This window comes from Nocardia aurantiaca (assembly GCF_009708175.1).
In the GTDB taxonomy this organism is placed as follows: Bacteria; Actinomycetota; Actinomycetes; order Mycobacteriales; family Mycobacteriaceae; genus Nocardia; species Nocardia aurantiaca.
Genome location: NZ_WMBB01000008.1, coordinates 230,687 through 346,029, shown reverse-complemented (window position 1 = coordinate 346,029; position 115,343 = coordinate 230,687). Strand labels below are relative to the sequence as shown.

General features: G+C 68.4%; 103 protein-coding genes, 2 pseudogenes and 1 riboswitch (2 of these 106 running past the window's edge). Of the genes and pseudogenes, 44 read left to right on the top strand and 61 right to left on the bottom strand.

All coding sequences use genetic code 11. From position 1 onward, the window contains the following. A protein-coding gene (locus GLP40_RS19300; RefSeq protein ID WP_154789298.1) for a TetR/AcrR family transcriptional regulator crosses the window boundary here: on the bottom strand, nucleotides 1-528 show its 5' portion. Its footprint begins 123 nt before the window's first position; the window shows 528 of its 651 coding nt (coding positions 1-528); it begins with the start codon at nucleotides 526-528; its stop codon lies off the left edge, out of view. Between the two features lie 87 nt (nucleotides 529-615). Here GLP40_RS19300 and GLP40_RS19295 point away from each other — a divergent pair, with 87 nt between their 5' ends. After that, the gene (locus tag GLP40_RS19295; protein ID WP_154789297.1) at nucleotides 616-1,758 is read left to right on the top strand and encodes an epoxide hydrolase family protein; all 1,143 of its coding nucleotides are present in this window, start codon (nucleotides 616-618) and stop codon (nucleotides 1,756-1,758) included. 157 nt (nucleotides 1,759-1,915) lie between these two features. Then, nucleotides 1,916-2,542, top strand: a complete 627-nt coding sequence (locus GLP40_RS19290) for an NAD(P)-dependent oxidoreductase (RefSeq protein ID WP_154789296.1) — start codon at nucleotides 1,916-1,918, stop codon at nucleotides 2,540-2,542. Nucleotides 2,543-2,648: 106 nt separating this feature from the next. On the opposite strand, the pseudogene GLP40_RS34875 reads toward GLP40_RS19290, so the two are convergent. Beyond that, nucleotides 2,649-2,778: pseudogene (locus GLP40_RS34875) on the bottom strand (GTP-binding protein); the annotation flags it as partial. A gap of 253 nt (nucleotides 2,779-3,031) precedes the next feature. On the opposite strand from GLP40_RS34875, the gene thiD reads away from it, so the two are divergent. The 6 genes from thiD to GLP40_RS33295 all read left to right on the top strand — a co-directional run bounded on the left by thiD (nucleotide 3,032) and on the right by GLP40_RS33295 (nucleotide 9,473). Then, nucleotides 3,032-3,889 (top strand): bifunctional hydroxymethylpyrimidine kinase/phosphomethylpyrimidine kinase, encoded by an 858-nt coding sequence (thiD, locus tag GLP40_RS19280; RefSeq protein WP_328290377.1) that lies wholly within the window; start codon nucleotides 3,032-3,034, stop codon nucleotides 3,887-3,889. Nucleotides 3,890-4,022: 133 nt separating this feature from the next. Next, nucleotides 4,023-5,078, top strand: a complete 1,056-nt coding sequence (locus GLP40_RS19275; RefSeq protein WP_230329699.1) for a hypothetical protein — start codon at nucleotides 4,023-4,025, stop codon at nucleotides 5,076-5,078. Nucleotides 5,079-5,651: 573 nt separating this feature from the next. Beyond that, on the top strand, nucleotides 5,652-6,896 hold the full coding sequence (locus GLP40_RS19270) for a bifunctional glycosyltransferase family 2/GtrA family protein (protein ID WP_154789294.1): 1,245 nt from the start codon (nucleotides 5,652-5,654) through the stop codon (nucleotides 6,894-6,896). Beyond that, nucleotides 6,893-7,057, top strand: coding sequence for a hypothetical protein (locus tag GLP40_RS19265; protein ID WP_154789293.1), 165 nt, complete (start codon nucleotides 6,893-6,895; stop codon nucleotides 7,055-7,057). The genes GLP40_RS19270 and GLP40_RS19265 overlap by 4 nt, the downstream gene beginning before the upstream one ends. Then, nucleotides 7,054-9,138: a glycosyltransferase family 39 protein gene (locus GLP40_RS19260; RefSeq protein WP_154789292.1), complete on the top strand. Its 2,085-nt coding sequence runs from the start codon at nucleotides 7,054-7,056 to the stop codon at nucleotides 9,136-9,138. The genes GLP40_RS19265 and GLP40_RS19260 overlap by 4 nt, the downstream gene beginning before the upstream one ends. 182 nt (nucleotides 9,139-9,320) lie before the next feature. Next, on the top strand, nucleotides 9,321-9,473 hold the full coding sequence (locus GLP40_RS33295) for a hypothetical protein (RefSeq protein ID WP_196054725.1): 153 nt from the start codon (nucleotides 9,321-9,323) through the stop codon (nucleotides 9,471-9,473). Nucleotides 9,474-9,697: 224 nt separating this feature from the next. Here the strand turns inward: GLP40_RS33295 and GLP40_RS19255 are convergent, their stop codons facing one another. From GLP40_RS19255 to GLP40_RS19245, 3 genes are all read right to left on the bottom strand, one after another. Further along, nucleotides 9,698-10,204: a nitroreductase/quinone reductase family protein gene (locus GLP40_RS19255; protein ID WP_230329698.1), complete on the bottom strand. Its 507-nt coding sequence runs from the start codon at nucleotides 10,202-10,204 to the stop codon at nucleotides 9,698-9,700. 694 nt (nucleotides 10,205-10,898) lie between these two features. After that, nucleotides 10,899-11,828 (bottom strand): SMP-30/gluconolactonase/LRE family protein, encoded by a 930-nt coding sequence (locus tag GLP40_RS19250; RefSeq protein WP_328290376.1) that lies wholly within the window; start codon nucleotides 11,826-11,828, stop codon nucleotides 10,899-10,901. Between the two features lie 398 nt (nucleotides 11,829-12,226). Further along, the gene (locus tag GLP40_RS19245; protein ID WP_154789290.1) at nucleotides 12,227-12,571 is read right to left on the bottom strand and encodes a hypothetical protein; all 345 of its coding nucleotides are present in this window, start codon (nucleotides 12,569-12,571) and stop codon (nucleotides 12,227-12,229) included. A 74-nt stretch (nucleotides 12,572-12,645) separates the two neighbouring features. On the opposite strand from GLP40_RS19245, the gene GLP40_RS19240 reads away from it, so the two are divergent. Further along, on the top strand, nucleotides 12,646-12,957 hold the full coding sequence (locus tag GLP40_RS19240; RefSeq protein ID WP_328290375.1) for an ArsR/SmtB family transcription factor: 312 nt from the start codon (nucleotides 12,646-12,648) through the stop codon (nucleotides 12,955-12,957). Further along, a complete protein-coding gene (locus GLP40_RS19235; protein ID WP_154789289.1) occupies nucleotides 12,954-13,493 on the top strand; it encodes an SRPBCC domain-containing protein in 540 nt (179 codons plus the stop codon). The genes GLP40_RS19240 and GLP40_RS19235 overlap by 4 nt, the downstream gene beginning before the upstream one ends. Before the next feature lie 760 nt (nucleotides 13,494-14,253). On the opposite strand, the gene GLP40_RS19230 is transcribed toward GLP40_RS19235, so the two are convergent. The 7 genes from GLP40_RS19230 to GLP40_RS19200 form a co-directional block, all read right to left on the bottom strand. Beyond that, nucleotides 14,254-14,868 (bottom strand): TetR/AcrR family transcriptional regulator, encoded by a 615-nt coding sequence (locus GLP40_RS19230; protein ID WP_154789288.1) that lies wholly within the window; start codon nucleotides 14,866-14,868, stop codon nucleotides 14,254-14,256. Nucleotides 14,869-14,874: 6 nt separating this feature from the next. Continuing rightward, on the bottom strand, nucleotides 14,875-15,669 hold the full coding sequence (locus GLP40_RS19225) for an enoyl-CoA hydratase family protein (protein ID WP_154789287.1): 795 nt from the start codon (nucleotides 15,667-15,669) through the stop codon (nucleotides 14,875-14,877). 82 nt (nucleotides 15,670-15,751) lie between these two features. Continuing rightward, a complete protein-coding gene (locus tag GLP40_RS19220) occupies nucleotides 15,752-16,915 on the bottom strand; it encodes an acyl-CoA dehydrogenase family protein (RefSeq protein WP_154789286.1) in 1,164 nt (387 codons plus the stop codon). A gap of 3 nt (nucleotides 16,916-16,918) precedes the next feature. Beyond that, nucleotides 16,919-19,030 carry an ATP-binding protein gene (locus GLP40_RS19215; protein WP_154789285.1) on the bottom strand — a complete coding sequence of 704 codons (2,112 nt, stop codon included), beginning with the start codon at nucleotides 19,028-19,030 and terminating at the stop codon, nucleotides 16,919-16,921. Between the two features lie 8 nt (nucleotides 19,031-19,038). Next, nucleotides 19,039-20,643, bottom strand: coding sequence for an acyl-CoA carboxylase subunit beta (locus GLP40_RS19210; protein WP_154789284.1), 1,605 nt, complete (start codon nucleotides 20,641-20,643; stop codon nucleotides 19,039-19,041). Further along, nucleotides 20,640-21,788, bottom strand: coding sequence for an acyl-CoA dehydrogenase family protein (locus GLP40_RS19205; RefSeq protein ID WP_328290392.1), 1,149 nt, complete (start codon nucleotides 21,786-21,788; stop codon nucleotides 20,640-20,642). Before GLP40_RS19205 ends, GLP40_RS19210 begins: the two co-directional genes overlap by 4 nt. A gap of 226 nt (nucleotides 21,789-22,014) precedes the next feature. Continuing rightward, complete coding sequence (locus tag GLP40_RS19200) at nucleotides 22,015-23,730, bottom strand: acyclic terpene utilization AtuA family protein (RefSeq protein ID WP_154789282.1); 1,716 nt, start codon at nucleotides 23,728-23,730, stop codon at nucleotides 22,015-22,017. Between the two features lie 179 nt (nucleotides 23,731-23,909). Here GLP40_RS19200 and GLP40_RS19195 point away from each other — a divergent pair, with 179 nt between their 5' ends. Continuing rightward, a complete protein-coding gene (locus tag GLP40_RS19195; RefSeq protein ID WP_154789281.1) occupies nucleotides 23,910-24,065 on the top strand; it encodes a hypothetical protein in 156 nt (51 codons plus the stop codon). Nucleotides 24,066-24,148: 83 nt separating this feature from the next. Here the strand turns inward: GLP40_RS19195 and GLP40_RS19190 are convergent, their stop codons facing one another. The 6 genes from GLP40_RS19190 to thiO all read right to left on the bottom strand — a co-directional run bounded on the left by GLP40_RS19190 (nucleotide 24,149) and on the right by thiO (nucleotide 29,456). Continuing rightward, entirely contained in the window at nucleotides 24,149-24,916 is a 768-nt protein-coding gene (locus tag GLP40_RS19190) for an adenylate/guanylate cyclase domain-containing protein (protein ID WP_456094002.1), read from the bottom strand. Nucleotides 24,917-25,447: 531 nt separating this feature from the next. Then, nucleotides 25,448-26,266, bottom strand: coding sequence for an ABC transporter permease (locus GLP40_RS19185; protein ID WP_154789279.1), 819 nt, complete (start codon nucleotides 26,264-26,266; stop codon nucleotides 25,448-25,450). Further along, on the bottom strand, nucleotides 26,266-27,210 hold the full coding sequence (locus GLP40_RS19180) for an ABC transporter ATP-binding protein (protein ID WP_154789278.1): 945 nt from the start codon (nucleotides 27,208-27,210) through the stop codon (nucleotides 26,266-26,268). The genes GLP40_RS19185 and GLP40_RS19180 overlap by 1 nt, the downstream gene beginning before the upstream one ends. A 104-nt stretch (nucleotides 27,211-27,314) precedes the next feature. Beyond that, nucleotides 27,315-28,103: a thiazole synthase gene (gene thiG / locus GLP40_RS19175; RefSeq protein WP_328290374.1), complete on the bottom strand. Its 789-nt coding sequence runs from the start codon at nucleotides 28,101-28,103 to the stop codon at nucleotides 27,315-27,317. 58 nt (nucleotides 28,104-28,161) lie between these two features. After that, nucleotides 28,162-28,374, bottom strand: coding sequence for a sulfur carrier protein ThiS (gene thiS, locus GLP40_RS19170; protein ID WP_154789277.1), 213 nt, complete (start codon nucleotides 28,372-28,374; stop codon nucleotides 28,162-28,164). Next, nucleotides 28,371-29,456 (bottom strand): glycine oxidase ThiO, encoded by a 1,086-nt coding sequence (gene thiO / locus GLP40_RS19165; protein ID WP_154789276.1) that lies wholly within the window; start codon nucleotides 29,454-29,456, stop codon nucleotides 28,371-28,373. Before thiO ends, thiS begins: the two co-directional genes overlap by 4 nt. A gap of 141 nt (nucleotides 29,457-29,597) precedes the next feature. On the opposite strand from thiO, the gene thiE reads away from it, so the two are divergent. After that, a complete protein-coding gene (gene thiE, locus GLP40_RS19160; protein WP_328290373.1) occupies nucleotides 29,598-30,299 on the top strand; it encodes a thiamine phosphate synthase in 702 nt (233 codons plus the stop codon). On the opposite strand, the gene GLP40_RS19155 is transcribed toward thiE, so the two are convergent. Both GLP40_RS19155 and GLP40_RS19150 read right to left on the bottom strand, forming a co-directional pair. Then, nucleotides 30,300-32,483, bottom strand: a complete 2,184-nt coding sequence (locus GLP40_RS19155) for a molybdopterin-containing oxidoreductase family protein (protein ID WP_328290372.1) — start codon at nucleotides 32,481-32,483, stop codon at nucleotides 30,300-30,302. Between the two features lie 3 nt (nucleotides 32,484-32,486). Next, nucleotides 32,487-33,161, bottom strand: a complete 675-nt coding sequence (locus GLP40_RS19150) for an NUDIX domain-containing protein (protein WP_154789275.1) — start codon at nucleotides 33,159-33,161, stop codon at nucleotides 32,487-32,489. A gap of 156 nt (nucleotides 33,162-33,317) precedes the next feature. On the opposite strand from GLP40_RS19150, the gene GLP40_RS19145 reads away from it, so the two are divergent. From GLP40_RS19145 to GLP40_RS19135, 3 genes are read left to right on the top strand one after another with little or no spacing between them, the layout of a single operon-like run. Beyond that, nucleotides 33,318-34,649 carry a hypothetical protein gene (locus GLP40_RS19145; RefSeq protein ID WP_154789274.1) on the top strand — a complete coding sequence of 444 codons (1,332 nt, stop codon included), beginning with the start codon at nucleotides 33,318-33,320 and terminating at the stop codon, nucleotides 34,647-34,649. Next, nucleotides 34,646-35,632 carry a glutamate ABC transporter substrate-binding protein gene (locus GLP40_RS19140; RefSeq protein WP_154789273.1) on the top strand — a complete coding sequence of 329 codons (987 nt, stop codon included), beginning with the start codon at nucleotides 34,646-34,648 and terminating at the stop codon, nucleotides 35,630-35,632. The genes GLP40_RS19145 and GLP40_RS19140 overlap by 4 nt, the downstream gene beginning before the upstream one ends. Nucleotides 35,633-35,634: 2 nt before the next feature. Further along, nucleotides 35,635-38,097: a serine/threonine-protein kinase gene (locus tag GLP40_RS19135; RefSeq protein WP_230329697.1), complete on the top strand. Its 2,463-nt coding sequence runs from the start codon at nucleotides 35,635-35,637 to the stop codon at nucleotides 38,095-38,097. Between the two features lie 261 nt (nucleotides 38,098-38,358). Here the strand turns inward: GLP40_RS19135 and GLP40_RS19130 are convergent, their stop codons facing one another. The 3 genes from GLP40_RS19130 to fgd form a co-directional block, all read right to left on the bottom strand. Next, nucleotides 38,359-39,555, bottom strand: coding sequence for an acetate kinase (locus GLP40_RS19130; protein WP_328290371.1), 1,197 nt, complete (start codon nucleotides 39,553-39,555; stop codon nucleotides 38,359-38,361). Next, the gene (pta, locus tag GLP40_RS19125) at nucleotides 39,552-41,633 is read right to left on the bottom strand and encodes a phosphate acetyltransferase (RefSeq protein WP_154789272.1); all 2,082 of its coding nucleotides are present in this window, start codon (nucleotides 41,631-41,633) and stop codon (nucleotides 39,552-39,554) included. Before pta ends, GLP40_RS19130 begins: the two co-directional genes overlap by 4 nt. A 136-nt stretch (nucleotides 41,634-41,769) precedes the next feature. Beyond that, on the bottom strand, nucleotides 41,770-42,777 hold the full coding sequence (gene fgd, locus GLP40_RS19120) for a glucose-6-phosphate dehydrogenase (coenzyme-F420) (protein ID WP_328290370.1): 1,008 nt from the start codon (nucleotides 42,775-42,777) through the stop codon (nucleotides 41,770-41,772). Between the two features lie 386 nt (nucleotides 42,778-43,163). Between fgd and GLP40_RS19115 the strand changes: the two genes are divergently transcribed. Continuing rightward, nucleotides 43,164-43,922: an HAD-IIA family hydrolase gene (locus tag GLP40_RS19115; RefSeq protein ID WP_154789405.1), complete on the top strand. Its 759-nt coding sequence runs from the start codon at nucleotides 43,164-43,166 to the stop codon at nucleotides 43,920-43,922. Here GLP40_RS19115 and GLP40_RS19110 read toward each other — a convergent pair whose 3' ends face one another. The 5 genes from GLP40_RS19110 to GLP40_RS19090 all read right to left on the bottom strand — a co-directional run bounded on the left by GLP40_RS19110 (nucleotide 43,923) and on the right by GLP40_RS19090 (nucleotide 47,568). Then, complete coding sequence (locus GLP40_RS19110; RefSeq protein WP_154789270.1) at nucleotides 43,923-44,384, bottom strand: MarR family winged helix-turn-helix transcriptional regulator; 462 nt, start codon at nucleotides 44,382-44,384, stop codon at nucleotides 43,923-43,925. It lies immediately after the preceding gene. After that, the gene (locus tag GLP40_RS19105; RefSeq protein WP_154789269.1) at nucleotides 44,381-45,022 is read right to left on the bottom strand and encodes a type 1 glutamine amidotransferase family protein; all 642 of its coding nucleotides are present in this window, start codon (nucleotides 45,020-45,022) and stop codon (nucleotides 44,381-44,383) included. Before GLP40_RS19105 ends, GLP40_RS19110 begins: the two co-directional genes overlap by 4 nt. 142 nt (nucleotides 45,023-45,164) lie before the next feature. Next, a complete protein-coding gene (locus GLP40_RS19100) occupies nucleotides 45,165-46,379 on the bottom strand; it encodes an O-succinylhomoserine sulfhydrylase (RefSeq protein WP_154789268.1) in 1,215 nt (404 codons plus the stop codon). Nucleotides 46,380-46,413: 34 nt separating this feature from the next. Beyond that, a complete protein-coding gene (locus GLP40_RS19095; RefSeq protein ID WP_328290369.1) occupies nucleotides 46,414-46,836 on the bottom strand; it encodes a rhodanese-like domain-containing protein in 423 nt (140 codons plus the stop codon). 14 nt (nucleotides 46,837-46,850) lie between these two features. After that, nucleotides 46,851-46,966, bottom strand: a riboswitch (SAM riboswitch). Nucleotides 46,967-47,133: 167 nt separating this feature from the next. Beyond that, nucleotides 47,134-47,568 (bottom strand): Rv0361 family membrane protein, encoded by a 435-nt coding sequence (locus GLP40_RS19090; RefSeq protein ID WP_154789267.1) that lies wholly within the window; start codon nucleotides 47,566-47,568, stop codon nucleotides 47,134-47,136. 287 nt (nucleotides 47,569-47,855) lie between these two features. On the opposite strand from GLP40_RS19090, the gene GLP40_RS19085 reads away from it, so the two are divergent. The 3 genes from GLP40_RS19085 (at nucleotide 47,856) to GLP40_RS19075 (ending at nucleotide 51,409) form a co-directional block, all read left to right on the top strand. Continuing rightward, entirely contained in the window at nucleotides 47,856-49,262 is a 1,407-nt protein-coding gene (locus tag GLP40_RS19085; RefSeq protein ID WP_154789266.1) for an FAD-dependent oxidoreductase, read from the top strand. Nucleotides 49,263-49,329: 67 nt separating this feature from the next. Then, entirely contained in the window at nucleotides 49,330-50,202 is an 873-nt protein-coding gene (locus GLP40_RS19080; RefSeq protein WP_328290368.1) for an amidohydrolase family protein, read from the top strand. 109 nt (nucleotides 50,203-50,311) lie between these two features. Further along, nucleotides 50,312-51,409: a CaiB/BaiF CoA transferase family protein gene (locus GLP40_RS19075; RefSeq protein WP_328290367.1), complete on the top strand. Its 1,098-nt coding sequence runs from the start codon at nucleotides 50,312-50,314 to the stop codon at nucleotides 51,407-51,409. Nucleotides 51,410-51,489: 80 nt separating this feature from the next. On the opposite strand, the gene GLP40_RS19070 is transcribed toward GLP40_RS19075, so the two are convergent. Next, complete coding sequence (locus tag GLP40_RS19070; protein WP_154789264.1) at nucleotides 51,490-52,026, bottom strand: YceI family protein; 537 nt, start codon at nucleotides 52,024-52,026, stop codon at nucleotides 51,490-51,492. A 102-nt stretch (nucleotides 52,027-52,128) separates the two neighbouring features. On the opposite strand from GLP40_RS19070, the gene GLP40_RS19065 reads away from it, so the two are divergent. The 4 genes from GLP40_RS19065 to GLP40_RS19050 all read left to right on the top strand — a co-directional run bounded on the left by GLP40_RS19065 (nucleotide 52,129) and on the right by GLP40_RS19050 (nucleotide 57,416). Beyond that, on the top strand, nucleotides 52,129-52,950 hold the full coding sequence (locus GLP40_RS19065; protein WP_328290366.1) for an MmyB family transcriptional regulator: 822 nt from the start codon (nucleotides 52,129-52,131) through the stop codon (nucleotides 52,948-52,950). A gap of 64 nt (nucleotides 52,951-53,014) precedes the next feature. Further along, nucleotides 53,015-55,630, top strand: coding sequence for a helix-turn-helix transcriptional regulator (locus GLP40_RS19060; RefSeq protein ID WP_154789263.1), 2,616 nt, complete (start codon nucleotides 53,015-53,017; stop codon nucleotides 55,628-55,630). 341 nt (nucleotides 55,631-55,971) lie between these two features. Then, the gene (locus tag GLP40_RS19055; RefSeq protein WP_154789262.1) at nucleotides 55,972-57,006 is read left to right on the top strand and encodes a hypothetical protein; all 1,035 of its coding nucleotides are present in this window, start codon (nucleotides 55,972-55,974) and stop codon (nucleotides 57,004-57,006) included. 83 nt (nucleotides 57,007-57,089) lie between these two features. Beyond that, nucleotides 57,090-57,416, top strand: coding sequence for a hypothetical protein (locus tag GLP40_RS19050; RefSeq protein WP_154789261.1), 327 nt, complete (start codon nucleotides 57,090-57,092; stop codon nucleotides 57,414-57,416). A 73-nt stretch (nucleotides 57,417-57,489) separates the two neighbouring features. Here GLP40_RS19050 and GLP40_RS19045 read toward each other — a convergent pair whose 3' ends face one another. Next, nucleotides 57,490-58,050, bottom strand: a complete 561-nt coding sequence (locus tag GLP40_RS19045; protein ID WP_154789260.1) for a methylated-DNA--[protein]-cysteine S-methyltransferase — start codon at nucleotides 58,048-58,050, stop codon at nucleotides 57,490-57,492. A gap of 52 nt (nucleotides 58,051-58,102) precedes the next feature. Beyond that, nucleotides 58,103-58,369, bottom strand: a complete 267-nt coding sequence (locus GLP40_RS19040) for a hypothetical protein (RefSeq protein ID WP_154789259.1) — start codon at nucleotides 58,367-58,369, stop codon at nucleotides 58,103-58,105. A gap of 62 nt (nucleotides 58,370-58,431) precedes the next feature. On the opposite strand from GLP40_RS19040, the gene yczR reads away from it, so the two are divergent. Further along, nucleotides 58,432-59,922 (top strand): MocR-like transcription factor YczR, encoded by a 1,491-nt coding sequence (gene yczR / locus GLP40_RS19035; protein WP_154789258.1) that lies wholly within the window; start codon nucleotides 58,432-58,434, stop codon nucleotides 59,920-59,922. A gap of 100 nt (nucleotides 59,923-60,022) precedes the next feature. Continuing rightward, a complete protein-coding gene (locus tag GLP40_RS19030; protein ID WP_154789257.1) occupies nucleotides 60,023-60,268 on the top strand; it encodes a hypothetical protein in 246 nt (81 codons plus the stop codon). Nucleotides 60,269-60,346: 78 nt separating this feature from the next. Here the strand turns inward: GLP40_RS19030 and GLP40_RS19025 are convergent, their stop codons facing one another. Then, nucleotides 60,347-61,636 (bottom strand): adenylosuccinate synthase, encoded by a 1,290-nt coding sequence (locus GLP40_RS19025; protein ID WP_154789256.1) that lies wholly within the window; start codon nucleotides 61,634-61,636, stop codon nucleotides 60,347-60,349. Between the two features lie 422 nt (nucleotides 61,637-62,058). Between GLP40_RS19025 and GLP40_RS19020 the strand changes: the two genes are divergently transcribed. Together GLP40_RS19020 and GLP40_RS19015 are read left to right on the top strand one after the other, a co-directional pair. Further along, the gene (locus tag GLP40_RS19020) at nucleotides 62,059-62,718 is read left to right on the top strand and encodes a hypothetical protein (protein WP_154789255.1); all 660 of its coding nucleotides are present in this window, start codon (nucleotides 62,059-62,061) and stop codon (nucleotides 62,716-62,718) included. Between the two features lie 57 nt (nucleotides 62,719-62,775). Beyond that, entirely contained in the window at nucleotides 62,776-63,558 is a 783-nt protein-coding gene (locus tag GLP40_RS19015) for a site-2 protease family protein (protein WP_328290365.1), read from the top strand. Nucleotides 63,559-63,824: 266 nt separating this feature from the next. Here GLP40_RS19015 and GLP40_RS19010 read toward each other — a convergent pair whose 3' ends face one another. Next, entirely contained in the window at nucleotides 63,825-64,976 is a 1,152-nt protein-coding gene (locus GLP40_RS19010; protein WP_230329696.1) for an FUSC family protein, read from the bottom strand. 1 nt (nucleotide 64,977) lies between these two features. Continuing rightward, nucleotides 64,978-65,421, bottom strand: a complete 444-nt coding sequence (locus tag GLP40_RS19005) for a DUF3151 domain-containing protein (RefSeq protein ID WP_154789254.1) — start codon at nucleotides 65,419-65,421, stop codon at nucleotides 64,978-64,980. 84 nt (nucleotides 65,422-65,505) lie between these two features. On the opposite strand from GLP40_RS19005, the gene GLP40_RS19000 reads away from it, so the two are divergent. Continuing rightward, on the top strand, nucleotides 65,506-68,070 hold the full coding sequence (locus tag GLP40_RS19000) for an Rv0361 family membrane protein (RefSeq protein WP_154789253.1): 2,565 nt from the start codon (nucleotides 65,506-65,508) through the stop codon (nucleotides 68,068-68,070). Between the two features lie 240 nt (nucleotides 68,071-68,310). Further along, nucleotides 68,311-69,360 carry a fused (3R)-hydroxyacyl-ACP dehydratase subunits HadA/HadB gene (locus GLP40_RS18995; protein WP_154789252.1) on the top strand — a complete coding sequence of 350 codons (1,050 nt, stop codon included), beginning with the start codon at nucleotides 68,311-68,313 and terminating at the stop codon, nucleotides 69,358-69,360. Between the two features lie 176 nt (nucleotides 69,361-69,536). Here GLP40_RS18995 and GLP40_RS18990 read toward each other — a convergent pair whose 3' ends face one another. The 3 genes from GLP40_RS18990 to fbaA form a co-directional block, all read right to left on the bottom strand. Next, on the bottom strand, nucleotides 69,537-71,030 hold the full coding sequence (locus GLP40_RS18990; RefSeq protein WP_154789251.1) for a DUF4185 domain-containing protein: 1,494 nt from the start codon (nucleotides 71,028-71,030) through the stop codon (nucleotides 69,537-69,539). A 176-nt stretch (nucleotides 71,031-71,206) separates the two neighbouring features. Then, the gene (locus tag GLP40_RS18985) at nucleotides 71,207-72,325 is read right to left on the bottom strand and encodes a BTAD domain-containing putative transcriptional regulator (protein WP_154789250.1); all 1,119 of its coding nucleotides are present in this window, start codon (nucleotides 72,323-72,325) and stop codon (nucleotides 71,207-71,209) included. Between the two features lie 90 nt (nucleotides 72,326-72,415). Beyond that, a complete protein-coding gene (gene fbaA, locus GLP40_RS18980; RefSeq protein ID WP_328290364.1) occupies nucleotides 72,416-73,453 on the bottom strand; it encodes a class II fructose-bisphosphate aldolase in 1,038 nt (345 codons plus the stop codon). 350 nt (nucleotides 73,454-73,803) lie between these two features. Between fbaA and GLP40_RS18975 the strand changes: the two genes are divergently transcribed. Both GLP40_RS18975 and GLP40_RS18970 read left to right on the top strand, forming a co-directional pair. Further along, on the top strand, nucleotides 73,804-74,457 hold the full coding sequence (locus tag GLP40_RS18975) for a DedA family protein (RefSeq protein WP_154789398.1): 654 nt from the start codon (nucleotides 73,804-73,806) through the stop codon (nucleotides 74,455-74,457). 8 nt (nucleotides 74,458-74,465) lie between these two features. Then, nucleotides 74,466-75,173 carry a DedA family protein gene (locus GLP40_RS18970; protein ID WP_328290363.1) on the top strand — a complete coding sequence of 236 codons (708 nt, stop codon included), beginning with the start codon at nucleotides 74,466-74,468 and terminating at the stop codon, nucleotides 75,171-75,173. 4 nt (nucleotides 75,174-75,177) lie between these two features. On the opposite strand, the gene GLP40_RS18965 is transcribed toward GLP40_RS18970, so the two are convergent. The 3 genes from GLP40_RS18965 to GLP40_RS18955 all read right to left on the bottom strand — a co-directional run bounded on the left by GLP40_RS18965 (nucleotide 75,178) and on the right by GLP40_RS18955 (nucleotide 77,542). Then, nucleotides 75,178-76,320 carry a glycoside hydrolase family 76 protein gene (locus GLP40_RS18965; protein ID WP_154789249.1) on the bottom strand — a complete coding sequence of 381 codons (1,143 nt, stop codon included), beginning with the start codon at nucleotides 76,318-76,320 and terminating at the stop codon, nucleotides 75,178-75,180. A gap of 112 nt (nucleotides 76,321-76,432) precedes the next feature. Further along, complete coding sequence (locus tag GLP40_RS18960; RefSeq protein ID WP_328290362.1) at nucleotides 76,433-77,116, bottom strand: TrmH family RNA methyltransferase; 684 nt, start codon at nucleotides 77,114-77,116, stop codon at nucleotides 76,433-76,435. An 18-nt stretch (nucleotides 77,117-77,134) separates the two neighbouring features. Further along, nucleotides 77,135-77,542: a DUF4190 domain-containing protein gene (locus GLP40_RS18955; protein WP_154789248.1), complete on the bottom strand. Its 408-nt coding sequence runs from the start codon at nucleotides 77,540-77,542 to the stop codon at nucleotides 77,135-77,137. Between the two features lie 92 nt (nucleotides 77,543-77,634). Between GLP40_RS18955 and GLP40_RS18950 the strand changes: the two genes are divergently transcribed. The 7 genes from GLP40_RS18950 (at nucleotide 77,635) to GLP40_RS18920 (ending at nucleotide 84,160) form a co-directional block, all read left to right on the top strand. After that, on the top strand, nucleotides 77,635-79,026 hold the full coding sequence (locus tag GLP40_RS18950; protein ID WP_154789247.1) for a sensor histidine kinase: 1,392 nt from the start codon (nucleotides 77,635-77,637) through the stop codon (nucleotides 79,024-79,026). Between the two features lie 8 nt (nucleotides 79,027-79,034). Further along, nucleotides 79,035-79,697 carry a response regulator transcription factor gene (locus GLP40_RS18945; protein WP_154789246.1) on the top strand — a complete coding sequence of 221 codons (663 nt, stop codon included), beginning with the start codon at nucleotides 79,035-79,037 and terminating at the stop codon, nucleotides 79,695-79,697. Between the two features lie 40 nt (nucleotides 79,698-79,737). Continuing rightward, nucleotides 79,738-80,349 carry a Uma2 family endonuclease gene (locus GLP40_RS18940; protein ID WP_154789245.1) on the top strand — a complete coding sequence of 204 codons (612 nt, stop codon included), beginning with the start codon at nucleotides 79,738-79,740 and terminating at the stop codon, nucleotides 80,347-80,349. Nucleotides 80,350-80,438: 89 nt separating this feature from the next. After that, nucleotides 80,439-80,885 carry a hypothetical protein gene (locus GLP40_RS18935; protein WP_154789244.1) on the top strand — a complete coding sequence of 149 codons (447 nt, stop codon included), beginning with the start codon at nucleotides 80,439-80,441 and terminating at the stop codon, nucleotides 80,883-80,885. 87 nt (nucleotides 80,886-80,972) lie between these two features. Continuing rightward, nucleotides 80,973-82,295, top strand: coding sequence for a purine-cytosine permease family protein (locus tag GLP40_RS18930; RefSeq protein WP_154789243.1), 1,323 nt, complete (start codon nucleotides 80,973-80,975; stop codon nucleotides 82,293-82,295). Further along, nucleotides 82,292-83,389, top strand: a complete 1,098-nt coding sequence (locus GLP40_RS18925; protein WP_230329695.1) for a phosphotransferase enzyme family protein — start codon at nucleotides 82,292-82,294, stop codon at nucleotides 83,387-83,389. The genes GLP40_RS18930 and GLP40_RS18925 overlap by 4 nt, the downstream gene beginning before the upstream one ends. A gap of 171 nt (nucleotides 83,390-83,560) precedes the next feature. Continuing rightward, complete coding sequence (locus GLP40_RS18920; RefSeq protein ID WP_154789242.1) at nucleotides 83,561-84,160, top strand: hypothetical protein; 600 nt, start codon at nucleotides 83,561-83,563, stop codon at nucleotides 84,158-84,160. Nucleotides 84,161-84,224: 64 nt separating this feature from the next. Here GLP40_RS18920 and GLP40_RS18915 read toward each other — a convergent pair whose 3' ends face one another. The 7 genes from GLP40_RS18915 to clpB form a co-directional block, all read right to left on the bottom strand. After that, nucleotides 84,225-84,911 (bottom strand): lysoplasmalogenase, encoded by a 687-nt coding sequence (locus GLP40_RS18915; protein ID WP_154789241.1) that lies wholly within the window; start codon nucleotides 84,909-84,911, stop codon nucleotides 84,225-84,227. Further along, nucleotides 84,911-85,969, bottom strand: coding sequence for a beta-ketoacyl-ACP synthase 3 (locus tag GLP40_RS18910; protein WP_328290361.1), 1,059 nt, complete (start codon nucleotides 85,967-85,969; stop codon nucleotides 84,911-84,913). Before GLP40_RS18910 ends, GLP40_RS18915 begins: the two co-directional genes overlap by 1 nt. A 121-nt stretch (nucleotides 85,970-86,090) precedes the next feature. Next, entirely contained in the window at nucleotides 86,091-86,636 is a 546-nt protein-coding gene (gene pyrE / locus GLP40_RS18905) for an orotate phosphoribosyltransferase (RefSeq protein ID WP_040862323.1), read from the bottom strand. Nucleotides 86,637-86,644: 8 nt separating this feature from the next. Continuing rightward, nucleotides 86,645-87,469: an SDR family NAD(P)-dependent oxidoreductase gene (locus GLP40_RS18900; protein ID WP_154789239.1), complete on the bottom strand. Its 825-nt coding sequence runs from the start codon at nucleotides 87,467-87,469 to the stop codon at nucleotides 86,645-86,647. A gap of 148 nt (nucleotides 87,470-87,617) precedes the next feature. After that, the gene (locus GLP40_RS18895; RefSeq protein WP_154789238.1) at nucleotides 87,618-88,703 is read right to left on the bottom strand and encodes a hypothetical protein; all 1,086 of its coding nucleotides are present in this window, start codon (nucleotides 88,701-88,703) and stop codon (nucleotides 87,618-87,620) included. A 550-nt stretch (nucleotides 88,704-89,253) separates the two neighbouring features. Next, nucleotides 89,254-90,147: a DUF5666 domain-containing protein gene (locus tag GLP40_RS18890; RefSeq protein ID WP_154789237.1), complete on the bottom strand. Its 894-nt coding sequence runs from the start codon at nucleotides 90,145-90,147 to the stop codon at nucleotides 89,254-89,256. Nucleotides 90,148-90,423: 276 nt separating this feature from the next. Then, the gene (gene clpB / locus GLP40_RS18885; RefSeq protein WP_328290360.1) at nucleotides 90,424-92,979 is read right to left on the bottom strand and encodes an ATP-dependent chaperone ClpB; all 2,556 of its coding nucleotides are present in this window, start codon (nucleotides 92,977-92,979) and stop codon (nucleotides 90,424-90,426) included. A gap of 540 nt (nucleotides 92,980-93,519) precedes the next feature. Between clpB and GLP40_RS18880 the strand changes: the two genes are divergently transcribed. Together GLP40_RS18880 and GLP40_RS18875 are read left to right on the top strand one after the other, a co-directional pair. Next, nucleotides 93,520-94,680 (top strand): FAD-binding oxidoreductase, encoded by a 1,161-nt coding sequence (locus GLP40_RS18880; protein WP_328290359.1) that lies wholly within the window; start codon nucleotides 93,520-93,522, stop codon nucleotides 94,678-94,680. Between the two features lie 31 nt (nucleotides 94,681-94,711). Next, nucleotides 94,712-95,497 carry an FAD-binding oxidoreductase gene (locus GLP40_RS18875; RefSeq protein WP_328290358.1) on the top strand — a complete coding sequence of 262 codons (786 nt, stop codon included), beginning with the start codon at nucleotides 94,712-94,714 and terminating at the stop codon, nucleotides 95,495-95,497. A gap of 153 nt (nucleotides 95,498-95,650) precedes the next feature. On the opposite strand, the gene GLP40_RS18870 is transcribed toward GLP40_RS18875, so the two are convergent. From GLP40_RS18870 to GLP40_RS18840, 7 genes are all read right to left on the bottom strand, one after another. Further along, entirely contained in the window at nucleotides 95,651-96,820 is a 1,170-nt protein-coding gene (locus tag GLP40_RS18870; protein WP_154789236.1) for a globin domain-containing protein, read from the bottom strand. Nucleotides 96,821-97,445: 625 nt separating this feature from the next. After that, a complete protein-coding gene (locus tag GLP40_RS18865) occupies nucleotides 97,446-97,841 on the bottom strand; it encodes a heat shock protein transcriptional repressor HspR (RefSeq protein WP_154789235.1) in 396 nt (131 codons plus the stop codon). Continuing rightward, nucleotides 97,841-99,016, bottom strand: coding sequence for a molecular chaperone DnaJ (gene dnaJ, locus GLP40_RS18860; RefSeq protein ID WP_328290357.1), 1,176 nt, complete (start codon nucleotides 99,014-99,016; stop codon nucleotides 97,841-97,843). The genes GLP40_RS18865 and dnaJ overlap by 1 nt, the downstream gene beginning before the upstream one ends. Nucleotides 99,017-99,100: 84 nt before the next feature. Beyond that, nucleotides 99,101-99,748 (bottom strand): nucleotide exchange factor GrpE, encoded by a 648-nt coding sequence (grpE, locus tag GLP40_RS18855; protein WP_328290356.1) that lies wholly within the window; start codon nucleotides 99,746-99,748, stop codon nucleotides 99,101-99,103. Continuing rightward, a complete protein-coding gene (gene dnaK, locus GLP40_RS18850; protein WP_154789234.1) occupies nucleotides 99,745-101,583 on the bottom strand; it encodes a molecular chaperone DnaK in 1,839 nt (612 codons plus the stop codon). Before dnaK ends, grpE begins: the two co-directional genes overlap by 4 nt. 293 nt (nucleotides 101,584-101,876) lie before the next feature. Beyond that, nucleotides 101,877-102,647, bottom strand: a complete 771-nt coding sequence (locus GLP40_RS18845) for a DUF1707 SHOCT-like domain-containing protein (RefSeq protein WP_154789233.1) — start codon at nucleotides 102,645-102,647, stop codon at nucleotides 101,877-101,879. A gap of 9 nt (nucleotides 102,648-102,656) precedes the next feature. After that, a complete protein-coding gene (locus GLP40_RS18840; protein ID WP_196054723.1) occupies nucleotides 102,657-103,727 on the bottom strand; it encodes a DUF1707 SHOCT-like domain-containing protein in 1,071 nt (356 codons plus the stop codon). Between the two features lie 151 nt (nucleotides 103,728-103,878). On the opposite strand from GLP40_RS18840, the gene GLP40_RS18835 reads away from it, so the two are divergent. Further along, the gene (locus GLP40_RS18835) at nucleotides 103,879-104,772 is read left to right on the top strand and encodes an LLM class flavin-dependent oxidoreductase (protein WP_154789231.1); all 894 of its coding nucleotides are present in this window, start codon (nucleotides 103,879-103,881) and stop codon (nucleotides 104,770-104,772) included. A 1-nt stretch (nucleotide 104,773) separates the two neighbouring features. Here the strand turns inward: GLP40_RS18835 and GLP40_RS18830 are convergent, their stop codons facing one another. After that, the gene (locus GLP40_RS18830; protein ID WP_154789230.1) at nucleotides 104,774-105,256 is read right to left on the bottom strand and encodes an SRPBCC family protein; all 483 of its coding nucleotides are present in this window, start codon (nucleotides 105,254-105,256) and stop codon (nucleotides 104,774-104,776) included. 123 nt (nucleotides 105,257-105,379) lie between these two features. Between GLP40_RS18830 and GLP40_RS18825 the strand changes: the two genes are divergently transcribed. Further along, nucleotides 105,380-105,862 carry a winged helix-turn-helix transcriptional regulator gene (locus tag GLP40_RS18825; protein WP_154789229.1) on the top strand — a complete coding sequence of 161 codons (483 nt, stop codon included), beginning with the start codon at nucleotides 105,380-105,382 and terminating at the stop codon, nucleotides 105,860-105,862. Here GLP40_RS18825 and GLP40_RS18820 read toward each other — a convergent pair. The 3 genes and pseudogenes from GLP40_RS18820 to GLP40_RS18810 form a co-directional block, all read right to left on the bottom strand. Next, on the bottom strand, nucleotides 105,851-106,696 hold the full coding sequence (locus tag GLP40_RS18820; protein WP_154789228.1) for an RNA polymerase sigma factor: 846 nt from the start codon (nucleotides 106,694-106,696) through the stop codon (nucleotides 105,851-105,853). The two genes, GLP40_RS18825 and GLP40_RS18820, sit on opposite strands and share 12 nt — an antisense overlap. A gap of 108 nt (nucleotides 106,697-106,804) precedes the next feature. Beyond that, a pseudogene (locus GLP40_RS18815) lies at nucleotides 106,805-107,686 on the bottom strand (haloalkane dehalogenase); the annotation flags it as partial. Nucleotides 107,687-107,751: 65 nt separating this feature from the next. Next, complete coding sequence (locus GLP40_RS18810; RefSeq protein WP_328290355.1) at nucleotides 107,752-108,267, bottom strand: MarR family winged helix-turn-helix transcriptional regulator; 516 nt, start codon at nucleotides 108,265-108,267, stop codon at nucleotides 107,752-107,754. A gap of 114 nt (nucleotides 108,268-108,381) precedes the next feature. Here GLP40_RS18810 and GLP40_RS18805 point away from each other — a divergent pair, with 114 nt between their 5' ends. Both GLP40_RS18805 and GLP40_RS18800 read left to right on the top strand, forming a co-directional pair. Next, nucleotides 108,382-110,070 (top strand): MFS transporter, encoded by a 1,689-nt coding sequence (locus GLP40_RS18805; protein ID WP_328290354.1) that lies wholly within the window; start codon nucleotides 108,382-108,384, stop codon nucleotides 110,068-110,070. Nucleotides 110,071-110,183: 113 nt separating this feature from the next. After that, nucleotides 110,184-111,344, top strand: coding sequence for a zinc-binding dehydrogenase (locus GLP40_RS18800; protein ID WP_154789226.1), 1,161 nt, complete (start codon nucleotides 110,184-110,186; stop codon nucleotides 111,342-111,344). A gap of 31 nt (nucleotides 111,345-111,375) precedes the next feature. Here GLP40_RS18800 and GLP40_RS18795 read toward each other — a convergent pair whose 3' ends face one another. The 3 genes from GLP40_RS18795 to GLP40_RS18785 all read right to left on the bottom strand — a co-directional run. Continuing rightward, nucleotides 111,376-112,968 carry a dynamin family protein gene (locus GLP40_RS18795; protein WP_407671623.1) on the bottom strand — a complete coding sequence of 531 codons (1,593 nt, stop codon included), beginning with the start codon at nucleotides 112,966-112,968 and terminating at the stop codon, nucleotides 111,376-111,378. A gap of 425 nt (nucleotides 112,969-113,393) precedes the next feature. Then, a complete protein-coding gene (locus tag GLP40_RS18790) occupies nucleotides 113,394-115,241 on the bottom strand; it encodes a dynamin family protein (RefSeq protein ID WP_154789388.1) in 1,848 nt (615 codons plus the stop codon). Nucleotides 115,242-115,337: 96 nt separating this feature from the next. After that, nucleotides 115,338-115,343, bottom strand: the 3' portion of a protein-coding gene (locus GLP40_RS18785) for an IniB N-terminal domain-containing protein (RefSeq protein ID WP_154789225.1). 2,181 nt of this gene lie beyond the right edge of the window; 6 of the gene's 2,187 nt are visible here — the last part of the coding sequence; the start codon falls outside the window, past its right edge; its stop codon occupies nucleotides 115,338-115,340.

Sequence of the window (115,343 nt, the reverse complement as noted above, 5' to 3'; positions counted from 1 at the left end):
GGTACGGTCGGGATCGGGTAGTGAAATCGCCGCGCAGGCTTCGAGGATCAGGCCGAAGTCGGCCGCGGTGACCTCGGGCCGCAGCCGCCCCGATTCCCGCGCCCGGCGCAGGAATTCATCATTGAGTTCGGCGGAGCGCTGGATGTCGGGAAGGATCGACTCATCGGGGGTGAAGGTGCCGGCGAGATGCACTGTCAATGAGTGCACATCCGCGTCCACCACGCGTCGAAGGAAGTCGACGAGCGCCGCCCAGCCGTCGGAATTCTCCAGAGCCGCTTCCGCTTCCGCGTTGTAGCGGCGCAGGCCGTCGTAGCAGAGGGTGCGCAGCAGGTCCTCCTTGCCGGGATAGCGGCGGTAGAGCGCGCTGATGCCGACGCCCGCGCGCTCGGCGACGGCCGAGATCGGGGCCTTGGGTTCGGCCAGGAACACCTCACGGGCGGCGGCGAGGATGAGTTCGTCATTGCGCGCAGCCTGCGCCTTGCGACCGGGCAGGGCGCGCTGAGCTGCGGTTTCGACTGTCTTCGGCATGGATCCGAGAATACCACTTGAACGGAATGATCCGTTCCGTTATGGTCTGAACAGAACGAAACATTCCGTTCCAGTAAGGAGAGCATGATGACCAGCACCGCCATCCGCCCGTTCCGCGTCGACGTCCCCCAGGCCCAGCTCGACGATCTGAACGAGCGGCTGCGCAAGGCGCTGTGGCCCAACGAGCTGCCGGTCGTTGGCGACGCCTACGGCGTCACCAACGACCGCATCCGCGAGCTGGCCCAGTACTGGCTGACGGAATTCGATTGGCGGGCCCTGGAATCCAAGCTGAACTCGTACCCACAGTTCACCACCGAGATCGAGGGCGAGGACATCCACTTCCTGCACGTGAAGTCCTCGCGGCCGGACGCGATCCCGGTGATCCTGACCCACGGCTGGCCGGGCTCGGTCCTGGAATACCTCGACGTGATCGAGCCGCTCACCGAGCCGGAGTCCGCCGACGCCCCAGCCTTCCACGTCGTGATCCCGTCGCTGCCCGGCTTCGGCTTCTCCGGCCCGACCCGCTCCACCGGCTGGAACCGCTACCGCACCGCCCGCGCCTGGGTGGAGTTGATGAACCGGCTCGGGTATGAGCGGTTCGGCGCCATCGGCAATGACGGTGGTTCGTTCGTCTCCCCCGAGATGGGCCGCATCGCACCCGATCAGGTCATCGGAGTCCATGTGACACAGCTGTTTTCGTTCCCGTCGGGCGATCCCGCCGAGATGGAAGGGTTGTCCGAGGAGGACCTGGCGGGCCTGGCGCACCTGCAGTGGTTCCACGAGAACAAGATGGCCTTCAATACCCTGCACAGCCAGCAGCCGCAGACCCTGGCCTTCGCGATCTCGGATTCCCCGGTCGGTCTGCTCGGCTGGAACGCGCAACTGTTCAGCGAGGGCCTCGACGCCGATTTCGTGATCGGCAATGTGGCCATCTATTGGCTGACCGGCACCGCCGGGTCCTCGATCCGCTTCTACTACGAGGACGCCCACGCCGAGCACCCACAGGGCCCGACTACCACCCCGACCGCGCTGGCCATGTTCAAGGGTGACTTCCAGTCCATCCGCCGATTCGCCGAGCGGGATCACAAGAACATCGTGAGCTGGCATGCCTACGAGGTGACTGCGACCCGCTCCACCGGCCCCAATGACGCGGCAGGGCATTACGCCGCACATGAGGCGACCGAGGTGCTCCTCGCCGACATTCGCGAGTTCTTCGCCCGGTTGCGCTGATCCGCGATCACGTGACCCGCATCCCGGACCCGGATGCGGGTCACGCGCATGTGTGGACCCTCCCGCATGTTCGGGAGACGCGAGGCGATGTTCCCGGGCGGTCCGCGTTGATGTACTGAATTCACCTTCGCAACAACGAATTACAGAGGTGAGAGGCATGAATATCGCCATTTTCGGAGCCACCGGAACCGTCGGTCGCCACATCGTCGCCCGCGCCCTCGCGGCCGGGCATCAGGTCACCGCGCTGACCCGTGATCCCGCGAACCTGACCACCACACCCCACGAACGGCTGCGCATCGAGGTCGGCGACGTGCTGGACCCCGTAGCGGTGGAACGCACCGTGATCGGGCAGGACGCGGTGATCGTCGCCCTGGGCGCGGGCCGCAAGGGTGTGGTGCGCGCCGAGGGCACCCGCCGCATCATCGAGGCCATGGATCGGACCGGGGTGAAGCGGCTGATCTGCCAGTCCTCCCTGGGCGTCGGCGACAGCCGCGGCAATCTGAACTTCGTGTGGAAGTACGTGATGTTCGGCATGCTGCTGCGCCAGGCCTACGCCGATCACGTGCGACAGGAGGAGTACGTGCTGGCCAGCGATCTGGACTGGACCATCGTGCGGCCCAGCGCCTTCACCGACGGACCGGCCACCGGGAAGTACCGCCGGGATCTTCCGCCCACGGAAACCGGTCTGTCACTGAAGATCTCGCGCGCCGATATCGCCGACTTCCTGGTGGAGCAGCTCACCGGTTCCACGTATGTGCGTCGTACGCCCGGCATTTCGAACTGAGCGGTCATGCGTGCTCGTGCGCTTCACCTCACGACGGGAAGAGATCCGGGTACCGCAGCAACGCCTGCGACCCGGCTTCCAGCTAAAGCCATTCACTCCTCCACTCCACGGCGGCGTCGATGTTCACCTCGCCCATGTCATTGACGACGCCCGCCACCGGCGGCCTTCCCGGTTGGCCAGGATGGGTTGAGCAGGGTCGTCTTCCCCGCGCCGAGGAAACCCGACAGCACGGCCACGGCAGCCGGTCAACACTTAATGATAATGATTTTCGACGAATGGGTCTGATTGCTCCTAGGTTCGCGGCGCATGCGCGGGGAGGCGAAGCGCTCGTTCTGGCCTGAGCGGAGCGGGGAAGCGAACGGCTCCATAGACCTGCGCCTTGGAGGAGCGGAGGGAGGGAAGAACGAGACCACCAGCGCCGCGAACCCGCCCCGGAGCGAAGCGGAGGGGCGATTGGACACAGCGGGGCAATTGGATACCGTCTGTGACGTGGAACTTCTACCGCTTGCCCCGAACGGCACCACTCCGGTTCGCGCCCTCACCATCGCGGGCACCGACTCCGGCGGCGGCGCGGGCATCCAGGCCGATTCCCGCACCATGGCGCTGTGCGGCGTGCACGCGTGCGTGGCGGTGGCCGCGGTGACCGTGCAGAACACCCTCGGCGTCAGCGGTTTCCATGAGATCCCGCCACGGATCGTGGCCGACCAGGTGCGAACCGTGGTGGGCGACATCGGAATCGACGCGGCCAAGACCGGCATGCTGGCCTCCACCGCCATCATCGAGGCCGTGGCCGAGGTCTGCCGCGAGGTCGGCATCGGACGTCGGGGCAGCATTCCGCTGGTGGTCGATCCGGTCGCCGCCTCCATGCACGGCGACGCCCTGCTGCACGCCGAGGCCCTGGACGCGGTGCGCCACACCCTGATTCCGCTGGCCACCGTGGTCACCCCCAACCTCGACGAGGTCCGGCTCATCACCGGCATCGACGTGGTCGACGACGCCTCCGCCCGCAAGGCCGCCGAGGCCCTCATCGCGCTCGGCCCGCAGTGGGCCATCGTCAAGGGCGGGCACCTACGCACCTCCGAGCAGTCCACCGACCTGCTCTTCGACGGCGACACCTTCCACGAACTCCCGGCCGAAAGACTCGCCACCGGCAATGACCACGGCGGCGGCGACACCCTGGCCGCGGCCATCTGCTGCGCGCTGGCCCACGGCTACTCGATCCCCGACGCCGTCGCCTTCGCCAAGGAGTGGACCTTCCGCTGCCTGGAGGCCTCCTACGACCTCGGCGCGGGACACGGACCGGTCTCCCCGCTGTGGCGGCTTAACCTGGGCATACACGAGGGCTGACCGGCCAAACGGCCAATCGGCCGCCCCCAGAACCCATGGCAGAAGATGTTCAGGAAATAATCGCTTTCCGTTCGCAACGGAGAAGCAGTATTATCCGAACATGGTTGAGCGTGGGCCTTCCGAACCTCGCACTGTGAACGAAGTGCTGTCCGCATGCAGTGCGATCATCCGCGATCACCTGCCTTCCACATGGTCACTGACCTCGACCCCCGCCCAAACGCCGGAACGCGGCTCCGCTGACGCGACTCTGTCTCTACTCACCCCTGATGGGCAGGAAATCACCCTGGTCGTCGAGGCCAAACGCCTCATCGAGGCACGCGATGTGGCTGCCATTCGAGCACAGCTCGCTCACCGCACCGGGCAACACCCGGATAGCGTCGGAATGTTCATGGCAAGATATCTCTCACGATCGACCCGAGAGGCCCTCGCGCAGGCCGGAATCGCATTCGTGGATGCGACAGGCAACATGCTCGTCAGAGCCGAATCGCCCGCACTGTTCATCTCCGATCGTGGTGCCGACAGCGATCCTTGGCGCGGACCTGGACGCCCACGGGCAACCCTTCAGGGCGAGCCTGCCGCCAAAGTCGTACGTGCACTTGCGGATATCGCCGGTCCTTGGCGTATTCGCGACCTCGTGGAGACTTCGAGCACATCAACCGGATCGGTATACCGCGTAATCGAATTCCTGGAGGCGGAGGCACTCGCCGTCCGAGAAGGCAAGGGGCTCATACATATACCGGATTGGGCTGCTCTCCTACGGCGCTGGAGCCACGACTATCAGTTCCTACGTACGAACAAGATCACTCGATGGATAGCGCCCCGCGGATTGCCCTCATTGCTCGACGCAATGCGAACCTCCCCTATCGACCAGTATGCGCTCACCGGATCGATGGCTGCCGGCGCCTGGGAGCCACACGCACCCGCCCGCTCAGCGATGGTGTACGCGACCGAGCCCGAGCACACCGCAGCAGCATGGGGATTGCGGCCCACCGACGCAGGCGCGAACGTCCTGATTGCCGAGCCTGCCTACCCAGTCGTGCTGGTGCGAAGGGTGAAGGCATTCGACGGTGTGTCACTCGCCGCACCAGCACAGGTCGCGGTGGACCTGATGACAGGCCCCGGGCGGGCCCCAGCCGAAGCCGAGGAACTCCTCAACTGGATGGAGCACCATGAAAAAACCTGGCGGTGACCCAGCCGACCTGCTTGTCCGCGCACGCAGAGTGCTTCTGGATGCGCTGGAGGCGTTGTCCGAACAGCGTAATGCGATCATAGTCATCGGCGCCCAAGCCGTTTACCTGCGCACAGGCGCAATCCACGTGGCACTGGCAGAGTCGACCAAGGACAGCGACGTGGCACTGGACCCCCGCCTAGCTCAGGGCAATTCAGACCGCCACGCTGCAATACGGGTTCGCCCGCCTTCTCGATAACGAGCTGAGTGCGGAATCCGCCCAGAAAGCGTTGGAATACCTGGAGCGTCTGTTCGCCAGTGGCCCCGGACGCACTCGGGTCCATGATGGCTGGCCGAGCAGAGGAAGGCGTCGGTGAGCCAGAGCAGGTTGCCGTCGCTGTTTCCTTCCTGGCATCGGATCTCCTTCAGGCCGTCCACGGCCATTGACCAGCACCGGGCGGACGGGCCCGCCGCAGGCGGACCCGTCGTGTCGTCTTGCCGATGTGATCGCAGCGCGGTCGCAGCGAGCGGCTCCCAGGAATCTCCCAGGCAGGCCGCAGCCTGATGTGAGTCTGGTGATCGAGGTTGGTCACCATGAGCGACACCGTGACCGCCGTGCGGGCGGCGGAACCCGCAGAAGCAGTGACCGCGCCCGTCGTGGACGTGGTCGTTCCGGTCTACAACGAAGAGGTCGATCTCGGGCCCTGCGTGCGCAGACTGCACGCCTTTCTGACCCTGAATTTCCCCTTCACCGCACGCATCACGATCGCCGACAACGCCTCCACCGACTCCACCCTCGAGATTGCCGAGCAGTTGGCCGACCAGCTCGATGGCGTGCGGGTGGTGCACCTGGACCGCAAGGGCCGCGGGCGCGCGCTGCGGGAGGTCTGGCAGGCCTCCGACGCCCAGGTCGTCGCCTACATGGACGTGGACCTGTCCACCGACCTCAACGCGCTGCTACCGCTGGTCGCGCCGCTGGTGTCCGGGCACTCCGACGTCGCCATCGGCACCCGGCTGGCGTCCTCCTCGCGGGTGGTGCGCGGACCCAAGCGCGAGATCATCTCCCGCTGCTACAACCTCATCCTGCGCACCTCGCTGCAGGCCAAGTTCTCCGACGCGCAGTGCGGCTTCAAGGCCATGCGCTCCCAGGTGGCCAAGCTGGTGCTGCCGCTGGTCGAGGACGGCGAGTGGTTCTTCGACACCGAACTGCTGGTGCTGGCCGAGCGCATCGGGCTGCGCATCCACGAGGTGCCGGTGGACTGGATCGACGACCCGGACTCCCGGGTGGACATCATCGACACCGCCCGCAAGGACCTGCAGGGCATCTGGCGGGTCGGCCGTGCGCTGACCACCGGGCGACTGCCCATCAACGAGCTGCGGGCCGCCATCGGCCGCGAGCCGTTGGTCGAGGGCGTGCCGCTGGGCATGGTCGGGCAGCTGGTGCGCTTCGGCATCGTCGGCGTCACCTCCACCCTGGCCTATCTGCTGCTCTACATTGTGCTGCAAGGGATCACGGGCGCGCAGGTCGCCAACTTCCTGGCGCTGCTGATCACCGCGATCGGCAATACCGCCGCCAACCGCGCCTTCACCTTCGGGGTGCGCGGCTCCAATCAGGCGGTCTCGCACCACTTCCAGGGTCTGGTCATCTTCGGCGTCGGCCTGGCGTTGACCTCCGGCTCGCTTTTCGCGCTGCATCATTGGGCGCCCGATGCGGCAGTCCATCTGGAACTCGTGGTGCTGGTGATCGCCAACCTGGTCGCCACGCTGCTGCGCTTCGTCGGTCTGCGCTGGGTATTCCGCAATGCCGGACGGCATCCCCTGCCCGAGGGGGTCCGGTGACCCCGATCTTCCCCGCGCCGCAGGGGCTTCCGAACGACGGCTTCCGGCTGGTCCGGGTCGACTTCCCCGGCCGCTGCCACCCCGAACACGGCGACCTGCCGTTCTGGACCATTCCCACCGATACCCCGGCCGATCGAGCCGACCGAGGAGGCGACCGATGACCGCGACACTGACCGAGCCCCGGCTCGCCCCACCCCCGATCGAGCCGTCCAGCACCCGACGCCGGGAGTATCCGGCGCTGGCGGCCCTGCTGATCGGCACCGCCGTCGCGTACCTGTGGAACCTGTCCGCGAACGGCTGGGCCAATGCCTTCTACGCGGCCGCGGTGCAGGCGGGTTCGGTGTCGTGGAAGGCGATGTTCTTCGGCTCCTCCGACGCGGCCAACTCCATCACGGTGGACAAGACGCCACTGTCGTTGTGGCCCATGGAGATCTCGGTGCGAATCTTCGGTCTGCACAGCTGGAGCATGCTGCTGCCGCAGGCGCTGCTGGGCGTGGCCTCGGTGGCGCTGCTGTGGGCCATCGTGCGGCGCAATTTCGGCGCGAGCGCCGGACTGCTGGCGGGCCTGGTGCTGGCGCTGACTCCCATCGCGGCCGTGATGTTCCGGTTCAACAACCCGGACGCCATGCTGGTGTTCCTCATGCTGGCCGCGGCCTGGGCCATGACCCGTGCGGTGGCCGACGGCCGTTGGCGCTGGGTGCTGCTCACCGGCGTTTTCATCGGACTCGGCTTCCTGGCCAAGCAGTTGCAGGTGCTGCTGGTCGTGCCCGCGCTGGCCCTGACCTATCTGATCGCGGGCCCGCCCACACTGGGCAAGCGCATCATCCAGCTGTTCGGCGCGGCCGCGGCCATGGTGGCGGGCGCGGGCTGGTGGGTGCTGCTGGCCGAACTGTGGCCGGCCTCGGATCGGCCGTACTTCGGTGGCTCGCAGCATAATTCGATCATCGAACTGACCCTCGGCTACAACGGCCTGGGCCGCCTGGACGGCAATGAGCGCGGCAGCGTCGGCGGGTTCGGCGGCGGCGAACAGCTGCCGAGCGGTGGTGGCGGCATGTGGGGCACCCCCGGCATCGGGCGGCTGTTCGAACCGGCGCAGGCCGGTCAGATCGTCTGGCTCATCCCGGCGGCCCTGGTGCTGCTGCTGGCGGGAATCGCGCTGCGCGGCAAGCTGGCCCGCACCGATCCCCAGCGCGCCACGCTCATCCTGTTCGGCGGCTGGCTGGTGGGGACCGGTCTGGTGTTCAGCCTCATGAAGGGCATCTTCCACCCGTACTACACAGTGGCGCTGGCCCCGGCCGTGGCGGCGCTGATCGGCGCGGGCTCGGCGCTCGCCTGGCAGCACCGCGATCGGCTGTGGGTGCGGCTGGCCGCTGTCCTCGCCATGGGTCTGACCACGGCGACGGCGTGGATCATCCTGTCCCGCAGCACGTCCTTCGTGCCGTGGCTGCGCTGGGCGATCCTGGTGGGCGGCATCGTCGCCACCGCGCTCATGCTGATTCGCCTGCCCCGCAAGGGCGGTCTGGCCGTCGCGGCGGCCGCGGCGCTGGTCGGCCTGGCCGGTCCCACCGCCTACGCCGTGGACGGCATCGCCACCGCACACCAGGGGCCGATGCCCTCGGCCGGACCCGCGGTGCGCGGCGCCTGGGGTCCGGGCGGGCCGCACGGCGGCGACCACGGCATGCCGAACGGCCGAACCGGCAACGGCGGACCGGGCAACGGCAATGCCGGACCCGGCAATGGGATACCCGGCGGCCAGCACGGCATGGGCATGAACCACGGTGACACCGCGAACGCCGGACCCGGCGGAAACGGTGGAAATGAGGGCGGCCCAGGCGGATTCGGCGGTCCGGCGGGCGGCATGATGAGCGCGAGCAATCCGAGCGCCCAGGTCACCGCGCTGCTGAAGGCCGACGGCTCCGACTACACCTGGGTGGCGGCCACGGTCAGCTCCAATGCGGCGGCCGGGTTCCAGCTGGCGACCCAGTTGCCGGTCATGCCGGTCGGCGGCTTCAACGGCAGCGACCCGTCGCCGACGCTGGCCCAGTTCCAGGAGTACGTGCAGGTCGGCCGGATCCACTACTTCATCAGTGGCAATCAGATGGGCGGCGATCGCGGCGGTAATGGCAACGGCGAGAGCAGAAGTCAGAGCGCCCAGATCACCGCATGGGTGAAGGAGCACTTCAGCTCGCAGGAGGTGGACGGCATCACCCTCTACGACCTGACCTCGCCGAAGACCACATAACCAAGTCGAAGATCACGGCGGCCTCCGCTGAAGGTGGAGGTGGGCGACGGGTGGACCTTGCCACCGCCACAAGAGGAGCCGAGCGCTCGGACCCGATCGGGTCCGAGCGCTCGGTTCTTCTCGATGCACCCGGCCCCTCGATAGAATCGATGTGACGGTCGTCACGATCCAGGGAATCCGCCATGAGCACGCCGCATCCCCTCAGCGATGAGCATCGAGAAGCCTTCTGGCGCAAAGCCGGATGGGATCCGTTCCTCCCGGATGTCGAGCGCGAGGCCATAGAACGCCGCTGGGACGACGAATCCATCGCAATGGCAGAGATTTTCGGCTTCTGAGTCGCGCCACTGGAAGCGTCCTCTCGAGCAGTCCGACTTCTGCCATGGTCACGCTCGAGGACCGTCCCGCCGAACAATCCATCCAGGCTTGTGGTCGACACCCGTCCGGTCGTGAGATCTCCCTGCGGCTGACCCGAAGCCGACGCCCGGAATATGAGATCCATCGACTCGGGATTCGCGCGGCCCGTTCCGCCGCGCGTGGTTCCCGGCGCGAGGTCTTGCGATCAGAACGCACTGTCTATCCGGAAGACCGGATATTCGTCGGCGATCTTCTCGAATTCGTCCAGTGGCGCGTTGCGATCGATCGGGAAGTGGGGTCGCGCCCCGGGGGCTATCGCGAGGTATCGGCGCAGGATAGGGGCACGGGCATCGGGGGCTACCTCTTCCAGTTGCACGGCTTCGCTACCGCGACGGTGTAGCACGGCTCGGCCCCCGGCAGCCCGGAGATTGCGGACCCAGTTGGCCTCCGAGCCGAGCATCGATACCAAATACCGGTTGCCCTCATACTCGGTCACCACGATCGGCAGCGTCACGGGACGACCGGTACGTCGACCGGCGACCTCCAAGGTCACGGCATAACGTGGCGACAGAAGACCCGCCGAGTACTGCAGGCGCGAGACCCAGTTCAGCACCCGCGCCACCGCGCCCGGTCGCCCGTCCGGATACATCCCACGCTTGATCGCGTACAGTCGCCGGCCAACCGCGCGTCCCAAGACCTTTGCTGCCCCCATCGTTACTCCCATCCAGATCAGGGTGCTCTCCCTTATGACCAGGGTGAGTCCTGCCCACTCTGCCCGCTCCGCCGGCCCCTTCAGGGCTTCCGGACTGGCAGGGATCGGTATTCAGGTAGTCGGTATTCGGAGTGGAATGGTGAGCAACGGTCACCGGGTGTGATTGCCTGGTGCGTAGCGGTTCCAGGTGCCTCCGGCTCGGGAGACGTGCCGGTGGGCGGCGGTGTAGTGGATGCCGAAGGCGTCGGCGACCACTGGGGCGGGTGCTTGCAGGACCAGTTGGCGGCCTGCTGGCCGAGGGTTTCGGGTCGCAGCGGCTGTCCGGCGCGGCGACCGGGAAACAGCCAGTGCGCGTTCGGGTTCGCCGCGGTCCGCATGTTCGTGCGGCGGTCGATCAGTTCGATGAGCAGGCTGGCGAACGGTGCGGGAACGGGTGTCGGTGGTTCGCCGAAGCCGAGAATGCCAGGTTCCGGGCGGCCGGAACTGTTGCGCTCGTCCCTCCTCACCGACTCGGTCATCACCCCCCTTCCTGGTGGGGAGACGATATAGCGCGGGGTCACCGGGCGCTGAATGACTGGCTTATGAGTGCCCGGAGTTGCGCAGGACCCATCGTTTTCCGAGCTTCAATCGCCGATGCGCGTGCGGTCGGGGCCTACTGTGACCGTGTATCCGCTACACGGCCGCGCGATCCAGGCTAGGCCTGGGGTACGACGTCGGTGTCGGCGAGTACGGGTGTGAGGTCGACGCCGGGCGGGGGACGCAGGCGGCGTAGGTTGCCGTCGATGCTGGTGACATACAGCGCCCAGCCCTGTCCGTCGCGGGCGATCCGGACCGAGGTCGGGCCGTTGGGCAGCATCGGGCTCGAGGTCTGCCAGCCAGTAGCGATGGTGCAGGTGGAGCCCGTCGCCGGATCCATGCTGTAGACGCTGCCGGAGGTGTCGCCAGCGAGATAGATCTGCCCGGCCTGGGTGGCCTCCATGTCATCGAGGCCCGGGAAGAGGCCGTCGTGAACGCCGGCGACCACAGTGGCGGCCGTGGGCGCATCCAGCGGAATTCTCAGCACCTGCGAGGTGAAGTCGTTCTCGGTGTAGACGGCTGTCTGGTCCGCTGTCAGCGCAATACCGTTGGGGTAGGGCGTATTCGACCAGTGCGGGATGAATTCACCGGTGGACGGCCGATACCGGCTCATGCCCACCGGTATGGGAATCGACAGGTGGGAGATGAGCAGGTCCCCGTCGGGAAGCAACAGCAACCCGTTGGGTTGAACCAGCCCGGTCAATAGTGTGGTCACCGCGCCGGTGGTCACGTTGTAGCGCCGAAGGGTGCCGGTGCCGGTGAACGCGGTGCCGTCGCCTGTCAGGAAGTACAGATCGTCACCGACCAGCCGCAACCCAGCCGGGTTGTCCAGACCCGACAGCAGCGTGGTGACCTCGCCGCTGGAATCGACGTGGTACAGGACGCCTTTGACAATGCCGGACATGTAGAAGCCGCCGCCCCCGTCGGTCTCGAGATTCTCCAGACCACCCAGACCCGACGCGAGAATATCGGCTTGCCAGCCCTCCGTGCACGAGGCGCCATCGGTCTCCGCGTGCGCGACCGGAGCGGTCGCCATCAGTCCGGCCACAGCGGCCGTCGCACATGCGCTCGACAGCAACCTATGAATCCGATGAACTGCTCCCACCCCGATCGACATGCGGAAGATCCTATCGACGGGGACTTACATCTGCAGGGCCAACCGACCACTTGACGCTGCCGCGTACACGGAATGCGTTATGGGTTCGACCTGCGAAAGGCACTGTCGCTGAGGGTGTCTCGCGAACATTCGTATCCGGACACTGCTAACCCAACGACAGCCCAGCACATTCAGGGGATTGCTGGCCGGTTCGGTCAGCGCGGTATGCGGCAATGTAGGGCGTTCCTTCGCCCTCGGTCTCGGAGTCCGCGGTCGATCATGTCCAGCAGTCGGGGTGGTGAGATCGTCGAGTTGGGTCCGTCGACCAGATCAGTCGGTCTGAACCCCCGTTACCACTGCAGTTCAGGAATGGGCTGTTCCTCCAGGACGACAATCTCGCATTGTTCGGCCCAATGCAGGTGATGGTGGTCTTCGACCATTGCCAGCGCCTCGTCCATGCAAGTCGCTCGGAGGATGGACATTCCGATCACTTCGCTGTCGGTTTCGCGGATACCGGTCGGCGTGACCCGGCGCGCGTTGCCGAGCGGTTTGCCCGGATCAAGCAGACCGTCGCCGATCCGGGCGCTCCACTCCTGCCACAGCTGCATGCCTTTCGCGGCTTCGGCGGGCGTGGCCTGAGCGAATCGTTCGGCGACCGACAGGGGGGCGAGGTACAGCACGACGTAGCGGTTCACTCCACGAAAATAGGTGACCATATAGTCACATGTCAACGGTTGGGTGACCTCTTGGTCTCGTATACGGTGTGGATGTGGATGAGGACGCGGTGTTCAAGGCGCTGGCCGATCCCACGCGCAGGCACCTGCTGGACGCGTTGTTCGCCAAAGACGGCCAAACGCTGACCGAGTTGGAATCCGGGCTGGAGATGAGCCGCTTCGGCACAGCCAAGCATCTACGTGTCCTCGAGGACGCGGGCCTGGTGACAGCAGTCCGCAGCGGGCGAAACAAACGGCACTACCTCAATCCCGTGCCGATTCGGCTGATTCACGACCGGTGGATCGACAAATTCACCGAACAACAGCTCTCCGCACTGGCCGATCTCAAGAAGGACCTGGAATCGTGAGGCTCGCCGATGCCCTCTCACGTGCACGCCCGGAGACGACACAGATCCACCGCGTGATCATCGCCGCACCGGCCGAGCGGATCTGGGCCGCGGTCACTGATCCCGACTGGACCGTGCGCTACGGATTCGGTGGCCGCTGCGTAATCGAACCCCGCATCGGCGGCGCCTTCACCGTGTTCGCGCCGTCCGGACCTCGCCCGATCGACAGCGAACCGCAGATCATCATCTGCGGCATCGTCACCGACTACACCCCGCCGACACTGTGGGGCGCCCGAATTCGCTACCTGGGCGACGACAACCTGGCTGCCGAGCCGGAAACCTATCTACGCTACGAAATTCGCGACCGCGGCGACGGCACCTGCGCCCTCACCGTCATCCACGACGTCACCGACGCCCCGCTCATCTCGATCATCGCCTCCGGCGATCTGGAACCGGAAGGCTTCGGCGGCGGCTACCCCTTCATGCTCAGCGACCTCAAATCCCTGCTCGAAACCGGACGACCGCTACCCATCAGCGGACCCACTCGCAAAAGCTGATCACCTCAACCACACCAGCCGTGCTCCGTTCATCGCCATTCGAGCTGTCTCGCCGGGATGCGACCAGCGACAACATCCGCTCTCGAGGTTACGGCTATGCCCGAGATCCTTTGACACTCGGGGCAAGACCGTAGCCGCGGGCGCGCCAGCCGTTTGGCCGATTCCGTGGTTCTTCCGGCACGCCCCGTCAGTCCTCGCGGCACATCACGACGGCCGCGCTCGCACACAGCCCCTGAGTCGTAGCCCTGTCGCGGCAGAAATGCCCGGCCCCATGCTGGCCGAGCTACTCGGGCTCAGCGCCACCACCGCCGGCCGCTGGAGCAAGCTGCGGCGTGTCAGGCCACGTAGATCGCGACTGCACACCGGCCGGAACCGAGAGGCCGGTGGAGCCGGATTCCGGGCAGTTGCACCACTACCCCTGCATCGGGCAGATTCAAATCGGGTTTTCCTGATTCCATCTGTGAGGAAATCCAAATTCACGAAAAGACATCAAGTGTCACGAAATCGGCTGCCGGGCAGGCGATCTCAACTGTAAGACATGCATGTTTCCACAGGTAGAGCACCGGTGTCGACGGAAGCCTGTTGTCGCAGTGGCCTTCTCGATCAGCGCACTCTTATGCCTATCGGCTCCAGCCTCATGGCTGGGGCTTTTTTCGTTTCCCGGGGCCAGACGGACGTTTCCTCACCATCCCGGGCTTCAAGCCCAGCACCTCGCCGAGGAGGTCCCGATGCGGGATTCGTACGGCTTCGCGGGGGTGAGTCAGCGGGGTATGGAGAGGGCCGAATGGAGGGTGGCCGACCATTGGGCGACGATTTCCTTGCGGCGCAAGGAGTCGTCGGTGAGGACGTCGGCCAGGCCGAGACCGCGCGCCAGGTCCAGGGTGGCCTGCACCAGGTGATGGGCGACCGGGTCGGAGTCGTCTACGCCCAGCGCCTCGACCGCCATGCGGTGCGAGATGCGACCGAAGCGGGCCTCCATGGGCACGATTCGCTCCCGCAGTACCGGATCGGCGGCGGCATGCGTCCACACCTGGAGAGCGGCCTTGAAGATCGGTGCGGTGTAGGACTCGACCAGGCCGGACACCACCGCCTCGGTGCGGGCGACGCCCTCGGCCACCTCGGCGATCGCGAGGGCGTCGGCCTTGGCCTGGTCCATCCGGGCCTCGAACATGTACTCCAGCGCGGCGGTGATCAGGTCCTCACGGGTGGGGAAATGATGCTGGGCGGCACCACGCGACACCCCGGCCCGTTCGGCCACCGCGGCGACCGTGGCGGCCGCCCAGCCCATCTGGGCCAGGCAGTCGATGGTCGCCTCCAGCAGCCGCTGCCGGGTGGCCCGGCTGCGGTCCTGCTTGGGTTCGTGGGGTGTCGCCATGGTTGCCTATTCTGCCCAGCTGGGCGGGCGGCGCTGCATGAAGGCCGTGATGCCCTCGATCACCTCGGGGGTGCCGAAGAAGCTCGCGGAGCGTTTGGCCAGGTCCTCGGCCCCCCGGTCGAAGGCCGTGAGCAGGTCCGCGTTGACGAGCTGCTTGGCTTCGGCCAGGCCCTGCGGTGAGCCCTTGCGGAGCTCACCGAGCAGGCGCTCGGTCTCGGTCTCGGGGTCGTCGGCGGCGACGGTGATGAGGCCGATGCGTTCGGCCTCGGCCGCGTCGAAGGTCTCGCCGGTCTGGAAGTAGCGTGCCGCCGACCGGCCGGTCATGCGCGGCAGCAGAGTCAGCGAGATCATGAAGGGGGCCAACCCGATCCGGACCTCGGTTAGCGCGAAGCTGCTGCTCCGCCCGGCGACCACGAGGTCGCAGCCGGCAATGATGCCCATGCCGCCCGCCCGCACATTGCCGTCCACCCGTGCCACCACAGGCTTGGGCATGGCGAGGATGGTGCGCAGCACCGAGATCATCCAGCGGGTGCGGATGTCGGCGGCGGCCGCCGGGTCGGCGTCCACCGCCTCCTTGAGATCCGCGCCCGCGCAGAAGGTGTTGCCGGTGTGGGTGAGCACCACCCCACGCACCGCATCGTCCCTGGTCGCCCGCTCGAGGCCCGCCAGTAGTTCGGTGACCAGCCGTGAGGACAGGGCGTTGCGATTGTGCGGGGAGTCCAGGGTCAGTACCGCGAATCCGTCGCGCACCTCGTAGCGCACGAACGGCGCGTCCGCGGCGGCACCGGCTATGTCGGTCATCGAATACTCCTGCTGCTGTGTGGCTTTCGGGTGCGGGAGGGACGAGTGGCGGTGGCTGCGCCGCCGCCACTCGTCGCCCCGGTCAGTAAGACCGGGGCAGACCCAGCGAGTGCTGCGCGACGAAGTTGAGGATCATCTCGCGGCTGACCGGGGCGACCCGGGCGATGCGCGCCGCGGCCAGCATGCCGGCCAGGCCCACATCGGAGGTCAGGCCGGAGCCGCCGTGGGTCTGGATGGCCTGGTCCAGGGCCTTGATGCTGGCTTCGGCCGCAGCGTATTTCGCCATATTGGCGGCCTCGGCCGCGCCGAAGTCGTCACCGGAGTCGTAGAGGAACGCGGCCTTCTGCATCATGACCTTGGCCAGTTCCAGCTCGATCTTCACCTGTGCCAGCGGGTGCGAGATGCCCTGGTGCGAGCCGATCGGCGCGCCCTTCCACACCGCGCGCTCCTTGGCGTAGGCCACGGCCCGGTCGATGGCGAAGCGGCCCATGCCGACCGCCATGGCCGCGCCCATGATGCGCTCCGGGTTCAGGCCCGCGAACAGCTGCGCGATGGCGGCGTCCTCCTGGCCGACCAGGGCGGTGGCGGGCAGTCGCACATCGTCGAGGAACAGCGTGAACTGGTTGTCCGGCTCGAGGATGTCCATCTCCTGCTTCGTCTTCACGAAGCCGGGAGCGTCGGTGGGGACGATGAACAGGGCGGGTTGCAGGTTGCCCGTCTTGGCGTTCTCGGTGCGGGCCACGATGAGCACCGCCTCGGCCTGGTCCACGCCGGAGATGAAGATCTTGCGGCCGCTCAGGATCCAGTCCTCGCCGTCGCGGCGGGCGGTGGTGGTGATCTTGTGCGAGTTGGAGCCGGCGTCCGGCTCGGTGATGCCGAAGACCATCTTCGACGAGCCGTCGGCCAGCTTGGTCAGCCAGTGCTGCTTCTGCGCCTCGGTGCCGTACTTGGTGATGATGGTGCCGCAGATGGCCGGCGAGACCACCATGAGCAGCAGGCCGCAGCCCTGCGCCGCCAATTCCTCTTGGACAAGGGCGAGTTCGTAGATGCCCGCGCCACCGCCGCCGTACTCCTCGGGCAGGTTCACGCCCAGGAAGCCGAGCTTGCCCGCCTCGTCCCACAGCTCGTCGAAGGGCTCGTTGCGGCGCGCCTTGGGTCCGGCGTAGTCGCGGAAGTTGTACTTGGCGGCCAGCTTGGCCACCGCGGCCCGCAGCGCCTTCTGTTCGTCGGTCTCGATGAAACTCATTGTCTACTCCTGATCTTCGCTGTGGACCACGGCGAGAACCGCGCCGACCTCGACCTGCTGGCCGGCGGAAACGTTCAATTCGGTGAGCACGCCCGCGGCGGGCGCGGCGATGGTGTGCTCCATCTTCATCGCCTCCAGCCACAGAATCGGCTGGCCCTTCTCGAGCCGATCGCCGACGGCCGCGCCCAGGCGGATGACCGCGCCCGGCATGGGGGCCAGCAGCGAGCCCTCGGCCACCTGGTCGGCGGGGTCCTCGAAACGCGGCAGACGACGCACGGCCACCGGGCCGAGCGAAGAGTCCACCGCCACCAGGTCGCCGTAGCGGGCGATCTCGAAGCGGCGGCGCACCGGGCCGCGCTCGCCGGGGACCCGCAGCACGACGAGATCCGGTGTGGACTCCAGCAATTCGAGCCCCGCATGGCCCTCGACCTCGAGACCCGCGCGGGTGAGGCGGTAGCGCACCTCGTGCTTGCCGGTCAGGCGCGACTCGTAGGACTTGGACTGCGGCTGCGACGGCAGATTGCGCCAGCCGCTGGGCAGGCCGCGGCCGACCCGGGCCGCGCGCCGGTTGGCGGCGGCGTCGGCGAGCGCGGCGGCCACGATGGACAGTCGCTCGTCGTCCTCGGAAACCAGCGGGGCCGACAGCTCGTCGAGATCGTGGGTGGCGAAGAACGCGGTGTCGGTATCACCCGCCAGGAACGCCGGATGCCGCAGCACCCGCACCAGCAGATCGCGGTTGGTGACCAGGCCGTGAATCTTGGCCCGCTGCAACGCGCTCGCCAGCAGATGCGCCGCCTCGTCGCGGGTTTCGGCGAAGGAGATGACCTTCGACAGCATGGGGTCGTAGTGCACACCCACCACGGAGCCATCCACCACGCCGGTGTCCAGGCGCACGCCCGGCTCGGTCAACACGGTGAATTCGCCCAGGGTGCCGGGGATCTCGAGCTTGTGAACCGGGCCGGACTGCGGCTGCCAGTCGTGCGCCGGATCCTCGGCGTACAGACGCACCTCGATGGAGTGGCCGCGCATCTGCGGCTGCCGCGCGGGCAGCCGGCGACCTGCGGCCACCTGTAGCTGCAGGCGCACCAGGTCCAGGCCCGTCACCTGCTCGGTGACCGGATGTTCCACCTGCAGACGGGTATTCATCTCCAGGAAGTAGAACTCGCCCTTCTCGTCGGCCAGGAACTCGACGGTGCCCGCGCCCTCGTAGCCGATGGCCTCCGAGGCCAGCCGGGCCGCCTCGAACAGCCGCGCCCGCATGCTCTGTCCCTCGGCCATGCGCGCGGGCTCTCCGTGGTTACGCTGCGCTACCTCCTCCGAGCCTGACGCGCGCATGGCGTCGATCTTCTCGACCAGCGGGGACGGCGCTTCTTCGACGACCTTCTGGTGCCGACGCTGAATCGAGCACTCGCGCTCGCCGACCGCCCACACGGTGCCGTGGGCATCGGCCATGACCTGCACCTCGATGTGGCGGCCGGTCTCCAGATAGCGCTCGCAGAAGACGGTCGGATCGCCGAAGGCGGACTGGGCTTCCCGCTGCGCCGCCTCGATCTGAACGTTCAGGTCGGCGAGCTCGCGCACCACGCGCATACCGCGGCCGCCGCCACCGGCGGACGCCTTGATCAGCACCGGCAGCATGTCGGCGGTGACCTCGGCCGGGTCCAGCTGCTTCAGCACCGGGACACCGGCGGCGTCCATCATCTTCTTGGATTCGACCTTGGAGCCCATCTGCTCGATGGCCGCGACCGGCGGACCGATCCAGACCAGCCCGGCGGCCTGCACGGCCTCGGCGAATTGGGCGTTCTCGGAAAGGAACCCGTAGCCGGGGTGAATCGCATCGGCACCGGCGGCCAGCGCGGCCTCGATGATCAGCTCGCCGCGCAGGTAGGTCTCGCCAGGAGTGTTGCCCGGCAATCGAATCGCCGCATCGGCCTCGGACACGTGCGGAGCGTTCGCATCGGCGTCGGAGTACACCGCGGTGGTCGCGATGCCCATCCGGCGGCAGGTCGCGAACACCCGTCGCGCGATCTCACCTCGGTTGGCGACCAGAACGTTCGTCAGCCCAACCGTCGCCCCGCCGCCACCGATGAGGGAATCGCTTCGCGATACAGTCATTTTCGGCCTCACATCCGGAAGACGCCGAAGCCCTCGGCGCCCTTGATCGGGGAATTGTGAATGGCGGACAGGGCCATTCCCAATACCGTGCGGGTGTCGCGGGGATCGATGACGCCGTCGTCATAGAGGCGGCCCGACATGAACATGGGCAGCGATTCGGCCTCGATCTGCGCCTCGATCATGGCGCGCATGCCGGCGTCGGCCTCCTCGTCGAAGGGCATGCCCTTGGCCTCGGCCGCGGCCCGCCCCACGATGGAGATGACGCCCGCCAGCTGCGCGCCGCCCATGACGGCGGATTTGGCACTGGGCCAGGCGAATACGAAGCGCGGGTCGTAGGCGCGACCGCACATGCCGTAGTGGCCGGCTCCGTAGGATGCGCCCATGAGCAGGGAGATGTGCGGCACCTTCGAATTGGAGACCGCGTTGATCATCATCGCGCCGTGCTTGATGATGCCGCGCTGCTCGTATTCCTTGCCGACCATATAGCCGGTGGTGTTGTGCAGGAACAGCAGCGGCGTATTCGACTGGTTGGCCAGCTGGATGAACTGGGTGGCCTTCTGCGCCTCCTCGGAGAACAGCACGCCGCGGGCATTGGCGAGAATGCCGACCGGATAGCCGTGCAGCTCCGCCCATCCCGTCACCAGGCTGGAGCCGTACAGCGGCTTGAACTCGTCGAAGTCGGAGCCGTCCACCACGCGGGCGATGACCTCGCGCGGATCGAACGGGATCTTGAGGTCGCTCGGCACGATGCCGAGCAGCTCCTGCGAGTCGTACAGCGGCTCGATCACCTCGGTGAGAGGGCGCGGGGCCGGACCCTGCTTCCGCCAGTTCAGGCGCTTGACGATGGAACGACCCAGGCGGATCGCGTCCTGCTCGTCCACGGCCAGGTAGTCGGCCAGACCCGAAGTGCGGGCGTGCATTTCGGCGCCGCCCAGCGATTCGTCGTCGGATTCCTCACCGGTGGCCATCTTCACCAGCGGTGGACCGCCCAGGAATACCTTGGAGCGCTCCTTGATCATGACCGTGTAGTCGGACATGCCGGGCACGTAGGCGCCGCCCGCGGTGGAGTTGCCGAAAACCAGTGCGATGGTGGGGATTCCCGCTGCGGAGAGCCGGGTCAGGTCCCGGAACATGCGGCCGCCCGGAACGAAGACCTCCTTCTGCGTCGGCAGATCCGCGCCACCGGATTCGACCAGGCCGATCACCGGCAGCCGGTTCTCCAGCGCGATGTCGTTCATGCGCAGGTTCTTGCGCAGCGTCCACGGATTCGAGGTGCCGCCGCGCACGGTCGGATCCGGCGCGACGATCATGCACTCGACGCCCTCGACGATGCCGATGCCCGCGATCACGCTGGCGCCCACATGGAAATCGCTGCCCCAGGCGGCCAGCGGGGCCAGTTCCAGGAACGGTGAGTCCTCGTCGATGAGCAGTTCGATGCGCTCACGCGCGGTCAGCTTGCCGCGCTTGCGGTGCCGCGCCATCTTGTCCGGACCGCCGCCCGCGATGTTCTTGGCGTACTCGGCTTCCACCTCGGCCAGTTTGGCGGTCATGGCCTCGGCGGCGGCCTGATAGTCCGCCGAGTTCGGGTCTATGGAAGAGCGCAGGATGGTCAAGACTGGAACCCCAATCGCTTGGCCGCGAGGCTGGTCAGGATCTCGTTGGTGCCGCCGCCGATACCCAGGATGCGGACATCGCGGTAGTGGCGCTCGACTTCGGACTCACGCATGTAGCCGAGACCGCCGAAGAGCTGAACCGCTTGGTGGGCAACCCATTCCGCGGTCTCCACCGCGGTGTTCTTGGCGAAGCACACCTCGGCGATCAGATCGGTTTCGCCGCGCGCGGCGCGCTCGGCCAGAACGTGCGTGTACACGCGCGCGACATCGATGCGGCGCGCCATCTCCGACAGCGTGTTCTGCACGGCCTGGCGGCTGATCAGCGGCCGGCCGAAGGTCTCGCGGTCCCGGCACCACCGCAGGGTCAGGTCGAGGCAGCGCTGGGCGTGCCCGTACGCCTGCACGGCCAGCCCGACCCGCTCGCTCACGAAAGCCTGCGCGATCTGGGCGAATCCACTGTTCTCCGGCCCGACCAGGTTCGACACCGGCACTCGCGCGTCGACATACGACAGCTCGGCGGTATCGGAGGCCAGCCAGCCCATCTTCTCCAGCTTGCGGCTGACCGTGAAACCGGGCGTGTCCTTCTCCACCACGAGCAGCGAGACACCGGCCGCGCCAGGACCGCCCGTGCGCACCGCGGTCACCACGAAATCGGCGCGCACGCCGGAGGTGATGAAGGTCTTCGACCCGTTCACGATGAACTCGTCGCCGTCGCGCACCGCCGCGGTCCGCAGATGCCCGACATCCGAGCCGCCGCCCGGCTCGGTGATGGCCAGCGAACCGATCTTCTCGCCCGCCAGCGTCGGCTTCACCCAGCGCTCGATGTGCTCGGCATTGCCGGAGGCGATGAGATGCGGCACCGCGATACCGCAGGTGAAAAGGGAGGCGAACAGGCCACCGGAGCAGCCCGCGTAGTGCATCTCCTCGGCCACGATGGCCGCGTCGATGCCGTCGCCGCCGGAACCACCCACGGATTCGGGGAACTGGATGCCCAGCAGCCCCAGCGCACCCGCCTTCTTGTGCAGCTCGCGCGGGATCAAACCCTCGCGCTCCCAGTCGTCGAGGTAGGGCAGCACCTCCCGCTCCGCGAAACCGCGCACGGTGGCGCGCAATTCGCGACGCTCGGGCGTCTGCCACGGGTCCACATATCCGGCGCTCATACCGCCCAGTTCCCTTCCGCGAGGCCGAATCCTCGCCTGTCGACACACCGGTTCATCCACGGCCGCAGCGCATTTCCGCCATACCGCCACGGGTGGCACCAACTCCCGGACCATGCCGCACGGCTGGTCTCGCCCGGAAGCGACGCCTGCCGCGACACCGCCACCGGGACGACGGCGCGGGCGTGCACCGCCGCGAGCCCGCCATCTCCGCTCATGGCAGCAACTCCACGGGAATGTCGAGGTACCGGGCGCGCAGCCATTCGCCGAGCCCCTTGGCCTGCGGATCGAAGCGGGCCTGATAGGCCACGCCCTGGCCGAGCAGGCCCTCGACGATGAAGTTGAGCGCCCGCAGGTTCGGCAGCACGTGCCGGCTGACAGGCAGCTCGGCGGTCTCGGGCAGCAGGCGGCGCAGTTCCTCGACGGTGAGGGTGTGCACCAGCCACCGCCACTGCTCCTCGGTGCGGACCCAGACGCCGATATTGGCGTTGCCCCCCTTGTCACCGCTGCGGGCCAGCGCGATCGTCCCGAGCGGGGCGCGCGTGGTGGCGCCGGGCGGAAGCGACTGCGGCAGTTCCGGTTCCGCGACCGCCTCCAGTTCCAGGGTTTCCCCGGCCGGCGCGATCGCCACCTCGGCGCCGTCCGCCAGTACCGCCGTGTGCGGAATCTCCTTGGAATCCACGTATCCCGGGGTGAACACCCCGTAGGGCCCGCCGTTTCCGGGCGGAGCGGTCAGCGAGAAGCCGGGGAAACTGGCCAGCGCCAATTCCACCGCGACGCTCGAGAACGCGCGTCCCACCTTGTTCGGATCCGGATCGCGCACCACGCAGCGCAACAGCGCGCTGGCCTGCTCCTCGGTGTCGGCGTCGGGCCGGTCCAATCGCGCCAGGGTCCATTCCAGCTCGGCGGGCCGCACCGACAGCCACGATTCCAGCTGTCGTTGCACCAGTGCGGCTTTGGCCTCGATGTCCAGGCCGGTGAGGATGAACTCCATCTCGTTGCGGAACCCGCCGATGGTGTTGGTCGACACCTTGGTCTGCGGCGGCGGGGCCTCGCCGGTCACGCCGCTGATCAGCACCCGGTCCGGTCCCTCCTGGCTCACCTGGATGCTGTCGAGGCGCGTGGTGACGTCCGGTCCGGCGTAGCGCGCGCTCTGGATCTCGTACATGAGCTGCGCCTTGACGGTGTCGACGGTGACCGCGCCACCGGTGCCCTCATGCTTGGTGATGATGCTGCTGCCGTCACGCCACACCTCCGCGATCGGGAAGCCGGGGCGGCCCAGATCGGCGATCTCGGTGAAGAAGGCGAAATTGCCGCCGGTGGCCTGGGTGCTGCACTCGATCACGTGCCCGGCCACCACGGCGCCCGCCAGCGCGTCGTAATCGGTTCGGCCCCAGCCGAAGTGCGCGGCCGCGGGTCCCACCACCAGCGAGGCGTCGGTCACCCGGCCGGTCACCACGATGTCCGCGCCCGCGTTCAGGCATTCGGCGATCCCCCACGCACCCAGGTAGGCATTGGCGGTGAGCGGAGTGCCCAGCCCCAGTTCGGCGGCGCGCGGCAGCAGATCGTCACCGGTCACATACGCGACTTCCGGTGCCAGTCCCAGCTTTTCGGCCACCTCGCCGATGCGCCGCGCCAGCCCGGCGGGGTTGAGGCCGCCGGCGTTGGCGACGATCTTCACCCCGGACTCGAGGGCCAGCCCGAGGCTGTTCTCCAGTTGCTTCACAAAGGTTTTGGCGTAGCCGAGGTTCGCGTCCTTCATGCGATCGCGACCCAGGATCAGCATGGTGAGCTCGGCGAGATAGTCCCCGGTGAGCACGTCGAGCTGCCCGCCCTCGAGCATCTCCCGCATGGCGCTCAACCGATCGCCGTAGAACCCGGAACAGTTGCCGATCCGAATCAGATCCGGGGTATCGGCGAGCTGACTCATGGAGGGCCTCCCTGTGCACCCGCGCGTGTCACGGGCGGTCGGCGCAGCCTCGGTGCTGCGGTCGGTTACAGGGTCACATCAGGTCCGGAAAAAATCAAGCCCGCGTGCTTGTTATTTGCGGAATTCCCAGTTCAGGGCCCATCCGCAGTGTGCTGGCAACCTTCAGGCACACTGAACGGGTGTCCTCAGACGTCACCATGATCGTCCTGCTCGCCCTCGCCGGATTCCTGCTCGGCGGGGCGTACTCGCTGTTCAAGACCTCGCGCCCACTGGCCATCGGGCTCGCCGTCTGCGGTGTGCTCGCGGCCGTGGGCGCGGTGCTCTGGATGACCTGAATATCCGGTTCTCAGGGACTTCCCCTGAAGCCCTTTTCACACCCGGTCACAGGGGCTTCGCCTGAAGCGCCTTCCGCACCCCTTCACTCGGCTTCGAGGCGGAAGATGCGGAGGTCCTCGGGGACGCCGCTGAGCGGTGCGGCGAAAAAGCTGCGGCGGTAGGGCTTTACGCCCAGGCCGAGTTCCTCGAGCGTTCCCGGCCGCAGTGCGTCCAGGGTCGCGTTCGAGACCATGGTGTTGCCATTGCCGCCCGCCTCCATGACGCGGGCGGCGATATTCACGTCGATGCCGAGCCAGTCGCCGCCGATCTCGCGTGGGCTGCCGGTGTGCAGGCCCAGCCGCATCTGCGGACGGTAGCCGTCGACCGAGACCGCCGACAGATTCTCCTTGGCCGCCACCGCCGCCCGCACCGCCCGGTCGGCGGACGGAAACACGGCCATGACGCCGTCGCCCATGCGCTTGACCACCTGGCCGCCGCGATCCACGATGGGCGGCTCGATGGCCTTGGCGACCCGGCGCAGCAGATCCAGGGTCACCTCGTCCCCCGCCGCCAGGGACCAGCTCGAGAAGGCCACCAGGTCGGTGAACATGATGGTGATCTCCTGGGCGCCGCGGCCCTTGCCGACCCGCTCCAGCACGGCCTGCCAGACCTGGAGCGCGCCCAGCCCCAATTCGCGTGCGGCACTGGGGGAATCGCCCACCAGCTTGTCCGCCGCCCGGGCCACCGCGCGCACGCCGCCCGGACCGGACACCGAGAGCGGATCGCCGAAGGCCGGATCGCCCGGCAGGTTCTCGCGCGCCCGGCGGATGACGCTGATGATGTCGTCGCGCTGATTGGCCGCATTGACGATGGCGGAGAGCTGACCGGGGAAACGGCCGCGCCGCCGGCCGGACCGCGGCTCGGCGGTGTCGTCGGGATCCTCGGAGAGTTCCGCGGGAATCAAGGGGATGACCACATCCGGGTCGATACGGGATTGCCGCCCCCGGCCGCCGGCCGCGTCACGTAACCGCTTGCGATCGCTTCCCAGTCCGTCCGTGCGGTTCGCGTCGGAGGCGCGTTCACCGCCGTCGGAGGGTCGTTCGCTCACGCCCAGAGCGTATCCCAGCGTTCCGTCATGGGATGGATGAATGATTGCCACCTGACACCTCCCGATCGGTGCTAGCGGCCACATCGTTGGACCCGCCGATTGCTCGAGTGTTTTGGTTGCTGAGGCGATGCTACCGACCGTCCAGTCCAACTGGCTAGAAGATTCCAGTCGGAAGCGAAAGTTTTCACACACTGTTAGCCCCCCTCTTACGAGATCGGCCCGATACGGATTTTCCGTATCGGGCCGATGCTCGCCGCCGTGCCGGGCAGTGGCCGACGGCTCCCGGGCAGGGTCTCAGGCGTCGCGCTTGTTCACCACGAACAGCGCGGCGGCGAACACGATGGCCACGACGGCCGCGAAGTAAACGAGGCCACCCCACGGACCCCAGTGCCAATAGTCCGACTTGGCATCCACGGTACCGAGGAACAGGCCCGCGTTCTGGAACGGCAGCAGGACCTGGATCTCCCGGCCGATCTTGCCGAAGGCGCCGACCATGGGTTCGAGGATCACCGGCCACACGATCAGCAGCGACAGCGCGCCCGCGGACTGCCGGATCAGCGCGCCCACGCCCACCGCCAGGAAGACGACCAGCAGGATGAACACCGGCACGGCGTAGAAGACCCGCAGATCACCACCGCCGAGGCTGAGGTGGCTGCCCGCGTCGTGATTCACCATGGCCTTGAAGATGAAGAAGCCGAGGAAGGTCAACACCGCGCTCAGCAACGCCATAGCAACCCCGATGACACCGGCCTTGGTGAGCAGGACCGTCGTCCGGTGCGGGATCGCGAGAAAGGTGGTCTTGATGGTGCCGAAGCGGTATTCACTGGTGACCGCCAGCGCGGCCAGGATCATGACCATCAGGTAGCCGAAGCCCGGAATGCCCTGGGCCAGACCGGTGATGCCCAGACCGGCCACCGAGTTCTCCGCGTAGGGCGCGTCGGCCGGGGTCATCTTCCCCTCGGCCAGCTGATCCTGGAACACCCGCCAGGACGCGTTCAGGGCCAGGCTGAACAGGGCCGCGATACCCAGCGCGAACACCACCAGCAGGGCCGTGCACCAGACCGGGGACTTGGTCGAGGTGAGCTTGATTCGTTCCGCCGCGAGCACTCCCATCAGAGCGCACCTCCCATAACCTGATCGAAGCCTTCGCCGTGGTACTGCACCGCGCCACCGGTCATGCGCATGAACGCCTCCTCCAGCGAGGCGCGCTGCGGCGCGAGCTCGTAGAGCGTGATGTCATTGGCGCCGGCCAGTTTTCCGACCGCGTCGCTGGTGACGCCCGCGACCACCAGGGCCCGGCCGTCGGCCTCGGCGCCGTCCTCGCGCACCGTCATGCCGTTCGAGGTGAGCAGGCTGCGCAGCTGGTCCAGCTGCGGACTGCGCACGCGCACAGACTGTTCCGAGGCCTTCTCGATGAAATCCTTTGTGGTGGTGTCGGCGATGAGGCGGCCCCGGCCGATCACGATGAGATGCTCGGCGGTCTGCGCCATTTCGGAGAGCAGGTGGCTCGACACCAGCACGGTGCGCCCCTCGGCGGCCAGCCGCTGCATGAAGCGGCGGATCCACAGAATGCCCTCGGGGTCCAGGCCGTTCACCGGTTCGTCGAACAGCAGCACCCGCGGATCACCGAGCAGGGCGCCGGCCAGGCCGAGCCGCTGCGACATGCCCAGGGAGAAGCCGCCCGCGCTCTTGTCGGCCACCTCCGAGAGGCCGACCAGGCGCAGCACCTCCTCCACCCGGGACTGCGGAATGTCATTGGCGGCGGCCATCCACCGCAGATGAGAGCGCGCGGAACGGTTGGGGTGCACCCACTTCGCGTCCAGCAGCGCGCCGACGGTGTCGAGCGGGCGCTTCAGGTCGTGGTACGGCTTGCCGTCGATGAGGGCGGTGCCGGAGGTCGGGGTATCGAGCCCCAGGATCATCCGCATGGTGGTCGACTTGCCCGCCCCGTTCGGGCCGAGGAAGCCGGTCACCTGCCCCGGACGGACCGTGAACGACAGGTCCGACACCGCGACGGTCTGGCCGTAGTGCTTGGTCAGGCCTCTCAGTTCGATCATGGCGACCAGTCTCCCCCATGTGCGGACCGCGCACTATCGCCAATTGGTCGCGCGTCGCTCATCCTCAGGGATGAGACGGGCCGCGAACCACCCGGGGCTGGGCCTCAGAAGTCGGGGGAGGAAGCCTGGGCCCAGAAGCGCTTGGGGATTCGTCCGGCCTGCCGGGCCAGCCAGCCGCCCTCCACAGCGCGCGCCATGGCGGCGGCCATCAGGGCCGGCCGGCGGGCGCGGGTGACCGCGGTGGCCAGCAGGACCGCCGAGCAGCCGAGTTCCATTGCCAGGGCGGCATCGCTGGCGGTGCCGATGCCCGCGTCGAGGATGACCGGCACACCCGCGGCGGCCACGATCATCTCGATATTGTGCGGATTGCCGATGCCCAGGCCGGTGCCGATGGGCGAGCCCAGCGGCATGACGGCGGCGCACCCGGCGTCCTCGAGGCGCTTGGCCAGCACCGGGTCGTCGGTGGTGTAGGGCAGCACGGTGAAACCGTCGTCCACCAATTGCTCTGCGGCGGCGACCAATTCGATGGCGTCCGGGAGCAGGGTGCGCTCGTCGGCGATGACTTCCAGCTTCACCCAATCGGTTTCGAGGGCCTCGCGCGCCAGCTGGGCGGTGAGCACCGCCTCGGCGGCGGTGCGGCAGCCCGCGGTATTGGGCAGCGGGGCGATCTCGAGGCGCGAGAGCAGATCGAGCACGCCGGTGCCGCCGACGGCGTCCACCCGGCGCATGGCGACCGTGGTCAGCTCGGTACGCGAGGCCACCAGGGCCTCCTCCAGCACGGCCAGGTTCTCGGCGCCGCCGGTGCCCATGATGAGCCGGGAGCCGAACTCGCGGCCCGCGATGACCAGCGGCGCCGTGATCGACGCGGCGTGCGCGGGATCCTGCGCGGTCACGCGAGCAAACGGGGAGAGGCGCAGCGACGCCTCCGGCCCCTGAGCCGCCGTCGACGAGTCAGCCACCCTGCACCGCCGTGAGCACCTCGATCTCCCAACCGCGGCCGACCGGCTCGTCCCAGCGGGACTTGGGGAACACCGCGCCGTCGATGGCCAGCGCCACGCCCTGGCACGGCAGGCTCAGACGTTCGAGGAGTTGGCGGACGGTGAGTTCGTCGGGGAACACGTGGTCCTCACCGTTGACAGTGACACCGACGGGAATTGCGGTCATCGAACTCCTCCTGGGTAAAGCGGTGCGGCGGTGGAAAACCGGCGCGGATCCGCCGCACGGGCCTCGGGCAGCTCGCTATCGGCGAGCAGCGCCAGGACGGCGTCGGCGGTGACCGGGGTGTCGAGAATGCCGTTGCGGCCGTGACCCGCGGCCACGATCACCCGCTCGCTCAGGTAGCCGATCAGCGGCAGATTGTCCGGCGAGCCGGGGCGCGAACCCGCGATGGCCTCGGCGAATTCGTACTCACCGAGCCCCGGCAGCACGGCTTCGGCGTCGGTGACCAGGTCGCGGACACCGGCCACGGTGACGGCATTGTCGAACCCGACTTCGTATTGTGTTGCACCGAGCACGATTCCGTCACGCCTCGGCACGAGATATATGGGACGGCCGTGCACCCGCGCCCGGATCACGCGCGCGGGCGCGAGCGGCGCGCTGGGGCGGCGGCGCAGACGCAGGATCTCGCCCTTCACCGGGCGCACCGGCAGGCCGGGCCACAGCTCGGCGGTGGCGGCGCCGGCCGCGAGCACGATGCGGTCGTAGGACAGCTCGGACGGGGACTCGACCCGCTCCGCGCGGAACTCGACTCCGGCCGCGGCACAGGCGTTTCGGAGCGCGGTCACCAGCGCGCGATTATCCACCGCCGGTTCGGCGAGGGCGAGCAGTCCGGCGCGCACGCCGCGACCCAGGCTCGGCTCGGCCGCGCGCACCCCGGCGCGGTCCAGTACGCGCAGCTCATGGCCGCGGGAGTTCACCCACTCGGCGATGGTGCGCAGGTCGGCGGCGTCGGCGGCGTCCAGGGCGACGGTGAGCGTCTGGTCGGCGACGAAGACATCGGTGCCGGTCACCGCCAGCAGGCGGGCGGCGAAACCGGGCCAGCGGATCAGGGAGGCCGCGCCGAAGGCGAGGGCGGCGTCCTCACCGGGCCAGCCCTCCGAGAGCGGGGCGAGCATGCCGCCCGCCACCCAGGAGGATCCGGAACCCACGGCCGGGTCGAAGAGGGTGACGGTCCAGCCCGCTCCGGCCGCACGCCAGGCCACCGACAGCCCGATCACACCGCCCCCGACGACGGCCAGAGTCCGCATGTGAATCCACCTAACTCGTCCCAGTATCCCCGGGACCTGCATATACATCGCTCGAAACAGCGTCTTCGGCGGGAGCCACGCGGGGTGCGAACCCTCGGGTCGCTTCGACTCGACCACCGTAGCGCGACTACCGTCGAGCCTGTGCAACCCTCCCACCCGAACCGGCCCGCCACCCCACGGGAACGCCTCGCCACCGCGCGGCTGTACCTGTGCACAGACGCCCGCCGGGACCGGGGCGATCTGGCGGAGTTCGCCGAAGCGGCCCTGGCCGGCGGCGTCGACATCATTCAGCTGCGGGACAAGGGCTCGCCCGGGGAGAAGCAGTTCGGGCCGCTCGAGGCCAAGGCCGAACTCGGCGCGCTGGCCGAGTTGAAAGCCGCCGCCCGCCGCCACGGCGCGCTGGTCGCGTGCAACGACCGCGCCGATATCGCGCTCGCCGCCGGGGTGGACGTGCTGCACCTGGGCCAGGGCGATCTGCCGCCCTGGTACGCACGGCAGATCCTGGGCGGCGAGGTGGTGCTGGGACGCTCCACCCACAATCGCGCGCAGGCCGGGCTGGCCGCGGTGGACGAGCACATCGACTATTTCTGCACCGGGCCGGTGTACGCCACCCCGACCAAGCCGGGCCGCGCCCCCGCGGGCATCGATCTGGTCCGGTCCACCGCCGATTCGCATACGCAGCGGCCGTGGTTCGCCATCGGCGGCATCGACGCCCGGAGCCTGCCCGAGGTGCTGGCCGCGGGCGCGACGCGAATCGTGGTGGTGCGGGCCATAACCGAGGCCGACGATCCGCAGGCCGCCGCCCGCGCGATCAAGCAGCGGATCCTGGAGAACGACCGGTAATCAGGCGACCGGGTCCAGCCGGATCGGGACACCGTTCAGGTTGGACATGCCCGCCAGGCGTTCCACATCGGCGAGATCGGTGGACATCAGGTCGTTCACGTTCGCGCCCCCGGCGGCATTGGCGCGCTGCCAGCCGCCGTCGTGACCCCACCCGTGCGGAATGGCCACGGTCCCCACGGTCATGTCCTCGGTGAGCCGGGCGATCACCTCGATGGAGCCGTGCGCCGAGGTGACCCGGCAGCGGTCGCCATCGGAAATGCCCGCCACCGCCGCGTCTTTGGGGTTGATGCGGGCGGCATGCTCGCGGTCGCCGCGCATGAGCGGCTCCACATTGTGCATCCACGAGTTGTGGGATTTGAGTTCACGCAGACCGATGACGCGCAGCGGGTAGGTGGGATCGCTCGGCCGCGCGGCGAGGGTGCGCAGCTCGACGATGATCTCGTCCGGGTCCAGGCGCACGCGGCCGCCCTTGTGCCGCACCACATCCCGCAGCACACCTGTGGTGATGCCGTCGGCCAGGACCACGCCGTGCGGGTGACGGCGCAGCTTGCGCAGGCTGAGGCCGCCCCGGCGCAGGCCGAACCGGTCGCCGTAGGGGCCGGTGCGCAGCGCCAGATCGGCCAGCAGGGCCGGAGTGGGACGGGCGGCGGCGAGGCCGGGGACGCGGCGGCGCAGGGCGCTCAGCAGGCGGCCCACCGGACGGGCTGGACCGACAGCGAAGGGCTGCACCCCGATCCGGGTCGCGATGGCGTCGATGATCCGCCATTCCTCCCGGGCCTCCCCGTACGCCTCGACCACCCGCTCGGTGTACTGGGTGTACGGGGTCGGCGAGAACGCGGTGAACGGCAGCGGAATATCGTCGCGCTCCAGGAAAGTGGTCGCCGGGAGGATGTAGTCGGCGGCCCGGTTGGTGTCATTGACATAGATGTCTATGGAAACGAACAGGTCGAGTTCGGTGAGGGCGGCGGCCAACTCGCGGCCGTTGGGCACCGAGGAGACCGGATTGCCCGCCGAGGTGAACAGGGCGCGCAGGCGGCCCGGGCCGGGGGTGGTGATCTCCTTGGCCATGATGGCGGCCGGGAAGGTGCCGAGCACATCCGGGAATCCGCCGATGCGGGAGTGGTTCTTTCCGTAACCGACGAACCCGAGTCCCGCGCTCAGCTCGGAGACCGCCACCAACTCCTTGCCGAAGACGGAACCGCCCGGCTTGTCGAGATTTCCGGTTACCAGCGACAGGGCGTCGATGAGGAAGGCGACCAGGGTGGCGTGCCGCCCCAGGCAGGTGCCGGTGCGGCCGTAGACCGCGGCGGACTCGGCGCGGGCCAGATCGCGGGCCAGGGCGCGCACCCGGTCGGGCTCGAGTCCGGTCGCCTCGGCGGTGCACTCGGGCGTGAAACGGCGTACGGCATCCCGCAATTCGCGCACGCCGGTGGCCTGGCGGCGCAGCGCCCCGTCGTCTTCCAAGCCCTCGTCGAAGATGACCTGCAACAGCGAGGCCAGCAGCCAGGCGTCACCGTCCGGGCGCACGCCGATGTGCTCGAACAGCTTGGCGGTCTCGGTCTTTCGCGGATCGACCACCACCACCCGTCCGCCCCGCTTCGTGATGGCGGTGAGCTTCTCGCGGATGCGCGGCGCGCTCAGCACGCTGCCGTGCGAGACAAGGGGATTCGCGCCCAGCATGAGCAGGAAGTCGGTGCGGTCCAGATCGGGCACCGGCACCCTGGTGAGCGAGCCGTAGAGCAGTTCGCTGGCCACGAAGCGGTTGTTGATGTCCTGGGAGCCCGCCGAATACACGTGCTTCAGCCCGGCGGCGAGCTGGAAACCCACCATCCACAGGGTGTGTGAATACGAGAAGGAGGACGGATTGCCGAAATACCAGCCGAGGCTGTCGATTCCGTGCTCGTCGATGAGCCCGCGCAGGCGCTCGCCGATTTCGTCCAGTGCCGTGTCCCAGGAAACCCGCTCGAACTCGCCGGAGGCCGTGCGCCGCAGGGGGTACAGCACCCGGTCGGGATCGTTCTGGATCTCGGTGAAGGCGATGCCCTTCGGGCAGGCATTGCCGCGGGAGAGCGGATGGTCCTTGTCGGCGCGCAGGCGCACCAGTTTCCCATCCTCGACGGTGGCGATCAGCCCGCAGAGAGGCTCACAGATCCGGCAAAAGGTGGGGAGCTCGCGCGTCGTCACGCCTCAAGACAACACCTGATCCAGAGTGAGGAACAACACATTTCCGGCCAAATCAGATTGTTCCGCATGTGATTCGGGTGCGCCGATGCGGGCCGTACGGCCGGTGCGGTCACCGTGCGAATGCAGCCAGAGGAATCCGTGGCCGACCAGATCCAGAGTGCGCGGCAACGCGGCCGCCACCGCGCCCATATCGGCGATTCCGTCCAGATCGATGAGCGTGGGCGTGGCTCGCAGGGTAGGCCAGGCGGCTGCGAAACCGGGATGCAGCGGCCGGTCCTCGACCTCGTCCTCGGGCACCCAGACCAGATCCTGGCTCTCCGCGTTGCCGCGGGTGCGCAGTTGATCGGCGGCATCGGCGATGACCGTGGTGTAGGTCCAGCCACTCGGGGCCGTCGCGGTGACCCGGGAGCCGCGCACCCGAATCGAACCGGGGGCGATGCCCGCCTCCTCTTCGGCCTCGCGGACGGCGGCGTGGACGCTGGTCTCGTGCGAGTCGCGGGCGCCGCCGGGCAGCGCCCAGGTGCCGCCCTGATGGGTCCACGCGGCCCGGTGATGCAACAGCACCGCGGAACCGCCGCCGGTCAGCGGGGCGCGCAGCAACAGTCCGGCAGCGCCGAAAAGACCCCACTGGCGGCTGCCATCCGGACTTTCCGCCCAACCGTCACCATCACCACGCATCTTCGCAATCCCATCGTCCGATCACGCCACCGTGCACGCTTCCCGCACAGCGGATCACACCGCGGGGATTCCCGCGTCACGGCGGAGGTACGTCCACAATAAGCTCATCCGGCAGTGACAAGTCGGCCGTTCGATTTCGGGCAGTGGGAGGTGAGGATGGCTCGCGCCGAGGAATTGAGGCTCGAGGAGCTGTCCCCCCGCGCGGCCGCGGCCGCCTGGCGTGAACGCTTCGCGACCACCGAACTGCGCACCTTCGCCCAGTCGTCACCGGCCAAGCTGATCGCCATCGGGCTGATCTTGCTGAGCCTGTGCGCGGCGGCCGGGATCGTGACCGCCACCGCGGTGACCAACCGGCAACACGCCCTCGACGTCCTACTGGACGAGTCGGAGCCGGACGCCTATTCGGCGCAGCGGCTCTACACTTCGCTGTCGGTGGCCGACGCGTCGGCGAGCGCCGCCTTCATTTCCGGTGGGCTGGAACCGAAGCCGGTGCGCGACCGGTACAACCAAGCCGTCGGCGAGGCCGCCGCGGAACTGGTGACGCAATCCAATCGCAGTGACGGGGACACGGATACGCATCTGCGCAGCGGCATCGCGACCGGACTGCCCGTGTACACCGGCATCATCGAGACCGCGCGCGCCGACAATCGCGGCGGGCAACCGGTCGGTGCGGCGTATCTGAGCGAGGCGTCCAACCTCATGCAGGGGACGCTGCTGCCGATGGCCCAGGAATTGCAGGAGCACCGGTCCGCCGCCATCACCGCCACCCAGCGCAATCACGTGCGGCCGCCGTGGCCGGCCATCCTGCTGCCACTGCTGGCGGTGGCGGCGCTGATCGCGGCGCAGTTGTTCCTGTCCCGGCGCTGGCACCGGGTGCTCAATCTCGGTCTGCTGCTCGCCACCGGCACCATGGTGGTGCTGCTGGCCTGGATGGTCATCGCGGGCTTCATCTCCGCCGTGGACACCGCCCACGCTCGCGACCGGGGCAGCATTCCGGCCGCCGGGCTCACCGAGAGCCGCATCCTGGCCCAGCAGGCGCGTACCGCCGAAACCCTCAAGCTGGTGCGCCGCGACACCAGCGCGGACTACGACCGAGCCTACGACCAGGCCATCGACACATTGCGAAACATCCTGTCCGGCTATCGAACCGACGCGCCCGGCGCGAACGATGTGAAGACCGCGACGGCCGCCCTGGACCGCTGGCGGGCCGCCCACCAGCGCATGAACGACGCGTTGTCCAAGGGCGACTTCATCGGTGCGGCCGCGGTGGCCACCGGGCCCGGCGCCAACGAGGCCACCGCCCAAACCGACGCCCTCGACCGCGCGCTCGGCGACGGTATCGCCGACACCCGGAACATGTTGCGCGCCGACACCTCTCACGCCGCCCGCGCCCTGGACCTGCTCGGGCCCGGCGCGCTGGTGCTGAGCACCGCGGCGGCCGTGCTGATCGCGGTCGGGCTCTGGCCGCGTCTGCGGGAGTACCGATGACCCGAAGACCGATCCGCACCCTCACCCTGGCGGCCCTGGCCGCGACCGTGGCCTGCACCGCGGCCTGCGGCGACAACACTCCCCCGCCGCCCGCGCCCTCGACCCGGGTGCCGAGCTATGTCGAGCCGCCGCTGCCCTCGGGAGCCGTTGCGGCACAGACCCAGACCGCGCCGCCCCCGGAGGTGGCCGACTGCGGGGACCCCACCGCGAGCCTGCGCCCCAAGGGCACCAAGCGCGGACCCGACATCGACGCCATCCGGGCGCGGGGACGGCTGCTGGTCGGGCTGGACCCGGGCAGCAATCTGTTCAGCTTCCGGGATCCGACCAGCGGCACCCTGACCGGATTCGACGTTGACATCGCCCGCGAGTTGGCCCGGGATCTGCTGGGCGATCCGGCCGCGCTGGAGTTCCGAATCCTCGGATCCGCCGACCGCGAGCGCGCACTGCAGGAGCACACCGTGGATGTCGTGGTGAAGACCATGACCATCAATTGCGCACGGCGGCAGACGGTCACCTTCTCCACCTCGTATCTGCAAGCGCATCAGCGGGTGCTGGCCGTGCGCAACTCCGGCATCGGCGGGCTCGCCGACCTGGCGGGCAAGCGGCTGTGCGTGGTCAGCGGCACCACCTCCCTGGACCTGATCCGGCGTGAGCAGCCCGCGGCGTCCATCCTCACCGTGCCGAGCTGGGCAGACTGCCTGGTGGTGCTGCAGCAGCGGCAGGTGGACGCGGTCAGCACCGACGACACCGTGCTGGCCGGGCTGGCCGAACAGGATCCGGCCACCGAGGTGGTCGGGCCCGATCTGAGCACCGAGCAATACGGCATCGGCATCTCCAAGGGCGCGGACGATCTGGTCCGCTTCGTCAACGGCACGCTGGAACGCATTCGCACCGACGGCACCTGGAACCGGCTCTACCGCCGCTGGCTGGTCGCCGAACTCGGCGACGCCGCCATTCCGCCGCCCCCGAGGTATCAGGACTGACGATGACCACACCGGAAGACCCCGAGGGGACGCGGGCGGTGGCGCGGACCGAGATGACCATGGGTCCGTTCTGGCCGGCGCGGACCGAGGTGACGGCGCGGCCCGAACCCGCCGGTGAGCGTGGGGAATCCACGGGACCCGAGCCCACGCAGCGCACGGTGACGACACCGCGCATCGAGCCGGCCCAGCGGACCGAAATGACACCGCGACCGGACCGGACCGGACCGGGCGTTGCCGATGGGGGGCCGAAAAACCCTGTAGCACAGAGTGTTTCGCGTGCCGAGGGCGAGCCGCGCTCGCCCACCCGGCCCTCGCAGCGCACGGCGCGCATGACCCGCCCACGACCGGTGGTGCGGCGGCTGGGAGCCGGTCTGGTGCCGATCCCAGCGGTCGAGCCGGTGGATCCGGAGGCCGCGGTGCTCGAGGATCCGATGGTCGCCGAGGGGCGGCGGTTCTGCTGGCGCTGCGGCAAGCCGGTCGGCCGGGGCACGTCGACCCAGCCGTCCACCACCGCGGGCATCTGCCACACCTGCGGCGCGCCATACGATTTCCGGCCCTCACTGCATCCGGGCGACCGGGTGGCCGGCCAGTACGAGATCCAGGGCTGTATCGCACACGGCGGGCTGGGCTGGATCTACCTGGCCATCGACCGAAATGTGAGCGATCGCTGGGTGGTGCTCAAGGGCCTGTTGCACGCCGGTGACGCGGAGGCGCAGGCGGTCGCACTGGCGGAGCGGCAGTTCCTGGCCGAAGTGGTCCACCCCAGCATCGTGAAGATCCACAACTTCGTGGAGCACCCCGGCTCGGACGGGACGCCCATCGGCTATATCGTCATGGAATACGTGGGCGGGCACTCGCTGCGCGATCTGCTCGACACCCACGCGCCCAACCGCATGCCGGTCGCCGAGGCCATCGCCTATCTGCTGGAAATCCTTCCGGCCCTGGACTATCTGCATTCGGTGGGGCTGGCCTACAACGATCTCAAGCCCGACAACATCATGATCACCACCGATCGGGTGGAGCTCATCGACCTGGGTGCGGTCAGCCAGTTCGAAGCGTACGGAAACCTATACGGCACCAGGGGATTCCAGGCCCCCGAGATCGCGCACACCGGGCCGACGGTGGCCTCGGACATCTACACCGTGGGCCGCACGCTGGCCGTGCTCACCCTGCACCTGCCGATGGAGCGGGGCGCGTACGTCGACGGCATCCCGGATCCGAAGGACCAGCCCGTACTGGCTCGGCACGAGTTCCTCTACCGGCTGCTGCTGCGCGCCACCCATCCGGATCCCGACCGGCGCTTCCCGTCCGCTCGGCTGCTGGCCGCCCAGCTCACCGGCGTGCTGCGGGAGATCCTGGCCGGCGAGACCGGCAATGAGCATCCGCAGCTGTCCACACTGTTCAGCCCGCCGCGCACCAGTTTCGGCACCGCCGAGCTCATCGCGCAGACCGACGGCATCATCGACGGCATCGCCCGCGGCACCCTGTTGCGGCCCGGCGAAGTGGTGGCGGCCCTGCCGGTGCCCATCATCGATCCGGGCGATCCGTCCGCGCCGCTGTTGGCCGGGGCCGCGCATCCCGAACCCCGGCACGCCCTCGACGAACTGCGGCACGCCCGCCAGCGGGCTGCGGCCGAACCCGGCGGCGCGCCGGACACTTTCGAGCTGGAGGTGACCCTGGCGCAGGCTCGCGCACATCTGGACCTGAACGAGCCCGCCGCGGCGCGCATGCTGCTGGCCCGGCTCACCGACGAGCCGCTGCCGCCCGCCCCGGACTGGCGCATCGACTGGTATCTCGGCCTGACCGAGCTGCTGGAGCTGGAGTACGAGCGCGCCTTCGCCCGCTTCGACGCCGCGCTGGAGGCGCTGCCCGGCGAGATCGCACCCAAACTGGCGCTGGCCGCCACCGCGGAACTCATTCTCCAGCACTGGGATTCGCAGGATCCGGAGCAGTGGCGGGCCTACGCGGAGAACTACTATGCCACCGTATGGCGCACCGACCGCGGCGTGGTGAGCGCGGCCTTCGGCCTGGCCCGCCAGCTCGCCGCCGCCGGGAAGATCACGGCAGCCGTGCACGCGCTGGATCAGGTGCCGCCCGCCTCACGGCATTACGCGGAGGCTCGCATGACGGCCATCCTCATGCTGCTGACCCGCGCGCCCGCGGCCGAACTCGACCAGTCGACGCTCCAGGTGGCGGCGGCGCGGGTGCAGGATCTGCCGCCGGGCGAGGGGCGCACGGCGCAACTGCGGATTCTCACCCTGGGTGTCGCGCTGGGCTGGGTGCAGGCGGGGAATCAGCCGAAGTCGGCCAGTTCCACGCTGTTCGGGTCGCCGTTCACCGAGCGGGATCTGCGGCGTGGCATCGAGACCGGCCTGCGCGCCCTGGCCCGGTCCGCGCCCGAACGCACCCACCGCTACGCCCTGGTCGATCTGGCCAACGCGGTGCGCGCCAAGTCCTGGTTCTGAGCACCGCCCGCCGCCGAACCGGATGAGTCCCGTGTCGCCCGCGGCGGTCACAGGGGCAGCCTGCACACCACGGGACCGGCGAGGGAAGTTCGGTCCCTACCGCGGTTGTGCGTGGTGCGACACGGGTTCCGGTGGTCCGGAGGAACCGGATCCGATGACCACCATGCCAGGCCCATCATGATGTTTTCGTGAAGCCCGTAACGCTGGTGAGAGGTCTCGGGCGAGCCCTCGAAACCCCGAGCTCGTGTCCGTGCGCGATGCTCAGCCGACCAGGTCGGCGGCGGCCCGAGCGATGGCCAGTTCCTCATTGGTGGGCACCACGAGCACCGAGACCTCCGAGTCGTCGGTCGAAATGCGCCGGGCGGTGCGATCCTTGGCGTTATTGCGGTCGGCATCGATGCGAATGCCGTAGCGCTCCAAGCCCGCCAGCGCCTCGGCGCGCACCTTGGCGTCGTTCTCGCCCACCCCGGCCGTGAACGTGACGACGTCCACCGTCCCCAGCTCGATCATGTACGCGCCGACATAGCGGCGCAGCCGGTGGATGTAGACGTCGAACGCCAATTTCGCTGTCGGATGCCCGGTTTCGATGAGGCGGCCCAGCTCACGGAAGTCGTTCACGCCGGAGATGCCCTTGATCCCGGAGTTCCGGTTGAGCAGGACGTCCACATCGTCCACATCCATGCCCGCGGTGCGGATGAGGTGGAAGATGATCCCCGGATCCAGGTCCCCGGACCGGGTTCCCATGACCAGGCCCTCCAGCGGGGTCAGCCCCATGGACGTGTCCACCGCCTGCCCGGCCCGGATGGCCGAGGCCGACGCGCCGTTGCCCAGGTGCAGCACGATCTGATTGAGATCGGCCCGGTCCCGACCGAGGAAGGCGGCGGCCTGGCCGGACACGTAGTCGTGCGAGGTGCCGTGGAAACCGTACTTGCGAACACCGTGCGCCGCGGCGATCTCCGGGTCGATGGCGTACGTCTTGGCCGCGGCGGGCAGATTGTGAAAGAAGGCGGTGTCGAACACCGCGACCTGCGGCACGTCCGGCAGCAGCGCGCGGGCCGATTCGATCCCGATGACATTCGGCGGATTGTGCAGCGGCGCAAGGGAGGACAGATCGACGATGGCCCGCAGCACCTCGTCGGTGATGAGCGTCGGCCGGTAGAAAACCCCGCCGCCGTGCACCACCCGGTGCCCGACCGCGGCCAGATCGGCGTGCGCCAGATCCTGGCCGCTGGCGATGAACAGGTCGAACACCACGTGCAGGCCCTGGGCGTGATCGACGATGGAGCCCTGGTATTCGAGAGTCTTCTCCCCCGCGGTGTGTTCGACGGTCACCGCGTCCGGTTCGACGGCCTCGCCGATGCGCTGCACGATGCCGTGGGCGCACACGTCGGCGGTCTCCGGATCGAGCAGCTGGTATTTGATGGACGAGGATCCGGAGTTGATCACCAGAACCTTCACGACGCCTCCTGCTGAGCCTGAATCGCGGTGATCGCGACGGTGTTCACGATGTCGGCCACCAGGGCGCCCCGCGACAGGTCGTTGACCGGCTTGCGCAGGCCCTGCAGCACGGGGCCGATGGCGACGGCCCCGGCGCTGCGCTGCACCGCCTTGTAGGTGTTGTTGCCGGTATTGAGGTCGGGGAAGATGAAGACCGTCGCCTGGCCGGCCACAGCGGAATTCGGCAGCTTGGTCTTGGCCACCGCGGGTTCGATCGCGGCGTCGTACTGAATCGGGCCCTCTACCAACAACTCCGGCACGCGCTCATGCACCAGCTTGGTGGCGGCGCGGACCTTGTCGACATCCGCGCCGGAGCCCGATTCACCGGTGGAGTAGGAGAGCATGGCCACACGCGGGTCGATGCCGAACTGGGCGGCGGTGCGCGCGGAGGAGATGGCGATGTCGGCCAGCTGATCCGAGGTCGGATCCGGCACCACGGCGCAGTCTCCGTAGACCAGCACCCGGTCGGCCAGGCACATGAGGAAGACGCTGGACACCGTGGACACGCCCGGCTCGGTCTTGATGATCTCGAAGGACGGGCGGATGGTGTGCGCGGTGGTGTGGGCCGCGCCCGACACCATGCCGTCGGCGACGCCCATGTGCACCATCATGGTGCCGAAATACGAGATGTCGCCGATGAATTCACGAGCGCGATCCACCGACATGCCCTTGTGGGCGCGCAGGCGGGCATATTCCTCGGCGAATTCGTCGCGCAGCGCGCAGGTCTGGGGGTCGAGCACCTCGGCGGCCTCGATGTCCACGCCGAGTTCGGCGGCGCGGCCGCGCACGGCGGCCTCGTCGCCGAGAATCGTGAGGTCGGCGATCTTGCGCTGGAGCACCCGGCCGGCGGCGCGCAAAATGCGGTCGTCATCGCCCTCCGGCAGCACGATGCGCTTGCGGTCGCTGCGGGCACGCTCGATGAGCTGGTATTCGAACATCTGCGGGGTGGTGATGTTCGGGATGGGGATCTCGATCTGCTGCAGCAGTTCTCGCGGATCGACCCGCTGCTCCATGAGGGCGAGCGCGGTATCCACCTTACGGATGCTGGACAGCGATACCCGGCCGCGGGTGAGAGCGGCGGCCTTGGCGGTCTCGAAGGTGCCGAGGTCGGTGGCGAGGATCGGCAGCTTGGGCTTGAGACCCCCCATCAGCCGGGCGATGGACGGCTCCGGCAGTATGCCGCCGTTCATGATGATCCCGGCCAACGAGGGAAAGCCTTCCGCCTCATGGGCGTTCACCAGGGCGAGCAGTACGTCGGAGCGGTCGCCGGGGGTGATGACGGCGGCGCCGTCGGTCAGGCGTTCCAGAATGTGCTCGGCGGTCATGCCGCCGACGATCACATCCAGCGCCTCGCGCTGCATGAGTTCCGGGTCGCCGCTGAAGAGTTCGCCGCCGATGGCCTCGCGCAGCTCCTCCATGGTGGGGGCCTGCAGCAGCGGCACCTCCGGCAGCGTCCAGGACGGCACCGCGCACACTCGCTTCAGGGCGGCGGCGTCGCCCTCGAGCCGCGCAGGCTCGCAGCGGTTGGCGATCACCGCCACCAGCTTGGCGTGCTCGGCCACCAGTTCACTGCGGCACAGCTCCACCAGCTGGCCCAATTCGTCAGGGGTGCGGCCCATTCCCCGCACCACCAGCAGCACGGGCGCGCCCAGGTTCACCGCGATGCGGGCGTTGTAGCGCAGTTCGCTGGGACCGGCGACATCGGTGTAGTCCGAGCCGACGATGAGCACGGCGTCGCACTGCTTGGCGACCGCGTGGTACCGCATGACGATCTCGCTGATCGCCGCGTCCGGATCCTGGTGCACCTGTTCGTAGGTGACGCCGATGGCCTGGTCGTAGTCGATATCGGAGGTGGAGTGCTCGAGCAGCAGCTCGAGAACGTAGTCGCGCCCGGTCGCGGATCGGGTGATCGGCCGGAACACGCCCACTCGCGGGGTGCTGGCCGCAAGGGCTTGGAGGACACCGAGCGCCACCGTCGATTTGCCGGTGTCACCCTCGGGGGACGCGATGTACACACTGGAAACCGGTGTGGCAGCCATGAGCGAAAGACTACCGACCGTTATGGGCAGATTTCCGCGCCTACCCGGTAACACGACCCCGGACGCTCGGGGACGGGCTTTCGGCAGGGATGGCCCGTCCCCGGTCGACGCTCGATCGGGTGTGGCGCGCGACACCTCAGAGCGCGCGCAGGCGGGGCGCCAGATCGCGTTGGAACAGGTCCAGGAAGCGGCGCTGGTCGTGGCCGGGGGCGTGGAAGACCAGGTGGTTCAGGCCCGCGTCGAGGTAGGGCTTGATCTGCTCGACCGCCTGGTCCGGATCGCTGGCCACGATCCAGCGCTTGGCGATCTGCTCGATCGGCAGCGCGTCGGCGGCGGCCTCCATCTCGATGGGATCGGTGATGGAGTGCTTCTGCTCCGCGGTCAGCGAGAGCGGGGCCCAGAAGCGGGTGTTCTCCAGTGCCAGAACGGGATCGGTGTCGTAGGAGATCTTGATCTCGATCATGCGGTCGATGTCGTCGACGGTGCGATCGGCCTTGGCCGCGCCCTCCGCCACGGCGGGCATGAGCTTCTCGGTATAGAGGTCCATGCCCTTGCCGGAGGTGCAGATGAAACCGTCACCGGCGCGACCGGCGTAGCGGGCCACCAACGGACCGCCCGCGGCGATGTAGACCGGGATGCCGCCCTTGGGCACGTCGTAGATGGAGGCGCCGACGGTCTTGTAGTACTGGCCGTCGAAGTCGACCCGCTCACCGGTCCACAGCGCGCGCATGAGATCCACCGACTCGCGCAGGCGCGCGAAGCGCTCCTTGAATTCCGGCCATTCGCCCTGGTAGCCGGTGGCGATCTCGTTCAGCGCCTCGCCAGAGCCGACACCGAGCATGATGCGATCCGGGTACAGGCAGCCCATGGTGGCGAAGGCCTGCGCGATGACCGCGGGGTTGTAGCGGAAGGTCGGGGTGAGCACCGAGGTGCCCAGCTGAATGCGCTTGGTGCGCTCGCCCACCGCGGCCAGAAAGGCCAGCGAGAACGGGGCGTGCCCGCCATTGTGCCGCCAGGGCTGGAAATGGTCGGAGACGGTGGCGCTGTCGAGGCCGTGCGCCTCCGCCTCCACCGCCAGCTCCACCAGTTCCCGCGGGCCGAACTGTTCCGCGGACGCCTTGTAACCGAGCTTGAGGTCCTTCACCTGGGCACTCCTGTCGCCTTGCTGCGCTTGGGCTGTGCGGGCCAACCTCCCGCTCGACCGTCGCGCCGTGCGGCGCGAACGGGCTTACCTCGCACCCTAGGTCGCAAAGGCGTACAGCGGTGAGGCAGGGGTCACGCCACAGGATCGAACCGCGCGCCCTTTGCCGGTATTCCGCCGCGGGGAACCGCGAAAATGTCCGCGACCCGCCCCGGTTCCGGACTGCCGCTCCGCCTCCCCGCGCTTGGAGCGAGGGAGCGAACGGCGCCATGGGGAAGGGAAGAATCGGGGTCACGAGGGCAGCGCACAGCCGGAGCGAAGCGGAGGCAAATAGACTCTGGCACGTGACCGACTCGAGCGCAGAACCGATCCTCTCCTATCTCACTGACATGGACGGTGTCCTGGTGCACGAGAACCACATGGTGCCCGGCGCCGACGAGTTCCTCGCCGAACTGCGCGAGAACAACATCCCGTTCCTCGTCTTGACGAACAACAGCATCTACACCGCGCGCGATCTCGCGGCGCGGCTCCAGCACACCGGCCTGGACATCCCCGCCGAGTCCATCTGGACCTCCGCGCTGGCCACCGCGACCTTCCTCAAGGATCAGCGGCCCGAGGGCACCGCCTACGTGGTCGGCGAATCCGGCCTCACCACCGCGCTGCACGAAATCGGTTACATCCTCACCGATTCCGATCCGGACTACGTGGTGCTCGGCGAAACCCGCACCTACTCCTTCGAAGCCATCACCAAGGCCATCCGCCTCATCGCGGCGGGCGCGCGCTTCATCGCCACCAATCCGGACGCCACCGGCCCCTCGCGCGAGGGCATCCTCCCGGCCACCGGATCCGTCGCGGCCCTCATCACCCAGGCCACCGGCAAGACGCCCTACTACGTCGGCAAGCCCAATCCGCTGATGATGCGCTCGGCGCTGCGCCGCCTCGGCGCGCACTCCCAGTCCACCGTGATGATCGGCGACCGCATGGACACCGACGTCATCGCGGGCCTGGAGGCCGGGATGCGGACCATCCTGGTCACCACCGGCATCTCCACCCCGGCCCTGGTCGAGCAGTTCCCGTACCGCCCGACCACCATCCTGTCCTCGGTCGCCGCCCTGGTCGGCAAGACCAAGGACCCGTTCGCGGCCTAGTCAGGCGGTATCGGTCGCGTCGCCCTCGAGTGCGTCGAGGGTGGCCGACAGGGTCGTCAGCGCGTCCACGATGCGGGCGAGTTCATCGACGCCGAGATGCGCCACAAGACGTTCCGCCATTGCCGCGTGCTGTGGATCGATCTCGCGAACCGCCGCGTGACCCGATTCGGTAATGGCGACGAGCTTGGCGCGGCGATGGACGGGGTTCGGGCGATATTCGACGAAACCCTTGTCCGCCAGCAAATCCGCGATGCGCTGCACGCTTTGACGGGTGATGCCCATCTCGCGGGCGATGCCCGCCACCGGTAACGGTTTGTGGAGAATCGCGCCGAGCACCTGCCACCACGCCACCGTGATCCCCGACGGCTTGGCCAATTTCTCTGCGATCGCGAGGAATTGGCCGTTCAACTTGAACGAGGTGACGGCCGCGGTGGCGAACAGATCTTGCGCGGTCCGGGTCATCGCGTAGCCGCGGCGCGCTGCTGCTCGTACTCGAGCAAGGCGTAAAAGCCTGCGGGATCATTGTTTCCGTAGAGTCGGTACCAGGCATCCAGCACGTGCGGCTCGTAGATGTCGAGGCGAGCGAAGATCTCGCGAGCGAAGTCGACCGGGCGGGTACCGGTCGCCGTGATCAGGTCGCCGTCGGTCGCGGCCGGTGCCTCGACGAAGTGCTCACCACCCGAATATCCGGTGTAGCCGAGGTATTCGGCGGCGTTGCTGGTGTGCCGCCGATCGTCCAGCAACCCTTCCTGCGCCAGCCCGAAGGTCGCGCCGCAGATCGCCGCCACCGGCACCCCGGCCGCCAGGAACTCCCGAGCCTTGCGCGCGAAGGCGGCCAACGCCTCGGGATGATGCTCGGTATCCAAGCCCGGCAGGATCAGCATGGCGCTGTCCGCGGGCTTCAGATCCTCGAGGGCGAGATCGGGCAGGACCCGCATGCCACCCATCGACGTGATCGGCTCGGCGCTGATGGCGACGGTCTTGACCTGCCAGGTTCCCGGCTCGCGGTGCCAGAGGGCACGGTTGATGTGCGCGGTTGCATGCCCGGCCTCCCAGTCCGAGAAGGTGTCGTACACGGCCAGGTGAACTGTCTTCAGCATGACAGCATGCTGTCATCATTGACAGCATGCTGTCAATGATGACGCGATAGCGATCGGGCTTCCGCTGAACCCGTCATCCGCCCGAATACGCCGAAAGGGCCGGAACCCATTGGGGTTGCGGCCCTTTCGGCTGAACTTCAGGTCAGCTCAAAGCCTGGTCGAGATCGTTGAGCAGGTCCTCGACGTCCTCGAGACCGATGGAGATGCGGACCACGCCATCGGTGATGCCCACGGCCGCACGGCCTTCCGGCCCCATCGCCCGGTGGGTCGTGGTGGCCGGATGGGTGATCAGCGTCTTGGCATCGCCGAGGTTGTTGGAGATGTCGATGATGCGCAGGCGGTTGAGCACCTCGAAGGCCCGCTTCTTGGCCTCGTTCTCGGCAGCCTTCAGCTCGAAGGTGATCACCGTGCCGCCGCCGGACATCTGGCGCTGGGCCAGTTCGTACTGCGGGTGCGAGGCCAGGAATGGGTACTTCGCCCAGGCCACCGCCGGATGCGACTCCAGGAACTGGGCGATGCGCAGCGCGGAATCCACCGACTGACGCAGGCGCACCGGCATGGTCTCCAGACCCTTGAGCAGGGTCCACGCATTGAAGGGGCTCAGCGCCGGACCGGTGTGACGCATGAGCGTCTTCACCGGGCCGTCGATGTACTCCTTCGGGCCGAGGATGGCGCCGCCGAGCACCCGGCCCTGGCCGTCGATGTGCTTGGTGCCCGAGTACACGGTGATGTCCGCGCCCAGATCGAAGCCGCGCTGCAGCAGCGGGGTGGCGAAGACGTTGTCCAGCACCACCTTCGCGCCCGCGGCATGGGCGAGATCGGATACCGCGCGCACATCCACCAGGGTCTGCATCGGGTTGGACGGTGTCTCGAAGAAGACGGCCCGGGTGGGCACCGACAACGCCTGCTCCCACTGGTCCAGGTCCTCGCCGTCGACGAAGACCGTCTCCACGCCCCAGCGCGGCAGGATCTCATTGGCCACCACGAAACACGAGCCGAACAGGCTGCGTGCCGCGACCAGGCGGTCACCCGCGCCGAGCAGCGCGCCCAACGCGGTGAACACCGCCGACATGCCGGAGGCGGTGGCGAAACAGGCCTGCGCGCCGTCGATCAGGCGTAGCCGCTCCTCGAACATCGACACCGTCGGATTGCCGTAGCGGGAGTAGACGAAGTGCTCGATATCACCGGTGAAGGACGCCTCGGCCGCCTCGGCGCTCTCATAGACGAAACCCGAATTGAGGAACAACGCCTCGGAGGTCTCGTCGAACCCGGAACGCCGAGTGCCGCCGCGCACCGCCTGGGTGGCGGGGCCGACGCCTTCGGGGAGCGGCTTGTCGAAAGAGCCACCGGTGATCATGATTTCCTCCCAGGGATCTGGCCGGACACGAAACTCATGACTGACGCCACGGCAGGCCGGCGGCGCGCCAGCCGGTGCTGCCGCGATGGCCCTGGCCGTCGAGCGCGCCCTCGAAGCCGTCGACCACATTGAAGGACGGGGTGATGCCGAGGGTGGTGGCGGCGGTGGCCGCGCCGATGGAGCGCTGCCCGGAGCGGCAGATGAACAGGACCGGTGCTTCGGAGTCGGGATTTCGGTCGGCCAGGGCCTGCTTCAGCTGGTCGGTGAAGCGGGCATTCGGCGTGCCGTTGACGTCGACCCACTCGATCAGCGCCGTCTGCCGGCCGACGCCGCTGGTGTCGGGCACGCCGACGAACCGCCACTCGGCCTCGGTGCGGACATCCACCAGCACCGCATCGGGATTGTCCCGCAACAACTCCCACGCCTGCTTCGGCGTGATGTCACCCGCATAGCTCACTTGTACCTCCTGTGAATCCGCACTTGCCGCACCGCTGTTCGATGCGAGGCCAGGTCGTCACCCGGAGCACCCCACCGCGGAGGAGGGTTGCCGACCAGCCAGCCGGGGCTTGGCGCTGGTACTCATGACCTGGGATGAGACTGCCGAAACCACCTGCCCGCTGTCAAACGTTCCTGCCGACCACACACAGCTTCGCGGCGCTCGCAGCGACGGAGCGGACGGCTCCGCAGACCCGCGCCTCGAAGGGATCGAGACCTCCAGCGCCGCGGACACGCCCCGAGCGAAACGGAGGACAGATCAGGCACTACAGACCACCCAGCGGGAATTCTCGCGGCTGAAGTGCCAGGTCGAGGTCGACTGCGCCCCGGAGACCGTGACGGTGACCTGCGCGGTGGCCTTGTCGCCGTCGACCGCCGGATCGGCCAGCCGGTCGAAGGTGACGCTCCGCCCGGTCGCGGCCGCGATCTTCAGCGGCGAGGCGTTCTCGTCGAATCCCTGGCAGGTCAGGGCCGGATCGTTCTTGCCGGCGTCGCTGCGGGACTTGATGAAATTGACCGCCGCCACCGACAGGCGATCGGAATCTGTGACATTCTTCTCAACCGGCGAGACCAGCGCCGCGATCACGATGCCCAGGATGACGACCGCGATCACACCGGCCGCCACCAGGAACGGCCACATGCTCCGGGTCTCGTCCTGGTCGATCCGGACCGGGGTCTCCTCGACATCGCTCATGAGTAGATCATGCCTGGTCGCCGCCGCTCGCCGGCCACGGCATTCCCACACGTTCGGCCCCGGCATTCCCACAGTTCACGGCCCTGCGCGCGAGGCGGCCCGCGGACCATCGATAGAATCAGCAGAATTTCCGCCCCAGGCGCGGGAATTGCAAGACTACGCAGCAACGCTGCAGCGTCGGGGGCCAATGACGGTCACCGAAGCCAGGGCGTCAACTTAGCCTAAGCTAAGAACGACGGCTGAGTTTTGACGACAAGTTAGTTTCGACCCAAAGGGTGCGCGGAAGAATGACCGAACAGAGTGCAGCGACCCGCCCGCTACGCATTGCGATCGTGGGCGCAGGCCCGGCCGGCATCTACGCCGCCGATGCCTTGATGAAGTCCGACGCCCCCGCCGGTTTCGACGGGGTGAGCATCGACCTCTACGAGCGCATGCCGGCGCCGTTCGGCCTCATCCGCTACGGCGTCGCCCCCGACCACCCGCGCATCAAGGGCATCATCACCGCGCTGCACAAGGTGCTCGACAAGCCGCAGGTCCGCCTGCTCGGCAATATCGACTACGGAGTCGACATCACCCTCGACGACCTGCGCCAGTTCTACGACGCCGTCATCTTCTCCACCGGCGCCAATGCCGATCGCGCGCTGGAGGTTCCGGGCATCGACCTGGACGGCTCCTACGGCGCCGCCGACTTCGTGTCGTGGTATGACGGCCACCCCGACGTGCCGCGCACCTGGCCGCTGGAGGCCGAGAAGGTCGCCGTGCTCGGCGTCGGCAATGTCGCCCTCGACGTGGCGCGCGTGCTCGCCAAGACCGGCGATGAACTGCTGCCCACCGAGATTCCGCCCAACGTCTACGAGGGCCTGCAGGCCAACAAGGCGCTCGAGGTGCACGTGTTCGGCCGCCGCGGTCCAGCCCAGGCCAAGTTCACCCCGCTCGAGCTGCGCGAACTCGACCACTCGCCGACCATCGAGGTCATCGTCGATCCCGAGGACATCGACTACGACGAGGGCTCCGAGGCCGCGCGCCGCCACTCCAAGCAGGTCGACATGATCTGCAATACGTTGGAGCAGTGGGCCATTCGCGATGTCGGTGACCGCCCGCACAAGCTGTTCCTGCACTTCTTCGAGAACCCGACCGAAATCCTCGGCGAGGACGGCAAGGTCGTGGGCCTGCGCACCGAGCGCACCCAGCTCGACGGCACCGGAAACTGCAAGGGCACCGGCGAATACAAAGTCTGGGACATCCAGGCCGTGTACCGCGCGGTCGGTTACCTGTCGCAGAACATCCCGCTGCTGCCCTTCGACGATCAGGCCGGCACCGTGCCCAACGAGGCCGGGCGCGTACTCATCGACGAGGGTGCCGACGGCGCGGCCCGCTACATGCCAGCTACCTACGTGACAGGATGGATCAAGCGCGGCCCGGTCGGCCTCATCGGCCACACCAAGGGCGACGCCAACGAGACCATCGCCTGCCTGCTCGACGACGCCGTGAACTTCACCCCGGCCGCGCAGCCGGAGCCCGACGCCGTCACCGATTTCCTCGAGGGCAAGGGCATCCCGTTCACCACCTGGGCCGGCTGGTACCGCCTCGACGCGCATGAGCGCGCACTGGGCGAGCCGCAGGGCCGCGAGCGGGTCAAGGTCGTCGAGCGCGACGAGATGCTCGCCGCGTCCGAACCGGACAAGGTGTCCTGACCAGCGCGAATCCGCCTGTCGGACAAGGTTGTCCACACATGTCACCGTTCTGAGGCATGCTGATCACGTGTTCGATGCCCATCTCCACATCTTCGATCCGCGGTTCCCGCTGGTCGAGAACGAGGGCTACCTGCCCGACCCTTACACCATCGCCGACTATCGCAAGCGGATGTCCCGCTTCGACATCGACGGCGGCGCCGTGGTCAGCGGGTCGTTCCAAGGCACCGATCAGAGCTATCTGCTGGCGGCCCTCGCCGAACTCGGCGAGGGCTGGGTGGGCGTCACCAACCTGCACGTGGACGCCACCGATGCCGAGATCATCGAGCTGAACCGGGCCGGGGTGCGGGCCATCCGGTTCAACCTCAAGCGCGCGGGCGGAGACATCGTCGGGCTCACCATGCTGGCGCTGCGGGCCTACGAACTGGCCGGTTGGCATGTCGAGCTGTACATCGACGGATCCATGCTGGGCTCGCTGGAACCGGTCATCACCAAGCTGCCCAAGCTGTCCATCGACCACCTGGGCATGTCCGATGAATGCCTCCCCTATCTGCTCAACCTGGTCGATCGCGGCGCCAAGGTGAAGGCCTCGGGCTTCGGCCGGGTGACGATGAATGTGGGTGCGGCCCTGCGCAAGATCCACACCGTCAACCCCGAAGCCCTGATGTTCGGCAGCGACCTGCCCGGTACCCGCGCCGGGCGGCCGTTCCGCGACGCCGACATCTCACTGCTCGCCGACGCGCTGGGCCCCGACCTGCACAAGGTCCTCGACGACAACGCCCGCGCCTTCTACGGCCTGCCGGCCAAGGATCGCCTCTTCGAGGATCCGAACCCGACCATGCGCATGGCCGCCGGCGAACCGCCCACCCTGCGCCTGCCGCGATCGGAACTCCCGGGGGCCCCTCCGCCGGACACCCTGCCGCTGCCGATCATCGATCGCTAGATCATCGGGCGCCCGCTCGGGGCTCGGGCGGATTCGAGTTATTGTCATACCGTCAACACCGGCTCGTGGGCCGGTGCACAGGTGATTCGACGACGAACCGAGGTAGGGCGTGAGCACTCCATCCACCGACAAGCAGGGCCCGCTCGCGGGCATCCGGGTTGTTGAACTGGCCGGCATCGGCCCCGGTCCGCACGCGGCACTGCTGCTCGCCGACCTCGGCGCGGACGTGGTGCGAGTACAGCGGCCCGGCCAGTTCCCCGGCTTCATGGAGCGCCCGCAGTGGCGCGGCCGCACCATCGTCGAGGCCAATCTGAAGGACCCGGCCGACATCGAGAAGGTGCTCGGGCTGATCGAGAAGGCCGACGTGCTCATCGAGGGGTTCCGTCCGGGCGTCACCGAACGCATGGGCCTGGGCCCAGACGTCGCGCTGGAGCGCAATCCCCGCCTGGTCTACGGCCGCATGACCGGCTGGGGCCAGTACGGCCCGCTGGCCGACCGCGCCGGGCACGACATCAACTACATCTCGCTCACCGGTGTGCTGAATGCCATCGGCCGCAAGGGCGAACGCCCGGTGCCCCCGCTGAACATGGTCGGCGACTTCGGCGGCGGCTCCATGTTCCTGGTCTTCGGCATCCTGGCCGCGCTGGTGGAACGGCAGAACTCCGGCAAGGGCCAGGTCATCGACTCCGCGATGATCGACGGCGCGCTGGCGCTCTCGCACATGATCTGGGGCATGAAGGGCATGGGCCTGTGGTCCGATGAGCGCGGCACCAACCTGCTCGACACCGGCATGGCGTTCTACGACACCTATGAGACCTCCGACGGCAAGTACATGGCCGTCGGCTGCATCGAGCCGCAGTTCTACGCGGAACTGCTGCGGGGCCTGGAGATCTCGCCGGAGGGCCTGCCCAACCAGCTCGACCCGGCCGGGCAGGACCAACTGCGCAAGCTGTTCGCCGACAAGTTCAAGACCAAGACCCGCGACGAGTGGTGGGCGATCTTCGAGAACACCGACGCCTGCACCACACCGGTCCTCACCTTCACCGAGGCCGAACAGAACCCGCACATCCAGGCCCGCACCGGCCTGATCGACATCGACGGCGTCGTGCAGCACGCCCCGGCCCCGCGCTTCTCGCGCACGCCGTCGGGCGTCCCGACTCCGCCGCCGAACGCGGGCACCCCGATCGACACCGTCTGGGCCGACTGACCTTTCCCGCACAGCTGAACGCCCCCTGTGGAATTCCACAGGGGGCGTTGACTTTTCCGATGCGGTGGCGAGGCCCGAAATTACGGGGCGACGAGCTGGATGTCGAGCTCGATGGCGATCTTGTCGCTCAGCATGGCGTTCGGCATGCCGGGGGCGACGCCGAAGTCGCTGCGCTTGATGGTGCCGGAGGCGGTGAAGCCGGCGTGCTCCTTGTTGTCCTGCGGGAAGACCTGGACGCCGCCCCACTCGACGTCGAGGGTGACGGGCTTGGTGATGCCGCCGATGGTGGCCTCGCCGGTGACCTCGAACTCCTCGGCCAGGGTGACCGGCTCGGGGACGCGGAAGGTCAGGTGCGGGCGGTTGGCGACATCGAGGATGTCCGCGCTGCGGACGTGGCCGTCGCGCATCTCGTTGCCGGTGTCGAAGGAGTCGAAGTAGATGGTGGCCTCGATGGCGGCCCGGCCGGACTCGTCTACCACGAAGCCGGTTTCGAAGCGGTTGAAGCGGCCGCGGACCTTGGAGATGCCCAGGTGCTTCACGGTGAAGTTGACCGAGGAGTGGGCGGCGTCCAGGGTCCAGGAGCCGGGGGCGAGGGTGGTCTGCTCGGAAGTCGTCATGCCGATGACAATAAGTGGACTCCAGTCCGGTTAGCCAGGCCGTGGTTATCCGGGGACTGCCAGGGCGCGGATAGCGGAACCAGGACCAGGCAGTATGGAAGGGTGTCCCGTTCCGAATTCGCCGAGTTCCTGATCGCCCGACGCGCCCAGCTCCAGCCCGAGGACGTCGGTCTGCCCGCCGGCCGCCGGCGGCGCACACCCGGCCTGAGGCGCGAGGAGGTAGCCGCGCTCGCCGGTGTCAGCGCAGACTACCTGGCCCGGCTGGAACAGGGACGCGACACCAACCCCTCCACCGCCGTACTGGCCGCCCTCGCGGATGCCTTGCGGCTCAACGAGATCGAGAAGCACCACTTCGGCAAGCTGGCCCTGGGCCTGGAACAGAAGGCCCCCTGCCCCTCCTCCGGGCAGGCCCGGGAACAGGTCTCGGAGACCATTCAGGCGGTCATCGACGCCCTGCAGCCGACACCCGCCTTCGTGCTCGGCCGCTGGCTGAACCTGCTGGCCGGAAACCCCTCCTTCCACGATTTCGCCGAACCGCTCGGCATGTTCGAGGCGGAGGCGCACGGCAACTTCGCGATCTACGTCTTCGCCCACCCGGCCGCCCGGAAAACCTTCCTGAACTGGCCGGACGTCGCCGATATGGCCACCTCCGCCCTCCGCGCGGCCCAGACCCGCTTCCCGGACGACCGGTCGGTCGAAGCCACCATCACCAGTCTGAATCGCTACCCGGAGTTCGAGCGGCGCTGGCGCGAGCACCGGCTCACCGATTTCCGCTCCCTCGTGCTGAAGATTCAGCACCCGCTGCGCGGCGCCGTGGAGGTCGAGGTGGAGACCCTGGATCCGGCCGCCGACCAGACCGTCATGGTCTGGCTGGTCGACCGCCGCCGGGCCCGCACACCCGGGTTGCGGCTGGTCAACGAATAAAACCGCAGGTTCTGGGGCTTTCGTTCCCGCCGTTCGGGCCGGTCGGGCGCACTACAGTTGTGCCATGGCTCGGAATTGGCCGATTGTCGAGCGGAAGAACGAATTCGAATCGATCAGGTCGACACTCACCGGCGACCAGTTGGTCGGGGCGGTGCTCACCGGCGACGCGGGGGTCGGCAAGACCACGCTGGCGCGGTTGGCCACGGCCGCGGTCGGCGGCAATATTCGCTGGGTCGCGGGGACCGAGTCGGCGCGCAGCATTCCACTCGGGGTCTTCGCGCACATGGTGGGGGTGTACACCGTCCACGATCCGGTGACCTTCATGGCGGCCGCGCGCGAGGCGCTGCTCGCCGACGGGCACACCGTCATCGGCGTCGACGACGCGCATCTGCTGGATCAGCTCTCGGCCACCCTCCTGCTGCAGCTGGCCATCGACAAGGCCGCGCACATCGTATGCACCGTGCGCAGCGGGGTGCCGGCGCCGGACGCGGTGACCTCGCTATGGAAGGACGGGCACCTGCTGCGCATCGACCTGAAACCGTTCACGCAGCGGCAGAGCGTGGAACTGGTGGAATCGATGCTGGGCGGGCAGCTGGAGGGCTTCACCGCGAACCTGATGTGGGAATCCTCCGGCGGTAACGCGCTTTTCCTACGACACCTGGTCGAGGGCGCACTGGAGGCGGGGAGCCTGCGGCAGGTCAGCGGGGTGTGGCAATTGCGCGGGCGCGCCGCGGTCACCTCGGAATTGGCCGCGCTGCTCGAGGATCGGGTGGAGCAGCTGCCCGAGTCGGTGCTGCGGGTGCTGGAGCTGCTCACCTTCTGCGAACCCATCGATCTGGACGTGCTCGCCGAACTCGCGGGTGAGGAGGCGGTGGAGTCCGCCGAATCACGGAGTCTCATCAGGATTGTCGAGAACAACCATCAGCTGCTGGTGCGCTACAACCATCCGCTGTTCGGCGAGGTGATCCGGCGGCGGCTGGGTATCGCGTCGGCGCGGCGGCTGCGCGGGCAGCTGTATTCCTCGCTCCGGGACCGGCCCATCCACTCCGCGTCAGAGCGCATCCGATTGGCCGAATTGGCCTTGGACAGTGACAAATCCGCGGATCTGGAGCTGTTCGAGGCGGCGGCCGCGGACGCCATCACCTTGGCGAATCTGCCGCTGGGAGAACGCTTCGCGCGCGCGGCGGTGGAACGGCAGGGCGGCGTTGAGGCCGCGGATCTGCTGGCCCGCGCGTTGCTGTGGCAGGGCCATCGGATCGAGGCCGAGCGCACGCTGGCCGCCTTCGATCCGGACCGGATGAACGAGGTGCAGCTGGCGCGCTGGGGCAGCACCCGGGTGGCGAACCTGCTGTGGTCCATGGGCGACGCCGACCGCGCCGACGCGGTGCTGGAGTCGGTGCGCAGCCGGGTCACGCATCCGAAGATCGTCGCGGCACTGAATGGTCTGGCGTCGGCGTGCGCGGTCAACGAGAACCGGATCGAGGAGGCGCTCGCCCTCGCCGAACCGGTCATCTGCGCCCCGGACGCGCCGCCGTGGGCGGTGTACTGGGCCGCGTTCGGCGGCGGGCTCGCACTGGCGCTCATGGGGCGCGGTGAAGCGGCCCGACAATACGCGGCGCGCGGGCACACCGTGGAGCCGCACATCGACGGGCTGAACCGGTTCATGTTCACGCACGCGGAAGTCCTGGCGCTCACCTTCACCGGCGAGCTGGAGGCCGCGCGGCGCTGCGCCAATACGCCCTACCCGTTCCACTCTCCCGGCCAATATCTGGCCTGGGGCATGGCCAAGATCCTGCAGGGCACCGTGGATGTGGCGCAGGGCCAATTCCCGCAGGGCATCGACAATCTGGAGCAGGCGCTGGCGGCGCTTACCACCGAGGGCGCGGCGGCCTGGATGTTCCCCGCGCAATTGCGTCTGGCGGAGGCGTACTCGGCGCTCGGGCGGCCCACCGAGGCCGCGGAAGCGATTGCGGCCGCGACCTTCCGGGGCGGCCGGCACAGCGCCGTCTACGAGGCGATGCTGGAGTTGGCGCGCGCCATGCAGGCCGCGGCCGAGGGCACCGCGACGCCCGCCATCCGGCTCGCCATCGGCGCCGCAGATCTGGCCGCGCGCTCCCACCAGCACGCCGTGGAGGCCATGGCGTTGCACACCGCGGCGCGCTTCGGCGATCACTCCGTCGCGGACCGGCTGGCGGATCTGGCGGCCCGTATCGACGGACGGCTGGTGCAGGTGCAGGCCCGGCACGCGGTGGCGGTCGCGGCACACGACGGACCCGGATTGGATGCCGCCGCAGCGGAATTCGAGGCGATCGGGGCGCTGCTGTCGGCGGCGGACGCGGCCGCGCAGGCGGCTTCCGCGCACGAACGGGCGGGCGACCGGCGGCGCCTGCTGGAATCCGCGGCCACCGCCAATCGGATGGCGGCCGCCTGCGGTGGGGCGTCGACCCCGGCGCTGCGGCGATCCGCGCAGCCACTGCCGCTCACCGCGCGGGAACGCGAGATCGCGAATCTGGTGGCGGCCGGATTGTCCAACCGGCAGATCGCCGATCGGCTGACCGTATCGGTGCGCACCGTGGAGGGGCACCTGTATCGGGCGTGCATCAAGCTCGATGTCACCGATCGCGAGGCGCTGGCGGATTTGACGCGCGGTGGGACACCATCGAGCGAATCAGACGACTGATTCGATCGACATTCGGTATACCGCGACGGCCCCACAATGCGCGATGCGTCTTTTCGCGCACGGGCAGTCCACTCGAACAACTGGGAAGAACTCGGGCGAGCAACTCTCATTCGGTCAACCTCCCGCGCAGTGTGAACCCGTCGAGAGTCACACCTGGGGCGCGCCGCGCGGTGAGTCGGGGCGCGAACTTCGCACCCCCAATTCAGTGCTCTGACATGCGGAGACGCTTCAGCACCGGAATCGCGGCAACGCTCCGCCGGGTATGGGTGCGAATTACCGGCATCGATGGACGGTCCCCGGACCGATGAAGCGAAATATGTTCGGAAGGCGGGTGTTTCGGCGTGCGTCGTCGACATCGTGAAGTGGAGAGCAACCTGGCTCGGCGGGCGATCGTCGTGGGCGCCATTCCATTGGCGCTGGCCCTGGCCTGCTCGAATACGAATGACCAGCCGGCCGGGGCGGCCCAGGCCGGCCCGAACCGGTCGGCGGCGCCGCAGCCCGGCGGCGCGCAGACGCCGAACACTACCGATACACCGGTGGGAAATCCGCAGCCCGGAGCGGCGCACCAGGGCGACTCCGATACCGGTGCCACCGCCTCCGGTGGCGTCCTTCCCGGGCCGCGCCTCAACTCCGCCCAGCCCGGTGTGGCCCTGCCGTCCGGTGACCAGGACCGTCCCGGCTCGCGCCCGAGGTCGGCGCAGCCCGGTGTCACCACACCGAATCACCCACTGCCGCAACCGCAGTCGCAGCCACGGGCCGATTACCCGATCCCGGCCGACTTCCGCCCGGTCCCCGATCACGAAGCGGCCCCGGCGGTGAACTTCCAGACCCTGCACGCCCCGACCGCGGTGGACCCGGTCCTCCCGATCGCCCCGCCGCCGCGCACGGTCCGCATCGGGGACTTTTCCACCCCGGCCCCGGATCAGCTGCCCGACAGCGTTCTCGACGCCGTCAACGGCGTGGCCGCCGACACCGAGGCGGGCCTGGCCACCGGCCTCGACTCCATCGGGGTGAACCCGAGCCGCTCCGACAAGATCGCGGCGGGGACGCTGGGCGGCGCCGCGATCGGCGCGGGCATCGGAGCCGGTCTCGCGGGCGTACCGATGGCCGCACTCGGCGGGGCCGGCGGCATGCTCATCGGCGCCGGGATCGGCGCTGTCACGGGCGTGACGATCGGCGCTGTCGGCGGCGTCGCGATCGGCTCGCTCGCGCCGATCGACATGGTCGGCGGCGGAATCGGCGGCACGCTCATCGGCGCCGGGGCCGGCGCCGTGGCCGGAGCCGCCGCGCTCGGTGTTCCGGCCGCCCTCGCGGGTGGAGTAGCGGGCGGGGTGGCCGGTGCGGCGATCGGCGGCTTCCTGGGCGGCGCGCTCTGACTTGCTCGGGGCGTAGCGGAAACGCGTTCGGCCTCGCCCTTGGTCCGTACCTGTCGACGAATCACGAAGATACGAGGAACCTCATGAGAAAAGCACTGCGCACCATCGCCATGGCCGGAGCTGTCGTCGCTGTCGGCGTGATGAGTGCCCGGACGGCGTCGGCGACCGTCCCGGTCGCGACCCCGGAACCGGGTGGCGTGATTCGGTTGGATCCCGCTCCCGGCGAGTTGTGGAATTGTGGCGGCTGGAGCCTCCGAGCGCCGTTCGCCACGTCGGACCCGCTGTCGGGTCTCGCCGCAGATCGCCCCCTCTACCTGCACTTCACACCCGGCGCCGATGTCTGGGTGTTCTGCGAGGGCAGTGCGGCGCCGTTCATCCACTGGGGACCGATCGTCAAGGCCGGCTCCTAGCGAGCGGGCCGTCGGCAGTCGGCGTTCGCACGATTCCCCTGATGCGAACACCTTTCACGTATGCGGGAACCAGTCAGAACAGCGTCGGTTCGCCGAAGCCGGGGGTGCGCTCGATTTCGAGCAGACGCTGTTTGGTGGTGAGGCCGCCGGGGGCCGAGAAGCCATGCAGGGCATGGTCGGCGGCCAGCACCCGGTGGCAGGGGATGATCAGCGGAATCGGGTTGCGGCCCAGGGATTGTCCGACGGCCTGGGCTCCGCCTGGTGCGCCGATGCGGTTGGCGACCGCGCCGTAGTTGAGGGTGTGGCCCGGGTCGATGGCCCGGGTCACCTCGTAGACGGCGCGGTCGAATTCGTTGAAGGCGCTGGTGTCCAAAGGGATCCAGCGCAGATCATCCAGATCCCCGGTCAGGTGGGCGCGAACCAGGTCGATGGCCGCGGCCATGTCGGCGCCGGGCTCGGCCTCGTGAATGTCGGCGAGACGGTGACGGCGCAGGATGTGGGAGCGGGTGGCCGCCGGGTCGCGGTCGGGGAGGGCGAAGCGCAGGACACCGGTGGCGCTCCAGGCGATGGCGCAGACACCGATCGCCGTGTCGAAGAGCGCCGCGGACGCCAGGGGTCGGGCCGGGGCGGACATGAGGCCAGTGTGCACGGTGGCACCGACAAGATTTCGATCCAAGTCCAGTTGGCTAGAACTGGACTGTTTCTTCACGGCACGGAATCGCAGATAGGGCCGCCACGGCCGATCCAGCATCGGGGCGGAGCGAGGCGATGGCGGCCAGGTCCGAATACTGCCGGGACGCTTCATATTCGGCAACCGACCAGTCCGACATCGGGGCATGGGGACGGTAGCGCTCCAGCAGCACGCCCCAACGTTCGCCGGGCTTGGGCGCGCACCGGTATACGAGAACGGCGAAAGCGGCGACGATCACGATGGAGACCAGCAGAGCGACCATGACCCCATGGTGGCCTCGCTGCGTACTTGAAGAAAATATCCAGTGCCCCGATACTGGCCTGTATGGCGACACGAGTGATCGGCGCGGCCAGCCTGACGCGCGACCTGGGCCGGTGGCGGAACGACGAAGGTGCCACCATCGACAACGGGAAGCGGTCCGCACGACCCGCGTACGTGGCACTGGCGGAAAGCATCCGCCTGCTCATTCATGACGGTCGCGCACCCCTCGGCGTGGCTCTGCCCAGCGAACGGGACCTGGCCACCAGCCTCGCGGTCAGCCGGACCACCGTCACCTCCGCGTATTCGCTGCTGCGCGAGCACGGTTACCTGATCAGCCGCCAGGGCTCGCGCAGCACGGTGGCGCTCCCGCCGACCGTCGTGCACGATGGCGCGAAACCGGCCCGCAGCATTCTGGCCATGATGGCGCAGCCGGAACTGCCGACCATCGATATGACCTACGCCGCCATGGCCGCCCCGCCGCAGATGACCGAGGCGTACTCCTTTGCACTGCAAGGGCTTCCAACCTATCTCGGTACGCACGGCATGGACCCGGTCGGCGTGCTCATGCTGCGCGAGGCGCTGGCCCGGCGCTACGCCGAGCGCGGGCTACCCACCGAGCCGGACCAGATCCTCATCACCCTGGGTGCGCAGCACGGCCTACGACTGCTGCTGAATGTGCTGACCACCCCGGCCGAGCGGGTACTGATCGAGCACCCGACTTATCCGAACGCCATCGAGGCGATTCGCGATGTGGGCGCGCGCCCGGTGCCGGTGCCCATGCGCCCCGACGGCTGGGATCTGGACGGAATCCGCAGTGCCGCACGGCAGACCGCGGCCAGCGTCGCCTATCTGATCCCGGACTTCAACAATCCGACCGGTCTCCTACTAGACGCCGAGGGCCGCGCGGAGCTGGCCGCCATCGCCCGCGAGACCCGCATGACGGTGATCGTGGACGAATCGATGGTCGACTTGAACCTCGCGGACCTCGAATCCCCGCCCCCCGTGGCCGCTTTCGCGCGCAATTCGGAGATCGTCACCATCGGCTCGGCCTCCAAGTCCTTCTGGGGCGGCCTGCGCGTCGGCTGGGTCCGCGCCAACCAGGCACTCATCACCAAACTCCTGGGCACCCGCTCCACCGTCGACCTCGGCACCCCCGTCATGGACCAGCTGGCCACCGTCCACCTTCTCCGCAACGCGAACGAAATCCTCACCACCCGAAGGACGCAACTCCGCTCCCGCCGTGCCATCCTCCTGGAGACCCTCGCCGAGGAACTTCCCGACTGGCGCATCACCGCTGGCACCGGCGGCATGTCCCTCTGGGCCCAACTTCCCGCCCCGGTCTCCACCGCCCTGGCCGCCACGGCGCCCAACCACGGCGTATTACTCGCCGCCGGACCACGTTTCGGCGTCCAGGGCGCCTTCGAGCGCTTCATCCGTCTCCCCTTCACCCACGAGGAGCCGGACATTCGCATCGCCGTGAAGTCCATCGCGGCCGCCTACGCCGCTCTCACCCCCCACGCCGCGGATCCACTGGCCCCCCTCATCACCTACTGAACCTACTGGGCGCGGCTGTCACGACCCGGCGGTACCGTGCGCCGCGTCAGTGATGGATGTCGCGTTCACAATCGGCCGCCTTGCCCGAGAAGCGCAGCGCGTGGCGGTCAGTGCCACGCCGGCCGAACTGCTGACCCGTGAGAGGCCGCAATACGAGGTGACCGTCTCCCCTGGCGGCTCCGACAACGGCTCGCTCATCCCCGCGGATTCGCCGTACCCGGTGATTCTCAGCCAGTTCTACCTGTGGCGGCCGGAATTCGAATCGAACCTGACCCAGCGGATAGCCGAACTCGTACCGGCCGCCGAGGTGAGCTTCGACCGGCGCCGACCGGACAAGAGCAGCTGAGACGCGCTCGAAAACGTTCGCCCCCACCGCGATTCCTCACGACAGGGGCGAAATGCCTTGCGGTCCCGTGGCTTCGGCTCAGCCGAGGATGTCGTGGCGGACGATGGTCTGGTCGCGGCCGGGGCCGACGCCGATGCAGGAGACGCGGGCGCCGGAGAGCTCTTCCAGGCGCTTGACGTAGGCCTGGGCGTTGGCGGGGAGGTCTTCGAAGGCGCGGGCTCCGGAGATGTCCTCCCACCAGCCGGGCATCTCCTCGAAGATGGGCTTGGCGTGGTGGAATTCGGTCTGGGTGGTGGGCATCTGCTCGACGCGCTCGCCGTCGATCTCGTAGGCGACGCAGATCGGGACGGTCTCCAGGCTGGAGAGCACGTCGAGCTTGGTGAGGAAGTAGTCGGTGATGCCGTTGACGCGCGTGGCGTAGCGGGCGATCACGGCGTCGAACCAGCCGGTGCGGCGGGCGCGTCCGGTGGTGACGCCGACCTCGCCGCCGGTCTTGGCCAGGTAAGCGCCGGACTCGTCGAAGAGCTCGGTCGGGAATGGGCCAGAGCCGACACGGGTGGTGTACGCCTTCAGGATGCCGAGCACCGTGGTGATCTTGTTGGGGCCGACGCCCGCGCCCACCGCGGCACCGCCCGCGGTGGGGTTGGAGGAGGTGACGTACGGGTAGGTGCCGTGGTCGACGTCGAGCAAGGTGCCCTGCGAACCCTCCAGCAGCACGATCTCGTCGCGCTCCAGCGCCTGGTTGAGCAGCAGCCGGGTGTCGGCGATGCGGTGTCTGAAGCCCTCGGCCTTCTCGAGCACCTCGTCCACCACCTGCTGCGGGTCCAGCGCGCGGCGGTTGTAGATCTTCACCAGCACCTGGTTCTTGAATTCCAGTGCGGCCTCGACCTTCTGGGTGAGGATCTTCTCATCCAGCACGTCGGCCACGCGCACGCCGACACGGGCGACCTTGTCCTGGTAGCAGGGGCCGATGCCGCGGCCGGTGGTGCCGATCTTCTTGTTGCCCAGGAAGCGTTCGGTGACCTTGTCGATGGCCACGTGGTACGGCATGATCAGGTGCGCGTCGGCCGAGAGCAGCAGGCGGGAGGTGTCCACACCGCGCTCTTCCAGACCGGCGAGTTCGGCCAGCAGTACGCCCGGATCCACCACCACGCCATTGCCGATGACGTTGGTCACATCGGGGGTGAGAATGCCGGACGGGATCAGATGCAGCGCGAAGCTCTCACCGTTCGGCAGCACCACGGTGTGACCCGCGTTGTTGCCGCCCTGGTATCGAACTACCCACTGGACGCGGTCACCGAGCAGATCGGTCGCTTTGCCCTTGCCCTCGTCGCCCCACTGGGCGCCGATCAGCACGATTGCCGGCATGTGAGTGTCTCCTACGGGTTCGACGCGCAGCACCCCGGTGCTGCAGCTACCCGCCGTCAGAAGGCGGTGGCCGTAGGCACACTTTACGGGATGTCCCATGAGCCCACGGGGCGGCATACCCGCAGTTCGCGGCCCGGCTCGATTCTGGACTGCGCTCCGCGGCCCCGCGCTTGCAGCGGTGGAGCGAACGACTCCGCAGACCTTCCTTGGAGGAGTGGAGGATCGAGCTTCCGGCTCGATGAACCCTCGCCTCGGCCGCGAATCGCCCGCAGCGAAGCGTAGGGCGAATCAGACAGCACAGTGAGGACAGCGCGGCAAATGAGACAGGGCTATGGTGGCACGGGGAGAGGGACCGGCAGGGGCCCATCGGAGACGCAGCGAGGCGGATAGGTGTTGGTAAGCCAGAGGAGGGTGTTCGGCAGTTGAGTACCCATGTTCTCCGCTGCGACGGCGCGCCCGTACCCATCGCGCTGGCATCCCTGCCCCTGACCCAGACCTCGGCCATTCCCGATACCAGCGACCTGGACGAACTGCTCCCCGTGATGGCCGCCGACAGCCTGCCCAGGCTCATCGTCCTCGGTGAGGACGCCGGGTTGGCCGCGGTCCTCACGCATCTCATGCGCACCGAACGTCTCGGCGTCGAAATCGGCTATGTGCCCATCGATCGCACCTACGGCTCCCGCGCCTACGAGACCGGCACCGGCTCCGCCGCCGCCAAGCGCGCCCTGGAGGGCAAGGCCACCGAGACTCCGCTGATTCGCGACGACACCGGCAAGGTGCTCGTCGGCCGCGCCACCATCGTCGGCGAGGCGGGCGCGAAACTCGAGGGCGAGGCGTACGTCGACGACACCCGGCTGTTCACCGGAAAGATCGCGGCACTGCATGTTTCGCCCATGCTGGAGATGCCCGGCCTGCACGCCAGCGTGCAGCGCGGCCTGCGCAAGAAGCGCTGGATCGAGGGCCGCGCAATGCAATTGGGCACCAGCGGCGCCATCGTCACCCGTGACGGGATCACCACCGATCGGGTGGTGAAGCGCTCCACGTTCTATCGACACCACGAGCCTTGGCTGCTGGTTCGCTGATTCGCCCCCAGAATGGGAATCGGCGGTCCGGACGAGCCGACCAGTTGGGAGTATGAGGTGAATTACCCGCGCACGGTGGGACGGGCGTTCGGAGCGGTCCGGCCCAGTCCGGTGTTCCTGCTCGTGGTGGTGATCACGGTAGTGGGCGGGGTCCTGGCCTGGGACGCCGACTACGGTTCGCGGCAAGCACAATTCGGCGTCTTCATCCTGGTGGTCGCGGGCTGGATCGTGTCGATCTGCCTGCACGAGTTCGCGCACGCGTATGTGGCGTGGCGGGCCGGGGATCGGGAAGTCGAGATACGCGGGTATCTGACGCTGAATCCGCTCAAGTACAGCCATCCGCTGCTGTCGATCGCGCTGCCGGTGGTCTTCATCGCGCTCGGCGGGTTCGCACTGCCGGGTGGCGCGGTGTACGTGCACTCCCACAATTTCAGCCCGCGGATCCAGCGGATTCTGAGCGGGGCGGGGCCCGCGGTGAACGCGCTGTGCGCCATCGTGCTGCTGATGATCGTGCGGTTCTACGGCAGCACACATTCGCACGCGGCGTTCTGGTTCGGGCTCAGTTATCTTGCGTTCCTGCAGATTACGGCGACGGTGCTCAATCTCATCCCGATTCCGGGCACCGACGGATACGGGATTGCGGAGCCGTCGCTGAGCTATCAGACGCGGCGGTCGCTGGATCAGATCAAGCCGTTCGGCATCCTGATCCTGTTCGCGCTGCTGTTCACGCCGGAACTCAACCGGGCCTTCTTCGACGGGGTCAACGCGCTGTTCGAGCTGTCCGGGCTGCCGGGTGGCTGGTGGTCGGCGGGCAGCTCGCTGACGCGCTTCTGGCTCTGACGAATATTCGGCCGCGAGCGGATCGGACGGGCCGCCCGGACGACCCGGTAACCGGGCGGCCCAATCGCAGCGACAGCGGTCCGGAGGTACCGTCGCCACCGTCTCCGCGACTCCGGGAACCGGATTACCCCTCGCGAGTCCGGTCTGATACGAACGGTAGAGGGGCACACACGGTTCGACGCGAGTATCGCACTACCCGAAGTTCAAGAGCAGGTACCCGCTGCTGAATCGGACATACCCGCAGTTCGGGCGGGCGCACCCGCGGATCAGTCGATCGGCGTGACGTAGGGATGCGCGACCGTCGGGGGCAGCAGCGCCATGGCGGACAGCCGGCGCACCCCGCACACCTGCATGAGATCCACCACGATGGAACGCAATTGGGCGAAGACCACATGTGCGGACAGGCCCGCGCCGGCCACCAGATCCTTGGTCGCGCCCTTGCCGACCGACCTCAGCACACGGGTCGCCTCGGCGGGATCGGGCTTCTCGTCCGGATCGGCGAGCATCATGCGGCGCACCACATCCACCGCCCGCCCGAGCTTTTCGACCTCCGCGATGAGACCCGGATTCAGCACCTCGTCGTCGCGCACCGAGGTGAGGGCGCGGCGCAGCAGCACGCGGGTATTGCGGACCGCGTTGTCGAGCGGGTCCGCGGCCTCGCGCAGGCGTTGCAGGCGGGCGCGAGAGTTCCAGTACAGCGGGGAGATCCGCATGATCTCCTTGCTGCCCTCGAGGGTGTTGCGCATGGCGTCGATCGCGCCCTGGGTGCCGCGCGCGGTCTCGAGGGCCTTCTTGATCTTCTCGGCATCCTGCTCGAGCAGGCCGTCCGCGCAGTCGGTGAGTGCCTTGCCCATCACGTCGAGAATCCCGGCAGCCTGCTCCCGGGCACGACGCACCGGATGCAGCGGGATCGCCGCCACCACCACGATGCCGACCAGACCGCCCACCAGGGCGTCGATCATGCGCAGGGCCGCAGCGCCATTGCCGGGCGGGTAGAGCGTGGCCACCAGCACCGCGGAGCTGGCCGCCTGCATGGTGATGACCGGTCCGCCGTCGAGAAACACGGCCGTGCACATGGCGATCACCACCAGCAGCACGATCTGCCAGCCGCCGGTGCCCACCCGGGTGACGAACAGGTCGCCGATGCCGATGCCGACGGCCACGCCGACGATCAGTTCGATCGAGCGGCGTAGTCGGGCGCCGAACGACAGACCGATGGAGATCATGGCGGCTATGGGCGCGAAGAACGGATGCTCGTGCCCGATCACATTGTGGGCGATGAGCCAGGCCACGCCCGCGCCGATCGCACACTGCACGATCGGCAGCAGGGACGATCGGACCCGCGCAGCGGCCCTGCGCAGGCGGGTGACGCCGCTCTCCCGGGCAGCGTCGATGGTTTCGCCCAGGCCGTCGCTCAATTCAGTCCAGGCCGAGTTCGGCCGCGGCGCGCGGGTCGCAGTCCTCGAGCAGGTCCAGGCAGCGCGCGTACTCCTCGGTCTCGCCGATGGCGCGGGCCGCCCTGGCGAGCGCGCCGACGCTGCGCAGGAAGCCCCGGTTGGGCTCATGGCTCCACGGCACCGGGCCGAACCCCTTCCAGCCATTGCGGCGCAACAGGTCCAGGCCGCGGTGATAGCCGGTGCGGGCGAAGGCGTAGGCGGCGATGATGTCGTGGTTGATCTGGCCCTCGGCGGCTTCGCCACGCTCCAGGGCCGCTTCGGCCAGATGGGCCCAGGCGATGGAGGCCGACGGATGCGCCGCGGCGACCTGCACCGGGTCCTGTTTCTGGAGCAGCGCGTCCTCCGCGTCGATGTTTTCCGGGAGAAGGACCGGCTGCGGTCCGAGTAGATCGCCGAAGGAGGTCATGCCGATCATTCTGCACCGCCGCCCGGAATGCTCAGTAGGCTGACCGTCGAATCACAGTTTCGCCGATCCGAGGGGTGTAGCCGCGTGTCCGACCCGAAAGACGACCAGCAGCCGCAGGGTCCTGCCGACCCTGCCCCCGGCGCCCAGGACACCGCCACCCCCAAGGCTCCGACCGACCAGTCCGCCCCGCAGCCGGGCGCATCGAGCGATGCCGCCACCGACGACGCGCCGCCGACCGCCGCCACCGAAGCGATCCCCTCCGCCAACTCCCGCACCGAGGAGATCCGCACTGGCGCACCCAAGTCCGGACCGGCCGGTTTCGCCACCATCCATTACGAAGCGCCCAAGGTCGCCGGACGGCAGCGCACACCCGGTGGCCAACCACCGGCCGCCGCCCGCCAGGGCTCGGGGGCATTCGTGCCGCAGAGCACCCCCGGCGGACAGCCGTCGGCCCCCGGATCCGCGGCGGGACCGACCTCGACCTCCGGCAACCCGGCCCCCGGCGCACCCGCTCGGCAGAACGCGCCCGGCGGACAGCCCTCCGCTGGATCCTCGGCGACCGGCGGACCGGCCGAACGCCGGGGCACGAACGCGCCCACGCCACAGAACACCGCAGGCGAACGACCCACCGGCACTGGACACACCGCACCCGGCGGACAACAGCCCGGCACATCCCCCACCGCTGGAACCGCCGGTTCGACAGAACGACAGGGCACGAACACGCCCACGCCACAGAACACCGCGGGCGAACGACCCACCGGCACTGGACACACCGCACCCGGCGGACAACAGCCCGCTGTGGGCGGCGGACAGCGGCCCGGTGCATCCCCGACCGCTGGCGCGGCCGGCGCACCCGCCGGTTCGACGGCACGCCAGAGCGCGAACGCGCCCACACCACAGAACTCGGCGGGTGAACGGCCCGGCGGCGATGGGCAGACCGGATCCGGTGGACAGTCCGCGGCCGCGGGCGGCGCACAACCGCCCGGTGGACCGGCGGCGGCTGGATCGGACGGAGTTCGGGGCTCGGGTGCGCGGCCGAACGCGGGCGGCGGTCAGCCCACGGGCGGTCCGGGGCCGGGGGCCGCGTCCCCCGCTGATGCTCCTACCCAGTTCATTCCGATTCAACGGCCGGGTGGGGAGAAGAACACTGCCGGTGGTGACGCGCCGGCGGACGCGACGACCCAGTTGATCCCGATTCAGCGGCCGGACCGGGCCGGGAAATCGGGCGGGGCGGGTCAATCCGGTTCCACGCCTTCGGATTCCGGACAGGCTGGCCGCGGCGCGGGTGGTGCGGCGGCTGCCGGTGGCGACGCCGCGGAGGGCGGTTCGGTACAGGCCGAGGGCGCAGCATCGGAGAAACCCGCGCCGGAGGATGTCCCGACCCAGGGGATGCAGCAGTCACCGCGTGACGGCGGCGATTCGAGCGGTCGGCAGGGTGCTGGGAACAAGGGTGCAGCACAAGAGGATTCGGGGCAGCGGGGCGGCGCTGCGAAGGACGGTGCCGCGAAGGACGGCGGCGAGGAGACCGCGGCGCCGGGCGGACCCGGGGCGGGCTCGGGTGCGCAGGATGGCGGGTCCGCACGTGGCGGGGACGCGGAAACCGTTGTGATCAAGAAGGTTCCGAATCCGGCGGATGCCGCCACCACTGCTTTGCCGATTGTTTCGGGTGAGCAGGGCACGGAGAAGATTCGGGTTTCGGGACCGCAGGGGCGGGCGGTCAGTAAGCCGCCCCAGACGCCTCGGGTCAACGCGGGGCCGCGGAATGTGGGACCGCGCGGGGGTGCGCCGGCACAGGACGCGCCGGTCGAGGAGACTCGGCCCTCACCGCCGCGGCCGCCGATGGGGCCGCGGCGACCGGCTACCGCACCGTCGCCGGCGGATATGCAGCCGACCACGCCGGGGCAGCCGATCGGCGGCCCGCGCATTGCTCCGCCGCAGCGGGTCGGGGCGGGCGCGCCGCCGCAAGGGCCACGTGGGCCGCAGGGTCCCGGCGCACCGCAGGCCCCCAATGCGCAGCAGGGTCCCGGCGCACCGCAGGGACCGGGCGGACCGCAGGCCCCCAATGCGCAGCAGGGGCCGGGTGCACCGCAGGGCGGGCCGGGACAGGCTGGGGGACAGGGCGTTCAAGGGGATGGATCGCGCACCTTGGCGCAGCCGCAGCGGGTTCCGGCGGCCGCGGAGGCGTCCGATGGGACGGCGAAGGCGGCCGGTGGATCGAAGAAGCTGTGGATCATCGTCGCAGCGGCCGTGATCGCGGTGATCGCGATCGTCGGTGTGGTGTTCGCAGTGGTGAAGCACAATAACGACACTTCGCCGGAAGCCTTGGTGCAGAAGACGATCACGTCGTACACGGACGCGCTCAATGCCGGGAACCTGGCCGCCCTGCGGGCCGTGACCTGCGGTGCGCAGCACGACTTCTACCAGAAGATCTCGGCCGACCAGTTCGCGAGCGTCTACAAGACGTCCCAGGACCAGAAGAGCATTCCGCAGGTGAAGAGCGTCGACGCCATCCAGATCACCGGCGACACCGCGCTGGCGCAGGCGACCGTCTACACCGCGGCGGATCCGTCGAAGACGTCGGCGCGCACCTTCGATCTGCGCAACGAGGGTGGTTCGTGGAAGGTGTGTGACCCGCAGAACGGGCACTGACCCATTCCCGAAATTGCCCTGAAGCAGTCGGGGCCCCGGTCGCGATGAACATCACAAAGACCTGGTCAACAGTCCGGCACGTGGGTAGAGTGTGCCGGATTGTCTGGGCCAGCCATTTCGGCGTTCCGGCACTTCAGCGGTTGTACGCCGTCCAGGGCATTCTCGGACAGAAGTCCAGGGCAGTGTCCGACAGAAGTGGTGCGGGCCCACCGGGTTTCGATTTGCAGGGAGCTGAACACCATGCCGGAAACGGCAGAGGCCACTGAGGCCACCGCGGCCGAACTGGTCGGACGGCACTTCCGTGTCCGTGATCACTACGACGTCGGCCGCGAGAAGATCCGCGAGTTCGCGCGTGCCGTGCGCAACGAACACCCCGCTCACCACCGCGAGGACGACGCCGCCGGGCTCGGCTACGGTGGCCTGCTCGCCTCGCCGACCTTCGCGTCGGTGATCGGCGCGGCCACCACCCGCTCGCTGATCGGGTCCGTGCTCACCGAGTACGACGTCTCCCAGATCCTGCAGACCGACCAGGTCTTCGAGTACTACCGCCCGATCCTGGCCGAGGACCGCCTCGGCGTGGATGTGGTGGTCGAGAACATCCGCAGCTTCGGCGACAACGACTTCATCACCGTCAAGGTCACCCTCACCGACGCCGACGTACTGCCGGTGCTGGTCTCCACCACCACCATCGTGGCCCGCAAGGGCGTCGAGATCGATCCGGCCATGGTCGAGACGGTGTCGGGCGTTGTCATGCACGGCCATGTCGTGCAACCCGGCGAATTCGACGGCGACCCGACCGGTCTGGTGCTGCTGGCCCCCGAGGAGGTCGCCGACCCGGCCGCGCCCGCCGCGCCGCAACCGGTCCACACCATCCCCACCGCCGCCACCGTGACCGCCGGCACCGAGCTGCCCGCCGCCAGCGTGCCGGTCACTCGCGGCGACCTGGTCAACTACGCCGGCGTCTCCGGCGACCCGAACCCCATCCACTTCAGCGACACCGCCGCCACCCTGGTCGGCCTGCCCACCGTGGTGGCGCACGGCATGCTCACCATGGGCCTGACCGCGGGCTACCTGGTGGACTGGCTGGGCGACCCGTCGGCGCTGGGCAAGTTCAGCGTCCGCTTCTCCGGCTTCGTACCGGTCGAGCCGACCGCCCCGACCATCATCGAGTTCACCGGCAAGGTGAAGTCGGTCGACGCCGCCCGGGGCGCGGCCACCGTCGTGCTGGGCGCGACGTCGGAGGGCAAGAAGCTGTTCGGCCGCGCCATCGCCGAGGTTCGGCTGTCCTGATCGGACACCTCGAAACGACGGGCCGCATCGCGGCCCGTCGAAGTCGACTACCGTCCTCGTTCCTTCCTCCCTACGTGACAACCGATTTCACTACGTTGGGGGTAACTCCTCGGTAGACACCCAAGTTTGGTCCCGCACCCGGCCGCCGGCACCGCGTGCGCGATGGTGAACGGCTCTCAGCCGGGCACTGAAGTCTCGGGGAGGCGATCCAGCGTGGCGTGCATCAGGTAGACGTTGTAGTCGCTCCAGGTCGACATGGTGAAGTACAGGTCGTTGCCGGTCGACCACGGGTGGATGAAACCGCCGTACAGCTCCGGGAATTGCAGTGCGCTTACCGTGACCGCACTGTCGGACCACACGCCCTGCGGTGAATCCGATTCCCGCACAACCAGAGCCGCCTTGGCCGTGTCCAGATAACTCATCTGCCACACCTTGCGGTTTTCGTCGTAGCGCACCGACAGCTCACCGGCGGGCGCGTCGACAATCGGTGTGGCGGTGACCAATCCGTTCTCCGCGGGCAGCCATGCGCCGCTGTTCCAGTACTGGTAGGCGGTCGGGTTGAGGACCTGTTCCTTGGGCACCCGGGCCAGGCCCACTCCGCCGAGCCGCGAGTTGGGGATGCCGAACATGTACACCCAGTCCCCTTGCGGCACCATCGACGTCACCTGGAAATTGGAGAGTCCGAAGATGTTCTCCCACTTGGCGTACGGGTCCTTGGTCCAGTGCTCACCGTGGTCGTCGGAGTAGGCGATGCCGCCGTAGTTGGTGTACCAGGTGCCGGGACCGCTGTTCCAGGTGCGGATCGACATGTAGCTCATGTACTGCCGGTCCCCGAGGGCGAAGCCAGAGGTCGGAATGGTGGTGATCTCGATATTGTCCATCTTGCGGCTGCTCAGTATTTCCGCGGCGTGGCAGCGATCGTCGGTGACCATGCGGTCGAAGACGACACCGTTGGCCAGATCCCGGTTCTTACTGAAGGCCAGCAGATTCGAGCGCCAGTCCTCACCCATGCCGCCCGGCGGATGGAAGTCGCGGCCGACGGTGTCACCGAAGGCGATGGCGATCTCGTCGGGCGCGCTCTGCCACATGATCCCCAGGTCGGTGCCCTGCACCTGCCAGCGCTTGTCCGTGCGGTTGACCGAGTTCGCACCGGTCAGCTTGGACACCTCGCGCACATCGGAGACCTGCGGCGTCGGCCGGGCAGGCACCTGCGCGGCGGCCTCGATCGGCGGGTGCGCCGGGTCGGGCCCGGGCGGCAGCGGCTGCGGATTCGGATTGGGGAAGGCGAAATTGAACGGCTGCGGACGCAGGATCAGTGTGGGCAGGCCGAGCTGTTCGGCCAGGCTGGGCGGCGGGGCGGGCGTGTCGGTGAGGTCCGGGCAGGGGTTCACGCACGGATCCGACGGCAGCTCCATCCGCACGCGCTCGGTCTTCTCCGGCAGCGGTCCGGTGTCGACCGTGATGACCGGGTAGACCACGGGCATCTCGACGGTCTTGGGAATCACCGACTCGTGCTGCGGCTTGGCGTCGGAGGCGCAGGGCCCGATGCCGGGAACGGCCGGTGCCGCACCGGGATCCGGATCGGCGACGGCGACCGGCCCGTCCGCTCCGACCAGAACGCCCGCTCCGAAGATCACCGCCCCCGCAGCTGCCAGGAGCCGCTTGGCCATTCACTCAACCCTCTCGATAATCCAGCTCTCCGGACACATCCGGGCACAGACCCTACCCCCGGGGCCCGGCGAACCACCGGCACTCACCCGATCTCCACCGAATCGAGACCCGGGCCCCTACCGCATCCGCACGCCGAACCGAAATCGACGGCGCGGCAGCGTAATACGGCAGCCGGTCAGCGCAAGGCCTGGAAGGTGAGCACGGTGGTGCCGATGCGGATGGCGTCCCCGTCCGCCAGGACGGCGGCGGATTCGATGGACTGCTCGTTGATGTAGATGCCGTTGGCGGAGTGCAGGTCCTTGATGAGCAGGCCGGCGCGGCTCGGCGTGATCTGGGCGTGGTACCGGCTGGCCTTGGGGTCGTCGAGGACCAGATCGTTGTCGGTCATGCGGCCGATCTTCATGCCGCTGGCGCCGATCGGCACCACCCGCCCGTCGGACAGGCGCAGCTGCCCGGCGCGGACCGCGCGCGGCATCTCGGTGACGGTCTCGGTCATGGCCTTGGCCATGCGCTCGACCTCGTGAATCTGCCCGGTGCTCAACGGTTCCTGGCGCAGCACCTTGTGCTCCAGCGCGATGAGCGCCGGACCGGGATCGATGCCGAGCTCCTCGGCGAGCACGGTGCGCACCCGCCGGCAGGCGTCGAGCGCGTCGGCCTGGCGGCCGGACAGGTAGAGCGCGGTGATGAGCTGCGCCCACAGCGGTTCCCGCAGCGGATGCGCATTGGTCATCGACACCAGTTCACCGACCACGGAAGAGGCGCGGCCCAAAGCGATTTCGGAGTCGATGCGGGCGGAGGCGACCAGCAGCCGCTCCTCGTCCATGGCGGTCGCGAAACTCTCCGCGAAACCCAGGCCGGACAGATCGTCCAGGGCCCGGCCGCTCCATTCCGCCAGCGCCGCACCGAAGAGTCGCGACGCGGCGGTGGGGTCGCCGATCGAGGCGGCCTCCGAGCCCTCGCGGCGCAGCGTCTCGAAACGCCCGAGATCACACTCGTCGTCCTCGATTTCCAGCCGATAGCCCGAGGATTCGGTGCGCAGCAGCGCCACCGGGTCGACCCCGGCGGTGCGCAGGGTCTTGCGAATGTTCGAGACGAACACCTGCAGACTGGCCTGATAGGAGTCCGGCGGATCGTCGTTCCACACGATATCGGCCAGTGCCTGTGAGGAAACCGCCCGCCGCCGGTTCACGGTCAGTGCCGCCAGCAGCGCACGCGGCTTGGGGCCGCCGACCGGCACGGACCGGCCCGCGACCAACAGCTGCACGGGGCCCAGGACCCGTACATCGACAGTCATGCCACCTGCCTCGATAGAGACCGCGGCGCGCCCGCCGCTTCAAAATTGCCCGGGATTCCGCGTGTCCGCGCGGAATCCCGAGCGTTGAGCTTACTTGGCGCTGATCGAGCGTCCCGCCGAGTTCAGGTCGTTGCAGGCTTCGACGACGCGCGCGGCCATCGAAGTCTCGGCCTTCTTGAGGTAGCTGCGCGGGTCGTAGACCTTCTTGTTGCCGACCTCGCCGTCGACCTTCAGGACGCCGTCGTAGTTGGCGAACATGTGGCCGGCCACCGGGCGGGTGAAGGCGTACTGAGTATCGGTGTCGACGTTCATCTTCACCACGCCATAACGCAGCGAGTCCTCGATCTCCGACTTCAGCGAGCCCGAGCCGCCGTGGAAGACGAAGTCGAACGGCTGCGCGTCCGCGCCCAGGCCCAGCTTGGCGGCGGCCACCCGCTGGCCCTCGGCCAGCACCTCGGGACGCAGCTTCACATTGCCCGGCTTGTAGACGCCGTGCACGTTGCCGAAGGTGGCGGCCAGCAGGTACTTGCCGTTCTCGCCCGCGCCCAGCGCGTCGACGGTCTTCTCGAAGTCCTCGGGGGAGGTGTAGAGCTTCTCGTTGATCTCGGCCTCGACACCGTCCTCTTCACCACCGACGACGCCGATCTCGACCTCGAGGATGATGTTCGCCGCGTGCGCCTGCTTCAGCAGCTCCTTGGCGATCTCCAGGTTCTCGTCGATCGGAATCGCCGAGCCGTCCCACATGTGCGACTGGAACAGCGGATTCAGGCCGTTCTTCACGCGCTCGGCCGAGATGGCCAGCAGCGGGCGCACGAAGGTGTCCAGCTTGTCCTTCGGGCAGTGGTCGGTGTGCAGCGCGATGGTGACGTCGTAGCGGGCCGCAACCACATTCGCGAACTCGGCCAGCGCGACCGCGCCGGTCACCATGTCCTTCACACCCAGGCCGGAACCGAATTCCGCACCGCCGGTGGAGAATTGGATGATGCCGTCACTGCCCGCATCCGCGAAGCCCTTGATGGCCGCGTTGATCGTCTCCGACGAGGTGCAGTTGATGGCGGGGAACGCGAAGGAGTTCTGCTTGGCCCGAGCAATCATCTCGGCGTAGATCTCCGGAGTCGCGATGGGCACAGTGACCTCCGTTTGTGTGTGGTGCGTACGACATAATTCTGTCAGCTGACACCCTAGAACAGGACCAAAACCCGACGCCTCCGGGCTCGAGGCAGCGCTGGAGGATTCGCGGCCCGAGCGGAGCGTTCGTTCTGGACCGCGGCTCGACAGGCTGCCTCCTCCTTGGAGCGGGGGAGCGAACGGCTCCATGGACCTGCGCCGTGGCCGCGAATCCGCCGGAGCGGAGCGGAGGCAAATTCAGCTCAGCTCGGTGTGATGTCACGGCTACCGGTACTGTGGTGGCCGTGACCTTGCTGGCCGTATCCGATGCCGTGACGACCAACGCCGCCTTGCCCGCGATCTTGGATCCCATGCACCTCCTCACGGAGACCTGGCTGTCCCATGCGGTGCTCCCGGCAATCCTGGTGATCGTCTTCATCGAGACCGGCCTGCTGTTCCCGATCCTCCCCGGCGACTCGCTGCTGTTCACTGGCGGTCTGCTGGCGGCCCAGGCCCACCCGCCGGCCGGAATGAACATCTGGTGGCTGGTCCCGGCCACCGCGTTCGTGGCCTGGCTGGGCGACCAGAGTGGCTACTGGATCGGCCGCACCATCGGCCCGGCGCTGTTCAAGAAGGAAGACACGCGGTTCTTCAAGCAGCGCTACATCACCGAGACCCACGCCTTCTTCGAGAAGCACGGCCCGAAGACCATCGTCCTGGCCCGCTTCGTGCCCATCGTGCGCACCTTCATGCCGGTGCTGGCCGGTGTGTCGAAGATGGACTACCGCAAGTTCGCCACCGTCGACATCATCGGCGCGGTGCTGTGGGGCGGTGGCGTCACCGTGCTCGGTTACTTCCTGGGCAATGTCGAATTCATTCGCAAGAACGTCGAGGCGATCTTCCTGCTGATCGTGTTCGTGTCCATCCTGCCGGGCATCATCACGGTCGCGAAGAACCTGCTGCACCGCGGCCAGGCCCCGCAGCAGGTCGAGTACGCCACCTCGACGAACGAGCCGACCCACTGAGCCCTTCGGTGTCGCACACCCCGCTAACCCTCGCTTCCGGCGGCTTCGGTCCGCTCGAGACAGCCGGCCCGGTACTGGTCTGGACCGTTGTTCTCACCTTCGTGTTCCTGGAGTGTGCGCTCATCATCGGGCTGTTCCTGCCCGGTGACTCGATGCTCATCACCGCCGGTGTGGTGCTGGCCTCCCAGGTCGGCGAGGGGCAGGTGTGGGCGCTGTCGGTCGGAACCATGATCGCGGCCATCGCCGGCAACCAGGTGGGGTACGTCTTCGGCCACCGCGCCGGACACCATCTGGTCGCGCGCAAGAACGGCAAATACATCAACACCCGCAATCTCGCGCGGGTGTCCGACATGCTGCACAAACACGGGTTCATGGCGGTGCTGGTCGCCCGCTGGATTCCGTGGGTGCGCACGCTGTGTCCACTGGTCGCGGGGGCGGCGGGGATGGACCACCGCAAATACACCATCGCCTCGACCGTCGGCGCGGTCATCTGGGCGCCGGTGATCCTGCTTTCCAGCTATTACGCGGGCAGCTTCCTGGAGAGCATGTCCTGGCTCATGCCCGCGGTCATCGGAACCCTGGTGGTCGGGTTGGTGCTCGGCACCCTCCTGGGCGTGCGGCAGTACCGCGTCGAAATGGCGCGCCCCGCCGAGGATTTCGACCTCGACATGGAGGAGGCGGCGACGGTGCCGATCCCCCGGCAGCACCGCGCCTGATCGGTCACAGCCCGGCGGCCGTGACCGTGTGCGCGGCCTCCATCAGCTTCCAGCCCGAAAGCTGCACCGACAGATCGCGTTCCGGGCTGCGCGAGGCGCTCACCGACCCGCCCACGAAACCACCGGCTCCCGCGACGCCCGGAAGTCGCGCGGGCTGACGCCAATCCGCGCCGAACAGCGGCTCGCCCTCCACATCCAGGCGATGCTCCCAGGCGGCGGTCGCTGAGGCCCGCACGATGGCGGCGGACTTGCGGCGCGCGGTGACGTGATCGGGCTCGTCGCCCGGCAGCATGAGGGCGGTCAGCGCCAGGTAGCGGACGAGGATGCCATTGAACAGGCCGCCGTCCCCGCCGCCGTCGCCGACCACTACGCCGCCGGAGGTCATGTGCTCCTCGACCGCGTCCACCAGCCGGACCGCGCGCTCGGCGTGCCGGGGTTCGCCGGTGTGCACCGCGAGCTCGGTTTCCAGGCCCAGCGCCACGCCCTGGCAGTAGCTGTAGACGGGCTTCTCCACCTCACCGGAGGGTAGGTGGATGCCATCGAAGATGAGACCGGTCTCTTTGTCGCGCAGGTTGGCGTCGAGGAAGTCGGCCAGTTCCTGTGCCAGCTGGTAGCGGCCCAGCCGGGCCATGGCGATGCCCACCGGGCCATTGGCGGGGGCGTTGTAGAAGTCGGAGCCCTTGCGCCACGGGACCGCGCCGAACTCCGGGTCGAAACCGTTGACCAGCGCCTTCTCCAGAACGAGCAGCGCCCCACGCACCTCGGCCACCCCCTGGGTGCGCTCGGCCCGCTCCAAAGAGACTGTCAGCCAAGCCATGTCGTCGTAGTAGTTGTTGGTCCAGCCGGTGATATTGCGGAGCCGCATGGCGTGGGGGATGGACCACAGCCGACGCTGCCGCGCCGGGGTGGGCGCGCGATTGGCGGCGTCGACCACGCAGTCGATCAGGTGGGCCTGCCACCAGTAGTGCCAGAAGGCGAAGGTGCGCTCGCGCTTGGTGGTCGGCCAGCCGACCACCCCGAGCTGGGTGCCGGGCACGCCCCACAATTTGCGCAGGTGACGCGAGAGAATCGCGGATTCCGCCAGGTCGGCTCGCTCCGACCAGAGGGCAGCGGTCGGCTCGGTATTGCGTCCCGTCCGCGAAGTCATAGCACTTATCGTGCCAGCCGGGCACCGCGCCCGTGGCTGATTTGTTACCTCTCGATCCCGCGTCCACGCTGCCCGACGGCAGCGGGGACACCGGCGTCAAGAGGGAGCCGGCCTACCAGGCGGTGGCGAGGTCGGCATGCTGCCGAATCCAGGCATGCATGGCGATGCCCGCGGCGACGCCCGCGTTGATGCTGCGGGTCGAGCCGAACTGCGCGATCGAAACGGTCAGCAGCGCACCCTTTTTCGCGGCCTCGGTGACGCCCGGGCCCTCCTGGCCGAAGAGCAGCAGGCAATCGCGCGGCAGCGTCGCGGTCTCCAGCGGCACCGAGCCGGGGACATTGTCCACAGCCACCACCGTCAGCCCCTCCGTCTCGGCGAAGCGCAGCAGCTCGTCGGTGTCGGCGTGGTGGTGAATGTGCTGGTAGCGGTCGGTGACCATGGCGCCGCGGCGATTCCACCGCTTGCGCCCGACAATGTGCACGGCCGCCGCCGCGAAGGCATTGGCCGTGCGCACCACGGTGCCGATATTGGCGTCGTGGCCGAAGTTCTCGATGGCCACGTGGAAGGGATGCCGGCGGCTGTCGATATCGGCGACGATGGCCTCGCGCCGCCAATACCGGTAGGCATCCACCACATTGCGCCGGTCGCCTTGGTCGAGCAGATCCGGATCCAGGCGCGGATCGTCCGGCGGCTCGGTGCCGAACTCCTCGCGCCACGGTCCGACGCCGTGCGGATGCTCACCCCATTCGGTCGGACCGGGGGTATGCGCTTGATCGGCTGTCGGAGCGGAACTCACCTGGGCGATGGTAGTTGCCTAGTGTGAGGAGCCGACCGCGCCCACGATGATGGCGAACACGATGAACCCGACCACCAGGACCATCATCGCGGTGGCGACGATGCCGCAGATCCAACCGGCCGTCACCATGCCGCTGCCGCCGATCATGCCGTTGGACTGGCTGATCTCCCGGCGCGCCTTGCCGCCCATGACCCAGGCCACCGGTCCCAGCAGCTGGCAGAACATCAGGCTCATGATGCCGAGGATGAGGACCACGACGGCCTGCGGATGATCCGGTGGCGGCGCGCCGTAGTAGCCCTGCGGGTAATAGCCGGGGGCCTGCGGCGGGTAGCCCGGGTTGTAGCCGGGCTGCTGGTAGTAGCCCGGCTGCTGTTCATAGCCCTGGGACTGCGGATCCCAGCCCGGCGGGGGCGCGTCGTAGGTCATGGGCAGAATGCTAGGTGGTGGTGCTGGCTACACCGAACATCTTCTGGGCTGCCCCATCGCCCCGGCGCATCGGCGACCGAGACCATGGATCCATGAGCGATACGGCTGCCCTACCCACCATCGTGCTCGATCCGCCCGCGCCGCAACCGGATCCGGGCCGGGGCCCATCGCCACGGACGGTCCTGCGGGCCTTCCTGGTGACACCGTTCACGGCGCGCACCTGGAAGGAATTCGCCTATCTGATCATCGTTTTCGGGCTGGGATGCCTGGCCGCGGCCTATCTGTTCCTGGCCATCGGTGGCAGTCTGTGTCTCTCGCTGTTCGTGGTCGGTATTCCGGTGCTGGCGGCCGCGATTCTGGGCGGGCGGGTGTGGGGCCGGATCTATCGTGTACTGGGCGTGGTACTGCTGGACGCGGACCTGCCCGAGCCGCCGCCGTTCGCGTTCCGGCCCGGGCCGATCGGGTGGCTGCGCAGCGCCTTCACCGACCGGACCGCGTGGCGGGCGCTGCTGTTCCTGGTCCTCGAGGGTCTGCTGGGCGTAGTGGTCGGCTACGGCGTACTGGTGGCCGTCGCCCTGTCGGGATTCGTGGCGCTGTCACCCGTCCTGTGGGCGGTGGCGAATCCGGTCAATGTGGACGAGCAAGGCGTGCCGCACCATTCGATGATCCAGATCAACGAGTTCTACCTCGACACCTGGCCGCGCACGCTCGGTTTCGGGGCGCTCGGCGTGCTGGGCTGCTTGCTGCTGCCGTGGGTGATCCGCGGCGTGTGCTTCCTGCATCGCGCGCTCTCCTTCGGGTTGCTCGCCCCGACGGCCCGCGACCGCCGACTGGCCGAACTGCAGCAGAGCCGCAAGGCCGCGGTCGACGATGCCGCCGCCACCCTGCGCCGTCTGGAACGCGACCTGCACGATGGCACCCAGGCGCGGCTGGTCAGCATCGCCATGATGCTGGGCCGCGCCGAGGAGCGGATCGCGGCGGGCGGCGACGCCGGTGACCTGATCGCCCAGGCCCGCACGGGATCCAAGGAGGCGCTGACCGAACTGCGGGAACTGGTGCGCGGCATCCACCCGCCCGCCCTGGAACTCGGCCTGGAACCGGCGCTGGAGACGCTGGCCGCCCGTTGTGCGCTGCCGGTGGAGTCGCGGGTGCTGCTGCCGGTGCGGCCGAGCCCGGCCATCGAGGCCATCGCCTATTTCTCGGTGGCGGAGCTGCTCACCAATGTGGTGAAACACTCTGCCGCCAACCGGATCTGGGTGGCGGTGCTGCCCGCGGGCACGGATTCGCTGTCGGTCAGCGTCCGCGACAATGGTCAGGGCGGCGCGCTGCAACCGGCCGAGGACCGCGGTGAAGCCGTTGTGGTGGGCGGGCTTTCGGGGCTGGCGCAACGGGCGCGGGCGGTGGACGGCGCGCTGACGGTGGACAGCCCGATCGGCGGGCCGACGGTGGTCACGCTGGTGCTGCCGATCGCGGGGCCGCGATGATCGAGGGCATGGGCGCCGCGAACGGGCCGCTGCGCGTGGTCATCGCCGAGGACAACGCCATCCTGCGGGACGGGCTGACCGCGCTGCTGTCGGAGCGCGGTTTCGAGGTGGTGGCCACCGTGGGCGATGCGACCGGTCTGCATGTCGCGGTCGTCGACCAGGTGCCGGACGTCGCCGTGGTGGACGTCCGCATGCCGCCCAGCTTCACCGACGAGGGTCTGCTGGCCGCGCTCGCGCTGCGCCGCAGCCATCCCGGCATCGGGGTGCTGGTGTTCTCGCAGTGGATCGAAACCCGTTACGCCACCGAACTCTTGGCCTCCGGCGCGGGCGGCGTCGGCTATCTGCTCAAGGACCGGGTGGCCGATGTGAGCGATTTCGCCGAGGCCCTGCGCCGGGTCGCCACCGGCGGCACCGCGCTGGATCCCGAGGTGGTGAGCCAGCTCATGGGCGCTGCCCGGCAACAGGATTCGCTGGCCCGGCTCACCTCGCGCGAGCGCGAGGTGCTGGAGTCCATGGCTCAGGGTCTGTCCAACGCGGCCATCGCGCGGGCCCTGACGGTGACCGAACGCGCGGTCGAAAAGCACATCGGCAATATCTTCACCAAGCTGGAGCTGCCGCCCTCGGACCTGCATCATCGGCGCGTACTCGCCGTTCTGCGGTTGAGGGGTTGAAACATCGCGGCACGGTTGCCGAGCGTGGAAGACTGGGCCCATGACTCGGTCGAGTTCCGCGGAATTGCTGAAATCGGTCGAATACTGGCCGAATCATCTCCTGACCATCGCGGAGTGGTCGCTGCTCCCGGAGAACAACCGGCACTGCCGCGAATTGGTGGACGGCGTGCTGGTGGTGGCGCCGCAGCCGCCCCGGCATCAACTCGCGGTGTGGCGCTTGGCCGCTCAACTGGAGCGGGCGCTGCCGCGGCGGGTTGCCGCCATGGCGCGCATCGAATTGATCATCGATGATGGCGCGCCGCCCACCGTGCGGGTGCCGGATGTGCTGATCGTGGGCGGTGAGGCCGGGGCCGAGCACGCCACCCGGGTGCGGCCGGGCGATGTGATGGCGGCCATCGAGATCGTGTCGCCGGGTTCGCGTCGGGTGGACCGGATCATGAAGTTCGCCGAGTACGCAACAGCAGGAATCGGCCACTACTGGCTGCTGGAGACCGAGGATTCGCTGCTTTTGCGGACCCATCGGCTGCGGGACGGGCGATACATGCCGACCGGTGAGTACTCCGGACAGGTCACCCTGGAACTCGAGGGGCTCACCCTCCCCCTCGACCTGGACGCGCTCACCGCGCTACGCACCTCCGGCGCGTCCGCCTGATCGGCCGGCCCTCTGACCGCGCCTGATCGGCCACACGGGACCAACTTCGGGACTATCCTGGAATTCTGAAGGCCGTGGTTGGAGGGTGTATGGACCACGCGCGCATAATCCGTACCGTGCTGGGAGTGACGACGGCATATCTCGTCACCCTCGGACTGTGGCTGGGCTTGCTGCTCCCGCTCACCCCGCCCGGAACGGTACCGCTACAGATCGTCACACTGGTCGGTCTCTTCGGAACCTTCCTCGGTCTGGGCATGCTGCTGGCCCAACGCCCCACCCGCTCCGACCGGAGACTGCTCCGGCACGGACTGGAAGGGTGGGCGAACATCGAAGGCGTCCATCCGCTGCAGCGCACCGACCACTGCACCGAAATCACCGAACTCGATCTCGAACTCGTGGTGCCGGGGTCCGAGACCTACTACGGCAGCATCGTGTTCGACGTCGAGCCGGTGGTGAAGCCGAGAATCGCAGTGGGCGGGACGATTTCGATCCGCGTCGATCCTCGCAACCGCGACCGGATCATGCTGTGCCTCTGACCGCTCTCCGCGACTCTCATGAGAGACATACCAGGTCAAACCGCCTGACTGCCGGAATTGCCCGACCCGGGCCGTAGCATCCCGGCCATGACGATCGCTGAGAGACCGGACCACAGAGAAGCGCCGCTGGTGCTCGACACCGAGCCGCCGCGCACGCTGGGATTCACGGATCAGGCGGCGTTCTGGCTGAACATCGGCGTCAGCCTCATCGGTTTCAGCGGGGCCGCGGTCGTGCTCTCCCCTGCCGAGGGCTCCCGTCTGCCACTGGCCGGCGCCTTGCTGGCGACCGTGGTCGGCACGGTGATCGGCGCGACCATGGTGGCCGGACCAGCGGCCATCGGATCGCGCACCGGCGCGCCGGCCATGGCGGTGCTGCGAGGACTGTTCGGAACACGCCTGTCGTATCTGCCGACGGGCGCGAATATCGTGCAGTGCATCGGCTGGGGTGTGTATGAACTCACCGTCATCACGCTCGGCGTCTCGGCGCTCACGCACGACCGGGTGCCGCACTGGATCGTCATCGTCGCCGCCGGTGCGCTGTCCACCGTCATGGCCATCTGGCCGCTGTCAGCGGTGCGTGCGCTGCGGAAGTACGTGTCGGCGGCCGTGGCCGTCGCGCTGATCTATTTCACGCTCCAGCTACTGCGGCAGCCTGTTCCGCTGCCCACCGATACGAGCTGGAGCGGCTTCTGGCCCGCCGTCGACAGCACCCTCGCGGTGTCCATCTCCTTCGTGCCGCTGGCCGCCGACTACACCCGGCACTCCCCGTCCGCGCGGATCGCGGCGAGCGCCACCGTGCTCGGCTACTCCGTGGCGCAGGTCTGGTGCTATCTGCTCGGCATTCTCGCGATCCTGCACGCGGGCAGCGCCGACCACGTCTTCGACACCTTCCTCGGGGTTACCGCGGGCTGGCTGTTCTTCGCGGTGCTGGTGCTGCGCGAATCGGATCAATCGTTCGCCAATATCTATTCGACGGCCATGTCCATCCAGAACCTGCTGCCCCGGGTGGACCGACGATTGCTGGCGGGCTTCGTCGGCCTGGCCGTGACACTGCTGGCACTGCCCGTGCGCGACTTCAGCAATTACGCCAACTTCCTGGTGCTGATCGGCTCGGTGTTCGTACCGCTGTGCGCGGTACTGGTCGTCGACTACCACTTCGGCCGCGGCCGCACCGGCTGGAATCTCACCGAGACCGCGCCCACGCGGCCACTCATGCTGCTGCCATGGGCCATTGGATTCGTCACGTACCAGCTGCTCAATCCGGGCTCGATCGGCCCGTGGACCGATTTCTGGACCAGGGCGCAGGACGCCCTGCACGTACATCCCGGCTGGTGGTCCTCGGCCTCGCTCTACTCCTTCCTGGCGGCCGCGGGGGTGACCGCGCTCCTGGCGCGGTTCCGGCGGGGATGACCGACAACCGCGTCTACGGCATGGGGTTCGACCCGCTGGTCGAACCCGATTGGCCCGGACTGACTTCCGGCGATGTCGAGGCGGTGCTGGGCGCGGACGCGGTCATCACATGGCGCAGTCCCCGGCCGCTGTCGGCCACCGCGCGGGTACGGCTGCCGGACGGGCGCGATGTCATCGTCAAACGGCTGCCGCGCACGCTGCGGGACGCGGCCGCGCTCGGCGAGGAACACCGGTTCATGGATCACCTGCGCGGACACCGGATTCCGGTGCCGGATGTGCTGCGGACTCTCGATCTGGACGAATTCGCCTACGAGGTCCAGGAACTCGGCCACGGCGTCGACGAATACGCGGGCGTCTTCTCCTGGTCGCCCTACCGCACCCTCGGCGAGGCGGCCGCGGCCGGACGCCTGCTGGCCCGGCTGCACCTCGCCGCCGCCGGATACGACGCACCACGACGGCCGCCCCGGCCGCTGCTCGCGGGCTTCACGATCTTCTCCTCCGCCGATCCCATTGCAGCCGTGGAGGATCGGGCCGCGCGACGCCCCGCGCTGAGCGCCTTCCTGGCCGAGCATGACTGGCGTGGGGACATGGAGCGCGTCCACCTCCCGGTCCACGCGCGCCTCCAGCCGCTGATCACCGGCCTGGATCCACTGTGGACACACAATGATTGGCACGGCACCAACCTGCTCTGGCGCGATGGCGACGCCGCCGCGGTCATCGACTTCGGCCTGTGCGACCGCACCACCGCCGTCCACGACCTCGCCACCGCCATCGAACGCTGTGCCGTGGACTGGATTTCGATCCGCGAGGGCGGCCCGGCGAATGCGCGGTTCGATCGGGTCCGCGTACTGATCGAGGCCTACGAGGCGGTGCGGCGGCTGACCGCCGCCGAACGCCGTGCCCTGCCGGCGCTGCTCCCCCTGGTGCACTGCGAGTACGAGCTCTCCGAGATCGACTACTTCCTCGGCGTGATCCCGGGCGGAAATATGCAGAACGCCGAAATCGCCTATGCCGACTACTTCCTCGGCCACACCGCGTGGTGGACCGATTCCGCCGAGGGCCGGGAACTGCTCTCCGCAATCCCTGGCGTGTAACCGAATAGCGTGTCGGCGAGCACAATTCCGCCGCGACAGAATAGCGGAGTCGGCACTTGATTCCGCGACCTCGATCGGATAGAACTTGTTCCGTTGCCATTCGCAACGCGAATCATTGTGCACGCCATCTGAGTTCAGCGTGCTGCGGGGGTCGGGAGAACAGGAAGAATCATGCGTCGCACCATTCGTAATTTCGGTTGTAAGGCACTCGTCGCGGCACTGCCGCTGGCGGTCGCCGCGACCTTCGCGAGCACGGGAACGGCTTCGGCCACCGCTACGACCGAGGCCCCTCAATCGGCCCCCGTCGTGCAGATCATCGCGGCTCCGGTCGCGGAGGCCGTCGCCCAGCCCATCGAGCCGGAGGCGGCCCAGCCCATCGAGCCGGAGGCGGCCCAGCCCATCGAGCCGGAGGCGGCCCAGCCCATCGAGCCGGAGGCGGCCCAGCCCATCGAGCCGGAGGCCGCCCAGCCCATCGCGCCGGAGGCCGCCCAGCCCGTCACCCCGGATGTCGAACAACCGGCGGCGGCCGAGATTTCGCAGCCGCAGGACATCGCCACCGATCCGAATGCGAAGAACCACGATCCGATGGCCAATGCCGCGGTGGTGGGTGCGGGTGTCGGGGCCGTGATCGGGGCAGTGATCTGCGCCGCCACCATCGTCGGCCTGCCCCTCATCCCGCTCTGCGCCCTCGGCCCCGCGCTCCAAGGCGCCCTGATCGGCCTGCTCGTCGGCGCGGTCGACCCGGATGCCATTCCGCAGGTGCTGCCCTGATCCCTCGGGACAAATGATTCCCGTTTTCCGGCAGCCGAATCGAATTCGGCTGCCGGAAAGCGATTTATCGATGTGCGCGGGGATCCGCAAGCAAGTACTGGGCGGCGGCATACGTGCCGAGAATGACGCCCTCGGTGATGCGTCGGGACTTCTCACCGCGCGCGAAAATACGGCGCAGCACGATCAAACCGTCCGACAGGGTGAACAGCAATGCGCCCACACCCAGTCGGCTGCGCGGGTCCGCATTCGGAATGTTCACGCCCGCGATATTCTTCGCGTCCCGGGCCAGTTCCGGATCGGAGGCCAGCGTCGCCGCCATACCCAGCGTCACGCCATAGGCGGTGAGCGGGGTCGCCACCGTCGGGGCCTCGAGCCGCATCAGCGTCGCCGCGCCCAGCCAAGCGGCCACCCGCGGGGCCAGGATCTGCGGGCGCGGCCGCCCGCCGCGCCGTGACCACAGCCACGAGTACCCGGTCTGCATGACCGCGAAAGACGAAGCGCCCGCGATCAATCGGCGATCGTCATCCGGATCGATGAGCAGCACGTCGCCGACGGTGGCCGCGGCCAGCGACCCGAGCAGCACCGTACGATCGGCGCGATCCAGATACCTACCGTTGACGGCCACATCGGCGGCCAGCAGCGGCATCAGCAAAGGCTTTGCGGCCCACTGCAATTTCTCACGACCGGTGACAGCGCCGAACACCGTCAACGCCGCGGCGCCGACGAACGCGGCGCGGAACGGGCGGGCCATCAGAAGCTGGGTTCGGCCGGAGCCGGCGGCAGCACCACGACCTGTCCGGCGTAGGACAGGCCCGCGCCGAAGCCGAGCAGCAACGCCAGCTGACCGCCCTTGGCCTTGCCGGTCACCAGCATCTCCTCCATGGCCAGCGGGATCGAGGCGGCCGAGGTGTTGCCGGTGTTCTCGATGTCATTGGCCATCGGGATCTCGTCGGCGAGCCCGAGGTTCTTCTTCATGAGCTCGTTGATGCGGGCATTGGCCTGGTGCGGGATGAAGACCTCGATGTCCTCCTTGTGCACGCCCGACATCTCGATGGCGCTCGACAGCGCGCGCGGCAGGGTGACGGCCGCCCAGCGGAAGACCTTGGGGCCCTCCATGTGCAGCGACATGCGGCCCACCGGCTCGACGGCCGGGTCGGTGCCCTGCAGGCGCTGCGCCTTGTTCATGAACTCCAGGAAGTCCACGTCCTGGGCGATGGCCTCGGCGTTCTCGCCGTCGGAGCCCCACACGGTCGGGGAGATGCCGTTCTCCTCGCTGGGTCCGACCACGACCGCGCCCGCGCCGTCGCCGAAGATCATGGCGGTGCCGCGGTCCTTCGGGTCCAAACCCACGGTCATCGTCTCCGCGCCGATGACCAGGATGTACTCGGCCGAGCCGGAGCGGATCATGTCGGTGGCCACACCCAGGCCGTAACCGAAACCGCCGCAGCCGGAGGTCAGGTCGAAAGCCGGGATGCCGTTCATGCCCAGGTCGGCGGCGACGCTCGGCGCGCCGTGCGGGGTCAGCTTGAGCCAACTGGAGGTGCAGAAGATGAGCGCACCGATCTTGGACCGGTCGATGCCGGTGTTGTTCAGCGCCCGGTTGCCCGCCGCCACCGCCATGCTGCGCAGGGTCTCGTCACCGGAGATCCAGCGGCGATTGCGGATGCCGGTGCGCTCGAAGATCCATTCCGGGGTGGAGTCCAGGGTCTCGCACACTTCGGCATTCGTCACCAGACGCTGGGGCCGATAGGCGCCGATGCCGAGCATCGCAACATTTTGACGACTCTTGTTGATTGCAATGCTCACCACTGGTGACTCACACGACCCTTCGCAACACCTTTGTCGGACGTAAGACCAGCACCAGGCTAACCGAGAGCAAGGGTTCAGCCCAGAGCAAAGTCACGTTAACCAGTCGGTAAGGACTTAAGTCCTATCCCAGGGCGAGATCCTTCAGGCCCAGAATCGACCGGTACTCCAGGCCCTCGGCCGCGATGATGTCGTCGGCGCCGGTCTCCCGGTCCACCACGGTGGCCACGCCGACCACGATCGCGCCCGCCTCGCGCAGCGCGCGCACCGCGGTCAGCGGGGAATTGCCGGTCGTCGTGGTGTCCTCGACCACCAGCACCCGTTTGCCCACGATGTCCGGGCCCTCGATCTGGCGCTGCATGCCGTGCGTCTTGGCGGCCTTGCGGACCACGAAGGCGTCGATGGGACGACCCGGCGCGTGCATCACCGCGGCCGCCACCGGGTCCGCGCCCATGGTGAGCCCGCCCACCGCGTCGAAGTCCCAATCCGCCACGAGTTCGCGCAGTAGCTTGCCGATCAGCGGAGCCGCCTCGTGGTGCAGGGTGGCGCGGCGCAGGTCCACGTAGTAGTCGGCTTCCTTGCCCGAGGACAGCGTCACCCGGCCGTGCACCACGGCGAGGTCGCGCACCAGAGCCGCGAGTCTGTCCCGGTCGGTCGTCGTTACCTGCATTGCTGTGTCTATGTCCTTCCGCGTGCGTTGAACAATCCCCGGTTGAGGCGGGCGGCCAGGGATCGTGGGATCAGTTCGGCGACCGCGACGATCGCCTTGTACTGCATACCGGGCACGCTGATCACCCGGTTTCTCTCCAGATCACGCAGCGAACCGGCCACCACCTCGTCCACGCTCAACCACAGTGGTCGCGGCAGCGAACCCATATCGATTCCGGCTCGCTCATGGAATTCGGTGCGGACCAATCCCGGGCACAGCGCCTGCACCCGGACTCCGGTCCCGGCCAACGCGCCCGCCAGCCCTTCCGAAAAGGATACGACGTACGCCTTGGAGGCCGAATACGTCGAGCCCCTTCCGGGGATCAGGCCCGCGGTGCTGGCCACATTCACCACCGTGCCCCTGGCCGCGTGCAGCATCGGCGGCAACGCCGCCCGGGTCAGCTGTACGACGGCGGTGACGTTCACATCGAGTTGGCGCTGCAGGGCGTCCGGCTCCACCGTCCAGAATTCACCCCTCAGGCCGAATCCCGCGTTGTTGACGAGGAATTCGACGCCCTCGGCCAGCCGGGCGGCCACGCGATCGCGATCCTCGGGCAGTCCGAGGTCGGCAGGCAGCGTCTCGGCTCGCGCGCCGAAACGCACCTGCGCATCGTGTGCCAGCGCGGCCAGCCGATCCTCATTCCGCGCCACCAGCACCAGGTCGTAACCGAGCGCGGCGAGCCGCATGGCGTACGCCTTGCCGATGCCGGAGGTCGGCCCGGTGACCAAGGCCACCGGGCGGTGCGCGCCGGGCAGGCGCGCGGCGGCCTGACGATCAGGCGAACTCTCGCTCATCGACGGCCCATCACTCGCACAAATCGGGAGCGGTCGGCGATGACCGGAATTGCGCCCCCATTCTGTTCCCCAGCCGCCCCGCACGCGGCGGATTCGCGCAGACACCACGTGGCTGCGGCGTGCCGCGCGCTGACACGGCTGGAGGGCGTCACCTCGGTGCGGGTCCCTGGTAGGGGCGGAACCCCGGATGGAACGGACCGCCGGGCGGAGCACTGCGACCCTGATCCTTGCGCCAGCCCTCCTCCGGCTCGCGGTCGGATTCCGGCTCGGCCCAACGGTCTTCGCCCTCGGGATGGCGCGACCGCTCGTCCTCGTCGTACGGGTCCAGCTCCTCGCCCTCGGGGGCGGGGGGCCAATTGCGGCGCGGGCGATTGCGCGGGTCCGGCACGACTTTCAGCGCAGGACGCCAGTTTTCGGGCTCGTCATCCGCTTCGCCCGCCCCGGCGATATCGCTGACCAGCGGGGACTCATAGTCGTCTCCCCGCTCGCCGTGCGGGCGGACCGGGCGATCGCGGTCCTCATCGCCGAAGTCGCCGAATTCGTCGTGGCCGTCGTACTCTTCGTCCTCCGGGACCGGGCGTGAGCGGCCGGGTTCGGGGACCTCGTCGCGACCGCGCTCGCCATTGATGACCGGCGGCAGCACATGCAGCAGACCGGACAGCCGCAGCACCGCGTCGACGGCCATCTCCCAATCCTTGGCCACGGACCCCACCGGCAGCATGCCCAGGGTCCAGTTGCCCTCGGACCACAGCTGCTGCACGGTGTCGGGCAGCGATTCGATGAACGCCACCATGCGCTGGTCCACCGCGTGCCGGGCGACATCCGGATTGGTGGCGAAGACCACCCGGTCGCCGATGGCGCCGAGCAGCTCCAGATCGTGGTCCTTCGGCGGCGCCGCGGTTTTCAGCCGCAGATCGATATCGATGTCCGAGCCGATCTGCCGGCGCACCGCGACCAGGGTGGCGGCGTCCTCCAGATCGAAGAGCACGAACTTCTCGCCCTTGCGGTTGCCCGACACCACGTCCACCGCGGACAGGTAGCCGAGCTTGGCCAGCGCGCCGCGCCGCCAGGTGGAGGCGAGCGCGGGTTCCACCGAAACATAGGTGTAGCCCTGGGATTTCGCCCAAACCTGCCGCACGTGTCCGGTGCGCTGCCGCTGCAGCCGATCGAAATAGAGCAGCACGATCGCACCCACCAGCGCGATCGCCGCCAGCCCGAACCATATTGCCGTCATCGCCGCCTACCCTATCCACACTGTGCTCAATTTGCCCTCCGCTTCGCTCCGGGCGGATGCTGTGTCTAATTTGCCCTCCGCTTCGCTCCGGGCGGGCTCGCGGCCCTGGAGGTCTCGTTCTTCCCTCCCTCCGCTCCTCCGCTACGCTCCCCCGCTCCACTCAGTCCAGAACGAGACGCGCCGCGAACCAACGGTGTCCAATCTGCCCTCCGCTCCGGACGGGCTCACGGCGCCGGGAGTCTCGTCCTTCCCTCCCTCCGCTCCACTCAGTCCAGAACAAGACGCGCCGCGAACCTTCAGGTCCAATTTGCCCTCAGCTCCGCTCCGGGCGGGCTCGCGACGCCGGGAGTCTCGTTCTTCCCTCCCTCCGCCTCCAAGGCGCAGGTCTATGGAGCCGTTCGCTGCGCCGCTCTACTGAGTCCAGAACGAGACGGGCCGCGAACCTTCAGGCCTGATCTGCTCTCCGTTTCGCTCCGGAGGAGTTCGCGGCTCCGAAGGTCTCGCCGCGAACCCCGGGTGTGGGCACTCGCCAATATCTTTCAACATCGGTTCATCGGGTTCCGCTCGGCATCGAGGTGCTGAAGATCAGCTTCGCCTGGATGGATCCATCGGCGTTCTTGTCGCCCTGGACCATGACCACCTCGCCGACCGGCAGGTCCGAAACCTTGGTGCTGCCCAGCGAGATCACCTGCGTCTTGTCATCGGTCTTCACGGTGACCGTGCCACCGGACAGGCTGGTGATGGTGAGGGTGGAGCCGTCGTTGCCGGCGATGGTGCCCATAGCGCCGCCCAGCTGATCCAGATCACCGAGGCCCGGGATCGTCGGAATGCCACTGGGTAGCGGGACCGCCGAAGTATTGCCCAGGCTCGGCTGCGGATATGCGGAGGTCTTGACGCTCCCGCTGGGCGCGGATGCGCTGTTCGAGGAAACCTTGTCCGACAGCACTGTTCCCACCAGGACGGCGACGATGGCGACCACGATGACCGCGGCGATGCCCAGCGCGATCCACAGGGTGGTCCGGCGTGGCGGCTCGGGCGGAGGCGGATTCTGCGGGAAGCCCGCGGGCTGATACCCGCCGGGCGGAACTCCCGGCCCGCCCGGATAACCGGGACCACCGGCCGCTGCGCCCGCAGCCGGATATCCCGGCGCGCCATAGCTGCTCGTGGGCGAGTACCCCTGCTGGCCGGGATAGACGGCGGTCGGCTCATAGCCGCCACCGGTCTCGTACCCGCCCCACTGCGCGTCCACCGGCGGCAGCACGCGAGTGGCGTCGAGGCCGGGAGGCTGCCCGAAATAATCGGTCGGTCCGGAGGGTATGGCCTGGGTGGGCCCGTAGCCCGCGGCGCTATCCGAGGTGTGGCGGTCCGGTGTGGCCTGTTCGGCGGGCCTCTCCCCCGGGTCCGGTTCCGGACGCCGTGACCACGGATCGCTCGGATTAGTCATGACCTCCAGGGTAGGCGGCTGGGTTTATTTTGCCTCCGCTTCGCTCCGGCGGTTCGCGGCCCTCGTGACCCCGGTCTTCCCTCCTCCGCTCCTCCAAGGCGCTGGTCTATGGAACCGTTCGCTCCCCCGCTCCAAGCGCGGGGAGGCGGAGCGCAGTCCAGACCGGGGCGGGCCGGGAACTTTGCCCTGTTCGACTCGCCAGCGATGCCACTTGGCCGCTGACAGACACAGCGCGGCCCCGAGCCTTTTGACTCGGGGCCGCGGTGGTCGGCTGGGTCAGCGGCCGACGATGAGGGTGTCGCCGTCGGCGGTGACGTTGACCTTCACCGTGTCGCCGTCCTGCAACTCCCCGGCCAGCAGTTCCTTGGCGAGCGAGTCGCCGATGGCCTGCTGGATGAGGCGGCGGAGCGGGCGCGCGCCGTAGGCCGGGTCGTAACCGCGCACGGCCAGCCAGAAGCGGGCCCCGTCGGACACGTCGAGCTTCAGGCGGCGCTGGGACAGGCGCTTCTGCAGCTGGTTCAGCTGGATGTCGACGATCCGCTCCAGCTGTTCCTCGTCGAGCGCGTGGAACATGACCACATCGTCGAGCCGGTTCAGGAACTCCGGCTTGAAGGCGCGGCGCACCGCGCTCATCACCGTCTCCCGGTCACCGCCCGCACCCAGATTCGAGGTCAGGATGAGGATGGTGTTGCGGAAGTCGACCGTGCGGCCCTGGCTGTCGGTCAGCCGGCCCTCGTCGAGCACCTGCAGCAGGATGTCGAAGACGTCCGGGTGGGCCTTCTCGATCTCGTCGAACAGCACCACCGTGTACGGGCGTCGCCGCACCGCCTCGGTCAGCTGGCCACCCTGGTCGTAACCGACATAGCCCGGAGGAGCACCCACCAGGCGCGCCACCGAGTGCTTCTCGCTGTACTCGCTCATGTCGATGCGGACCATGGCGCGCTCGTCGTCGAACAGGAAGTCCGCCAACGCCTTCGCGAGCTCGGTCTTACCGACGCCGGTCGGGCCGACGAACATGAACGACCCGGTCGGGCGGTTGGGGTCGGCGACCCCGGCCCGTGCGCGGCGCACGGCATCCGAAACCGCTTGCACGGCTTCCTTCTGCCCGACGACCCGGTTGCCCAGCTCGTCCTCCATGCGCAACAGCTTCTGGGTCTCGCCCTCCATCATCTTGCCCACGGGGACACCGGTCCACGACGACACCACCTCGGCGATATCGTCCGGCCCGACCTCCTCCTTGAGCATGACGTCGCCATCGGCGGCGGTCTTGGCCTTCGACTCGGCCTCGGCGAGTTCCTTCTCCAGCTTGGGGATTCGCCCGTACCGGAGCTCGGCGGCCTTGTTGTAATCGCCGTCGCGCTCGGCCCGCTCGGATTCGCCCTTGAGCGACTCCAGCTGTTCCTTGAGCACGCTCACCGCGTCGATGGCCTGCTTCTCGTTCTGCCAGCGGGTCATCAGCTGGTTGAGCTTCTCGCGGTCGTCGGCGAGTTCGGAGCGCAGCTTCTCCAGTCGCTGCTTGGACGCCTCGTCGGTCTCCTTGGCCAGCGCCACCTCCTCGATCTCGAGCCGTCGAACGACGCGCTCGATCTCGTCGATTTCCACCGGGCGGGAATCGATTTCCATGCGCAAGCGCGACGCGGACTCATCGACCAGGTCGATGGCCTTGTCCGGCAGGAATCGGGAGGTGATGTAGCGGTCGGACAGGGTCGCGGCGGCCACCAGCGCGGAGTCGGTGATGCGCACGTGGTGGTGGTTCTCGTAGCGCTCCTTGAGCCCGCGCAGGATGCCCACGGTGTCCTCCACCGACGGCTCGCCTACCAGCACCTGCTGGAAACGGCGCTCCAGGGCCGCGTCCTTCTCGATGTGTTGCCGGTACTCGTCGAGGGTGGTGGCGCCGACCAGCCGCAGCTCGCCGCGGGCCAGCATGGGCTTGATCATGTTGCCCGCATCCATGGCGGATTCGCCGGTGGCGCCGGCGCCCACGATGGTGTGCAGCTCGTCGATGAACGTGATGATCTGTCCGGCAGAGGATTTGATCTCCTCCAGCACGGCCTTCAAGCGCTCCTCGAACTCACCGCGGTACTTGGCGCCGGCCACCATCGCGCCCAGGTCGAGCGAGATGAGCTTCTTGCCGCGCAGCGATTCCGGGACGTCGCCCGCCACGATGCGCTGGGCCAGGCCCTCGACGATGGCGGTCTTGCCGACGCCGGGCTCGCCGATGAGCACCGGGTTGTTCTTGGTGCGGCGGCTCAAAACCTGCACCACGCGGCGGATTTCGGTGTCGCGGCCGATGACCGGATCCAGCTTGCCCTCGCGGGCGGCGGCGGTCAGGTCGGTGGAGTACTTCTCCAGCGCCTGGTACGAACCCTCCGGGTCGGGCGAGGTGACGCGGGCATTGCCGCGCACCGCGGTGAACGCCTCGCGCAGCCCGTCGGCGGTCGCGCCGTACTTCAGCAGCAACTGCGAGATATCGGAGTCCCCGGCGGCCAGGCCGTAGACGAGATGCTCGGTGGAGACGTATTCGTCGCCCAGCTCGGTGGCCAGCCGCTGCGCGGAGCTGAGCGCCGCGATGGCTTCCCGCCCGAGGTTGGGGGTGGTGGTGGCGCCGGTCGCCCGGGGCAGCCGGTCCACGATCTCCTGGGCGTCGCGTCGCACCGTCGCCGGGTCGACCGCGACGGCCTTGAGCAACGGGGCGGCGATGCCGTCGGTCTGATCCAGCAACGCCACCAGCAAGTGCGCCGGACGGATTTCCGGGTTCCCGGCGACGGCAGCCGCCTGTTGCGCGGCGGTCAGGGCCGCCTGAGTCTTGGTGGTGGGATTGAACGAGTCCACGGTCACCTTCCTACTAGTCGTTGCTGACTACAACCCGGTAGAAGTTGAGTCTGTTCCGCTCAAGTCTGACCAGTTTTCGGCGCCCGCGCCAGGGGCCGAAGCCCTTACCTACGCTACGCGTGCGACGACCCCGTTCATTGACGCATCGCACCAGCTCAACCATCCCGGTTTCCGGGCGAACGGGTCGCCCCGTGCGCGCGATCATCGGCCGTGAATTCGGCGGCAACCTCCAATCCCGCGGCGGCGCAGCCGAATTGCGCAAACTGCTGCGACCGGTCGGCAACCGCGACCTGATGGTCCCGATCCGCGCTGCGCCGCTCCTGACCGACGCCGCCGAGGCGATCGGCGCACCGAGCGCACGCGGCAAGACCACCGGTGGTCCGAACTCGGAGTTCACGCCGGTACCTCCCCGCGGCCCGCAAATCGATCGGCCTCCCGCTATATCCGTGCGACCACCAGGTTTTAAGGGATACTTGACGCGGAGGGCCGCCTGGCAACGGGCGTTCCGGGGTAGTAGCACAGGAAGGAAAGCTCGACGTCGTGGATGCGCGTTCGGCAGCGCTGGTCCGCGCAAACTTTCGGACAGTCGTCGAGGCCCCGAACGGGCCCGAACGGCTGATCAGCGCGTTCTACGGTCACCTTTTCGCGGAGATTCCCGCCCTGCGGGAACTGTTTCCCTTCGCCATGGACATGCAGCCGAAGCGGTTGGTCACGGCCATCTCGTTCGTGCTCGACAATCTGGAGGACTGGGATCGCGCGCAACGCTTCCTCGAGCAACTCGCGCGCGACCACCGCAAGTACGGAGTGGAGGCCGCGCACTACGACATCGCCGGGCGCGCCCTGCTCCATGCCTTCCGCACCTATAACGGCGCCGCCAATTGGAGCCCGCAGCTGGAGGCGGGCTGGCGCGACATCACCATCCTGATCTCGGCGTCCATGGCCATCGGAGCCAACTCCGATAAGTCGCAACCCTATTGGGAGGCGACGGTGGTCGGGCACCGGCGGGTGGTGGACGATCTGGCCATCGTCCGCCTGCAGACCGATACCCCGATCCCCTATCAGGCCGGTCAGTACGTGCCGGTGGCCATTCCGCAGCGGCCCAAGATGTGGCGCTATCTGTCCCCGGCGATCCCCACGAATCCGTATGGCGAGATCGAGTTCCATGTGCGCAAGGTGCGCACCGGCTGGGTCAGCCCGGCCATCGTGAACGAGACCCAGGTGGGCGACCGGTGGATGATCGCGGCTCCGCTGGGCGGTCTGCACGTGGACCTGAGCAGCCGCAAGGACGTGCTCATGATCGGGTCCGGCACCGGCATCGCCCCGCTGCGGGCGCAGCTCATCGAGATGGGCCGGCGCGGCATCAATCCGCGGGTGCACCTGTTCATGGGCGGGCGCTACCCGTGTGATCTCTACGACGTGGAGAACATGTGGCAGCTCTCACAATCCAATCCGTGGCTCACGGTGATCCCGGTGTGTGAGAACGACACCAACCCGTGGTGGCACCCCTACCCGCCCGCCGAGACGCCGTTCGGCATGCACCGGCGGCTGATCGGCAATCTGGGCGCGGTGGTGGCCAGCTTCGGCGCCTGGGCCGACCGCCAGATCCAGATCGCCGGCTCCGCCCGCATGATCGCCGACACCAAACGCGCCCTACTCTCGGTGGGCACGCCGCTGTCGGCGATAAGCTCGGATCCGGTGTAGTGCACGGCCTTTCGACGATCAGGAGTTATCGGTGACGCTCGGCCCGGACGAGACCGGAGAGCTCGCGCTCGGCGCGCGGACGGAGTGGACGGCTACCGTGGTGGGAGCGCACCGGCTGCGCGAGGACACCACGGTGGTGCGGTTGATCGGCGAGTTCGTGCCGTTCGCGGCCGGGCAGTCGGTGGAGGTGCGCACGCCGCAGCATCCGAACATGGCGCGCCGTATGTATTGCGCGCTGCCGCCGTCGCTGGACGGCAAGCTGGAATTCCATGTCCGCACGGTTCCGGGCGGCTGGTGCAGCGGCTCCATCGTGGCCGACTCGCATCCGGGCGACGAGTGGCGGATCAGCGCGCCGGCGGGCTGGCTCGCAGTGGATTCGGAGGCCACCGATGTGGTCATGATCGCCGATGGGGTCGGGCTGGCGCCATTGCGCTCCTTGCTGCTCGACATTTCGCGCCGGCCGGAGCCGCCGCGCACCCACCTGTTCGTGGGCGGGCGCTACCCGCGTGATCTCTACGCCTCCGACATGCTCTACCTGCTGACCGGCGAATTGCCGTGGCTCACGGTCGTTCCCGTGGTGCAGGACGAGGAGGATCCGGATCGCCTCGACCCCTGGTACGAGCAGTGCCGGGTGGATATCGGCTTCCGCCCGGAGGAGATGATGCCGGGCACCGTCGCCGACATCCCCGAACGCTTCGGCCCGCTGGACCACCACCAGATCCTGGTCTGCGGCGGCGCCGCGATGGTGCGCAACACCATCGACCAACTGGTCGCCATAGGCGCACCCGCCGAAGCCATCCGCTACGAGGGTTTTTGATCACCACGAAGGCTCTTCCAATGCGACAACTGATTTCGCAAGGATCGGGGTGACTCCCGGGGTGTCCCTGAAATCGGTTCGGCTCCCAGCCGCTGGCACGGCTGCCCAACCCCGACGGCTCTCAGCCGCCCGCTGAATATCCGGGGAGGCGGTTCAGAACAGCGGGTCGTGGCGGATGTTCTGGGTGGATGTGCCGGCGGCCATGAGGCGGAATTTGGTGGTCTGCACCATGGACGGCGGCCCGACGATCTGGACATCCCGGTCTTCCCAGGAGCCGTGGCCGGCCACGATCTTGCCGATCTGACCGACCACGCGCGGCCGCAGTCCCGGAAACTCCTGGGGCTCCTCGGAACTGTCGAAGTGCCACCACGGGTTGTCGATGGACTCGGTGACGGGGTGTACGGTGAGCCATTTGTTGGCGCAGGCCAATTGGCTCAGCACCTCGAGATCGTAGAGATCGCACGGGTAATGGCCGCCCACGAAGAGGTCCACCTTGGGATTGGAGCGCCGCGCGGCCATGGCCATGAGCTGGGCGCGCAGCGGCGCGATGCCGGTGCCGCAGCCGATCATGAGCATCTTGCGGCGGGTATTGCGGGGCACGCCGAGACCGCCCAGCGGCGACCCGATCAACCACTGTTCGCCGACCCGGCTGTGGCCGACCATGGCCGGGCTGACCCAGCCGCCGGTGACGCTGCGGATATGGAATTCCAGCTCGCCGTTGGCATTCGCGGGGATAGCCGGAGACAGATAGCGCCACATGCGCGGGCGGGAGGGGATCTGCACGCTCATGTACTGCCCGGCCGCGTATTGCATGGGCTGGTCCAGCCTCAGGCGCACGATGGCCAGATTGCGCAGCACTTCCCGGTGTTCGATGACCGTGCCGGTCCACACCGGCGGGGTGGTCTCCTTCTCGGCCGCGCCGATCATGGTGTCGGCGATGAGGCCGATGCCCTCGTCCCAGGCGCGATCGACCTCGTCGGTCCACATCTCGGTGCCGGCGTAGGCCTCCAGCGCGGATTTGAGCGATGTGCACACGGCCGCATAGTGTTCGGCGGCCACCCCGTACTTGCGGTGATCGCGGCCGAGTTGGGCCAGGAAGGGCAGCAACCGGTCGGGTTCCTCCAGCCGGTCGACCGCATAGGCGATGGCCTTGACCAGCCGATCGCGCTGGGCGTCCAGGGCGGCGGGAAAGAAGTCGCGAATGTGTGGGTACTCGGTGAACAGGATGGCGTAGAACGAGCGCGCGAGTTTCTCGGGGCCGCCTTCTTCTGCAGCAACCGCCTTGAACGTTGTTCTAATCAATGCGACGGTCCGCGAATCCATTTGTGTCACAACCCCATTTCGCAATCGAACGCAGGCGTGACCGGCGAGTGAAGTGCTGCGGGACACTCGACAGCAGCCGTTGCCAAGCAAGTGTAGGCGAGGTTAGCCAGCAACGGAACGGGACGTTTCAATAACGCACTTTTTGTTCCCTGAAAGCGTGAACGTTGCGGGGTATCCGACACGAAAACCGACTGCTCAACCGGAACACGCCGCGAGACACGGGGTTTCAGACAGCGAGCCTGGGTGATCCGTTTTGCAAGACTCGGAAAAACAGCGATCCCGCCGCAACCACGCCGGTCATTGAATTCCTCTGCAGCATACGGACAAAACTCCCGAATGGAGTTATATATAACCTACCGGTCCGTTTGTAATTAACCGACGCAAAGACTTTCGCCAATACGACGGTCCCCCAGCACAACTCAGCACATTGCCCGCAACAATCGCATCGGGGTGAACACCCACCCTTGTCCGCACAGACTCTCCCCGTCATTCCGGCGTCTTCTGGGCAGGGATCCGCAGCGTGGTGGAGTCCGGCCAAAAGCACGCCGGGATGAGGATGGGATGCCCCGCCCCAACGAAAGCGGTCCGGAGACAACGTCTCCGGACCGCTTCTGGTTCAGTCTTGCTACGGTTTACGCCGGTTTCGGGGCTGCCACACCACGAGAGCGGTGCTGCGCTGAGGCGGGGTCAGGTCTGCGGGCCGGTATCCGGCCCGCAGCCTTTCCACCTCGGCGGTCAGCTCGCTCACCCGCTGCTGCAGCTCTTCCACCTGGTTGGTGAGTTCGATGATCCGTTTGACGCCGGCCAGGTTCACGCCCTCGTCCTGGGACAGGCGTTGCACCTCGCGCAGCAGCTCCACATCCCGGCTCGAGTAGCGCCGCCCGCCGCCCGAAGTGCGTTGCGGTGTAACCAGACCCAGCCGGTCATAGGTACGCAGCGTCTGGGCGTGCATGCCCGCGAGCTGCGCGGCCACCGAGATCAGGAAGTACTGGACCTCGGTCTGCTTCGGATCGGAACTCATCACGCACCTGCCCATCCCGCACGTGGATCGAACCCGCTGGTGTTCTCCGCCTCCGCGTAACGTCGCAGCGCCTCGGTGGCATTGTCGTCCAGCTTCTGCGGCACCGCGACCTTCACGGTGACCAGCAGGTCACCGGCGCCGCCGCCGCGCTTGGGCACACCGCGCCCGCGCACCCTGAGGGTACGGCCGTCCGCAGTGCCGGGCGGCACCTTGACGCCCACGCGACCGTCCAGGGTCGGTACCGAAACAGTGGTGCCGAGCACCAGTTCGGCGTACGAGACCGGCAGCACCAGGGTCAGGTCATCACCATTGCGGCCGAAGACCTTGTCCTGACTGACGTGCACGGTGACGTACAGGTCGCCGGGTGGCGCGCCGCGCAGGCCCGCCTCGCCCTGACCGGCCAGCCGGATCCGCTGCCCATCGCGCACCCCCGGGGGAATGCGCACGGTGATGGTGCGGGTGCGGTTCTGGATGCCGGTGCCGCGGCAGTCGACGCACGGGTCGTCGATGATCGACCCGGTGCCCCGGCAGTCCTCGCACGGCTCGCTGAAGCCGAACGCGCCCTGGTTCCGGCTGACCACGCCGGTTCCGTTGCAGTGCGGGCAGACTCGCGGGCTGGTGCCCGGCTTGGCACCGCTGCCGTGGCAGGTGGTGCAGGCGGCCGGGCTGGTCATGCGCAGCGGAACGGTCACGCCCTGGGCGGCCTCGCGGAAGCCGAGGGTCGTCTCGGTCTCCACATCGGAACCGCGCCGGGGACGCGAGGACGTCCGCGCGCCACCGCGATTGAACAGTCCGCCCAGCAGGTCGCCCAGGCCGCCGTCGGCGCCCGCCCCGGCGGCCCCGCCGAAGATGTCGCCGAGGTTGAACTCGCCGGAGAACCCGCCGCCGGGCTGGCCGTAGCCGCCCCCGGGCGAGAATCCGCCGCGGCCGAAACCGCCGCCGGCGAACAGTCTGCGCGCTTCGTCGTACTCCTTGCGCTTCTCCGGATCCGACAGCACGGCATTCGCCTCGCTGACGGCCTTGAACCGGTCCTCGGCCTTGCTGTCCCCGGGGTTCTTGTCCGGGTGCAGGTCACGGGCCAGCTTGCGGTAGGCCTTCTTGATCTCGTCCTGGGTGGCGCTGGAGGAAACACCCAGATCCTTGTAGAAGTCCTTCTCGAGCCACTCCCGATTCACCGGGCATCTCCTCCTTTCCGTGTGGTCGGCGCCGGTGCGGAGAGCACCGGCGGAATCGTCGGCGACGCCGCAGGCGTCTGTGAATTACAGATCGGTGCCAGCGGCATCGGTGCCAGCGTTCGTCGTATCCGGCTGCGCCGCAGCCAGATCCGCCACACCGTCGGTGACGCCGACCAGCGCGTGACGCAATACCCGATCGCCGAAGCGGTAGCCCTTGCGCATCACCATGCCGAGCACCGGGTCCGCGCCACTGCCCTCGTGCTGCACGGCCTCGTGCAGGGTCGGATCGAAAGGCTCACCCTCCGAACCGAATTCCTCGAGGCCCTGCTTCTGCAGGGCGGTGACCAGCTTGTCCGCGACCGACTTGAGCGGTCCGGAGTCGAGGTCGCCGTGGGCGCGGGCGCGGTCCAGATCGTCGAGCACGGGCAGCAGTTCGCCCACCACCGCGGCCTTGGCGCTATCGATGGCGGCCTTGCGGTCGCGCTCGACCCGACGGCGGTAGTTGGCGTACTCCGCCGTCAGACGCTGCAGATCGGCTGTGCGCTCGGCCAGTTCGGCCGTGATCGCGTCGGCGAGGGCGTCCTCGCTGACCTCGGGAGTCTCCTCGGCCCCGAGGGCCGCGGCGGAACCGTCCACCGCGGCCTCGAAGTCCTCACCCGAGGGCGCGGAGCTTGCCGAGCGCCCATCGAACGCCGTCGAATCGGCGTCGTAATCCGGGTTCTGGTTCGTCACTTCTTCTCAGGCTCCTCGACGACCTCGGCATCCACCACGGTGTCATCGGACTGCGTGGCGCTCGCGCCGTCGCCCTGGGCGGCCTGCTCCGCGGCCGAGGCCTCGTAGATCGCCTGGCCCAGCGCCTGGGACTCGGTAGCGAGCTTCTCCACCGCGGTCTTGATGACCGCGATGTCGGTGCCCTTGAGCGCCTCGTTCGCCTCCGCGATGGCCGCCTCGACCTTGGTCTTGACGTCCGCGGGCACCTTGTCCTCGTTGTCCTTGATGAACTTCTCGGTCTGGTGCACCAGGGACTCGGCCTGGTTGCGGGTCTCCGCCTCCTCGCGACGCGCCCTGTCCTCGGCCGCGTGCGCCTCGGCGTCGCGCACCATGCGGTCGATCTCCTCCTTGGACAGGCCGGAGCCCTCCTGGATCTTGATCGTGTTCTCCTTGCCGGTGCCCTTGTCCTTGGCGGTGACGTGGACGATGCCGTTGGCGTCGATGTCGAAGGTGACCTCGATCTGCGGCACGCCGCGCGGGGCCGGCGGGATGCCGGTCAGCTCGAAGGAGCCGAGCAGCTTGTTGTGCGAGGCGATCTCGCGCTCACCCTGGAAGACCTGGATCTGCACGGACGGCTGGTTGTCGTCGGCCGTGGTGAAGGTCTCCGACCGCTTGGTCGGAATGGTGGTGTTGCGCTCGATCAGCTTGGTCATCACGCCGCCCTTGGTCTCGATGCCCAGCGACAGCGGGGTGACATCGAGCAGCAGGACGTCCTTGACCTCGCCCTTGAGCACACCGGCCTGCAGGGCGGCGCCGACGGCGACGACCTCGTCCGGGTTCACACCCTTGTTCGGCTCCTTGCCGCCGGTCAGCTCCTTCACCAGGTCGGAGACGGCGGGCATGCGGGTCGAACCACCCACGAGCACAACGTGATCGATGTCGCCGACCGAGATGCCGGCGTCCTTGATGACCGACTGGAACGGCTTGCGGGTGCGATCCAGCAGATCGGAGGTGATCTTCTGGAACTCGGCGCGGGTCAGCTGCTCGTCGAGGAACAGCGGGTTCTTGTCCGCGTCGACGGTGATGTAGGGCAGGTTGATCGAGGTCGACTGCGAGGACGACAGCTCGATCTTGGCCTTCTCAGCGGCCTCACGCAGGCGCTGCATGGCCATCTTGTCCTTGGTCAGGTCGATGCCCGAGGTGCCCTTGAACTTGTCGACCAGCCATCCGACGATGCGCTCGTCCCAGTCGTCGCCACCGAGGTGGTTGTCACCGGAGGTCGCGCGGACCTCGACGACGCCCTCGCCGATCTCCAGCAGCGACACGTCGAAGGTGCCGCCACCCAGGTCGAAGACCAGGATGGTCTGTTCCTTGTCGCCCTTGTCCAGGCCGTACGCCAGCGCGGCGGCGGTGGGCTCGTTGACGATGCGGAGCACGTTCAGGCCCGCGATCTGGCCGGCCTCCTTGGTGGCCTGGCGCTGCGCGTCCTCGAAGTAGGCGGGGACGGTGATCACGGCGTCGGTGATCTCTTCACCCAGGTAGGCCTCGGCGTCGCGCTTCAGCTTCATGAGCGTGCGCGCGGAGATTTCCTGCGGGGTGTACTTCTTGCCGTCGATCTCGACCGACCAGTCCTCGCCCATGTGGCGCTTGACGGACTTGATGGTGCGGTCGACATTGGTGACAGCCTGGTTCTTGGCGGGCTGACCGACAAGCACCTCACCGTTCTTGGCGAACGCGACGATCGACGGCGTAGTGCGCGATCCTTCCGAGTTGGCCACGACGACCGGTTCGCCGCCTTCGAGAACGGCGATGACAGAGTTCGTGGTCCCGAGGTCGATACCGACCGCACGAGCCATGGTGGTTCCTCCTAATTAAGTACCTGAGCGCCCCGAAACCTCTTCCGAGTGACCCCGGCGCACTTCGTCCCAGTAACACTGAGCGTGATCGGCTCAATCTTGCACCCACCGGCGGGTGGTGCGCAACCTTAACTTGAGTCTGACTCGCTCAACCTTGCTGACCACTCCCAACGGGTGCCGCACACCATCTATTCCCCGCGTCACAAAGAAAGTTCTTCGCGAGTCCGGCCCCAGGCCCATTGTGTCCACACCGGTCGGTTTTTAACCGCCGATGGGCCCGGATCGTGACCGGATCAGCTGGGCGGATAGATCGCCATCGGCTCGCCGGTGGCGGTGACCTTGAAATACCCGTGCTGGGAACCGTCGTCGACATACACGGTGACCACCGGATCGCCATCGACGCCACGCGCGATCTCGACATGCCCGATCCGGCCGTTCGGCACGCCCGCCGACTGCGGAGCTCCCGCGAGCAGACCCGCGATCTTCTTCAGATCCAGGACCGACATGTCGAAGATGTCCAAGCCCGGAGACCGCGCGATGTCGTCAGAGGAGTGGAAGCTGCCGTCGTAGCGAATGCGCGCGTCGCGCGGCGCCGACGGATCCTTGCGGCGCTCGATGATCACGTAGGTGGGGTAGAGGAGAACCTGATCGGCCTTGGTATCGCCGAAGTGGTCCCGATAGGCCGCGACGAAACCGGCGAGGCCCTGGCCGGTGGTCGGGTCCGGAATCGCGGGTGCGGACGCGGTCGTGCGCGAGACGCAACCGGCGAAGGCCCCCAGCAGGGCCGCGGCGACGACGATCGCGGCGGCGACGCGCATGCGCGTGGACGGGCCGCGCCGATTCACCCGCACCACAGGCGAATTCACCAGATTGGCCGGGATCTGCAGATCATCCAGTATCGCGTCCAGCTCACCGAAGGTCTTGGCCGCCATGGCCCGCGCGGTCCGGTGCGAGTGTTCGGACGCCGTGAGCTCGCCCGCGTCGCGGGCCGCGTCGAGCAGGGTGCAGGCGTCCACGCGATCGGTGTCGCGGGCCCGCAGCCCCTGGGAACGTGCATCAGCCATGGTCTCGCCCTATCCCCCGAACGCCAGGGTCCGCACGATCCGGCCGTCGAGGGTCGCCTCGATGTAGCCGTTCTCATTGGCCTTGTTGCCCACATAGATACGAACGATCGGCCCGGCGCTCGACCCCTCGACATCGAGGTGGCCGACCGTGCCCTGATCCACCTTGGTGAGGGCCGGAGCCTGGGCCGCCAGGGCCACGATGGCCTGCACGTTCAGGGCGGCCAGGTCCGCGGTCGGCGTCTGCGGCGACCGGGTCTGCGGTTGGTCGCCCTGGTCGAAACCGCCGCGATAGGTGTAGCGGACCGTACGGTCGGCCTGCACCCCCCGGGTGACCACCGCGTAGTCGGGGAACAGGTCGACCTCGTCGACGCGGGTGTCACCGAACTTTGCTCGGTAGGCCTCCCGGAAGTAGCTGATGCCCTCGGCCTCGGTGAGTTTCGGCCGGGGCAGCACCATCGGCTCGATGATCCCCAGATCCACCGCGGGCGGCCCGGCGGGGCGGGAAGGGGGACGGTCCACCGCCACGAAGGTGCCCACCGCCACCGCGATGCTCACGGCGGCCACACCGGCGGCGAACCAGTTCTCGCGCCGCGATGTGGGCGGGATCGGGTCCGGCCGGGCGTCGGCGGGCCGTTGCAGGTCGTCGGTGAGCTGGGCCAGTTCGCCCAAAGTCCGTGCCTCACCGGCGAGTTCGGTGAGGGTGCGGTGGTCGGCGGCGCTCAGCTGTCCGTCCGCGAGCGCGGCGTCGAGGAGCGTGCAGGTGGCCTGCCGGTCACCGTCGCGGGCCCGGGTGCGCGGCGGATAGCCGCCGGAGGACGGCCGCCGCGCGCGCTTGCCGGCGGGCGTGAGGTCGGCGGTCTTGGCGCTGGGCTGGAGATCGCCGATGAGGCGCTGCAATTCGCCGAGGGTCTGCGCGTTCTGCGCCTGCTCGGAGCGCTGGTGATACTCCTCGACCGCGAGCTCGCCCTCCGCGTAGGCGGCGTCGAGCAGCGTCCGCGCGTTGACGCGGTCGATGTCCCGCGCCCGCATGCGTCCGGTCGCGGGCGAATCCCCGACGGATCCGGACGATTTCGAGCTCACGCGGGGATCGTAGACGGATCCCGGATAAAACGCGCGGTTTCCGGCGGTGGTGGGACACGCCCGGGATGCGCGCCGACGTCCGAAATGCCGGGCTCGCGCGCGGTCGGCCACGAAGATCGGGAGCATCGATTTCCGCTGGTGAGGAGGCTCGATGCAGGCAAGGTTCGGTATTTCGATCCCGCCCGTCGCATCCGCGCTGCCGGACGTCATCGATATGGCCGTGGCCGCCGACGCCGACGGGCTGGACCTGGTGGCCATCCAGGACCATCCCTACAACGCGCAGTTCGGCGATGCCTTCGCGGTGATCGGGGCCTGTCTGGCGGCCACGGGGCGCGTCAGCCTCTACCCGGGCGTGGCGAATCTGCCGCTGCGCACCCCGTCCATGATCGCCAAACAGGCCGCCACCTTCGACCTGCTCAGCGGCGGGCGGTTCGAATTGGGTTTGGGTGCGGGCGCTTTCGAGAGCGGCGTGGTGGCCATGGGCGGGCCCGCCCGTAAGGGCCGGGCCGCGCTCATGGCGTTGGCCGAGGGCATCGCCATCATCCGGGCGGAGTGGCGGCCCGGGCAATTGGTGTCGGTGGTGGGCACCGAATACACGGTGCAGGGCATCGAGGGCGGGCCCGCACCCGCGCACGCCATCGGTATCTGGCTGGGGGCGATGGGACCGCACGCGCTGGATCTGATCGGGTCGGCGGCCGACGGATGGGTTGCACCGCTGCCGAATTGGATGCCATGGGAGCAGTGGGCCGATGCCAATGCCCGCATCGACGCGGTGGCGCGCTCGGTCGGCCGGGACCCGCGCACCATCACCCGGCTGGCGGCGCTGCCGGGCGTGGTGAGCGATCGGCCGCTGCACCCGAATCCCCGCGGCTCCGACCCGATTCACGGCTCACCCGAGGAATGGGCGGAGCTCATCGTGCGCCTGGCCCGCGACGCCGGGTTCGACACCTTCGTCTACTGGCCGCCCGGCTTCGACGTGGACCAGGTGCAGCGCTTCGCGCGACAGGTGGTGCCCCTCGCGCGAAAGCTGCTGGGGGACTGTTGAATCAGGCCTGCGCGGCCCTGGCGACCGCCTCGATCTGGCCGGGGAACTCGCTCGGCTGACCGACGCCGGTGGTGACCAGGTCGCGCAGGCTCTCGGTGATGTAGAAGGTCCACGCCGGGGAGCATGCCTCGTAGCACTCGTAGTCGGGCACGAGGCCGACGTGGGTGAAGCGGAGTTCGGTGCCACCATCGGTCGCGGCGATGTCGAAGCGGATCTCGGTGTTCACCCATTCGGTCTGGTCCTGGATGTAGGACATGTGATTGTCCTTCACCAACCAGACCACGCGCTGGTTCGGCACCACCTCGGTCAGTTCGATCTCGCTGCGGTGAACCCCGGGGGCCTCGAAGACGAATCGGTCGCCCACCCGCTCGGTGCCGCCCTGGATGCCGGGCGACCACCAGCCGCGGGCGTCGATGACGGCGGCGAAGACCTCGGCAGGCGTGCGGTCGACGGTGATGCTGGTGGTGAAGTTCTGATCAGTCATGGCAGGTCCATTTCTTTACTGAGAACACAGGGCGGTTCGGAGTGGACTGTCTCGCGAGAACTTACTTTCATCACGATAGTGGCGTTGCTTGCATCACACAAGCGGATCCGGCAACCTGGAGACATGTTGGGACGCATGTACGACGGGGAGGTGTGCTCGGCCGCGCGCACGCTCGAGCTCGTGGGCGAACGCTGGAGCCTGCTCATCGTGCGCAATGCCATGTTCGCCGGGATGAGCCGGTTCACCGAGTTCCAGCGCGCGCTCGGCATCGCGCCGAACATTCTCACCAAGCGGCTCGCCGAATTCGTCGAAGCCGGAATCTTCGAGCAGCGCACCGGCACCGGCAGCGGACACCCCGAATACCTGCTCACCACGAAGGGACTCGACCTGAAGCCGGTCATCCTGGCGCTCACCGCATGGGGCGACCGCTGGGCCGCACCGGACGGGCCGCCGGTCACCTACCGGCATGCCGGCTGCGGCGGGAAAGTCCATGTACGCCTGGACTGTTCGGACTGCGACGCCACGCCCGGCCTGGCGGAGGTGACGGCCGAACTCGCGCCCTGGGCCTACGAGTTGAAGTACGGGACGCCGCCGTCAGTCCAGTAGCGGGAACCGGCCCGAGCGCAGCAGTCCGGCGATGGCCTCCATCTTCGCCTGCGGGGCGGCGTAATCCGGATGCGCGCCGAGCACGGCGGCGGCATCGTGCAGGCGAACCATCTGCCGCTCGGCCTCCTCGACACCGCGCCCGCCCGGTGTGATCGGATGCGCGGCGAAAGCAGGGCGGCGCGGATCAACCCGTCCCAGTTCGATGGCCTTCTCCACCCGGCGCGAGCACCGGCAGAACGCCTGCGGATCGGCGAGGCCACACGCGGATCGCAGGAAGTTTCCGAGCCGTTTCTTGGCCCGCTCCACCCGTTTCCGGTACGCGGCCGCCGTCACGCCGACTATCCAGGCGGCCTCATCGGAACTCACCTCGAAGACGTCGGAAAGCACGTAGGCGATGCGTTCGTCACGGCCCAGGCATTGGAGCATGGCCTGGCTGCAATTGAGCCGCACCTCATGGGTGAGCAGCGTGGATTCCGGACCGCGGTAGTCCTCGTCGGCCAGGTCGTCCCGCAATACCTCGCCGAACTGATCGAGGCTGAGCTGCTGGGCCTCCAGCGGCGTCTGCCGCTTCAGATTCAACAGGTAGTTGACACCGATGCGGTAGGCCCAGGTGGTGAGCTTGGCCTCGCCGCGCCAGCCGGCGAGATTGCCGACCACCCGCACCAGGATTTCCTGGGTGGCGTCCTCGGCATCGGCGGGCCGCCAGACCATGCGCAGCGCGAGCCGGTAGATCGGATCCTGCAGCAGCCGAACGACATCCGAGACGGCGGCGCCATCGCCCTCGACGGCCCGCGCCACGAGCTCACGCTCGTCGATTTCCGATCCGGTGTCCATGTCGCCAGCATAGGGATCGCGGGGCACAGCGTCTGCGCCCCGCGATCAGCCCTGCCACGGCGAAACCAGGCTAACCGGTCGAAGCGCCCGGCCGCGAAAGCCGGCGCGTCATGCGACGGTCGAGGCGGTGGTGAGCGCGTGCCGGCGCATCCACTCGGCGACGGCCTGCCCGATGGCATCGGGCTGATCCTCCGGGCAGTGGTGCCCGGCCGGTCCGATATTCGCGAGCTCGGCCGATGCGAAGGTCTTCATCGCCCACTCCATCGCCGCCGGCGAGCCCAGGCCGACACCGTCCTCGACGTGCATGACCAGCTTCGGCACCTCGGGGCTGGAGGCCATCCACCTGCCGTAGTTCTCGATGCGGGCGACCACGTCGGCGGGCTCGCCGTCCAGCGGGAATTCGCGCGGCCACGCCAGCATCGGCTTGCGGGACTCCGGGGTCGGGTAGGGCGCGCGGTAGGCGTCCAAGGCCTCGGGGGTCAGACTCCGGGTGGAGGCGGGCAGGTTGAATTCGATGAACATATTGCGTTCCAGCACCATCTCCTCGCCTTCGGGAGAACGGAAGCGGCGGAAGAGTTCCGCACCCTGCGGCGGCATCTCCGACCACCGCATGGGGCGCAGGAAGGTCTCCACCACGGCGATCCCACGCACCCGCTCGGGATGCCGTGCGGCCCAGTCCATTCCGAGCGCACCGCCCCAGTCGTGGCCGACGATGACAACCTGGTCCAGGTCCAGGGCGTCGAACCAGGCGTCCAGGTAGCGGACGTGATCGACGAAGCGGTAGTCGCTGTCCGGCTTGCCGGAGGCGCCCATGCCGATGAGATCCGGTGCCAGGGCCCGGGTTTCACCGCTCACGTGCGGGATGACATTGCGCCAGATGTAGGAGGAGGTGGGGTTGCCGTGCAGGAAGACGACGGGAACCGCACCACCGCCGGTGTCGGTGTCGGTGTAGTTGATGAACGAGTCCAGAACATCGATGGTGGCCATCGTGGTGTCCTTCCGGGTGAGTTGCCTACACCTGGTTGGACACCCGCCGGGACGGCTTGTGACAGGACCTAGATGTGATCTGGGTCATACATCGGCATGGTGCCCGGCTCGTGCGTCAGCCCTGGGTGGACACCCGGCGTGAGGCCGTTGCCGATCGCGGCCCGCCGCAGCATGGCCAGCAGGCGCGCCCGATCCTCGGGGGTGAGCATGCCCAGCAGTTCGTCATTGAGCCGATCGGCTATCACGGACGCGCGCGCGATCATCTCGCGCCCGGCGGGAAGCAGGTGCACGGCGTGGGCGCGGCGGTCGACGGGGTGTTTGCGGCGCTCGACCAGGCCGCGCTTCTCCAGGTTGTCGATCAGGCTGACCATCACATTGCGGTGGATCCCGAGCGCATCGCACAACTGCTGCTGGGTGCGGCCGTCATTGGCCTCCAGGATGCGCAGAGTGCCGTACTGCGGCGGTTTGATGTCCAGCGGCGCGAGCAACTGGTCGAAGCGGTACGCGGCGTGAGAGCCCAACTGCGCCAATAGGAATGCCGCGCTATCGACCAGGGACCGGTACTCGGGATCGACGTCCTTCACCCGCACAGCCTACCTTAACGCCCGAAGAGTGATTGCACTCTTGATTGATAATCACTTCAGGTGCATAGTTTGACATTGGGAGCTCCACCCGTATCGAAACGAAGAGAGTTCGCAGTGGATACCGACAACACCCCCGCCCTCGATCCACGCCGCTGGATCGCCTTCGCCGTCGTGCTGGCCGCCGGATTCATGGACCTGCTCGACGTCACCATCGTCAATGTGGCCGTACCCAGCATCCAGAAGGACCTGGGCGCGGCCTACTCGCAGATCGAATGGATCATCGCCGCCTACGTGCTGTCCTTCGCGGCGGTCCTCATCACCGGCGGCCGACTCGGCGACATCTACGGCCGCAAACGCCTATTCCTGTTCGGTATGGCCGGATTCACCGCGGCCTCGCTGGCCTGCGGCCTGGCCTCCTCGCCCACACTGCTCATCGGCTCCCGGTTCGCGCAGGGCGCCATGGCCGGGCTCATGGTGCCGCAGATCCTGGCCATCATTCGCGTCACCTTCCCGAAGGACGAACGCGCCAAGGCCATTGCCGTCTACAGCGGCGTCGGCGGATCCGCCTCCGCGGTGGGACTCGCGCTGGGCGGGCTGCTGGTGCAGTGGAATCTGTTCGACCTGGGCTGGCGACCCATCTTCCTGGTGAACGTACCGGTCGGCGTGATCGCGCTGGCGGCCGCGACCATGGTCATGCGTGATTCGCGCTCCGCGCACGCGCCGCGACTGGACATCGTCGGCATGGTGCTGGCCGTCTCCGCGGTGCTGCTGCTGGTGTACCCGCTCACCGAGGGCCGCCGATTGGATTGGCCCGCCTGGACTTTCGCCATGATCGGCGCGTCGGCCCTGGTGTTCGTCGCCTTCGGCGTCTACGAGCGGTGGCGGGGCCGGACCGCCGGATCACCGCTGATCGACCTCGACCTGTTCCGGTCGCGGCCGTTCACCGTGGGTTTGGCGAGCTGGCTGCTGTTCTGGATCGGCTTCGGCGGGTTCTTCCTGACCTGGACGCTGTTCATGCAGGCCGGCCTGGGCTGGTCGCCGATGCGGGCCGGGCTCACCTCGGTGTTCTTCGCGGTCGGCGCGGGCATCGGGGCGGGCGTGTCGGTGAGCGCGTTGGCGCCGCGGTTCGGCAAATGGGTGCTGCTGGCCGGCGGGCTGGTGACCGCGGGCGGCTTCGCGCTCTACGGCGCGCTGGCCACGCGCTACGAATCCGATTTCGCCTCATGGCAGATGGTGTTCCCGCTGCTGGTGACCGGTATCGGATTCGGCATCGTGGTCGCGCCCACCATCGACATGCTGCTCGGGCAGATTCCCGACCGCGAGGCCGGAGCCGCGTCCGGTCTGCTGAACACCGGACAGCAGCTGGGGATGGCGCTCGGCGTGGCGCTGGTCGGGATCCTGTTCTTCGCGCAGCTGGACCACGATTCGGCGCGCGGCGTGGATTCCGTTGCGACGCATACCCACACCGAGCTGGCGGCGGCGGGGGTGCCCGGGCCCGCGCAGGAGCAGATCCTGGCGAACTTCCGGGCGTGTGTGCGGGACCGCTCGGCCGAGGTGGATCCCTCCGTGGTCCCGGCCAGCTGCCAGTCGGCGCCCACCGCGAATCCCGCGATCGGCCAGACCCTCACGCGCGCGGGCGAACAGGCCAATGCGGTCAACTTCGCGCACACCTTCCAACACACGCTGCTCTGGGGCGTCGGGCTGATGGCGCTGGTGTGCCTCGGCTTCCTGGCGCTGCCGCGCGACACCCGGCTCGAGCCGCATGAGGCCGAGACCGAGGAGGAGGAACTCGTCGGCATCTGATCCCACACCGGCGGGATCAGACGGCACGGGCCGCGGGTTCGGTGAAATCACCGAACCCGCGGCCCGTGCCGGTGAACAATCCAACTGTCACCGACTTTCGACAGGAGCCAGTCATGCGTGCGGCCGTGGTCAGCAAGGGCGAATTCCAGGTCGAGGACCTACCGGCACCGGTAGCCGGGCCCGGTCAAGCGCTCATCTCGGTGACCCGCTGCGGCATCTGCGGCTCCGACCTGCACGCCCGCGTGCACTGCGACGAACTCGCCGACCTGGCCGCCGCCACCGGCTACGACCATTTCATGCGCTCCGACCAGCGGATCGTCATGGGGCACGAATTCACCGGCGAGATCGCCGAATACGGTCCCGGCACCCGCCGCCGGTGGAAGCCCGGCACGCCCGTGGTGGCGATGCCCATCCTGCGCAACGGTCGCGGGCCGGAGCTCACCGGGCTGTCCGCCCACGCGCCCGGCGGGTACGCCGAGCAGGTGCTGGTGCAGGAGCCCATGACCTTCGCGGTCCCCAACGGTCTGTCCCCCGACCACGCCGCGCTCACCGAGCCGATGGCCGTGGCCTGGCACGCGGTCCGCAGGAGCCGGATCGCCAAGGGGCAGACCGCATTCGTCATCGGATGCGGGCCCATCGGGCTGGCCGTCATCACCATGTTGAAGGCGGCGGGCGTGCATACCGTCGTGGCCAGTGACTTCTCACCGCGCCGGCGCGAGCTTGCGGACAGGTGCGGGGCCGATGTGGTGGTCGACCCGACCACCGAAGCACCGTGGGCGGCGACGCCGAAACAGCCGCGCATCACCGGCGCCGCCGACCTCCTCAATCTGGCCTTCGACGCCATGGAACGACTGCGCCGCATCCCGACCATCCCGTGGTGGTATCTGTTCCGCGCCGCGCACACGCTCAACCGCGGGCCGGCCGGGCCGGTCGTCTTCGAATGCGTCGGAGTGCCCGGCATCATCGACCAGATCCTCACCGCCGCGCCGCCTTTGACCCGCGTGGTGGTCGTGGGCGTGTGCATGCAGCAGGACAACTTCCATCCCGCCAGGGCCATCAACAAGGAGATCGAGCTGCGATTCGTCTTCGGCTACGACCCGGGCGAGTTCCGCGACACCCTCCACATGATCGCCGACGGCAAGGTGGATCCCAGCCCCCTGATCACCGGCACCGTCGGGCTCGACGGCATCGACACGGCCTTCACCACGCTCGCCTCCCCGGAGCACCACGCCAAGATCCTGATCGACCCGCGCAGCGACCGCACCGCGCCCTGAAATCGGGCGCGGCGCTCTCGGCCGTTCCGGACTAGCGGCCAGGCCGTAGCGCCGGGAAAGGCGTGGTCGGTGGTTCGTGGAGGATGTCCAGCAGGCCCTCGGCGCTGCGAGCCGCGGTCAGGCAGGCATTGGCCGTGAACTGATCGGCCAGTGGGTGGCGGGCCCGGGCGCGCCACTTCTGAACGGCGGCCAAGGCGGCCTCGCGCTGCGTGGCGAGATCGGTGTGGGTGGCCAGGCCCAGGCGCAGCGTGGGAGCCACGCCGGTGCCGCCGATGAGACGGTTGAGTTCGGCCAGATCGTCCGGCGGCAAGGGCAATTCGTCCGCGCGTAGGTGGGCGAGCAGGCGGAGTTCGGCGAAGCCGTGGACATCGGCGAGCAGGGTGCGCACGCGCGGGAGCAATGCATCGGCGGCCGAACCCGGATTGGCGGCGAGGACGCGGGCCAGGGCGGTGAGCGCCGAGTGGGCCTTCAATTCGTCCGCACGCTGGGCGAATTGGACGTCCAGGACGGTGCGGAGTTCGTCGAGGCCGCTGCGGGCGGAGAGTTCGGCGGCCAGCGCCTGCGAACCCCGGACACCGAGCCGGATCAAGGTGACGGCCAAGCGAATGCCGAACAGGCCGAAGCGGGCGGTGAGGTGGGCACGCAGCTCGGCCGGGACCGGCAGGGGCAGGTCCGGATGGGCGAAACGATCGGCGGACAGCAGGGCCGCGGTCAACTCGTCCACCGGGATGGCGGCCAGCGCCTCGAAGGCGTCGTACTCGCGCTGGCGCAACGTGGCGGCGGCGAAGGCCAGCAGGCCCGCGACCGGAATCACGGACTGGCACAGGCCGGTTCGCTCCAGCTCGGTCGCGAACCGGGAGGCCACATCGCGGGCGGAATGCAGGGCATCGATGCGGCCCGCGCCGATCTCGTCGGCGCGCGACACCACGCCGACCACGCCGAGCGGGCCCGAGAAGCTCTGCGGCGCTCCGGTGCTCCCGCTCGAACCGGCGCCGATGCGCTCCAGGAAATCGACATCGGCGGCGTCGAGGCGGCGCAGCAGATACAGCACGGCGTCGGCGGGCGGCAGGGCCGGGCCCCCGGGCGTGAGCAGCCGCGACGTGCGGGCCGACACCTCACGCGAGAGGGAGGAGATGCCGGGCGTGTCGATGATGATGGTCTGCGCCAGCTCCGCCGACGGCCACTCCACCGCCAGGTGATCCACCTCGCGCGGGGCCGGCGAATTCCAGCGCAGCGCCGACAGATCGAAGGTGAGCCCGTGCGCGCCCGGCAGCCCCTCGGCGCCGCGCCCGCGCCGCACCACCACGTCCGCGCGCGACCCGTCGAGGCTGTACGCGGTCACCCGCGGCGCGGTCCCATTGCGATACCAGGTGACCAGCCGCGTGCACTCGGTCGCGTCGGTGGGCGCGATGTCCTGCCCGACCAGCGCGTTCAACAGCGTCGACTTGCCCGCCTTGAGCTGGCCCGCCAACGCCACCCGCAGCGGCTCGTCCAGCCGCCGCGCGCACTCGTCCAGCTGCCCCCGCACCCGCGGCCGGTCGCCCAGCGCCCGACGCGCCGCCGCCACCAGCCCGCGCGTCTCCGGCACCAGCCCATACCCGACACCGCTCGCGTCGTCCCTCACAGGCTCCCGATTCCGAAGCACACCGCACCTCCACGCATCGCAGGGCATTCGCCCGGACACGCCGAATCGTTATCAGAACTGACCGGCTCTCACAGCGAATTCCCAGTACCGAGAGCCGGCTCACGCCAGCTCCCGCGCACCGAATCCGCTCGGTATCCCCTGATCTTGCCCGGATCGACTCGAAACGCCCGCCTCGTCCCCGGCGCGGCGCGACCGATCACCACCGCGGTGCCCCGACCGCGACCCGCGGCCGAGGGCACCGCGGCCCCTCAACGCGCTACCCAGCCCGCCGAGAGGAACACGCTGACCACGCGGATTCGACGACCTCGGCACCGGTCGCGGTCTACCGTTCGCCGAAGTCCACGAAACAATGCTGCGCGACGCTGGGTGCGGGGGCGCTCACGGTGCCGCGGTCCGCACGATCCTCAGCGAGCATTGGGTGGCAACTGGTGACGGTCGGACGGGGGCAGGGAGGCCGGATCCGCCGGGCCGAGCAAGGCGTCGGCGTGGCGGCGGAGTTCGGCCACGACGCGCAGGCGGCGCTCGAGTTCGGCGGCGCGTTCGGTGCGGCGGGCGGCCTCCAGGTTGGCGGCCTCCTGGGCGGCGCGCAGGGACTCGTCGATGGAACGCACAGTGCGGTCGGCGACGGCGGTGAAGTGGTCGCGCAGCAGGCGGTGGATGCGGTGCAGGCGGTCCTTGGTCTCCTTGCCGGTGTGGAAGGCGATGTCGTCGAGATAGCGGCGCACCGCCATCTTGGCGTCGGCGCGGCGCTTGGCCAGGCGGGCCTTCTTGTCATCGCTGAAGGCCTTGCCGCCCAGCAGGACTCCCGCGCCCAGCGAGAGCGGGTTGATCAGGGCCAGCCCGGCCATGGTGCCGACCATGCCCGCCATCACCACGCCGCCGTAGGAGCCGCGCACACCCACCAGCAGCTTGTGCCCCAGGCCCAGATCGGGTTCCAGGTCGGCGAGGGTGCAGGATGCGGCGCGGGAGTCGTCGTCGAGGGTGTCGCGCACCTCGGGCAGGTCCACAGTGCCGAGATCGGTGAAGTGGGTGGCGACCTGCTCTGCCAGTTTCACCGCGCGGGTGCCCGTCCACACCAGGTTGTCGCCGACGGCGGAACCGACAGTGGCCGTGAGCCATTCCTCCATGCTGTCCCAGTGCCGGCCGGGATCGTGCTGGTCGATCCAGTCCTCGGCGGTGCGGGCGATATCGCGCAGGCGGTTGCGCAGATCGTGGTCGATATCGCCGGCCAGATCGGTGATGCCATCGCCCAGTGTCTGCTGCCAGGCGGCGGTATGGCGGTGCAGCTTCTCCGCTTCGGTCTTGGCGGCGTGCAGTTCCCGGATGGCGGCCGCGCCTCGTTCGGGATCGCGCAGCGCGACCAGTTCGCTGCCCGATGCCAGCGCCAGATGCTCGGCGGCGGAGGAGATGTCGAGCGCGACCGCGCGCTGGACGGCCTGCTGATCCCGGGCCACCACCTGCTCGCGCAGGAATTGGAACACCAGCCCGAACCCGGACTCACGGCCCAGCCCCTCATCCTGCAGCCGCATGGCGTGCGCGCGCAGCACTGCCGACACCGGCAGCATTGGCATCTCGATACCGTTGGCGCGCAGATGCTTCCGGTTCGCCTCGAACACCTGCCGCCAGTGCGGGTACAGATCGATCTTGGTCACCAGCACCGCGACCGCCGGGCACAGCTCCCGCACTTGACGCAGGAAATCCACTTCGGTCTCGGTGAGTTCGGTGGAGGCGTCGGTGAGCACCAGCACCGCGTCCGCCGCCGGTGCCTGCGCGAGAACGCTTGCCGCACCGGTGGTTCCGTGTGCGCCCAGCCCGGGCGTATCCACCACCACGATGCCGTCCGCGAGCAGCTGACTCGGAGCCTCGAGCTCGAGCCGCAGCACGGCGCGGCCCTGCGGACTGCGCGGCGTGATCCTCGTGACCACCTCGAAAGGCACCGGCTCCCTGGTGTTCGCGCCACCGTCCGCGCCCGCCGCCACCACGGTGGCACGCGGTTGCGCGCCGTAGGACAGCACCGTGGTCACCGTGGTGGTGACGTCATCGGCGACCGCGCACACGTCCATATTGACCAGCGCGTTGACGAACCGGCTCTTGCCCTGATTCCCCAACCCGGCCACCACGATCCGCCGCCGCGGATCCCGGACCTTGCCCGCCACGGTCTCCAGCCGGGCGACCAGATCCCCGCGTTCCGCGGCCTTCGCCACGGCGATGGCCTCCGAAACCATCGCCAGCAGCGGATTCGCCGCCACCATGCCCGTCACAGCTTGCTCACCGACCCCGTTCCAGCCGTCCCTATTCCGAGAGGAAGTCGCTGGCCGCGGGCCGGCCCGCGGTCAGCGACCCCCAACCTACGA

Coding starts and splice junctions, on each gene's coding strand:
- GLP40_RS19295 (WP_154789297.1), top strand. CDS start 616: ATGACCAGCACCGCCATCCGCCCGTTCCGCGTCGACGTCCCCCAGGCC.
- GLP40_RS19290 (WP_154789296.1), top strand. CDS start 1,916: ATGAATATCGCCATTTTCGGAGCCACCGGAACCGTCGGTCGCCACATC.
- GLP40_RS19270 (WP_154789294.1), top strand. CDS start 5,652: ATGAGCGACACCGTGACCGCCGTGCGGGCGGCGGAACCCGCAGAAGCA.
- GLP40_RS19260 (WP_154789292.1), top strand. CDS start 7,054: ATGACCGCGACACTGACCGAGCCCCGGCTCGCCCCACCCCCGATCGAG.
- GLP40_RS33295 (WP_196054725.1), top strand. CDS start 9,321: ATGAGCACGCCGCATCCCCTCAGCGATGAGCATCGAGAAGCCTTCTGG.
- GLP40_RS19255 (WP_230329698.1), bottom strand. CDS start 10,204: ATGGGGGCAGCAAAGGTCTTGGGACGCGCGGTTGGCCGGCGACTGTAC.
- GLP40_RS19230 (WP_154789288.1), bottom strand. CDS start 14,868: ATGGCGACACCCCACGAACCCAAGCAGGACCGCAGCCGGGCCACCCGG.
- GLP40_RS19225 (WP_154789287.1), bottom strand. CDS start 15,669: ATGACCGACATAGCCGGTGCCGCCGCGGACGCGCCGTTCGTGCGCTAC.
- GLP40_RS19220 (WP_154789286.1), bottom strand. CDS start 16,915: ATGAGTTTCATCGAGACCGACGAACAGAAGGCGCTGCGGGCCGCGGTG.
- GLP40_RS19215 (WP_154789285.1), bottom strand. CDS start 19,030: ATGACTGTATCGCGAAGCGATTCCCTCATCGGTGGCGGCGGGGCGACG.
- GLP40_RS19200 (WP_154789282.1), bottom strand. CDS start 23,730: ATGAGTCAGCTCGCCGATACCCCGGATCTGATTCGGATCGGCAACTGT.
- GLP40_RS19185 (WP_154789279.1), bottom strand. CDS start 26,266: ATGGGAGTGCTCGCGGCGGAACGAATCAAGCTCACCTCGACCAAGTCC.
- GLP40_RS19180 (WP_154789278.1), bottom strand. CDS start 27,210: ATGATCGAACTGAGAGGCCTGACCAAGCACTACGGCCAGACCGTCGCG.
- thiS (WP_154789277.1), bottom strand. CDS start 28,374: ATGACCGCAATTCCCGTCGGTGTCACTGTCAACGGTGAGGACCACGTG.
- thiO (WP_154789276.1), bottom strand. CDS start 29,456: ATGCGGACTCTGGCCGTCGTCGGGGGCGGTGTGATCGGGCTGTCGGTG.
- GLP40_RS19150 (WP_154789275.1), bottom strand. CDS start 33,161: ATGCGTGGTGATGGTGACGGTTGGGCGGAAAGTCCGGATGGCAGCCGC.
- GLP40_RS19145 (WP_154789274.1), top strand. CDS start 33,318: ATGGCTCGCGCCGAGGAATTGAGGCTCGAGGAGCTGTCCCCCCGCGCG.
- GLP40_RS19140 (WP_154789273.1), top strand. CDS start 34,646: ATGACCCGAAGACCGATCCGCACCCTCACCCTGGCGGCCCTGGCCGCG.
- GLP40_RS19135 (WP_230329697.1), top strand. CDS start 35,635: ATGACCACACCGGAAGACCCCGAGGGGACGCGGGCGGTGGCGCGGACC.
- pta (WP_154789272.1), bottom strand. CDS start 41,633: ATGGCTGCCACACCGGTTTCCAGTGTGTACATCGCGTCCCCCGAGGGT.
- GLP40_RS19115 (WP_154789405.1), top strand. CDS start 43,164: ATGGACGGTGTCCTGGTGCACGAGAACCACATGGTGCCCGGCGCCGAC.
- GLP40_RS19110 (WP_154789270.1), bottom strand. CDS start 44,384: ATGACCCGGACCGCGCAAGATCTGTTCGCCACCGCGGCCGTCACCTCG.
- GLP40_RS19105 (WP_154789269.1), bottom strand. CDS start 45,022: ATGCTGAAGACAGTTCACCTGGCCGTGTACGACACCTTCTCGGACTGG.
- GLP40_RS19100 (WP_154789268.1), bottom strand. CDS start 46,379: ATGATCACCGGTGGCTCTTTCGACAAGCCGCTCCCCGAAGGCGTCGGC.
- GLP40_RS19090 (WP_154789267.1), bottom strand. CDS start 47,568: ATGAGCGATGTCGAGGAGACCCCGGTCCGGATCGACCAGGACGAGACC.
- GLP40_RS19085 (WP_154789266.1), top strand. CDS start 47,856: ATGACCGAACAGAGTGCAGCGACCCGCCCGCTACGCATTGCGATCGTG.
- GLP40_RS19070 (WP_154789264.1), bottom strand. CDS start 52,026: ATGACGACTTCCGAGCAGACCACCCTCGCCCCCGGCTCCTGGACCCTG.
- GLP40_RS19060 (WP_154789263.1), top strand. CDS start 53,015: ATGGCTCGGAATTGGCCGATTGTCGAGCGGAAGAACGAATTCGAATCG.
- GLP40_RS19050 (WP_154789261.1), top strand. CDS start 57,090: ATGAGAAAAGCACTGCGCACCATCGCCATGGCCGGAGCTGTCGTCGCT.
- GLP40_RS19045 (WP_154789260.1), bottom strand. CDS start 58,050: ATGTCCGCCCCGGCCCGACCCCTGGCGTCCGCGGCGCTCTTCGACACG.
- GLP40_RS19040 (WP_154789259.1), bottom strand. CDS start 58,369: ATGGTCGCTCTGCTGGTCTCCATCGTGATCGTCGCCGCTTTCGCCGTT.
- yczR (WP_154789258.1), top strand. CDS start 58,432: ATGGCGACACGAGTGATCGGCGCGGCCAGCCTGACGCGCGACCTGGGC.
- GLP40_RS19025 (WP_154789256.1), bottom strand. CDS start 61,636: ATGCCGGCAATCGTGCTGATCGGCGCCCAGTGGGGCGACGAGGGCAAG.
- GLP40_RS19005 (WP_154789254.1), bottom strand. CDS start 65,421: ATGACCTCCTTCGGCGATCTACTCGGACCGCAGCCGGTCCTTCTCCCG.
- GLP40_RS18995 (WP_154789252.1), top strand. CDS start 68,311: ATGCCGGAAACGGCAGAGGCCACTGAGGCCACCGCGGCCGAACTGGTC.
- GLP40_RS18990 (WP_154789251.1), bottom strand. CDS start 71,030: ATGGCCAAGCGGCTCCTGGCAGCTGCGGGGGCGGTGATCTTCGGAGCG.
- GLP40_RS18985 (WP_154789250.1), bottom strand. CDS start 72,325: ATGACTGTCGATGTACGGGTCCTGGGCCCCGTGCAGCTGTTGGTCGCG.
- GLP40_RS18975 (WP_154789398.1), top strand. CDS start 73,804: ATGCACCTCCTCACGGAGACCTGGCTGTCCCATGCGGTGCTCCCGGCA.
- GLP40_RS18965 (WP_154789249.1), bottom strand. CDS start 76,320: ATGACTTCGCGGACGGGACGCAATACCGAGCCGACCGCTGCCCTCTGG.
- GLP40_RS18955 (WP_154789248.1), bottom strand. CDS start 77,542: ATGACCTACGACGCGCCCCCGCCGGGCTGGGATCCGCAGTCCCAGGGC.
- GLP40_RS18950 (WP_154789247.1), top strand. CDS start 77,635: ATGAGCGATACGGCTGCCCTACCCACCATCGTGCTCGATCCGCCCGCG.
- GLP40_RS18945 (WP_154789246.1), top strand. CDS start 79,035: ATGGGCGCCGCGAACGGGCCGCTGCGCGTGGTCATCGCCGAGGACAAC.
- GLP40_RS18940 (WP_154789245.1), top strand. CDS start 79,738: ATGACTCGGTCGAGTTCCGCGGAATTGCTGAAATCGGTCGAATACTGG.
- GLP40_RS18935 (WP_154789244.1), top strand. CDS start 80,439: ATGGACCACGCGCGCATAATCCGTACCGTGCTGGGAGTGACGACGGCA.
- GLP40_RS18930 (WP_154789243.1), top strand. CDS start 80,973: ATGACGATCGCTGAGAGACCGGACCACAGAGAAGCGCCGCTGGTGCTC.
- GLP40_RS18925 (WP_230329695.1), top strand. CDS start 82,292: ATGACCGACAACCGCGTCTACGGCATGGGGTTCGACCCGCTGGTCGAA.
- GLP40_RS18920 (WP_154789242.1), top strand. CDS start 83,561: ATGCGTCGCACCATTCGTAATTTCGGTTGTAAGGCACTCGTCGCGGCA.
- GLP40_RS18915 (WP_154789241.1), bottom strand. CDS start 84,911: ATGGCCCGCCCGTTCCGCGCCGCGTTCGTCGGCGCCGCGGCGTTGACG.
- pyrE (WP_040862323.1), bottom strand. CDS start 86,636: ATGCAGGTAACGACGACCGACCGGGACAGACTCGCGGCTCTGGTGCGC.
- GLP40_RS18900 (WP_154789239.1), bottom strand. CDS start 87,469: ATGAGCGAGAGTTCGCCTGATCGTCAGGCCGCCGCGCGCCTGCCCGGC.
- GLP40_RS18895 (WP_154789238.1), bottom strand. CDS start 88,703: ATGACGGCAATATGGTTCGGGCTGGCGGCGATCGCGCTGGTGGGTGCG.
- GLP40_RS18890 (WP_154789237.1), bottom strand. CDS start 90,147: ATGACTAATCCGAGCGATCCGTGGTCACGGCGTCCGGAACCGGACCCG.
- GLP40_RS18870 (WP_154789236.1), bottom strand. CDS start 96,820: ATGGATTCGCGGACCGTCGCATTGATTAGAACAACGTTCAAGGCGGTT.
- GLP40_RS18865 (WP_154789235.1), bottom strand. CDS start 97,841: ATGAGTTCCGATCCGAAGCAGACCGAGGTCCAGTACTTCCTGATCTCG.
- dnaK (WP_154789234.1), bottom strand. CDS start 101,583: ATGGCTCGTGCGGTCGGTATCGACCTCGGGACCACGAACTCTGTCATC.
- GLP40_RS18845 (WP_154789233.1), bottom strand. CDS start 102,647: ATGGCTGATGCACGTTCCCAGGGGCTGCGGGCCCGCGACACCGATCGC.
- GLP40_RS18835 (WP_154789231.1), top strand. CDS start 103,879: ATGCAGGCAAGGTTCGGTATTTCGATCCCGCCCGTCGCATCCGCGCTG.
- GLP40_RS18830 (WP_154789230.1), bottom strand. CDS start 105,256: ATGACTGATCAGAACTTCACCACCAGCATCACCGTCGACCGCACGCCT.
- GLP40_RS18825 (WP_154789229.1), top strand. CDS start 105,380: ATGTTGGGACGCATGTACGACGGGGAGGTGTGCTCGGCCGCGCGCACG.
- GLP40_RS18820 (WP_154789228.1), bottom strand. CDS start 106,696: ATGGACACCGGATCGGAAATCGACGAGCGTGAGCTCGTGGCGCGGGCC.
- GLP40_RS18800 (WP_154789226.1), top strand. CDS start 110,184: ATGCGTGCGGCCGTGGTCAGCAAGGGCGAATTCCAGGTCGAGGACCTA.
- GLP40_RS18790 (WP_154789388.1), bottom strand. CDS start 115,241: ATGGTGGCGGCGAATCCGCTGCTGGCGATGGTTTCGGAGGCCATCGCC.